Origin of the sequence: Lacinutrix sp. WUR7, assembly GCF_016864015.1 — a bacterium.
Lineage (GTDB): Bacteria > Bacteroidota > Bacteroidia > Flavobacteriales > Flavobacteriaceae > Oceanihabitans.
Genome location: NZ_CP045067.1, coordinates 2,353,015 through 2,468,357, shown reverse-complemented (window position 1 = coordinate 2,468,357; position 115,343 = coordinate 2,353,015). Strand labels below are relative to the sequence as shown.

Annotated in this window: 82 protein-coding genes and 1 tRNA gene (2 of these 83 only partly in view); 38 read left to right on the top strand and 45 right to left on the bottom strand. The window is 33.6% G+C overall.

The features are described 5' to 3' along the window. Both FG167_RS10715 and uvrB read left to right on the top strand, forming a co-directional pair. A protein-coding gene (locus FG167_RS10715) for a T9SS type B sorting domain-containing protein (protein ID WP_203458271.1) crosses the window boundary here: on the top strand, positions 1–1,043 show its 3' end. The gene continues 1,489 nt to the left of window position 1, outside the view; the window shows 1,043 of its 2,532 coding nt (coding positions 1,490–2,532); its start codon lies beyond the left edge, outside the window; it ends in the stop codon at positions 1,041–1,043. Positions 1,044–1,185: 142 nt separating this feature from the next. Continuing rightward, entirely contained in the window at positions 1,186–3,189 is a 2,004-nt protein-coding gene (uvrB, locus tag FG167_RS10710) for an excinuclease ABC subunit UvrB (protein WP_203458270.1), read from the top strand. Between the two features lie 300 nt (positions 3,190–3,489). Here the strand turns inward: uvrB and FG167_RS10705 are convergent, their stop codons facing one another. Then, positions 3,490–3,891: a TerB family tellurite resistance protein gene (locus tag FG167_RS10705; protein WP_203458269.1), complete on the bottom strand. Its 402-nt coding sequence runs from the start codon at positions 3,889–3,891 to the stop codon at positions 3,490–3,492. Between the two features lie 217 nt (positions 3,892–4,108). On the opposite strand from FG167_RS10705, the gene FG167_RS10700 reads away from it, so the two are divergent. Further along, complete coding sequence (locus tag FG167_RS10700; RefSeq protein WP_203458268.1) at positions 4,109–4,396, top strand: DUF1456 family protein; 288 nt, start codon at positions 4,109–4,111, stop codon at positions 4,394–4,396. Between the two features lie 155 nt (positions 4,397–4,551). On the opposite strand, the gene sucC is transcribed toward FG167_RS10700, so the two are convergent. Then, complete coding sequence (gene sucC, locus FG167_RS10695) at positions 4,552–5,745, bottom strand: ADP-forming succinate--CoA ligase subunit beta (protein WP_203458267.1); 1,194 nt, start codon at positions 5,743–5,745, stop codon at positions 4,552–4,554. Positions 5,746–5,977: 232 nt separating this feature from the next. Between sucC and lysA the strand changes: the two genes are divergently transcribed. Continuing rightward, positions 5,978–7,216 (top strand): diaminopimelate decarboxylase, encoded by a 1,239-nt coding sequence (gene lysA / locus FG167_RS10690; RefSeq protein WP_203458266.1) that lies wholly within the window; start codon positions 5,978–5,980, stop codon positions 7,214–7,216. Positions 7,217–7,352: 136 nt separating this feature from the next. After that, entirely contained in the window at positions 7,353–8,291 is a 939-nt protein-coding gene (locus FG167_RS10685) for a sterol desaturase family protein (protein ID WP_203458265.1), read from the top strand. A gap of 39 nt (positions 8,292–8,330) precedes the next feature. On the opposite strand, the gene FG167_RS10680 is transcribed toward FG167_RS10685, so the two are convergent. Next, positions 8,331–9,314 carry a T9SS type A sorting domain-containing protein gene (locus FG167_RS10680; protein WP_203458264.1) on the bottom strand — a complete coding sequence of 328 codons (984 nt, stop codon included), beginning with the start codon at positions 9,312–9,314 and terminating at the stop codon, positions 8,331–8,333. Positions 9,315–9,653: 339 nt separating this feature from the next. Between FG167_RS10680 and FG167_RS10675 the strand changes: the two genes are divergently transcribed. After that, entirely contained in the window at positions 9,654–10,166 is a 513-nt protein-coding gene (locus tag FG167_RS10675) for a nuclear transport factor 2 family protein (RefSeq protein ID WP_203458263.1), read from the top strand. A 29-nt stretch (positions 10,167–10,195) separates the two neighbouring features. Here FG167_RS10675 and FG167_RS10670 read toward each other — a convergent pair whose 3' ends face one another. The 5 genes from FG167_RS10670 to FG167_RS10650 form a co-directional block, all read right to left on the bottom strand. Next, a complete protein-coding gene (locus FG167_RS10670) occupies positions 10,196–11,602 on the bottom strand; it encodes a M20/M25/M40 family metallo-hydrolase (RefSeq protein WP_203458262.1) in 1,407 nt (468 codons plus the stop codon). 96 nt (positions 11,603–11,698) lie between these two features. Then, positions 11,699–12,517, bottom strand: a complete 819-nt coding sequence (locus tag FG167_RS10665; protein ID WP_203458261.1) for an alpha/beta hydrolase — start codon at positions 12,515–12,517, stop codon at positions 11,699–11,701. Between the two features lie 40 nt (positions 12,518–12,557). Continuing rightward, positions 12,558–12,923, bottom strand: coding sequence for a DUF2200 domain-containing protein (locus FG167_RS10660; RefSeq protein ID WP_203458260.1), 366 nt, complete (start codon positions 12,921–12,923; stop codon positions 12,558–12,560). Then, positions 12,920–13,372, bottom strand: a complete 453-nt coding sequence (locus FG167_RS10655) for a DUF1569 domain-containing protein (RefSeq protein ID WP_203458259.1) — start codon at positions 13,370–13,372, stop codon at positions 12,920–12,922. The genes FG167_RS10660 and FG167_RS10655 overlap by 4 nt, the downstream gene beginning before the upstream one ends. A gap of 101 nt (positions 13,373–13,473) precedes the next feature. Beyond that, on the bottom strand, positions 13,474–14,352 hold the full coding sequence (locus FG167_RS10650) for a PPK2 family polyphosphate kinase (protein WP_370568426.1): 879 nt from the start codon (positions 14,350–14,352) through the stop codon (positions 13,474–13,476). Between the two features lie 152 nt (positions 14,353–14,504). Here FG167_RS10650 and FG167_RS10645 point away from each other — a divergent pair, with 152 nt between their 5' ends. Next, on the top strand, positions 14,505–15,719 hold the full coding sequence (locus FG167_RS10645; RefSeq protein WP_203458257.1) for a hypothetical protein: 1,215 nt from the start codon (positions 14,505–14,507) through the stop codon (positions 15,717–15,719). Positions 15,720–15,846: 127 nt separating this feature from the next. Continuing rightward, positions 15,847–16,368 carry a flavodoxin family protein gene (locus FG167_RS10640; RefSeq protein ID WP_203458256.1) on the top strand — a complete coding sequence of 174 codons (522 nt, stop codon included), beginning with the start codon at positions 15,847–15,849 and terminating at the stop codon, positions 16,366–16,368. Between the two features lie 32 nt (positions 16,369–16,400). Here the strand turns inward: FG167_RS10640 and FG167_RS10635 are convergent, their stop codons facing one another. From FG167_RS10635 to FG167_RS10610, 6 genes are all read right to left on the bottom strand, one after another. Further along, positions 16,401–17,564 (bottom strand): sigma-54 dependent transcriptional regulator, encoded by a 1,164-nt coding sequence (locus tag FG167_RS10635; protein ID WP_203458255.1) that lies wholly within the window; start codon positions 17,562–17,564, stop codon positions 16,401–16,403. 11 nt (positions 17,565–17,575) lie between these two features. Beyond that, a complete protein-coding gene (locus FG167_RS10630; protein ID WP_203458254.1) occupies positions 17,576–18,400 on the bottom strand; it encodes a mechanosensitive ion channel family protein in 825 nt (274 codons plus the stop codon). A gap of 1 nt (position 18,401) precedes the next feature. Next, positions 18,402–19,712, bottom strand: coding sequence for an ABC transporter permease (locus FG167_RS10625; protein WP_203458253.1), 1,311 nt, complete (start codon positions 19,710–19,712; stop codon positions 18,402–18,404). Between the two features lie 3 nt (positions 19,713–19,715). Then, on the bottom strand, positions 19,716–20,642 hold the full coding sequence (locus tag FG167_RS10620; RefSeq protein ID WP_203458252.1) for an ABC transporter ATP-binding protein: 927 nt from the start codon (positions 20,640–20,642) through the stop codon (positions 19,716–19,718). Between the two features lie 394 nt (positions 20,643–21,036). Continuing rightward, the gene (gene dnaJ, locus FG167_RS10615; RefSeq protein ID WP_203458251.1) at positions 21,037–22,161 is read right to left on the bottom strand and encodes a molecular chaperone DnaJ; all 1,125 of its coding nucleotides are present in this window, start codon (positions 22,159–22,161) and stop codon (positions 21,037–21,039) included. Positions 22,162–22,212: 51 nt separating this feature from the next. Beyond that, the gene (locus tag FG167_RS10610) at positions 22,213–22,728 is read right to left on the bottom strand and encodes a nucleotide exchange factor GrpE (RefSeq protein WP_203458250.1); all 516 of its coding nucleotides are present in this window, start codon (positions 22,726–22,728) and stop codon (positions 22,213–22,215) included. A 162-nt stretch (positions 22,729–22,890) separates the two neighbouring features. Between FG167_RS10610 and FG167_RS10605 the strand changes: the two genes are divergently transcribed. Together FG167_RS10605 and FG167_RS10600 are read left to right on the top strand one after the other, a co-directional pair. Then, on the top strand, positions 22,891–23,559 hold the full coding sequence (locus tag FG167_RS10605; RefSeq protein WP_203458249.1) for a YceI family protein: 669 nt from the start codon (positions 22,891–22,893) through the stop codon (positions 23,557–23,559). Between the two features lie 227 nt (positions 23,560–23,786). Then, positions 23,787–24,221: a hypothetical protein gene (locus FG167_RS10600; RefSeq protein WP_203458248.1), complete on the top strand. Its 435-nt coding sequence runs from the start codon at positions 23,787–23,789 to the stop codon at positions 24,219–24,221. On the opposite strand, the gene mnmD is transcribed toward FG167_RS10600, so the two are convergent. From mnmD to FG167_RS10585, 3 genes are read right to left on the bottom strand one after another with little or no spacing between them, the layout of a single operon-like run. After that, positions 24,214–24,903 (bottom strand): tRNA (5-methylaminomethyl-2-thiouridine)(34)-methyltransferase MnmD, encoded by a 690-nt coding sequence (mnmD, locus tag FG167_RS10595; RefSeq protein WP_203458247.1) that lies wholly within the window; start codon positions 24,901–24,903, stop codon positions 24,214–24,216. The genes FG167_RS10600 and mnmD overlap by 8 nt on opposite strands. A gap of 7 nt (positions 24,904–24,910) precedes the next feature. Beyond that, positions 24,911–25,342, bottom strand: a complete 432-nt coding sequence (locus FG167_RS10590) for a hypothetical protein (protein WP_203458246.1) — start codon at positions 25,340–25,342, stop codon at positions 24,911–24,913. Then, positions 25,343–25,855, bottom strand: coding sequence for a DUF4920 domain-containing protein (locus tag FG167_RS10585; RefSeq protein ID WP_203458245.1), 513 nt, complete (start codon positions 25,853–25,855; stop codon positions 25,343–25,345). A 142-nt stretch (positions 25,856–25,997) separates the two neighbouring features. Between FG167_RS10585 and FG167_RS10580 the strand changes: the two genes are divergently transcribed. Then, positions 25,998–27,047 (top strand): branched-chain amino acid aminotransferase, encoded by a 1,050-nt coding sequence (locus tag FG167_RS10580; protein ID WP_203458244.1) that lies wholly within the window; start codon positions 25,998–26,000, stop codon positions 27,045–27,047. Between the two features lie 46 nt (positions 27,048–27,093). On the opposite strand, the gene FG167_RS10575 is transcribed toward FG167_RS10580, so the two are convergent. Next, positions 27,094–27,480, bottom strand: coding sequence for a nucleoside triphosphate pyrophosphohydrolase family protein (locus FG167_RS10575; RefSeq protein WP_203458243.1), 387 nt, complete (start codon positions 27,478–27,480; stop codon positions 27,094–27,096). Positions 27,481–27,926: 446 nt separating this feature from the next. Here FG167_RS10575 and FG167_RS10570 point away from each other — a divergent pair, with 446 nt between their 5' ends. The 8 genes from FG167_RS10570 to FG167_RS10535 all read left to right on the top strand — a co-directional run bounded on the left by FG167_RS10570 (position 27,927) and on the right by FG167_RS10535 (position 42,835). After that, positions 27,927–31,310, top strand: a complete 3,384-nt coding sequence (locus FG167_RS10570; RefSeq protein ID WP_239004372.1) for a M36 family metallopeptidase — start codon at positions 27,927–27,929, stop codon at positions 31,308–31,310. 225 nt (positions 31,311–31,535) lie between these two features. Then, the gene (locus FG167_RS10565; protein WP_203458242.1) at positions 31,536–31,979 is read left to right on the top strand and encodes a hypothetical protein; all 444 of its coding nucleotides are present in this window, start codon (positions 31,536–31,538) and stop codon (positions 31,977–31,979) included. Between the two features lie 202 nt (positions 31,980–32,181). Further along, complete coding sequence (locus FG167_RS10560) at positions 32,182–33,825, top strand: ATP-binding protein (protein WP_203458241.1); 1,644 nt, start codon at positions 32,182–32,184, stop codon at positions 33,823–33,825. After that, positions 33,822–35,738 (top strand): sensor histidine kinase, encoded by a 1,917-nt coding sequence (locus FG167_RS10555; protein WP_203458240.1) that lies wholly within the window; start codon positions 33,822–33,824, stop codon positions 35,736–35,738. Before FG167_RS10560 ends, FG167_RS10555 begins: the two co-directional genes overlap by 4 nt. A 70-nt stretch (positions 35,739–35,808) precedes the next feature. Next, the gene (locus tag FG167_RS10550) at positions 35,809–36,432 is read left to right on the top strand and encodes a response regulator transcription factor (RefSeq protein WP_203458239.1); all 624 of its coding nucleotides are present in this window, start codon (positions 35,809–35,811) and stop codon (positions 36,430–36,432) included. A 79-nt stretch (positions 36,433–36,511) separates the two neighbouring features. Then, on the top strand, positions 36,512–38,620 hold the full coding sequence (locus tag FG167_RS10545) for a T9SS type A sorting domain-containing protein (RefSeq protein WP_203458238.1): 2,109 nt from the start codon (positions 36,512–36,514) through the stop codon (positions 38,618–38,620). 130 nt (positions 38,621–38,750) lie between these two features. Then, positions 38,751–39,866: a hypothetical protein gene (locus tag FG167_RS10540; RefSeq protein WP_203458237.1), complete on the top strand. Its 1,116-nt coding sequence runs from the start codon at positions 38,751–38,753 to the stop codon at positions 39,864–39,866. Positions 39,867–39,868: 2 nt separating this feature from the next. Next, a complete protein-coding gene (locus tag FG167_RS10535; RefSeq protein WP_203458236.1) occupies positions 39,869–42,835 on the top strand; it encodes a T9SS type A sorting domain-containing protein in 2,967 nt (988 codons plus the stop codon). A 338-nt stretch (positions 42,836–43,173) separates the two neighbouring features. Here the strand turns inward: FG167_RS10535 and FG167_RS10530 are convergent, their stop codons facing one another. Further along, positions 43,174–45,204, bottom strand: a complete 2,031-nt coding sequence (locus FG167_RS10530; RefSeq protein ID WP_203458235.1) for a dihydrofolate reductase — start codon at positions 45,202–45,204, stop codon at positions 43,174–43,176. A gap of 85 nt (positions 45,205–45,289) precedes the next feature. On the opposite strand from FG167_RS10530, the gene FG167_RS10525 reads away from it, so the two are divergent. Continuing rightward, positions 45,290–46,327 carry a GyrI-like domain-containing protein gene (locus FG167_RS10525; RefSeq protein ID WP_203458234.1) on the top strand — a complete coding sequence of 346 codons (1,038 nt, stop codon included), beginning with the start codon at positions 45,290–45,292 and terminating at the stop codon, positions 46,325–46,327. A gap of 72 nt (positions 46,328–46,399) precedes the next feature. On the opposite strand, the gene FG167_RS10520 is transcribed toward FG167_RS10525, so the two are convergent. Next, complete coding sequence (locus FG167_RS10520; protein ID WP_203458233.1) at positions 46,400–48,463, bottom strand: hypothetical protein; 2,064 nt, start codon at positions 48,461–48,463, stop codon at positions 46,400–46,402. Positions 48,464–48,650: 187 nt separating this feature from the next. Between FG167_RS10520 and crcB the strand changes: the two genes are divergently transcribed. Further along, positions 48,651–49,016, top strand: coding sequence for a fluoride efflux transporter CrcB (crcB, locus tag FG167_RS10515; RefSeq protein WP_203458232.1), 366 nt, complete (start codon positions 48,651–48,653; stop codon positions 49,014–49,016). A 22-nt stretch (positions 49,017–49,038) separates the two neighbouring features. Here the strand turns inward: crcB and FG167_RS10510 are convergent, their stop codons facing one another. Beyond that, positions 49,039–49,638, bottom strand: a complete 600-nt coding sequence (locus FG167_RS10510) for a DUF1684 domain-containing protein (protein WP_203458231.1) — start codon at positions 49,636–49,638, stop codon at positions 49,039–49,041. A 278-nt stretch (positions 49,639–49,916) separates the two neighbouring features. Between FG167_RS10510 and FG167_RS10505 the strand changes: the two genes are divergently transcribed. The 3 genes from FG167_RS10505 to FG167_RS10495 are packed head-to-tail and all read left to right on the top strand — an operon-like array spanning position 49,917 to position 51,845. After that, positions 49,917–51,128, top strand: coding sequence for an MFS transporter (locus FG167_RS10505; protein WP_203458230.1), 1,212 nt, complete (start codon positions 49,917–49,919; stop codon positions 51,126–51,128). Then, the gene (locus FG167_RS10500; protein ID WP_203458229.1) at positions 51,125–51,499 is read left to right on the top strand and encodes a VOC family protein; all 375 of its coding nucleotides are present in this window, start codon (positions 51,125–51,127) and stop codon (positions 51,497–51,499) included. Before FG167_RS10505 ends, FG167_RS10500 begins: the two co-directional genes overlap by 4 nt. 13 nt (positions 51,500–51,512) lie before the next feature. Further along, entirely contained in the window at positions 51,513–51,845 is a 333-nt protein-coding gene (locus tag FG167_RS10495; RefSeq protein ID WP_239004371.1) for a hypothetical protein, read from the top strand. A gap of 167 nt (positions 51,846–52,012) precedes the next feature. On the opposite strand, the gene FG167_RS10490 is transcribed toward FG167_RS10495, so the two are convergent. Next, entirely contained in the window at positions 52,013–52,453 is a 441-nt protein-coding gene (locus FG167_RS10490) for an Lrp/AsnC family transcriptional regulator (RefSeq protein WP_055445493.1), read from the bottom strand. A gap of 118 nt (positions 52,454–52,571) precedes the next feature. On the opposite strand from FG167_RS10490, the gene FG167_RS10485 reads away from it, so the two are divergent. Beyond that, a complete protein-coding gene (locus FG167_RS10485; RefSeq protein ID WP_203461095.1) occupies positions 52,572–52,967 on the top strand; it encodes a hypothetical protein in 396 nt (131 codons plus the stop codon). On the opposite strand, the gene FG167_RS10480 is transcribed toward FG167_RS10485, so the two are convergent. The 4 genes from FG167_RS10480 to FG167_RS10465 form a co-directional block, all read right to left on the bottom strand. Further along, positions 52,968–53,582 carry a DEAD/DEAH box helicase gene (locus tag FG167_RS10480; protein WP_203458228.1) on the bottom strand — a complete coding sequence of 205 codons (615 nt, stop codon included), beginning with the start codon at positions 53,580–53,582 and terminating at the stop codon, positions 52,968–52,970. A 63-nt stretch (positions 53,583–53,645) separates the two neighbouring features. Beyond that, positions 53,646–54,185, bottom strand: coding sequence for a sigma-70 family RNA polymerase sigma factor (locus FG167_RS10475; protein WP_203458227.1), 540 nt, complete (start codon positions 54,183–54,185; stop codon positions 53,646–53,648). Between the two features lie 263 nt (positions 54,186–54,448). Continuing rightward, positions 54,449–54,922: an OsmC family protein gene (locus FG167_RS10470; RefSeq protein ID WP_203458226.1), complete on the bottom strand. Its 474-nt coding sequence runs from the start codon at positions 54,920–54,922 to the stop codon at positions 54,449–54,451. Between the two features lie 317 nt (positions 54,923–55,239). Continuing rightward, positions 55,240–58,680 carry a methylmalonyl-CoA mutase family protein gene (locus FG167_RS10465; RefSeq protein WP_203458225.1) on the bottom strand — a complete coding sequence of 1,147 codons (3,441 nt, stop codon included), beginning with the start codon at positions 58,678–58,680 and terminating at the stop codon, positions 55,240–55,242. A gap of 199 nt (positions 58,681–58,879) precedes the next feature. On the opposite strand from FG167_RS10465, the gene purU reads away from it, so the two are divergent. The 4 genes from purU (at position 58,880) to FG167_RS10445 (ending at position 61,227) form a co-directional block, all read left to right on the top strand. Further along, the gene (purU, locus tag FG167_RS10460) at positions 58,880–59,734 is read left to right on the top strand and encodes a formyltetrahydrofolate deformylase (protein WP_203458224.1); all 855 of its coding nucleotides are present in this window, start codon (positions 58,880–58,882) and stop codon (positions 59,732–59,734) included. A 126-nt stretch (positions 59,735–59,860) separates the two neighbouring features. Next, a complete protein-coding gene (locus tag FG167_RS10455) occupies positions 59,861–60,565 on the top strand; it encodes a DUF4197 domain-containing protein (protein ID WP_203458223.1) in 705 nt (234 codons plus the stop codon). A 242-nt stretch (positions 60,566–60,807) separates the two neighbouring features. After that, positions 60,808–61,005, top strand: a complete 198-nt coding sequence (locus FG167_RS10450; RefSeq protein WP_203458222.1) for a Lacal_2735 family protein — start codon at positions 60,808–60,810, stop codon at positions 61,003–61,005. A 75-nt stretch (positions 61,006–61,080) separates the two neighbouring features. Then, on the top strand, positions 61,081–61,227 hold the full coding sequence (locus FG167_RS10445) for a hypothetical protein (RefSeq protein ID WP_161804651.1): 147 nt from the start codon (positions 61,081–61,083) through the stop codon (positions 61,225–61,227). Here FG167_RS10445 and FG167_RS10440 read toward each other — a convergent pair. From FG167_RS10440 to prfA, 3 genes are all read right to left on the bottom strand, one after another. After that, positions 61,202–61,984, bottom strand: coding sequence for an ABC transporter substrate-binding protein (locus FG167_RS10440; protein ID WP_203458221.1), 783 nt, complete (start codon positions 61,982–61,984; stop codon positions 61,202–61,204). The two genes, FG167_RS10445 and FG167_RS10440, sit on opposite strands and share 26 nt — an antisense overlap. Before the next feature lie 9 nt (positions 61,985–61,993). Then, complete coding sequence (gene pyrF, locus FG167_RS10435; protein ID WP_203458220.1) at positions 61,994–62,821, bottom strand: orotidine-5'-phosphate decarboxylase; 828 nt, start codon at positions 62,819–62,821, stop codon at positions 61,994–61,996. A 106-nt stretch (positions 62,822–62,927) separates the two neighbouring features. Beyond that, positions 62,928–64,004: a peptide chain release factor 1 gene (prfA, locus tag FG167_RS10430; RefSeq protein WP_203458219.1), complete on the bottom strand. Its 1,077-nt coding sequence runs from the start codon at positions 64,002–64,004 to the stop codon at positions 62,928–62,930. Positions 64,005–64,121: 117 nt separating this feature from the next. On the opposite strand from prfA, the gene FG167_RS10425 reads away from it, so the two are divergent. From FG167_RS10425 to FG167_RS10415, 3 genes are read left to right on the top strand one after another with little or no spacing between them, the layout of a single operon-like run. Next, on the top strand, positions 64,122–64,409 hold the full coding sequence (locus tag FG167_RS10425; protein ID WP_203458218.1) for a hypothetical protein: 288 nt from the start codon (positions 64,122–64,124) through the stop codon (positions 64,407–64,409). A gap of 21 nt (positions 64,410–64,430) precedes the next feature. After that, positions 64,431–64,751 carry a hypothetical protein gene (locus FG167_RS10420; protein WP_239004370.1) on the top strand — a complete coding sequence of 107 codons (321 nt, stop codon included), beginning with the start codon at positions 64,431–64,433 and terminating at the stop codon, positions 64,749–64,751. Next, positions 64,748–65,410 carry an ABC transporter ATP-binding protein gene (locus FG167_RS10415; RefSeq protein WP_203458217.1) on the top strand — a complete coding sequence of 221 codons (663 nt, stop codon included), beginning with the start codon at positions 64,748–64,750 and terminating at the stop codon, positions 65,408–65,410. The genes FG167_RS10420 and FG167_RS10415 overlap by 4 nt, the downstream gene beginning before the upstream one ends. Here FG167_RS10415 and FG167_RS10410 read toward each other — a convergent pair. The 5 genes from FG167_RS10410 to FG167_RS10390 form a co-directional block, all read right to left on the bottom strand. Beyond that, on the bottom strand, positions 65,407–66,372 hold the full coding sequence (locus FG167_RS10410; RefSeq protein WP_203458216.1) for a DUF3078 domain-containing protein: 966 nt from the start codon (positions 66,370–66,372) through the stop codon (positions 65,407–65,409). The genes FG167_RS10415 and FG167_RS10410 overlap by 4 nt on opposite strands. A 100-nt stretch (positions 66,373–66,472) precedes the next feature. Then, entirely contained in the window at positions 66,473–67,171 is a 699-nt protein-coding gene (locus FG167_RS10405) for a hypothetical protein (protein WP_203458215.1), read from the bottom strand. A gap of 77 nt (positions 67,172–67,248) precedes the next feature. Continuing rightward, positions 67,249–68,427, bottom strand: a complete 1,179-nt coding sequence (locus tag FG167_RS10400; RefSeq protein ID WP_203458214.1) for an AIR synthase related protein — start codon at positions 68,425–68,427, stop codon at positions 67,249–67,251. 40 nt (positions 68,428–68,467) lie between these two features. Continuing rightward, entirely contained in the window at positions 68,468–69,139 is a 672-nt protein-coding gene (locus FG167_RS10395; protein WP_239004369.1) for a porin family protein, read from the bottom strand. Positions 69,140–69,596: 457 nt separating this feature from the next. Beyond that, the gene (locus FG167_RS10390) at positions 69,597–71,783 is read right to left on the bottom strand and encodes a glutamine synthetase III (protein WP_203458213.1); all 2,187 of its coding nucleotides are present in this window, start codon (positions 71,781–71,783) and stop codon (positions 69,597–69,599) included. A 185-nt stretch (positions 71,784–71,968) separates the two neighbouring features. On the opposite strand from FG167_RS10390, the gene FG167_RS10385 reads away from it, so the two are divergent. After that, on the top strand, positions 71,969–72,994 hold the full coding sequence (locus tag FG167_RS10385; protein ID WP_055445513.1) for a glutamine synthetase beta-grasp domain-containing protein: 1,026 nt from the start codon (positions 71,969–71,971) through the stop codon (positions 72,992–72,994). A gap of 59 nt (positions 72,995–73,053) precedes the next feature. Here the strand turns inward: FG167_RS10385 and FG167_RS10380 are convergent, their stop codons facing one another. Further along, positions 73,054–73,995: a calcium/sodium antiporter gene (locus tag FG167_RS10380; RefSeq protein WP_203458212.1), complete on the bottom strand. Its 942-nt coding sequence runs from the start codon at positions 73,993–73,995 to the stop codon at positions 73,054–73,056. 161 nt (positions 73,996–74,156) lie between these two features. Between FG167_RS10380 and FG167_RS10375 the strand changes: the two genes are divergently transcribed. Then, a complete protein-coding gene (locus tag FG167_RS10375; RefSeq protein ID WP_055445516.1) occupies positions 74,157–74,516 on the top strand; it encodes a BlaI/MecI/CopY family transcriptional regulator in 360 nt (119 codons plus the stop codon). Between the two features lie 2 nt (positions 74,517–74,518). After that, a complete protein-coding gene (locus tag FG167_RS10370; protein ID WP_203458211.1) occupies positions 74,519–76,438 on the top strand; it encodes a M56 family metallopeptidase in 1,920 nt (639 codons plus the stop codon). Positions 76,439–76,510: 72 nt separating this feature from the next. Here the strand turns inward: FG167_RS10370 and FG167_RS10365 are convergent, their stop codons facing one another. Further along, positions 76,511–78,490, bottom strand: coding sequence for an endonuclease (locus FG167_RS10365; protein ID WP_203458210.1), 1,980 nt, complete (start codon positions 78,488–78,490; stop codon positions 76,511–76,513). A gap of 614 nt (positions 78,491–79,104) precedes the next feature. Here FG167_RS10365 and FG167_RS10360 point away from each other — a divergent pair. Together FG167_RS10360 and FG167_RS10355 are read left to right on the top strand one after the other, a co-directional pair. After that, positions 79,105–79,257, top strand: a complete 153-nt coding sequence (locus tag FG167_RS10360; protein WP_203458209.1) for an SsrA-binding protein — start codon at positions 79,105–79,107, stop codon at positions 79,255–79,257. Between the two features lie 211 nt (positions 79,258–79,468). Further along, a tRNA-Arg gene (locus tag FG167_RS10355) sits at positions 79,469–79,542 on the top strand. 106 nt (positions 79,543–79,648) lie between these two features. Here the strand turns inward: FG167_RS10355 and FG167_RS10350 are convergent. The 3 genes from FG167_RS10350 to FG167_RS10340 all read right to left on the bottom strand — a co-directional run bounded on the left by FG167_RS10350 (position 79,649) and on the right by FG167_RS10340 (position 102,740). Then, positions 79,649–81,592: an OmpA family protein gene (locus tag FG167_RS10350; RefSeq protein WP_203458208.1), complete on the bottom strand. Its 1,944-nt coding sequence runs from the start codon at positions 81,590–81,592 to the stop codon at positions 79,649–79,651. An 11-nt stretch (positions 81,593–81,603) separates the two neighbouring features. Next, positions 81,604–82,539 (bottom strand): type IX secretion system membrane protein PorP/SprF, encoded by a 936-nt coding sequence (locus tag FG167_RS10345; protein ID WP_203458207.1) that lies wholly within the window; start codon positions 82,537–82,539, stop codon positions 81,604–81,606. 62 nt (positions 82,540–82,601) lie between these two features. Next, the gene (locus tag FG167_RS10340; protein ID WP_203458206.1) at positions 82,602–102,740 is read right to left on the bottom strand and encodes an SdrD B-like domain-containing protein; all 20,139 of its coding nucleotides are present in this window, start codon (positions 102,738–102,740) and stop codon (positions 82,602–82,604) included. 759 nt (positions 102,741–103,499) lie between these two features. Between FG167_RS10340 and FG167_RS10335 the strand changes: the two genes are divergently transcribed. Then, on the top strand, positions 103,500–105,089 hold the full coding sequence (locus FG167_RS10335) for a peptide chain release factor 3 (RefSeq protein WP_203458205.1): 1,590 nt from the start codon (positions 103,500–103,502) through the stop codon (positions 105,087–105,089). Between the two features lie 280 nt (positions 105,090–105,369). Here FG167_RS10335 and FG167_RS10330 read toward each other — a convergent pair whose 3' ends face one another. The 6 genes from FG167_RS10330 to rplA all read right to left on the bottom strand — a co-directional run. Continuing rightward, the gene (locus tag FG167_RS10330; RefSeq protein ID WP_055443110.1) at positions 105,370–105,687 is read right to left on the bottom strand and encodes a DUF3467 domain-containing protein; all 318 of its coding nucleotides are present in this window, start codon (positions 105,685–105,687) and stop codon (positions 105,370–105,372) included. A 190-nt stretch (positions 105,688–105,877) separates the two neighbouring features. Then, positions 105,878–110,179, bottom strand: a complete 4,302-nt coding sequence (rpoC, locus tag FG167_RS10325) for a DNA-directed RNA polymerase subunit beta' (protein ID WP_203458204.1) — start codon at positions 110,177–110,179, stop codon at positions 105,878–105,880. Between the two features lie 82 nt (positions 110,180–110,261). Next, a complete protein-coding gene (gene rpoB / locus FG167_RS10320; protein ID WP_055443109.1) occupies positions 110,262–114,074 on the bottom strand; it encodes a DNA-directed RNA polymerase subunit beta in 3,813 nt (1,270 codons plus the stop codon). A gap of 125 nt (positions 114,075–114,199) precedes the next feature. Next, entirely contained in the window at positions 114,200–114,574 is a 375-nt protein-coding gene (gene rplL, locus FG167_RS10315; protein ID WP_055443108.1) for a 50S ribosomal protein L7/L12, read from the bottom strand. Between the two features lie 61 nt (positions 114,575–114,635). Beyond that, positions 114,636–115,157, bottom strand: coding sequence for a 50S ribosomal protein L10 (rplJ, locus tag FG167_RS10310; protein WP_203458203.1), 522 nt, complete (start codon positions 115,155–115,157; stop codon positions 114,636–114,638). Positions 115,158–115,176: 19 nt separating this feature from the next. Then, on the bottom strand, positions 115,177–115,343 hold the 3' portion of the coding sequence (gene rplA, locus FG167_RS10305; protein WP_203458202.1) for a 50S ribosomal protein L1. 523 nt of this gene lie beyond the right edge of the window; only the last 167 of its 690 coding nucleotides appear in the window; its start codon lies off the right edge, out of view; it ends in the stop codon at positions 115,177–115,179.

Genomic DNA, 115,343 nt, shown 5'->3' with positions numbered 1-115,343 from the left:
TAGAATGCTGGGAAACGGCTACATTTAATACTACAACCTGTGTTTGGGATATTACTGGAACGCAAGATCCAATGCCAACGTTAGCATGCTGGGAATCTGCAACATTCGATAACACAACTTGTGCATGGGTAATTACAGGAACACAAGCAACAGCTCCAACGGCTTTAGAATGTTGGGAAACAGCTACATTTAATACTACAACCTGTGCTTGGGAAATAACAGGAACGCAAGATCCAATGCCAACATTACAGTGTTGGGAATCGGCATCATTCGATAGCACAACTTGTGCTTGGGTAGTAACAGGAACACAAGATCCAATGCCAACTGGTTTGGCTTGCGGACAAACAGCAACTTTCAATAACACAACATGCGCTTGGGAAATAGTAACTGGAACGCCAGATCCAATGCCAACAGGTTTAGCGTGCTGGGAAACAGCTACATTCAATACTACGACCTGCGCTTGGGATATAACAGGAACGCAAGATCCAATGCCAACATTACAGTGTTGGGAATCGGCATCATTCGATAACACAACTTGTGCTTGGGTAGTAACTGGAACATTTGTCGATTTCACACTAGATACTTCTAATATTACCATTTCAGGAAACACACTAACCGTAAACATGACAGATACGAGTATCAATTATGAGTATACTATAGATGCTGGTACTTTTCAAACAAACCCTTCTTTTACTAATATTGCAAATGGCATACATACCTTAACGGTTCAAGATGAAAATGGTTGTGTAATTAAATCATTACCCTTTACCATCGAAGGTGTCCAAGAAATAAATATTCCTTTATTTTTCACTCCAAATGGCGATAATATAAACGATACTTGGTTAATAACCGATACGCAAAATACGATTAAACAAATCTTAATATTTAACAGATATGGTAAACTCTTAAAAGAAGTTTCTCCTGCTGAAAAATATTGGGACGGAACCTACAGAGGATATAATTTAGAAAGTAATGATTATTGGTACTTAATCACATTATATACGGGTGAAGAATTTAAAGGACATTTTACCTTAAAACGATAGTTTCAAAAAATTTCAAAACCCATTAACTTTAAGTAATTTAGCAGAATTACAGGTATAACGTTTTTGTCGTTCCGTATAGAAAATGGAATCCACAATAACCCATTATTAGATATTACCTAATAGTGTAGTAGGACAATAACATATGAAATTTAAAATAGAATCGGAATTCAAACCAACTGGAGATCAACCAAATGCAATAAAACAATTAGTGCATGGTTTAGACACCCATGAGAAATACCAAACCTTACTTGGTGTTACAGGTTCTGGTAAAACATTTACCGTTGCAAATGTCATTGAAGAAACCCAAAGACCGACCTTAGTTCTTGCACATAACAAAACTTTAGCCGCACAACTATACAGTGAATTCAAACAGTTTTTCCCGGAAAATGCGGTCGAGTATTTTGTTTCCTATTATGATTATTACCAACCAGAAGCCTACATACCAACTTCTGGGGTTTATATAGAAAAAGATTTATCTATTAATGAAGAAATAGAGAAGATGCGATTAAGCACCACCTCTTCCCTACTTTCTGGGCGTCGTGATGTGATTGTTATTGCTTCCGTTTCGTGTTTATATGGTATTGGAAATCCGGTAGAATTTCAAAAAAATGTAATTACTTTAAAACGAGATCAAGTCATTTCTCGTACCAAATTATTACACCAATTAGTACAAAGTTTGTATTCGCGTACCGAAGCCGATTTTAACCATGGAAACTTCCGAATAAAAGGAGATACAGTAGATATTTTTCCAAGTTATGCAGATGATGCTTTTCGCATTCACTTTTTTGGCGATGAAATTGAAGAAATCGAATCTTTCGACATTCAAACCAATAAGGTTATTGAAAAATATGATGTGCTAACCATCTATCCTGCAAATATGTTTGTTACTTCTCCAGACATTTTACAAGGAGCGATTAAAAGCATTCAAGATGATTTAGTCAAACAATACGATTATTTTAAAGAAATAGGAAAGCATCTAGAAGCAAAACGTCTTAAAGAACGCACCGAATTTGATTTAGAAATGATTCGGGAACTGGGTTATTGTTCTGGAATTGAAAATTACTCAAGATACCTTGACGGAAGAGAACCAGGAACACGACCTTTCTGTTTATTAGATTATTTTCCTGAGGATTTTCTCATGGTTGTAGATGAAAGTCACGTAACTATTTCACAAGTCCACGCGATGTATGGAGGCGATAGAAGTAGAAAAGAGAATTTGGTAGAATATGGCTTTAGACTTCCAGCTGCCATGGACAATAGACCATTAAAATTTGAAGAGTTTGAAGCACTTCAAAATCAAGTCATATATGTGAGTGCAACTCCTGCAGATTATGAGCTTGAAAAAACAGGTGGTGTATATGTAGAGCAAGTTATTAGACCGACAGGTTTATTAGATCCTATTATTGAAGTAAGACCAAGTTTAAATCAGATTGATGATTTAATTGAAGAAATACAACAACGTATAGAAAAAGACGAACGTACTTTAGTGACTACACTTACGAAACGTATGGCCGAAGAATTAACGAAATATTTAAGCCGAATTCAGATCCGCGTAAATTATATTCATAGTGATGTAGATACTTTAGAACGTGTACAAATCATGCAAGATTTACGTAAAGGTATTTATGATGTTTTGGTTGGTGTGAATTTACTACGTGAAGGTTTAGATTTACCAGAAGTATCTTTGGTTGCCATATTAGATGCAGATAAAGAAGGTTTTTTACGTTCGGCAAGATCATTAACCCAAACCGTTGGTAGAGCTGCAAGAAACCTGAACGGAAAAGCAATTATGTATGCCGATAAAATTACAAAAAGCATGCAAAAAACGATTGATGAAACCGAATACAGACGTGCAAAACAAATTGCCTATAACACCAAGCATAATTTAGTACCAAAAGCATTAAATAAAAGTTTAGATAGTGCTTTAGGTAAAAATTCGGTGAGCACCTATAGTTACGAATTAGAAGCGGCAAGAGCGGCAGAACCAGAAAGCGAATATTTATCGAAAGGAGAATTAGAAAAGAAAATTCGTGAAAAACGGAAAATTATGGAGCAAGCAGCAAAAGCTTTAGACTTTTTAGTTGCTGCAAAACTTCGTGACGAAATTAAAAGCTACCAAGGTAAACTGGAAGAGTTGAAAGTTTAACTGATGACTGATGACTGATGACTGATGACTGATGACTGATGACTGATGACTGATGACTGATGACTGATGACTGATGACTGATGACTGATGACTGATGACTGATGACTGATGACTGATGACTGATGACTGAAACCTATGTCATTTTGAGCTTGTCGAGAAATCTTTTTTCAACTAATACCTAAAGCCATTTTAATTTAGAGTGGAAAAAAAATATTTAAAAAATGAGATTCCTGTCTACACAGGAATACCTTCAACTAACTAAATTAAATGCGCCTTTGGCTTTTTAATTTAGAGTTTCACTTAATTATACTGTACTTTAAAAATATCTATCAAAACATCTGGTGGTACAATTTTATTTGGAAAGCTTTCCATTAAATACAATACTCTACTAATAGACTCATGGTTTAATCCCATTCGTAAACCAAAATTATGCAATTTAATAATTTCCTTATCTTCAATTTCATCATCAATACTCATTAATAAAACCAATCTATGAAATTGTACAATACGTTCACTATGTGATTTTAAATGTGTATAATCTATAGGATTTTCTATAAGGTAATCAAAATCTTCACGAGAAATATGCAACTGCTTCGCTACACCTATTAAAAATTTATGCTCAATACTTTTTATCATCTTGTCACATTTTGCAAATGCAATCATTTCAGACAAAAGGCAAAGTTTTTCTACCCTATTTACCATTACTATGAGGAATTAATTAATTATTATAAAGTTAGATATAATCCCTCTTTTATAATCGTTGATATATTGTATCTTGTCGAAAAAAAAAGAGTAATTCATCGCTTTTTTACTAGTTTCATAGAAACAAAATCTTACAAAACACGAAACAAAACCTTTGTTTACAGCATTTTAGACGGTTTTCACTTATAAAACTAACAAAAAAAAATAAAAATCTACTATGACTAATAATGACATATTTAAAAAACTAAGAGTAGCACACAAACTTCGTGATGAGGATATTATTAAAATTCTAGCTTTAGTCGATTTTAGAATTGGAAAGAGTGAGCTTAATGCTTTTTTCAGAAAAGAAGATCATCCTAAATATATGGAGTGTGGAGATCAAATTTTACGAAACTTTCTAAATGGTTTAGTAATTCATTTACGAGGTCCAATGCCAAAAAAAGGAGAGAAAAAAATAAGCGATACTCCAACAAAAAATAAGATACAAAAAAAGAGCAACGATTAGTTGCTCTTTTTTTTGTCTTCTATTTACTTATCATCATTTTAAAGAATACAGATTTGCCTATTCTCTTTTTAAGGCATAAAAAAAGAGCAACCAAATGATCACTCTTTTCTATATATTTATGAGATACAGAAACTAGTTCTGCATCACATTTTAATTTACTTAGCTAATACAGCTTGTACTTTATCTGCAGCTTCTTGAAACTCAGTAGCACTCATTACATCTAATCCAGAATTATCAATTAATTCTTTAGCAATATCTGCATTGGTACCTTGTAAACGTACAATAATTGGCACTTCAATATTACCCATGTTTTTGTATGCATCAATCACACCTTGAGCAACACGATCACAACGAACAATACCACCAAAAATGTTAATTAATATTGCTTTTACAGCTGGATCTCTTAAGATAAGTTCAAAAGCAATTTCTACTCTTGCTGCATCTGCAGTACCACCAACATCTAAAAAGTTAGCTGGCTCACCACCTGCTTGCTTAATTAAATCCATAGTTGCCATTGCAAGTCCAGCTCCATTTACCATACAACCAACGTTTCCGTCAAGATCTACATAGTTTAATCCATGCTCACCTGCTTCAACTTCAATTGCATTTTCTTCACGTAAATCACGTAAAGCTGCTAAATCTTTATGTCTAAATAATGCGTTATCATCTAAAGATACTTTAGCATCTACAGCCATTATTTTAGAATCACTCGTTTTTAAAACTGGGTTAATTTCAAATAAAGAAGAATCAGACTCCACATATGCTCTATATAAAGCAGTAACAAATTTTGTCATTTCTTTAAAAGCTACACCAGATAAACCTAAATTAAAAGCTATTTTTCTAGCTTGAAAACCCATGATACCTAGAGCAGGATCTATTTCTTCATGAAAAATTAAATGCGGTGTTTCTTCAGCAACCGTCTCAATATCCATTCCACCTTCAGTAGAATACATAATCATATTTTTACCTGTTCCTCTATTTAAAAGTACAGACATATAATATTCTTCTGGTTCAGAATCTCCAGGATAATACACATCTTCAGCAACTAAAACTTGATGTACACGTTTACCTTCAGCAGAAGTTTGTGGTGTTACCAAATCCATTCCAATAATTTGTCCTGCAATTTCTTCAACTTCTTGTAAGCTCTTAGCAAGCTTCACTCCACCACCTTTACCACGTCCACCAGCATGAACTTGTGCTTTAATCACGTGCCAACCAGTTCCTGTGTCTTCCGTCATTTTTTTTGCTGCAGCAACTGCTTCTTGAGCTGTTTGTGCAACGATTCCTCTTTGAATACGTACGCCAAAACTGCTTAATAATTCTTTTCCTTGATATTCGTGTAAATTCATCTTGTTTAAAGTAAAATTGTTAGTTCTCTTTCGCCAAAAGCTTCAAAGAATTTATAATAAAACAAAAGTAAATAATCACAAGAACTTACCCTAATATTTAATTATTAAAAAATCAACAAACTATAGAAACTTCAAATTGTTAAATAATTAACAATATGTTTAAAATGTGTAATAATATGCTATTTTAATTTTTATAACCTTGAAAAAAAATATCTTTGAAAAAAAATCACACATGCAAAACAGCGAATTATTAAAGATAGCAGAAGAATTCGGGAGTCCGATTTACGTTTATGACGCAGACAAAATAGCTTTTCAATATAAGCGTTTAACTTCAGCTTTTAAAAAGGTTAAACAGGTAAAACTGAATTATGCTGTTAAAGCGCTATCTAATATTTCTATTTTAAAATTGATGAAAACTTTAGGAGCAGGATTAGATACTGTTTCTATTCAAGAAGTAAAACTAGGGCTTGCAGCCGGTTTTACACCAGATCAAATTATCTTTACACCTAATGGTGTTTCTTTAGAAGAAATTGAAACTGCTGCAAAATTAGGCGTTCAAATAAATATAGACAATCTATCTATTTTAGAACAATTTGGTACGAAACACCCAAATACTCCTGTTTGTATTCGTATCAATCCGCATGTAATGGCTGGTGGAAACACAAATATTTCTGTTGGACATATAGATAGTAAATTCGGAATTTCCATCCATCAAATACCACATATCCTTCGAATTGTTGAAAATACGGGAATGCATATTAACGGTATTCACATGCATACAGGAAGTGATATTTTAGATATTGATGTATTTTTATATGCTAGTGAGATTTTATTTGAAACTGCAAAACATTTTAAAACTTTAGACTTTATTGATTTTGGTTCTGGTTTTAAAGTACCTTACAAAGAAGGAGATATTGAAACGAATATTGAAGAATTTGGAGAAAAACTAACCAAACGTTTTAATGATTTCTGCAAAGAATACGGAAAAGAATTAACCCTTGGTTTTGAACCAGGAAAATTTTTAGTTAGTGAAGCTGGTCAGTTTTTAGCAAAAGTAAATGTTGTAAAACAAACTACTTCTACAGTTTTTGCACAAATAGATTCCGGATTTAATCATTTAATAAGACCTATGCTTTATGGATCGCAGCATGAAATTGAAAACATTTCTAACCCAGAAGGTAGAGAGCGTTTTTATAGTGTTGTAGGTTATATATGTGAAACGGATACTTTTGCGAATAACAGGCGTATTGCTGAAATTAACGAAGGAGACATGATAGCTTTTAAAAATGCTGGAGCCTATTGTTACTCGATGGCTAGCAATTACAATTCGCGTTATCGTCCTGCTGAAGTACTTTGGATAAATAACGAAGCACATTTAATTCGAAAAAGAGAAACTTTTGAGGACATACTTCACAACCAAATAGAAATAGAGATTTCTAGCAAAACAAAGAAAAAGGCTTTAACAAAATAAGCCCTTTTCATTCTAAAATATAAATCCGTTTTAAGCAAACCTATGCTTACAGCGGATTTTTTTTTATTAAGAAAAACCATTTATCTGCGTTTTCCGAGTAAAATCAAGGTATTTTTGGAATTAAAAATAAATTTTAATGGATTTCACTAACCCTTTAGTTTACGGCGTACCTTGTTTTTTAGGACTCATTTTATTAGAGTTAAGCTATAGCAAACATCGTAAAGAGACTCGCAGTCAAAAATTATACGCATGGAAAGATTTGGCAGCAAGTGTAACTATGGGTGTTGGTTCTGCGATTATTGCTCCGCTTACTAAAACCATTGCAGCCATTGTATTATTTAACTTTATTTACAACCTTTTTAACCCAATAGTAGCTGGTGTACACACCAATATTATGGGCTACGAGTCTTTTGGATACGCGTGGTACATTTGGTTTATATGCCAACTTTGCGACGATTTTAGCTATTATTGGTTTCACCGACAAAACCACAATGTACGCTTTCTTTGGGCTGCACATATTGTACATCACTCTTCCAATAATTTTAATTTAGGAACTGCAGTACGAAACGGATGGTTTACTCTTTTTTACAAACCTTTATTTTATATGTGGATGCCAGCAATTGGTTTTCCTCCAGAAATGGTAGTTGTTTGTCTAGGTATTGAATCGCTTTGGCAATTTCAATTACATACGGTTTACGTTCCTAAATTAGGTATCATTGAAAAAGTATTCAACACGCATACCATGCACCAAGTTCACCATGCACAAAACATAGAATATATGGATAAAAACCATGGAGGCTTTTTAAATATTTTTGATAAAGTTTTTGGTACTTGGAAAGAGCTAGATGAGAATATTGAAATTAAATATGGGGTAACGCACGCGCCAAACTCCTATAATCCGCTTGTTATTTTAACACATGAATACAAAGATATTTGGAACGATATGAAGAAATCAAAAAACTGGTCTCATAAATTCATGTATGCTTTTGCAGCTCCTGGCTGGAGTCATGATAACAGTACACTTACCATAAAACAACTACGAAAACAAATGAAAAAGCAAAACCTGAAAAGTTAACTTTTCAGGTTTTATGCCTTTTCTATAAAAACAAAGCGATTACTTTTTAATAAACTTTTTAGTAAGCACTGCTCTATCCGTTTGTACCTGCACAATATACATTCCTGCTTGTAAAACACTAACATCTATAGCTGTTGTATTATTTGTTGTACTTAAAACTCGTCTTCCATTTATATCTGAAATAACAATAGCATTAATTGTTGTTGGTGATTTTAAATTTACGTTTAATATGGACTGTACTGGATTTGGCACCAAAGATATCTCATTATATACATTTTCTTCAAGTCCCAACAAAGTGACTAAATATACTTCATTAACAGTTGTTGTTTCATCCATTCCAACAATAGGTATATTAATATTTATAGTATTTGATCTAAAAACTAAATTACCATTACTATTGTCATAATAGTAGTAAGAAGTTTGTGTTGCCGTTCCAGCATTATTTAAAAATGGAGGCAAATCTAATGTAACCGTTTGTAGCATTTTTAATCTTGTAACGGTTCCACTATAAGTTCCAGATCCAACAACATTCATACTAAGTGTTCCATATCCATCTACCATTTTCACAATATTTCCAGAAAAGGTACCCGAAGCAGTTCCACTATTAAAGGTTCCAGCAACTGGATCTGAATTGTTATCGCCAAAACTTAATGGAAATGCACCAATAAGCGCATTATCTGTTATATAATTCAATTCTAAACCCGGAGTTACTGCTCCAGTTATAGAAAGTTCTCCAGCAATACTTTTTAATAAAATATCGTTATCACCAGAAGAAAACACATATGTTGTTCCTGGAAATGAACTTGTTTGAGCACCTGTTGGTGCTGCATAGGTGTCTGCATTAGTACCTGTGGATGTTAAACTCGTAAAACTCCATGTGGTGCTTGCTCCTGTTGGGCTTTGATCTACTGTACCATCTACAACAGCGTAAATAGACATGTCTGAACTGTTAAAATTAGTAATACTTTGTGCAAAAGTAAGGCTAGTAGCTAAACAAGCCAGATAAAGTAATTTTTTTTTCATTTTTTTAATAGTTTGATTAATAGTCCACTAAAAGTACAAAAAGGAAACAGACAACCTAAAATACTACTATAAATAACCACAATAAACGATTAACTGCTTAATGGTCTTCGAAAATAATTTATCGAACCGAAAGACAATTAAAATAAAGCATGGATTCTTTTATTTCAACCAACCTTACTCAAAACTTTAATTCACTAAAACACAGCGTTTAATATATTTTATTTTGTATCTTTATTAGACTCCTAATCGGACTAAAGCATACATTGCCTCACATATACTATCATTAACAATCTTCCTATTTCTTTATGGAAACGGTTTATTAATTTAAATTTTAGTTTCATGAAAAATGTACTTGCACTAGGGCTGCTATTATTTGTAATAGTTTCCTGTACCAAAAAAAATCGCTACACGCAACACTCTCCAGAAATTGACATTGTTAAAGCAGTTATTAATAATTATGACTACCAGAAATGGGATAGCTTAACGATGAATTATGCAGATACAGCAAAGGTTTATTACAATACAAGAGACCAATTTTTTACAGCTAAAAGTTTACCAGAATATCACAAAAGAAATGATTCTAGTTTTTTAACAAGAGCTTTTGAAGAAAACCGAAGAGAGTTTGAAATGGTTACCGACGACAACGGAAAAAACTGGGTGAATTTTTGGGGAATTTGGGAAGGCAACCTTTTAGAAAACAATAAAAAAATTGAAATGCCTGTTCATATTACCTATCAATTTATCAATAAAAAAATAGTCCTTGAATATGGATATTGGGATGCTAGCCAATTAGTTTTAGAACTGCAACGGCTAGAGGATATGAAAAAAACAGATACTATTTTTATTCGTTAATAAAATAGCATCTATTATTTTTTTTTAGATTAATTTTTAATCTCGCTTTGCTTTGGCAGAGGGTTTGTACCATACTTATCAAACAAGTAAACTAAAGAAGTCATGGTTGCAGCACCAAGTTCTAGTTCCCGTTTATTAACCGCATCAAAAGTATCATTAGCGGCATGATGGTGATCAAAATAGCGTTGTGAGTCTGGACGTAATCCTGCTAATACGTTACTATCGTTTTTTAATGGCCCAACATCTGCACCACTTCCTCCTTTTTCAAAATAATGAATAAGGTATGGTTTAAACAAAGGTTTCCAGCTTAATACTTGGTCAAAATTAGCGTCGCTACAATCAAAACTAAAACCTCTTGGGGTAAATCCGCCGGCATCACTTTCTAGAGCAAAAACATGGTTTTCTCCTTTTCGTTTTGCTTCTTCTGCATATTTATTTCCACCACGCAATCCGTTTTCTTCATTCATAAATAAAACAACACGAATACTTCTTTTTGGTTTAATTCCAGATGCTTTTAAAAGTCTTAAAACATCCATAGACTGTACCACTCCTGCTCCATCATCATGAGATCCATCTCCTAAATCCCAAGAATCTAAATGTCCGCCAACTACAAAATACTCTTTAGGAAACTCACTTCCTGTAATTTCACCAATGACATTATAAGAAAGTACATCTTTAAATTGCGAGCAACTTTGTTTGAAATAAAACTCTAAGTTTTCATCTAATTTTAATGCTGTGCTTAAGAGTTCTGCACCATTGGTACTTATTGCAGCAGCAGGAATACGTTTTTCTAAAGGAAGATCATCATAGGTCATACTTCCTGTATGTGGAAAATCGTCTAAACGCATATTCATAGAACGCACAATAACACCAACTGCTCCATATTTTTCAGCTTCTACAGCGCCATTATACCGTTGGTTTACACAACCGCCATACGCATTAAACGTACTAATTAAATCTTCTTGCATGGGACGGTTGAAGAATACAATCTTTCCTTTTATTGCAGCTTCTCCAAGCTTTTCTAATTCTTCAAAATTTTGAACTTCAATAATCTTAGCTTTTAAACCTAAAGGATTTGTTGCTACAGAACCACCAAGTGCACAAATATCAACACTGGTCGTCGTTTTCTTTATGGAAGATTCTATATATGCGTATTCTTTTGCACCGCGAACCCATTTTGGCACCATTACTTCTTGTAACCAAACTTTATCTAAACCTAGTTTTTCTAATTCTTCTTTTCCCCATTGCACAGCAAATTCTGCTTGTAAAGAACCTGACAAACGACCTCCTATTTGGTTAGATAAATAATCTAACCACTCATAACTTTTACCATTGGTTAAAGATTGCGTATAAATTTCTCTAAGGACTTCTTCATCGGTTTGCGAATAGCTTGTAATGGTACTTAATGTGAAAAGAAATAAAAGGATTTTTTTCATGTGTAATTATTTTAGGGATGCTAATTTCAAGTTTTAAAGGTACTACTTCTATAAATGAAGAATTCTTAAATAAAATATAAAACCTTAATTTATATGCTATTTCTCTGGATTCATTATCCAAGTAAGTGCTTGTTCTTTTTTAGCTCTAAAAATGGTACTATGTTTTTCATTTGGCACATCTTCATATTTCCAAATTAAGGTACTAGGCGCATTACGTTGTAGCCTTTTAGCAAGATTATTGGTGTGAATGGAAATATCTTCTACTCCGGAACCAGCAAACCAAAGTTTGATTTTTTTATTTGGAAAAGCATTTACGTATGTGGAAGCATTTTGTTCCAGATAGTTATTATTCCACCAAAGGGAAGGATCCATTGCAATATAGAAATCAAATGCGTTGGGTTGTAATAGGAAAGTCTCCATAACAAAAAGACCAGCTAAGGATTCGCCAATAATACCTTTTTGAGAAGTTGTTCTGTATTTCGTATTTATCTGAAGCATTAATTCTTCGGTTATAAATGCTCTAAAGTTTTTTGCGCCATCGGTTAACGGACAATATTCAGCATCTGCTTCCACTTCCGAAAAACCTGTTAAGTCTCTTCCTCTTTCTGTATTTTCAATACCAACAAGAATTACTGACGGAATATTTTTGCTTTCAACTAGTTTGGCTATGGAATTCGCTATATGCGGAAAATCTTCTTTTATTCCGCCATCAGGCATATATAACACCGGAAAAGCATCGGTACTATTTTTATAATTTGGCGGAAGCCACACATTAATTACGCGCGTTTCGTTTACAAAACTAGAGTTTATGGTGAAATTATCGTGATTAGGTATTACATCTTGAACGGAAGTTAGCTGAACGCAACCAAAGGTTAAGAGTGCTATAACCGATAAATAATAAATGGACTTCTGCATTTTGTTGTTGGGATTAATATTAAACTAAAAATTTTAAAAATTATGCTACTCGCAATATCTTCTCCATTTTTCGTCCTCTCGCTAATTCTTCAACCAATTTATCTAAATAGCGTACTTCTTTGGTTAGCTGATTTTCTATATCTTCTATTCTATAACCACAAATCACACCTTTAATTAATTCTGCATTTGGGTTTAATTTTGCGTTTTTAAAAAAGGTTTCAAAGGTTACTTTTTCGCTTATTAGTTCTTCTATTTTTTGTTCATTATAACCCGTTAGCCAATGAATTACTTGATGTAGTTCTTCTTTGGTTCTTGCTTTTTTCTCCACTTTTTCAACATAATGCGGATATACAGAAGCGAATGTCATTTTTGCAATTCGTGCATCGTGGTGACTTGTAGTACTCATACTCCAAATTGATTTAAATGATGATTTAGGTGTTTGTAAAACATATTACTCCACTCTTTTTTTGTCAATTTACCGAAGGAATGACTTTCTTTATTATCAAAATAAGCACCTCCTAATTCTTGGGTCTTATTTATATATGCATGTAATCTCTCTTTTTCTATTTCGAAATCTCTTTCATTTACTACAAGAAATTCAGGAGCTGTTCTTCCATTTTTTTTATACGGTTTCTCGTTTACAACAAAATTTTTCACCAAAGTTTTGAGCATCCATTTTTTTATTCCTTTTGGTTTTGGGTGCTTGTTATCATAGACAGATTCATAAGCAACATTACAATGCGCTAACATTTGGTCTACTGTCATTTCCCCCCATTTTCGATCTGAAGTAGCGGTAAGTAAATCAATTCGTTTACAAACCTCTTCGGTAACCGTTTTATCAAATATATCTTTCATTTTTTTTATTTTAATCTTACCCTAAAATTCTTAACATATTTATACGCAAACGCAACAATCAAATACGAGTAAATTGTAAAGGACTATCCCATAAAAGGATATTACTCCTTACTTAACTGTTCTCTATACAATGCTATATTTGCTTTTATAGCATCATCTAATTCTGGTTCTTTAATATCGGTATACTCCTTTAAGGTATCATACATTATTTGAGCAACTATAAGTCTTGCTGTTGGTTTATTGTCTGCTGGAATATTAAACCAAGGAGCGTGTGGTTTTGAAGTTCTATTTAAAGCATCTTGATAACATTCTTGGTATGCTCCCCAAAGTTTACGTTCTTTTAAATCGCCTGGAGAGAATTTCCAGTTTTTAGATGGTTTATCTAAACGACGTAGTAACCGGTTTTTCTGTTCGTCTAAAGATAAATTCAAAAAGAATTTAAAAATGATGGTTCCGGTTTCTGCAATATGCTTTTCAAAATTATTTATTTGCTCAAAGCGTGTATTCCAGAAAGCATCGTCTATATCTTCTACAGAATTTACATGAGGCAAATGCTCTCCCATAATATAACTAGGATGCACTCTAGTTACGAGTACATTTTCGTAATGCGTTCTATTAAAGACGCCAAACTTACCACGAGCGGGAAGTGCGATGTAATGTCTCCAAATAAAATCGTGTTTTAACTCTAACTCGGTTGGCACTTTAAAACTATGTACTACTACTCCTCTTGCATTAAAATCTTTAAATACCTCACGAATTAAACTGTCTTTTCCTGCAGTATCCATTCCTTGTAAGCAAACCAAAACTGCATATTTACCATGTGCATAAAGGGTATCTTGTAGTTCTCCAAGTTTTCGTCTTACCTTTCTTAATTCATCTTTTACATCGTCTTCATCTGCTTCTAAATCATAGGCTGTAGTTAGTTTAGATATATCTATTTGAGATTGTATTTTAAAGTCGTTTATTTTAATTGCTTTCAATTTTACAGGCATTTTAAGTTAAGTTTAAAGATATTAATATTTTTGGTTAATAGAAATTCTATTACAAAATAGCTGTCATATAATTTGTCTAAAATTTTCTAGGCGAGATTATTATAAATATTGTAGCTTTATTGTCATACTAATTAACCTTCATGAAAACATTTTACCTAAGCATATCTTTACTCATACTATTTCCTTTTATTACATTTTCGCAAGACGCAGATTCCATACCAACCACTATAAAAAACGGAATTACAAAACCTAGCATTTTATCTTCGCATCCTTTTGGTATCTTTTTTTCAAGATTGCAAGGAAATTTTAAAACGCACGCTACCAAACATAGTGTAGTTAATATTAGTTTAGAAAGTGCTAATGTTTGGGGACCTCCAGTAACTACATACATTCCAAATGACGAAGCGACAAGAAATGAAGCGAGAAAATACGATTGGGATTTGGCGCAATATCATTTTGACGTAGAAGACTTAGATGCTGAAACTTTTCAATTACAAATAGATGGTGTCATTAAAAGTATTAAAGCTAATGTTGCTTTTAATTTAAGTGATAATAAAGAATTAGTAGTTGCTTTACGCGTTGCTATGCTAACGAACGGAGAATATCCGCTTTCTTTTTTTACAAGCGATAAGTTTATTGAAGATTTTCACAGCAAAATTGCAGGAGGAGAAGATCCTTTTGATAGAAAAGTTTTCAAGTTAAATGAAGCAGGAATTAAATACACCGATAGAAATGGTAATACTGTAGAACTAGAAAAAAACGACATTTTTTTAAGCGGAATAGAAACTACGTACTATTATTATCCGGAATGGTTAATAAATAAAAACAAAAGTTTTTTTATGAATATTGGTTCTCATCTTGGTACTAATCTATCGAAATATAATACATCAATAGACTTAGGTGTATCTGTAAATGCTATCAAAAAAATTCCATTTAAAAACGGTAACTACGCACAAATAGGTACAGGTATTGGTGCCATAAGAAAAAATGCTATTGACTTAAAAAAAGATAACGTCGCATTTGGAACCAATGATTATCTTGCTTTTTTAGAAAGTGCTTTAGAGTATAATTTTGTATCCAAAAAAGGATCTACTCATTCTATAGGATTAGATTTTTATATACAAACTAGCTTAAATAAAAGGGAGGAGTTGGATTATATAATTCCTATTCGTCATCCAGATGTACATGAAGCTTGGGGAATTGGGACTACCAACTTATATAAAAACAATAATTATTGGACCTTGTTATATTCTTTTACCAGAAAGGTTTCTACCACTATTTATTTACAACAAGATCTTACCGTAAATAACAGTCCTGATATACAAACTGGTGTGAGTGTGAGTTTTAAAATATAACGCACCCTTAATTTTGTTCCTTTTTAAAACACATCAATATTTTCTGTTTTACCATTAATTGTTTCTATTAGAAATTAGCCATTTATTCTTATCAAAGTCATTTCTTAGCTTAATAAATTTAAGGATAATGCATAAAATTGTAATACTTCAAGGAAGCTCTAGAAGTTTTGGTGACACCTATAAAATTGTGAATCATCTTGTATCAAAATCGAACTATGATGTTATTGATTTAAACACAAAGGTTATTGGTCAATATGATTATGAGTATAAAAATGCAGTGGATGATTTCATGGATGTCATAACAGAAGTTATTACAAACTATGACACTATTATTTTTGCAACTCCTGTGTATTGGTATACTATGAGCGGCATTATGAAAGCTTTTTTTGATCGTATTTCAGATGTTATTAGAACAGAAAAAGATTTAGGAAGACAACTACGTGGTAAAAACATGGCTATGATAAGTACGAGTAATAGTAATGATATAATAAAAGGTTTTAATATGCCTTTTGTAGCATCTGCAAACTATTTAGGCATGCATTATTTAGGAGATATACATACTTGGGTGGAAGATAACCAGATACCAATTGAGGTAGAACATATTATTAATACATTTGATGCTAAACTAAACAAGACACTAAATCATTAGTGTCTTGTTTTATGTTGAAATTCTTTTTTATTTTACTTACTCGCAAACATTTTTACATCTTTCTCGCTTACTTCTTTTTCACCAAGAATAATTAAACGCTCTACCACATTACGTAATTCACGAATGTTTCCTGTCCAATCATATTCTTGTAATAATTTTATCGCTTTCGCTGAAAAGTTTTTTTGCGCTGTACCTTGTTCGTCTGCTATCTTTTTAGAAAAATATTCTATCAATAACGGAATATCATCTCTTCTTTCATTTAAAGCAGGAACTTTTATAAGAATGACTGCTAGTCTGTGGTATAAATCTTCACGAAATCTACCTTCTTCTATTTCCTTTTTTAAATTTTTGTTTGTTGCAGCTACTACTCTAACATTTACTTTAATGTCTTTATCACTACCAACTCTTTGAATTCTACTTTCTTGTAATGCACGTAAAACTTTTGCTTGCGCAGAAAGACTCATATCTCCTATTTCATCTAAAAAGATGGTACCTCCATTTGCAGCTTCAAATTTTCCTGCTCTGTCTTTGTTTGCGCTTGTAAAAGCGCCTTTTACATGTCCGAAAAGTTCACTTTCTATAAGTTCGCTAGGTATTGCAGCACAATTCACCTCTATCATTGCACCTTTAGAACGTTGGCTTTTTTGGTGTAACCAATGTGCAACGAGTTCTTTTCCGGTACCATTTGGACCAGTAATTAAAACACGAGCATCTGTTTGTGCTACCTTTTCTATAATTTCTTTGATATGAGAAATAGCGTCACTCTCTCCTATCATTTTATAATTCTTGCTTACTTTCTTTTTCAGCATTTTGTTTTCTACAACAAGCTCTTTTCTATCTAACGCAATACGAACGGTATTTAATAAACGATTTAAATCTGGCGGTTTTGAGATATAATCAAAAGCCCCAAGACGCATCGTATTTACAGCAGTATCTAAATCGCCATGACCAGAAATCATAACCATTGGTGTTTCTGGCTTTATTTTTTTAACTGCTTCTAATACTTCCACACCATCCATTTTTGGCATTTTAATATCGCAAAGCACTAAGTCATAATCTTCTTTCTTAATCTTTTCGATTCCTACTAAACCATCTTCCGCTTCTTCTACTTGATAGGTATCATTTTCTTCGGAAAGAATTTTTACTAATACTCTTCTAATTGCAGCTTCATCTTCTATTACTAATATTTTCGGCATCTTTATTTTTTTTATTTCTGAATAATATGAATATCTCTTTGTGGAAAAGGAATAGATACATTGTTTTCTCTAAATAGTCTGTCAATTTCAAAACGAATATCACTTTTTGGAATCCTTGCATTAAAACTATCATTTAGCGTAAAAGCAATTTTAAAATTTAGAGAACTATCTCCAAAATCCATAAATAATACTGCTGGTCCTGGAAATTCTAAAACATCTTTATGGCCTTTTGCGGCTTCTATAAGCAAACGTTTTACCAATTGTACATCACTACCATAAGCCACACCAACATCCACACTCTCCCGAGTTGTTGTTCCGTTTTGAGTCCAATTATACAAACTATTAGTTAAATATAAATGATTTGGTATTACCAACACTTTATTGTCTATAGTTACTGCTCTTGTGGTACGTAATTTAATTTCTTCTACACGACCAATTTTTCCGTCTAATTCAATAATATCTCCAACATGAACAGATTGATCTATTAAAATAAATACACCGGAAATGATATCTTGAAAAAGGGTTTGTAAGGCTAAACCAATACCAATTAATAAAGCGGCAGATGCTGCAAAAATCCCAGTAACATTAACTCCAACAGTATGTAATGTTACCAAAACAATAATGACATAACTAAACCATGTTGCATAAGAAAAAACAGCTTTGAATTTTAACTTATCGTCACTAGGTAATTTTCTACTTATTAGCCTTCTAAGAAGTCTTAAAAATACGGTTGCAAATAGTAAGACTAAAAGTAAAATTAAAATATTTTGCACACTAATCTCTACATCTTTAGAGATTTGAATAGATTTACCCAGTATGTTTTTAATTTCTTTCATATTAATACTTAATCCACTTTATAAGCTCTTTATAACTCGGTTTTTTACCATACATTAAAATACCAACTCTGTAAATTTTTGCTGCAAACCAAACAGTCAACATAAAGGTACCAACTAATAGTAAAAAAGAAAGTACTTGTTGCCAAATGGGTACACCAAAAGGAATACGCATTAGCATCACTACTGGAGAGGTAAATGGTATAAACGAAAATATTGTTGAAACCGTACCATGAGGATCTTCTATTACCGTAAATATACCAATATAAACAGCCAAAACTAATGGCATTATAATAGGTAACATAAACTGTTGTGTATCGGTTTCGTTATCTACTGCTGCTCCAATTGCGGCATATAACGAACTGTATAATAAATAACCTCCTATAAAAAACAAGATAAATGCGATGATTAAGTTTCCTATTGGTAAGTTATAAAAAGCTGCCATTGCATTTTGTATTTCTACTGCAGCTTCCGGGTTTTCCATCGCTTGCTGCAACATTTCATTTTGTGGTGTTTGTTGCATTAAGTCTATTCCCAAAACAGCAGAAACTACGGTCATTAAAATACTTCCTATAATAAGCCAGATAACAAACTGAGTGATTCCTGCTAAAGAAGTCCCAATAATTTTGCCTAGCATTAATTGTATTGGTTTTACCGAAGAAATAATTATTTCAATAATTCTACTTGTTTTTTCTTCAATAATACTTCGCATAATCATGTTACCATAAATAATAATAAACATGAATAATAAGTAACCAGCTGCTAAACCAAAACCTAATTTAAAATAGCTATCTAATTTCGATGTTTTTTCACCAATAAAACTTTCTTGTGCAATATTAACACTGGTTCTTGATGCGGTAAGTTTATCTAAATCGATACCTTGCTCTTGTAATTTAACATCTCTTAATCGGTTTTCTAATTTGCTTTCTAATCCAGATATTACAGATAATGACGGTGTTTCTTTAGAGTAAAACTTAATATGCTTCACCAATGCATCTATACTGTCTTGTTTTGGAATATATAATAACCCATAGGTTTCTGCTTCTTCAACTATAGTTTTAGCATCCGCTAAAGAAACATTATTAAGTATATTATATTTTGTATGTTCTTCGTTTTGAAAAATATCTGTAACTAATTCTGATTCGTCTAAAACAGAAATAATTCGTGTTTTATTATTATTTAATTGTGATAAATAAGCTACAACTGCAATAAGCGCTATCATGATAATAGGACTTAAAATAGTCATAATAATAAACGATTTGTTTTTAACTTTTGTTAAATACTCGCGTTTTATAATAAGTGGTAAATGGTTCATAAATTAGTTATTCTTTACTGCTTGAATAAAAATATCGTTAGCACTTGGTATGACTTCTACAAAGTGAGAAACTTCTCCTTTACTTGTTAAATAGCTCAACAAATCATTGGAAGTTTGGTTTTCTGAAAGCTTTATATTTAGTTTTAATTCATCGTTTAAAGATCTAAAATCGGTAAGTGATGTATCAAATTTTTGTGAAATAGTTTCGGCAAGTGCTACTTTGTCTGCTGCTTTTATACCAACTTCAAAGGTATTGGTTTTAAATTGTCTTTTTATATCTGTTAATTTACCATCTAATATTTTGTTAGATTTATGGATTAGCGCAATATGATCACACAATTCTTCAACAGATTCCATTCTATGTGTAGAAAAAATTACGGTTGCTCCATTATCTTTTAAGCGTAAAATTTCGTCTTTAATTAAATTTGCGTTAATAGGATCAAATCCTGAAAAAGGCTCATCAAAAATCAATAGTTTCGGTTCGTGTAAAACAGTAACTACAAACTGTATTTTTTGAGCCATTCCTTTAGAAAGTTCTTGAATTTTTTTGTTCCACCAATCCCCTATCTCTAAACGATCAAACCAATAATTTAATCTTTTTTTTGCTTCTGCTTTGCTTAATCCTTTTAATTGTGCCAAGTACAATGCTTGCTCACCTACTTTCATAGATTTATACAAACCACGTTCTTCTGGCAAATAGCCAATATTTTGTACATGATGGGATTGCAAAGGTTCACCATCTAAAATAACATGACCAGAATCTGGCATTGTTATTTGGTTTATTACACGTATTAATGTTGTTTTTCCAGCTCCATTTGGTCCTAGTAGACCAAAAATACTTCCTTTAGGAACGGAAATAGACACGTTATTTAATGCTTTAAAATCTCCAAAATTTTTAGAAACTGCATGTGCTTCTAAGAGGTTTTTCATATTTAATATTTAGTAACTGTTTTGATAATATATAAGACTTGTAAATATAGAAAATGTTACAAGAGAAATAGCATGCATTACCCATAAATTAAAGATAGGAAGAAGCGTTTATGCAAAAAAAAGCGTTTTATGATTTATGACAACAATTTTCTTTTGTTGTTAATGAAATACAGATATAGGTTCTGCATAAAAACAAAACCCACCCTTTTACTAAAAGTGAAAGGATGGGAAAAAATTGCTATGAAAAAGAAAAATTACCGCTAAAATAAATTAGCGATAAACCAAATATACTATTTTTTGCTAAATAAATGTTAATAGAAATAGATTTGTTACCATTTAACAAAAAAAAACCCACTTAAAAAGTGGATTTCTTATATATAATATCGTTTTTTTATTAAGAAAACATATCTTTTACTTTTTCAAAAAAAGATTTATCTGTGCTCTCTGGTTTAGGCGAAAAATGTTCGTCATCACGCATAGATTCAAAAAAGTCTTTTTGTTGCTTATTCAGGGTTTTTGGTGTCCAGACATTTACATGTACTAGTAAGTCTCCTTTTCCATAACCATTAATACTTGGTATTCCTTTTCCGCGTAAGCGTAAAATTTTACCTGATTGTACTCCTGCATCTACTTTAATACGCACTTTTCCTGTTACCGTATCTATTTCTTTAGATGTACCAAGAACTGCATCTGGAAGGCTTATATACATATCATAATGTAAATTATCTCCTTCACGCTGTAACGTTTCATGATCTTGCTCTTCTATAGCAACTAACATGTCTCCAGAAATTCCATTTCCTGGTGCTTCATTTCCTTTTCCTGCTACTTTAAGTTGCATACCGTCTACAACTCCTGCTGGAATTTTAATAGAAACCGTTTCTTCTTTGCTTATTAAACCATGTGCATCTGCTTCTGCTGGTTTTTTATCTATCGTTTGTCCTGCTCCACCACAAGTTGTACAAGTGGCTGCTGTTTGCATTCTTCCTAAAATAGTATTTGTAACTCTAGTAATTTGACCAGAACCATTACAAGTAGGACACGTTCTATAGGTAGTACCTTCTGCTTGGACTTTACGTTTTACTTTAATTTTCTTTTCTACGCCATTAGCAATTTCTTCTAGAGTAAGTTTAAGGCGAACTCTAAGGTTGCTTCCTTTAACTCTACGTTGCTGTTGACCACCAAAACCTCCAGAGAAGCCTCCGCCTCCTCCAAAACCTCCAAAGATGTCACCAAACTGGCTGAATATGTCATCCATATTCATACCACCGCTTCCACCTCCAAAACCTCCGGAACCATCAAATGCTTGATGTCCAAATTGGTCGTAGCGTGCTTTTTTGTCAGCATTACTTAAAATCTCGTAAGCTTCAGCTGCTTCTTTAAATTTAGATTCTGCGTCTTTATCATCTGGATTTTTATCTGGATGAAATTTTAAAGCCATTTTTCGGTATGCCTTTTTTATCTCAGCTGCAGTAGCACTTTTGCTTACTCCTAATATTTCGTAATAATCTTTTTTTGCCATTCCTATTCTTAAATCCTTCCAAAAAAAAAGGATTTTTTTAATTAATTATTCTTATTGTCCTATTACTACTTTTGGAAAACGTATTACTTTCTCTCCTAATTTGTATCCTTTTTCAACTACATCAATTACTTTTCCTTTTAAATCGTCTGTAGGCGCAGGAATTTGTGTGATTGCTTCAAGATAATCTGCATCAAACACATCTCCTTTTTTTACAGATATAGCTGTCAAACCTTTTTGCTCTAGTGTAGAAAGTAATTTTTGATAAATTAAATTCACCCCTTTACGAAGTTCTTCGGCTTCCTTATCGTCGTCAATATGACTTAACGCACGTTCAAAATCATCTAAAACAGGTAATAATGACACCATAACATCCTGACTTGCCGTCTTAAATAACTCTATACGTTCTTTAGATGTTCGTTTTTTATAATTTTCAAACTCTGCAAAAAGACGTAAAAATTTATCTTTTTCTTGTTTTACTTCCTCTTGTAGTTGCTCTTCAACAGATAGTTCTTGTGTTTCTGCTGCTGCTTGTTCTTCTATAATTTCTTCTTTATTTTTCTTGCTCATCGTAGTACCTAGTTTTTATAAATACTTTTAACAGATGGCAAAAGTACTGCCATTATTATAAAAATGTCAAAATGTCATTGCCTTTTTTTTATGTATTTTCTTCTTTAACTACACTAACAATTTGTATTTTTGTCACTTAACACTAAAAACAAAATAAATATTATGAAAAAACAAATTTTAAATATTTTTACTGTTGTTGCATTATGTACAGCAGTTATAGGTTGTAAAAAAGCAAAAGAAGCTAGTACAAGTGATGCGGAAGCGGCTGCTGTTAGCGAAAGTACAACGGCAAAATATGTTGCAAATGTATCTGAATCTACCATTGAGTGGAAAGGTTTTAAACCAACAGGAACACACAATGGTACTGTAAACATTGAAAGTGGTATATTTCATGCAGACAATGGAGCTTTACAAAGTGGAACTTTTTTAATTAACATGAAATCTATAAGCGCTACAGATGTTGAAGGAGATCAAAAAAAGAATTTGGAAGCGCACTTAATGGGTACTGTTGCAGGAAAAGAAGGTGACTTTTTTGATGTAAACAAATTTCCTACTGGAGCATTTGAAATTACAGGAACGCAAGCTGCTGAAGGTGGTAAGACAATGCTTTCTGGTAACTTAACGTTAAAAGGAAACAAGCATAATGTTACTTTTCCTGTTACTATTACTAATGAAGGTGATATTATGACAATTTCTAGTGATGCCTTTACTATTGACAGAACGCAATGGGGAATTAACTATGGTTCTAAATCTGTTTTTGATAACCTTGGTGACAAGTTTATTAATGATGATATGGAATTAAAAATCACTATTAAAGCTAAGAAAGCTTAAATAACATACTTTTTTTTAAATACAGCCATACTTTTTAGTGTGGCTATATTTTTGCGTAATATTTTTTAAAGCAATAACTACCAGCGTTCTAATTATTTAAAATCGAATAAATTAGCTTTTTATCGAATAATTAAAACTTAATAATCCATTACTTTTCATTTTATTATTAGAAGGTATATTTTCACAATTAAATTTTTAGAGTAAGCTTTAAATTTTTAGAGAGACCAATGAAATTTATATTCACATTTTTAGTTGCATTCACGTGTATAGCTACAAGTTTTAGTCAAGCTACAAACACCCTAAGTTTTGAAAATTTTGAAACGGACTTTTTCTCTTACAATCCGGAGAAAAAGAAAACGGTAACAAAGGATCACTTTAGTTTTGCAGCATATGTTATTTCTGAAACTAAAAAATCCATAAATAATGATGTAAGCAATTATAATGTAATTAATTACTGGAATATATTAACAGCATTCGATATGCTTAAAGAAGATAAATCCACTTTAATTTTAGCTTTTCAAAAGTTAGTAGAATTAGAAGGAAGCTGTAAATATATTGTTAATTATAAAAATAAAATCTCCTTTTACAATACAATAACGGCAATGTATGACCACTACTATTCGCAATGTAAAAAAAGGGATACCTTAGTTGGTACTAATTAATTATTACAGGTTGTTTTGTTGCTCTTAACATGTGCCTTTTTCCTGGAGGACCTGGTAATCTCTTTAAATCAAAGCCTACACTACGCAATGCTCTTTTAACAGTTCCTTTAGCAGCATACGTTACTAATACTCCGTTTTTCTTTAAAGCATTATACATACTTTTAAATATTTCTTCTGTCCATAATTCTGGTTGCAATTCTGCACCAAAAGCATCAAAATAAATAATATTAAAAGCTTCTTTTTCGTTTATTTCTGAAAAATCTTTTTGCTCTTTAATCAGTTGAAAGTTATTGGTGATTTTTGTTTCGGCTTCCCAAGGAATTTCATGTAGTTTATTAAAAACGAATTTCTTATCGGAAGCATTTAATTGCCCCACATAATTAAGTTGTTCTAGCTCTTCCGCAGAAACAGGAAAAGCCTCCACTCCTTTATACTTTATAATAAGATTTTGTTTTTCGGCTTCCAACAATGTCATAAAGGCATTCAATCCAGTACCAAAGCCTATTTCTAATATCGATATACTTTCTGCCTTGTTTTCCTCTCTATAATGCTGTAAACCATTTTGTATATACACGTGTTGCGCTTCTTGTATTGCTCCATGTGTAGAATGGTATTGTTCATTCCATTCAGGAATGTGTATGGTTGTAGAACCGTCTTCTGTAATTATAATGTTCCGTTTCAAAAAAGAACTATTTAATTAGTAGTTTTTTAATTCTTGGTATTGGACCTGTGCATTCGGTTTGATGACAAGAAATACACATTCCTACAGCGTTATTAAATCTATCCTCAATGGGCGTATTAGATGCTGCATTGAAAACATCTTTTTCTGCCGCAACAAAGAGCGTAGAAAATGCTTGAAAATTTTCATTTCTATATTTAAAATCGGAAAGTTCTGCCGTATGAATTTTTAAAAAATCTAATGGAAATTCTGTTGGTATTTTACCTGCAATAATTTCCTTTTTAATCTTTAAATTATGTGCATACATTTGGTTCATAAGTATTGCCATTTCTGATGACTCATACATATCATACACCTTTTTTTCTTTTTTTTCGACTTGTTTTTCTTTCAAATTACAGCTTAATAAAAAAGCAAAACAAAAAAACCAAAGTAACTGTTTCATTTATAATTCTTCTTCTACAAGTAAAACGCCATCTGCTTCAAAAGAGTACGTTTTTTTGGATTCTGTGATTTTTGCGATTTCTTCCGCAGATTTCCCTGCATCTTCAGCATAATGACGAAGTTCTTCAACAGGCACTTCGTTTACATACGCTTTACCATTTACAATTACTTCTTGTCCTGCAATATTTTTAGGCATAAAAAAACCATAGTCCTTAAATTTAACCATAACTTCTTCTCCATTCCCTAAATCCAATTTCATCCAACAACCTTTTGCTTGACAAACTTCATCTACTTTTGCAATCATTTTAGAGTTTATACTATCTCCAACTTTCATGGTTTTATAATGTTCTGCCATAGAAATTGCAGTAATAGCATCATCTGCTATAATTTCTTCACCAAAAGACTTATAGGTGATTTCTTTGGTTTCTTCTATTACTGTTTCCTCTTTTTTCTCTTCGCTTTTACATGCAACAAACATCGTTAAAAGCATGGTAATTAGTAAATATTTCTTCATTTTGTTTATTAAATTTCTATTTATAATTGGCCATAAAGATAGTACTTTTTAAAAAATAATTAATCTTTTTTATACCACTATTATTCTGTATTTTTGTTTCTTAATACATGTTTTTTAGCATGAATAAACAATTGCAAACAAAATGGATATAGTAAAAGTAGACAAATCAAGAATAGATAGCGTTGATTTTGAAAATTTAGCTTTTGGTCGCGAATTTTCGGATCATATGTTTGAGTGTGATTTTGTAAATGGCGAATGGCAAACCCCAAAAATAAAACCTTACCAAGCATTAACACTGGATCCTTCGGCTCGAGTATTTCATTATGGCCAAGCGGTTTTTGAAGGAATGAAAGCATTTAAAGACGATAATAATAAAGTTTGGTTATTTAGACCTTTAGAAAACTTTAAACGTATTAACGAGTCGGCTAAACGATTAGCTATGCCAGAATTTCCGGAAAAATATTTTATGGAAGGACTAAGTACTTTAGTTGGTTTAGACCAAGATTGGACTAAAAAAGGAGATGGTAATGCTTTATATATAAGGCCTTTTGTAATTGCGACAGAGCCTGCAATTTCTGCGGCACCTGCTAGCGAATACAAATTTATGATTATTTGTTCCCCAGTTAAAGCATATTACTCTGGTTTAGTTCGTGTTTTAATAGCCGAAAAATATAGTCGTTCTGCAGATGGTGGTGTTGGTTATGCAAAAGCTGCTGGTAATTATGCTGCGCAGTTTTACCCTACAGCTTTAGCACAAGAACAAGGATACCAACAAATTATTTGGACAGATGCTAGTACGCATAAATACTTAGAAGAAGCTGGTACCATGAATGTGTTTTTTAGAATAAACGACAAACTAGTAACAGCACCTACAAGTGATCGTATTTTAGATGGAATTACAAGAAAGAGTATTATACAATTAGCAAAAGATAACAATGTAGAAGTTGAAATTCGACCTATTTCGGTAGACGAATTAAAAACCGCTTCCAAAGACGGATCTTTAAAAGAAATTTTTGGAACTGGAACTGCTGCAGTTATTAGTCCGATTTCAGCTTTTGAACATGCTGAAGAAGTATATGAATTACCAGAACTAAATGCCGATTCTTATTCTACTATTTTCAAACGAAAATTAATGGATATACAATATAACAAAGCAGAAGATCAGCACGATTGGCGTGTTGCTGTTAAATAAAAAGTAAAAAAGAGTAAAAAAAAGCAACCCGTTGGGTTGCTTTTTTTTACTTATCTAATATTTCAGAAATATTAGGTTTAAAATAATTAGGGCCTTTAAGCACCTTACCATCTTCTCTGTAAATTGGCTGTCCGTCTTCCCCAAGTTTACTCATATTACTTCGTTGTATTTCGTTAAAAACCTCTTCAATTTTATATTGCATACCATGCTCTATAATAGTACCACAAAGTATATATAACATATCTCCTAAAGCATCTGCTACCTCTACTAAATCATTATTATTAGCAGCTTCAAAGTATTCTTCGTTTTCCTCTTGCATTAAATTAAAACGAAGGGTGTTTTTATCTTTTCCTAAATCGGCTTTTGGTGTTTCTCTATGTCCTATTTTAAAAGCTGTGTGAAAAACTTTTACTGCTTCCATTTTATTTTTCATAAAAAAATTATTTTTCATTTCCGTGAAAACGGAAATCTTATGGTTTTGTTTCTTAATTTTGCATAAAAATAGAGATATGTTTAGTAATGGTCAAATCGTTTTCGGAATTTTATTTGCAATCGCATTTATTATAGCCATTACATACACCTACAGAAAAGATTTAAAACTACACAAACAACATTACAAAGGAAGCATTTGGGTTTTAGTAGCTTTTATATGTTTTATCCTTTTTATTGTCTCCATAAAGTACTTTTTAAAATAAGCCTTCACCTAAATCATTGTATTAAATTCTAGTACTACCTGTGTTCTATTAACAAGTACACATACACTACAGACTCTAATAATTTCAGAAAAACATTTATATTTTTTTTCATTTACCAAAATCAACTTATTGATTATCAAAAAATTAATATACCTTTATAAGGCTATTAATTAAATTTACTTGAATGAAAAACACTACACGATTCTTCGTAATCATCTGTATGGTGACGAATGTACTCCTTGCTCAACAAAAGCCAAATCAAAAAATTTCCATTGAAAAATCTTCAATTTCTTTAGAAACATTAATTACGCAGAAAAGCAATAATTATGTTATAACTAACGAATATGTTAGTAAAAAAACGGGTATCAGACATATATATTTAAGACAAGCTATAGATGGTATTGAAGTAAAAGGAACAGAATCCAGCATTCATTTTGACGCGTCTGGAACAGTCATAATATTGCATAATAATTTTATAGAAAATATTCCATCTACTGTCCTTAATAAAACGGTAGCTCTTAATGCGAGTCAAGTAATTACTTCAGTTGCCAATCAAATGCATTATTCTTTAGACAAATTAGAAACTATTGAAAGTTTAGGAGGAATAAATAAAAAAGCCATTTATAATAAAGCCGGAATTTCTTTGAAAAACATTCCCGTTAAGTTAATGTATTACTTACAAAAAGATATTGGTACAACTATGGTTTGGGAACTTTCTATTGCTGAAAAAGAATCATCCGATTGGTGGGTTTTTCGCGTAGATGCTGCATCAGGAATTATTATAGATAAAGATAACTTAACAACATCTTGTAATATTTTAGGAGATCATAAAGAACACACAACTAGCAGTTCTACTATAAATCATGCTGATTTTATTGGCCCTATTAAAGAGATTCATTCTAGTTTAAATAATTATTCCACACCCATACCATTTGCACCTACTGCGACTTACAACGTGTATGCTATGCCTACGGAATCGCCAAATTATGGAACCAGAACACTTGTGACAAACCCCGAAAATGTATCTGCTTCTCCATTTGGATGGCACGATACAAATGGTGTTGAAGGAGCTGAATTTACATCTACTGTTGGAAATAATGTAAGCGCCTATGACGATGATGATGCTAACAATTTACCAGATGACAAATATGCATATAGTCCTGGAGGGAATTTAATTTTCGACTTTCCTCTAAATACGACTTATTCGGCTGGAGATCAATCTGAAAATGCAATCCTTACCAATTTGTTTTATTGGAATAACATTGTACATGATGTACTTTATGAATATGGTTTTGATGAAGCAGCTGGTAATTTTCAAGAAAATAATTATGGTAATGCAGGATTAGGAGGAGACTCCGTAAATGCCCAAGCACAAGATGGAAGTTCGAGCTGTAATGCGTTTTTCTCGACACCTGTAGACGGTACGAATCCTACCATGCGTATGCATGTTTGCAATTCTAGAGATAGTGATATAGATAATGGAGTAATCATTCATGAATACGGACATGGTATTTCCAATCGGTTAACTGGAGGTTCTTTAGTAGGATGTCTTGCAAACACAGAACAAATGGGAGAAGGCTGGAGTGATTTCTATGGCTTGCTTTTAACAATGAAACCTGGAGATACTGGTGAAGATTCCAGACCTATAGGAACATGGTTACTAGGAGGATCTGCTGGCAGTTCAGGAATTAGAACGTACCCTTATAGTACTTTATTAACAACGAATCCACATACTTATGACGATATCAAAACAGAAGTTATTCCTCATGGTATAGGCTCTGTTTGGACAGCCATGTTATGGGATATGACTTGGAGTTTAATAGAAGACCAAGGTTTTGATGCTAATTTTTATACCGGAACAAGTGGAAATAATATTGCGTTAAATTTAGTTACACAAGGCTTAATATTACAACCTTGTAGCCCCGGATTTATAGATGGTCGTGATGCCATTTTAGCGGCAGATCAAACTTTATATGGTGGCGCTTACCAATGTTTAATATGGGAAGCATTCGCTAAAAGAGGTTTAGGCTTTAGTGCAACCCAAGGATTATCTTCTAGCAGAAGTGATGGAACAGAGGCTTTTGATTTACCTACAAACTATTCTAGCTTTAAGTCTGTTGAAGAAATTTGCATGGCTTCTGGCATACAAACAGGTCTTTCCGGAGGACTACCAACTGGAGGTGTTTATAGCGGAACAGGTGTAACAGATACTGGCGATGGCTTGACGTATTCGTTTGACCCAAATGCTACCGGAGTTGGTATGACATCTGTAAATTATTATGTTAATGATTATTGTACTGGAGCACCAACTACAAATACGGAACAAATAAATGTTACGAATAATCCACCTGAATTAATAATAAGAGGATCTGGACTTATCCCACTTACCGAATCGCTATCTAATAGTCCAGCACTTAGTATTCCCGATGGTGATATAGCTGGTATAACCGACACTTTTACCGTAGCAAACAATGTAATTATTACAGACCTTAATGTAAATATCGATATTTCTCACACGTATGTGGGAGATCTTATAGTAACTATAAAATCACCAGGCGGAACGACGGCTACATTAATAGATCGTCCAGGAGTACCTGCATCGACTTATGGATGTCTTGGAAATAATATCCTAGCCACTTTTGATGATGAAGCGGTTAACCATGTAGAAACAGCATGTGATGACTCTGAACCAACTATAAACGGTTTGTTTATTCCGGAAAATCCATTATCCATATTTGATGGTGAAAACACCTCTGGAATCTGGGAAATTTTTATATCCGATAGCGTTTCTCAAGATGTAGGCACATTAAATTCCTGGGGAATAACATTTGACTATGAAGTGCTAGCTACGCCACTTGATGTGTTTCTAGATGCTTCTGGAAACGCGACTATAAATGCGGAAGATTTGTTATTTAGCAATTCTATAGATTGCGGTACCGTTGCTTTTACTGGTGGAAACCCATTAGCATCTACTATTAGTTTTAGCTGTTTAGATTTAGGTGTAAATAATGTAGATGTATTAGTATCAAACAATGCTGGAGCATCCACTTCTGGGGTAGCCATAGTACATGTTATTGATAATTTAAATCCAACTGCTATTGCGCAAGACATCACTGTAAATTTAGAAGGAAATAGTTCTGTGAGCATTACTGCAAATGATATTGATAATGGCTCTGCAGACAATTGTGATTTTACGCTAAGCATAAATCTGGACACCTTTACAGCAGTAGGTAATTACCCTGTTTTACTTAGTGTTACCGACAGTTCTGGACATCAAGAAACCTTTGAAGTAAATGTAGAAGTTATTGATGTACAGTTATCCGTGGAAACGTTTAACGAAATAGAAAAACAAATAACTATTTATCCAATTCCCACAACGGCTACTTTAAATATTAGTACCGAATTAACGTTGGATACTATAGGAGTTTTCGATTTATTAGGAAAACAAATACTACATATCAAGAAACCTTCAAACAAAATAGATGTTTCTCATTTTTCGGAAGGCTTGTATATAATCCAGTTTCAAGTAGAAAATAAAACAGTAATAAAACGTTTCATAAAACATTAAAAACCGTTTTTATTTCAGACATAAATCCCCATTTTTTTGGGGATTTATTATTTCAAGAAATTATATATAAAGAATACGACTCTTAATCTATTAAAAAAGGCTTTTGCCTCCATTTTTTTCGTTCTAAAAAAATAATGCTTAACTTTTTAAAATACCTAATAACGGGTATGTTTTTACACCTCTATTTTTGAGAGATTTACCAATAACCTAACGAAAACGTAAACAATGGAAATTTTAAATTTAAAATCGGTGAGCATATTATGTTTTTTCATTTTTTTAATAAACTGCAAAGACAACAATATCAAGCAAGAAGACTATGCTTTTGATTTATGTAAGAATCCTTGTGCTATTTTAAATCAAGGCTATGATTATAACACCAAAGATGGAACAGCTAAATACATAATACCATATCCAAATGGAACTACATTAACCGAAGTTAGCAATAAAGATAATACGGTAACTTATGAAATCACTGGTCGTGGAGATTTTACAAAACCCAAATTTGAAAAGTTTAACAAAGGCAGTTTCTCTCAAATACCTGGCTCAGAATTAACCATTAAAGTCGTGTTTGAAAATTTTGACTGCAACGAAAATAACATTACAAAAAGAAAGAAAAAAACAGTTATAAAAGGATCACCAATAGCTCTTGGATGTAAAATTTTGGAATAATTTTATGAGAGCATCATTTATAAAAATACTCTGCATTTTTTGTTGTACTATTTGTATAGCACAAAATGACTCTGCCTATTTTTATTTTGATAATACCACACCTATTGCACTATTAGAATCAAAATTTAAAAATTCTAAAAAACCCACGGATACCAAATTTTATAAATTAATATACCATAGCCGCTTAAGAGATAGTGATTCTATGTCTTTCTATATAAACCAGCTCGAACAAGACAAAAACCTAACGAAGTTTCAACAATGCAGAGTCTTATATTTTGAGGGTTTTTATAATAAAATAACAAGTAATGATTCTTTATTTTTCAAAAAAAGCTATCAAACACTTCAACTAGCAAAAAAAGCACAAGACACTTTAACCACACTGTCTAGCCTTGCAGCGCTTAGTCAAACTTATGATTATAATAATGACAACTATTATAACCTAGAATATTTAAATATTTTAGCGCAAAAAGCGAAAGAGTACAACCAAGCAACTTATAAAATAATTCATCGTTTTTTACTAGCAACCTACTATTATTATAGAGATGAAAATAATGAAGCATTACGTAATTATAAAATGCTTTTAGGCTATAACTATAAAAAAAGAGATAGCGCATATTTACTTTATACCTATAATAATTTAGGCGCTTTATTTGAAGATAATTTATTACAATCAGATTCTGCTATTTATTATTTTAATAAGAAATTAGACTTCTTTAAAAAGGCACCAAGTCATACTTCAAAAGAAAGTTATTTTAATACGTATTTTAACATTGGTGTTTCCTATGAAAGATTAAACAAACTAGATGAAGCTGAAAAGTTTTATCTAAAAGCGGATAGCGTTTCTACGCGAGAAAACATCCTTAAGAATAGCAAAAAAATTAATGAAAATCTATCGGATTTATTTGCCAAACAAAAAAAATACCATAGTGCATATAATAGTCTAAAATTATCCCTTGAACTTTCGGACAGCCTAAATACCAAAGAACATCGTGAAGCTATAGCCAATATTAAAGAACAATATGACAACCAAAAACTTCGGGCAGATAATCTAGAAAGCGAAGTAAAAAGAAAACAAAATCAAAACTTGCTTATTGCCTCTTTATTCCTTTTAGTTTTTGGTGGATTTTCTGCATTCTTAATTCAGAAAAACACCAAACGTAAACAACTACTTGCCGAACAAGAACAAGAAATACAAACCCAAAAACTAGCTGCGGTACTTAAAGAACAGGAACTGACTAGTATTGATGCTATGATTGAAGGGCAAGAAAAAGAAAGACAACGTATTGCTAACGATTTGCATGATGATCTTGGCGGACTCATGGCTACTGTAAAACTTCATTTTAATGTTTTAAAGGAAAACAAATCGGAAGACCTTTTCGAAAAAACCAATACCCTTTTAGACGAAGCTTATCAGAAAATTAGAAGTATTGCACACGCTAAAAATTCTGGAGTAATTGCTAAACAAGGTTTATTAAAAGCCGTAAAGGAAATGGCTAACAAAATTTCAGCATTAAATAAAACGCAAATAGATGTGGTAGATCATGGTTTAGAAAACAGATTAGAAAACAGTTTAGAACTTACTATTTTTAGAATCATTCAAGAACTAACCACTAATATTATTAAACATGCGCAAGCAACACAAGCAACCATTAGTTTAACAAATCATGAGGACAGCCTAAATATTATGATAGAAGATAATGGTGTTGGTTTTGATACCAAAATCATTTCTAAAAAAGGGATGGGAATTCATAGTATTGATAAACGTGTAGAGTATTTGGACGGAAAAATGACTATCGAGTCTGAAATTAACCAAGGCACAACGATAATAATAGATTTACCGATATGAACATGCCAATCCAATCTAAAAAAAACCCTTTTTTTAAGGAGAGAGTAAAACGATCATTACCAATTATATGGTTATTAATATTCATACATCCTTCATTTGGTCAAACTTCTAAAGATACACTGTATGCTATCTGGGAAAACTCAAAAAAACCAGATTCTACAAGAGCAATAGCATTTAACATATTAATTTCTAAAAAGTATTTAGATAATAAAACAGATAGCGCTTATATTCTTATAGACCAGCTTATAAAATTTACCGAAGCTAATAAGATAGAACCTCAGCAAGCTAAAGCTTTAATCACATTAGGGCATATAAATCACATCTTAGGGGATTATCCTTCCGCAACTAATAGTTATGAAAAAAGTTTAAAATTATACAAGAAACTAGGTAATAAAAAAGGAGAAGCAAAAGCTCTAGATAATATTGGAAAAATGCATAAGACCAGCTGGAATTTGGATGAAGCATTATTTTTTTATGAACAAAGCCTAACCATAAGCAAAAGCAGAAAAGACACGCTCACCATTATTTCTAATCTAACAAATATTGGTAATATATATAACATACGGTTTAAGGCAGACAAAGCATTAGCGTATTTTAATGAAAGTTTAAAACTCTGTTCCTTAAAAAAGGATTTAAAAAACAGAGCCGTAAACCATGTCAACATTGGACAGTCTTACATTATTAAAAAAGATTATAAACTAGCAAAAAAGAAAACCAATGAAGCTATTAGAATCGGACATTTATTAAATAATTACAGTATTCTCGCACATGGCTATAGTACCATGGCTCAAAACTATTTTAAACAAAAAAAACATGACAGCCTTATAAAAATCGCTAAAAAAAGTCTTTTTTATGCAGAAAAAATACCTAATAAGACTAAAATACGAGGCGCTCATTACTTTTTATTTGAAGGATATAGAGGTAAAAAGAATTTTGATTCCACTTTTTATCATTATGAAAAAGGTAGAGAATATAGAAATGAAGCAGAAGACAAAGCGAATACTAGAGCATTGCAAAAAATGCAAATTGATAATTTTAGAAAAACGGATAGTTTAATGCATTTTCAAAAACAATTGCAAAATGAATTATACCATCAAACAGAAATTCAGCTAAAAAACAAAGAAAAAACAAACCTCACTTTAGCTTGGGGAAGCAGTTTTTCTATAGTCTCTCTATTCGCTTTTTTAATATTCAAAAACTCCAAACGAAAACAACTTAAAGCTGAAAAAGAACGTCAAGAACAAATAGAAGAAAAAGAAAAAATACTTAAAGACTTAGAGTTATCTACTATTGATGCGATGATTAGAGGTCAAGAAAAAGAACGTCAAAAATTAGCTTCCGATTTACATGATAGTGTTGGTGCAACATTGTCTGCCGCTAAAATGCAATTTGAATATCTCATAAAAAACCAAACAGACCTTAAAGCTTCCGAAGAATTAATAAAAAAAACCAGCACTTTACTAGAAGATGCCTATGTAGAGATTAGATCTATGGCACATTTAAAAAGCTCTGGAGTAATGGCTAAAAACGGCTTACTTCCCGCAATAGAAAAACTCTCTATAAATGCCTCCGGAATTAATGGGCTTACTTTTGAAGTCCATAGTTTTGGATTAAAAAATCGCCTAGAAAACTCTTTAGAAATTTCCATATTCCGAATCATTCAAGAGCTCATAACTAATATTATTAAACATGCGCATGCAACAAAAGGCATTGTACATTTAACAAATCATGAAGAAGGTCTAAATATTATTGTAGAAGATAATGGTATTGGTTTTAACACCAAAAACTTAAAACAAGCTTCCGGAATGGGAATAGATAGTATTGATAAACGGGTAGAGCATTTAGAGGGCCAAATGATTATTGAGTCTAAAAAAGACCAAGGAACCACCATAATTATAGACATTCCTATTTAAGAATACAGAACATTTTCAGTAAAAAACGTAAAGAATATATGCTTGATTTTTGAATTTAAAAACATACAAAATGATACGATTAGCCATAGCAGAAGATCATCAATCCTTAATTGACGGATTACAATTACTCTTAAAATATGAAGAAGGCATTTCTATAATTGGCACTGCAAATGATGGAGAGCAATTATTGGAAATTGTACGATTAAAACAACCAAACGTTATTATTACAGATATACGCATGCCCAAATTAGATGGCATTGCTGCTACCAAAGCGATCATGCAAGAATTCCCAACCACAAAGGTTTTAGCCTTTTCTATGTTTGATCAATTGGATGCCATAGAGCAAATGCTAGAAGCTGGAGCAAAAGGCTATATATTAAAGAACTCTTCCTTAACAGAAGTCTTACAAGCAATTAAAACAGTGTACAAAGGAGAAACATACTTTGACAAAAGTATAGATACCAATGCACTTGGCACAGATAAAAGCAACACTAAAAAAGGGCTCTTAACCAAACGTCAAATTGAAATATTACAACTCGTTGCGCAAGGTAAAACCTCACGAGAGATTGCCGAAGACTTATTTATTGGTATTCATACGGTAGATACACATAGAAAAAACATGATCCGCATTCTTGGACTTCACGGAAAAGGAGAGCTTTTGCGTTATGCTTTAGAGAAGAAGTATAAATTTTAAAATACCCAATGATGGGGATTTTATTGCCTTACATTATTTTATATGTTTGAATTGCTATTAACTTCTAAAACCAACCATTATGAAACGATTACTACTTTCTTTTATTTTCATCTTTATTAGTACGATATATATATTCGCTCAAGTTCCCCTAAGTGAACGCAATGCGCTTATTCAATTTTTTACGGAGAGCAATGGAGAAACGCTTTGGACAACAAACACCAATTGGAATACTGAAACCCCAGTATCTACATGGCAAGGAATAACCGTAACCAACATAAATGGTCAAGACCATGTTACACAAATTAACTTGCCAGACAACAATATTGTTGTTAGTAACGGTTTCCCTTTATCACTAACTACTTTATCCGAATTAACAAGGCTTGACTTGTATTTAAATCCCAATTATTATGCACCTGCTACATTTCCTGCAGAAATTCAAAATTTAACTAATCTAAATTATTTAGATTTAAGAGGTTGGCAACTTTCTGGAAATATACCAAGTGAAATAGGATCATTACCTAATCTTACCTGGATAGATTTAAGAAATAATTATCTTACTGGAAATATTCCTACAACAATCACCAATCTTTCTAATTTATATGTTTTTCTAATTTCTAACAACCAATTAACAGGAAGTATTCCAGATTTTTCAGGTATCACTAGTTTAAACTTTTTTTGGTATGAAAGTAATAATTTTGAATTCGGTGATTTTGAAAACACTTTTGCTAATAATCAATTTATTCCTAGTAATTTATTTTCACCTCAAAAATATATAGACCAACCATTTGAAATAGCAGTTGCTATTGGTAATTCTACAACTTTAACGGCCAACACATCTGGTACACAAAACAATTACCAATGGTATAAAGATGGTGTATTATTAATTGGTGAAATGAATACAACATTAAATGTTACAGTAAATTCTAGTGCAGACTATGGAACTTACACCTACCAAGCTACTAACAATATTGTTACAGGTTTAACTTTACAAAGTGTTAACTTTACAGTTGGTGAAGCTCCTTCAGACAACCAAGACTACAGCGCATTAGTTGCATTATACAATAGCACTAATGGAGATAGTTGGATAACAAACACCAATTGGCTAGATGATACCAAACCCTTAAGTACATGGCATGGAGTTACATTAACGAATAACAGGGTAACAAGTATTAGTTTAGGGTCTAATAATCTTACTGGTGTTTTACCTACAGAAATTGGTGACTTTTCCGAACTGCAAACCTTATTGCTATGGTCAAATGAAATTACAGGTAATATTCCTTCAGAAATTGGCAACCTTTCTAACTTAATAGAATTGGATTTAGCACCAAATACATTTTCAGGATCTATTCCACCAGAAATAGGAAACCTTGCAAACCTAGAAGTGCTTTGGTTAAACCAAAATGGGCTTACTGGAAATATTCCACAATCCTTTCAAAACTTAACAAACCTGCGCGAATTATACTTAATAGGTGCAATAGGAATTGATTCTAATTGGAGTAGTAGTGCTTATAATGGTGATTTTCCAGATTTAACAGCATTACCTTTAGAAACGCTTCAAATGCATCGTAATTATTTTACATTTGCTGATGTAGCAGATGAGATTGCAACCTATCAAGCAAATATTACCAATTTCGTTTTTTCACCTCAATACACATTAGATGTACCTGATGAAATTACTTCAGATGCTGGAGATGATATAACACTTACTTTAACAGATGTAGCTTCAACAAGGACAGCCTCAGGAAGACAAATGGCTGGAAATAATTACCAATGGCTAAAAGATGACGTTGCTATTAGTGGCGCAATTGCAAATACATATACCATAACTAATGCACAACCTAGCGATAGTGGAAGTTACCATTGCGTAATTACAAATCCAGATACACCAGGAATTGAAATTCATAGAGCACCGATAACTGTTAATGTTAGTTTGTTAGGTATTGCAGAAAATGATTTACAAGCTATCCAGGTTTACCCTAATCCAACAAATTCATTATTACATATTACTTTAAATAATACTTCTAAAACAAGTGCCACACTATATAATATTTTAGGCAAAAAAGTATTGCAAAAAGAATTTGAAAGTAATACACACTTTCTAAACATTGCACACTTACCAACTGGTATTTATATTTTAAAACTAGATACTGAAAACGGTTCTATAGCCAAACGTATCCTAAAAAAATAATTTGACTAATTAGTTACTAGGGAAAATTCTTTTTATCTCTAATTATCAAAAATCCCCAGTACTGGGGATTTTTTCGTATTGCACCCTTTCCTACTTTGCTAATACTATTAATCAACAAATATTTTATATTATGAAAACATTTACAAAAACATTCAAAAATGTCCTAATGGCATGCTTTATGCTTGCCTCAACAAATTTTCTAGCACAAACCATTATCACTATTGATAATAATTCTGGTTCGACAACCACACACCAAACTATTCAAGCTGCACATGATGCTGCTTCAGCTGGAGATATTATTTATGTGCAACCTTCTGGCACATCCTACGGTGCTGTTACCATAGATAAAGAATTAACTATAGTTGGTCGTTCTCATAGCGAACCTTCTAAAATATCACTATTAGATGGAGTTATTATTCGCTCATCAAATGTGACTTTAAAAGGCTTAAAACTTTCTTCATTATATCCTCAAAGTTCTGGTGCTCTAGTAGCACCTCCTTTTGTAGGTTTAACTGTTTACGAATGTAATGTTAGCTCTTTACAACTTGGAGAAGGTCAAGCAGCACCAATTGTTTCTATTGATGATGTAAAAGTAAGAGGTTGCATTTTAAAAAGCGTCAATTATATATATGAAGATGCTACCAATGTACTTTTCTCTAACAATATATTTGATTCTCCCACGCCATTATATATTTACAATACAACCAGTTCTGTTATTGCAAATAATGTATTTAGATTTCAGAGCAGTCTTACTTTTAGAAATAATAATCCTTCTGGTACCGCTATTTTATATAACAACATGTTTATTAGTAATTATGGAGGTGAATCTGTTATCAATTTTAGAAGCGGTGATTTTAACCTATCTAATAATCTAATTTATAATTACGCTGATACGTTTAATACTGTATTTGCAAATGTTAGTGGAGGCACACATTTAGAATCTAATACATTAGCAAACACAGATCCTTTATTTACAAATGTAGATAGTACAGTCAGTACTAGCCTTGCAGGAACGGGTGCGTATAATCCAACCATACGTTTAGAAGAAGATCTAACCTTACAAGCTGGATCTCCTGCACTTACTGGTGGAGGTGGTGGTTCTGAAATGGGCCTATACAACAATGGTTTTTTATATAATACTATTGGTAATCCAAAAGGAATCCCTACGCTAGACGTAATTAGTTATGATGGAGCTGTACCAAAAAACGGTAATATTAATGTAACAATTAACGCAAAAGCGCATTAATTATGAAAGCGCAACAAAAAAACATGCGCTTGCCAAAAAATTATCTATTCGGATTTATACTACTATTCTTTTGTAGTTTTGCTACAGTAACGTCGCAAAACATTCAACAATTAGAATATTATTTTGGTACAGATCCTGGATTAGGTAATGGTACTTTGGTAACTGCAAACGCAAATACTGGCGAACTTACACAAGCTTTAAATTTACCAATAACTAGTTTAAATGAAGGCTTTCATAAGCTAACCGTTAGAGCACAAGATAATCTTGGTACTTGGGGATTATATCAAAATGTTACTTTTTATGTTTCAGAAGAAATTAATACAAGCGATCCTATTTCAAATATAGCTGGAGCTGAATATTGGTTTAATACAGATCCTGGACAAGGAAATGGAAATCCGTTAACTATATCTGGAAGCCCTAGTGAAACTTCACAAAACTTTGCAATTCCATTAGGCACATTAGATGTTGGTTTTCATAATATTGGAATACGAACACGTAATCTAAATGGAACATGGAGTTTATACGATAAGAAAGTATTTTATGTTTCTGAAGACATTGCAGGAGGTGATCCTATTTCTAATATTGCAGGAGCCGAATATTGGTTTAATACAGATCCTGGACAAGGAAACGGAAATCCTTTAACTATTTCTGGAAACCCAAGTGATACTTCACAAAACTTTGTTATTCCGTTAGGAACACTAGATGTTGGATTTCATACCATAGGTTTACGGACACAAAATCTGGATGGGACATGGAGTTTGTACGATAATAAAGTATTTTATGTTTCTGAAGACATTGCAGGAAGCGATCCTGTTTCTAACATTGCAGGAGCAGAATATTGGTTTGATGCAGATCCTGGACAAGGAAATGGCAATCCTTTGACTATTTCTGGTAGTCCGAATGAAACGTCGCAGAACTTTGTAATTCCTTTAGGAACATTAGCTGCGGGTTTTCATAAACTAGGAATGCGTATTCAAAATCTAAATGGAGATTGGAGCTTATACGAAAAGAAAATATTTTATGTTTTTGAAGCCGAAGATAACCAACCACCTGCTGCTTTAGCGGAAGCTGAATTTTTATATGATGCCGAATTAGGCTTTGATACAGGAACTGCTGCTGCTTTAACACCAACAGGAAATACCGATGAATACTTGGTAGAAATACCAACCAATCTAGTAACCTGTGATTTACACGATATTTGGTTAAGCATAAAAAATGCAGATGGTAATTATTCGCTATACAAAATTGCATTGGATGTCGATGTTTATGATGACCTACCTCCTACTATTATGGTGCATCCAAACATCACTGCAGAACTAGATGCAAACGGACAAGCCTCTATTACAATTGCAGATGTTAATAATGGTACTTTTGACGATTGCGAATTAGTTTCGGTAGTATTAAATCAAACACAATTTGATTATACCTGTGCAAACCTTGGTACTAATACGGTAACCATTACAGCTACAGATGCCGAAGACAAAGTAAGCACACAAGATGTAACTATTACTGTTGTAGATAGTATAGATCCTGTAGCAATTTCACAAGATATCACCATCCAATTAGATGCAAATGGTGTAACAAGTATTACGCCTTCGGAAATAGAAAATGGTTCGACAGATAATTGCTCTATCGCAAGTAGCAGTTTAGACGTTTCTGCTTTTACTTGCACAAACTTAGGAGCAAACACGGTTACATTTACTGTGGAAGATACTTTCGGAAACAGCAATAGCACAACCGCTATTGTTACTATTGAAGACGGTATTAACCCAACAGCTATTACACAAAATATTACCGTGCAACTCGATGTTAATGGGGACGCTGTTATTACGCCAAATATGGTAAATAACAACTCCACAGACAATTGTACTATTGCCAGTTCTAGTTTAGATATTACCGCTTTTACTTGTGCTAACTTAGGAAACAATACCGTTATCTTAACCGTTACAGACCAAAGCAATAATAGTGATACGGAAACTGCAATTATTACGGTAGAAGACTCCGTAAACCCAACAGTTATTGCGCAAAATATTACCGTGCAATTAGATGCCAATGGTACTGCAAGTATTGTAGCATCTCAAATAGAAAATGGTTCATCCGATAATTGTGCTATTGCAAGCAGCAGTTTAGACATTACTAGTTTTTCTTGTGGGGATTTAGGAACAAATACAGTAACGCTTTCGGTAACAGATTCCAGTAACAACACAGGAACCGCAACTGCAATCGTCACGGTAGAAGATGGCATTAATCCAACAGCAAGTACACAAAATATTACCGTGCAATTAGATGCAAGTGGAAGTGCTAGTATTACACCAAATATGGTAGATAATAATTCTACCGACAATTGTAGCATTGCGAGTTCTAGCTTAGATATTACCACATTTACTTGTGATGATATTGGAGAAAACACCGTTACATTAACAGTAAATGACGCTATTAATAATAGCGATGCTGCAACGGCAATAATTACAGTGCAAGACACTATAGATCCGGCGGTAGCGGGTCAAGATATCACTGTAGATTTAGAAGGAAATCCATGGGTAACTATTACACCAGAGGATGTCGATAATGGCTCTTCCGACAATTGTACTTTCGTATTAAGTATAGACACAGATACTTTTTCAATGGTTGGAGATTATCCCGTAACATTAACGATAACAGATGGTTTTGGTAATGCAACCTCCATTACAATTACGGTCACTGTTGTAGATAGTTCTTTAAGCATTGAAGAAGAAACGATAACCAAAAATCAAATTAAGATTTTCCCCGTTCCAACGGAAGGCATTTTAAATATTTCCACAAATATGCAAATAAACGAAATTGTAATATTCAATTTAAATGGTAAAAAAGTCATACAAAATCAAGGAGCAGTTTCTACAATGGATGTTTCAAAATTAGAAGTTGGCATGTATTTAATCCGATTTAAAGTGGAAGGTAGATATTACACCAAACGAATTATTAAAAACTAATTAGGATGGTAAGTCTTTTTTAGGGAAAACGCTTATTTATTCTAATTATTAAAATCCCCTGTATTGGGGATTTTATGCATTCTAATAATTCCTTAAATTTAAAGAAACCAAACCCTTCTATAATGTTTCAAATAATAACAATCCTTTTTATTCTTCTGATTTTCAATTTTATTTTACTAAAATTTAGTATTAATGAATAGGTTTTAATTCGTTTAAAGCTCTAATAAAACATAGAAAAAAAAGACTTTAGACATTCCTTTCAAACAGTGAAAAACAAAAAAAAACAGAACCTAAAATAATTTTAGATTCTGTTTTTAATCTGAAGTTTCAAAAGCTTTTTAATTCACTTCTGGTAAAAAATTATAATCCCTACTATAGTTTAACATTTGTCCAGAAAAAGTCCCTGGTTGTATTACTTTTACTCCAGTAATTTCTCCTGCATCATTTGTATCTGGAACTAACACCGGATTTACAAAACCACTATAAGGAGCAGATGTAAATTGTTTGTTACGTTCTAAAACTTCAGCATGAATTGCTGGGTCTACTTTTACACCATAACCTTCTACTAAATCTTCTACAGCTTTGTAATCTCCTTCCGATTTAATACGTTGTGTTTCGCGTAATAATTCACCAAATAAAGCATGAAGCTTTTCGTAATCATTAATATTGAAATAGGTTTTTCCATCACGTGTTACTTTTTCAATAACATTATCTTTTAAGCCTTTTTCAAAAGCCCAAGCAGAAACCCATTGTCTATTAACCATGTGTGCTTCTTCAACATCATCTCCTAATTTTAATCTAATTAATTGCGTCATTAATCCATTTCTAATGTAACCATCATAGGCTGCTTTTCCAACAGATTTCCAATCATCCACCAAACCTAACTCTTGTAACTTTGGATTATATAAATAGTACAACCCAACTAAATCTGCACGTCCTTCCTCTAAAGTAGATGCATATTTTTTAAGAGTTTCTTTCGTTTCTCCTACCCCTGGATTTAATTGTCCTGAAGCATGACCAATCACTTCATGTAATGCGGTATGCAATTTATCTGCTTTCTGACCAAATTCCTCTTCTAATTTAAGCTCTTCTTCATCATGAACAAACTCTTTTAAACGACCTGTACTACCTGCATTATTGTATGCATTAATAATGTTTCCTAAGGATACAGATTTACTACCAACAGCAGCACGAATCCAATTTGCATTTGGTAAATTCACACCAATTGGGGTACTTGGCGAAGCGTCTCCTGCTTCTCCTGCTACATTAACAACTTTGTAAGTTACACCAACAACGCTCTCTTTTTTATGAGCATCCATTAAAGGAGAATTATCTTCAAACCATTGTGCATTTTCAGATAAAACAGCCATCTTCTCAGACATATCAAAATCTTTAATCTGTACAATTGTTTCATAAGAACCTGTATATCCTAATGGATCATTGTATACTTCAATAAAACTGTTTATATAATCTATATTTCCTTCGGTTGCAGCCGTCCAAGTAACGTTATAATCATCCCAAGTTTGAAGATCTCCTGTTTTATAATATTGAATTAATAAACCAAGAGCATCACCTTGTGCCTTATTTTCTGCTACACTTTGTGCTTTTTCTAACCAAGTAATTATTTGATCTATTGCAGAACCATAAAGACCTCCAGATTTATATACACGTTCTTTTAAAACACCATTATCTTTAACCAATTGAGAATTTAAACCAAAAGACAAAGGCTTTTTTGGGTTTGGAGATGTTTTCTTTTTGTAAAAAGCTTCTACCTCCGCAGTAGTAACATCTGGTCCATAAAAATTAACTGCAGATAAAAACACATTATCCACATCTTTAGTTAAGTTTACTTTTTTAGCATCTTTATCATTAAAGATAACATCAAAAGCTTCACCTTCTAAAGTAGTGTTCGTTTCCTTTAAAAGTTGCGTTAAATAATCAGATGAAAATTCTGGTTTAATTTTATCATTAGAATAATGATGATGAATTCCATTAGAAAACCAAACGCGTTTTAAATACGTTTCAAAATTCGCCCAATTTGCAACCGTCTTATCTCCTTGATAGTTTGTATAAACAGATTCTAAAGCTTTTCTAATCTTTAAATTATGTCTATAATTCTGATCCCAACTAATATCACGACCAGCCAATCCTGCTTGTGTAAGATAATAGACTAGTTTTTGTTCTTTAAGTGTTAAATTTTCCCATCCAGGAATTTGATAACGTAGCACTTTAATGTCTGCAAACTGCTCTACATTATAGTTAAACGCAACAGGTTCATCTTTAATTACTTCGGTTTCTGCTTTATCCTTTTTACATGCTAGCATTACCAATGCAAGTAAAGTTAAGCTTACAATAGATTTTAATTTCATATTAATATTATTATTGATTTTTTTCAATCTCAAATTTAGTGTTTTTTTTTATTCACTATATTTGTTAATACACAAAATTTAGAAAATGAAAATTTTTAAGTACGTCCTATTTCTATTACTGATTTTAATTGTTGGTTTTTTAATTTATGTAGCTGTACAACCAAATAGCTATGATGTAAAAAGAACCAAATTAATTAAAGCTCCAGTAGCTATGGTTTTCAATCAGATTAACGATTTTAAAAACTGGGAAAACTGGGGTCCATGGAAAGCAGAAGATCCAACAATGACGATTACGTATCCTGAAAAAACTTCTGGTGTAGGTGCTAATTATTCATGGGAAGGTGCTGAAGGACCAGGTTATATGGAAACTGTTGCTCTAACACCTAATACATCTATAGATCAAAAAATATCTTTTGCAGGTATGGAACCAAATGATGTTTATTGGCTATTTAAGGAAGTGGAAGATGGCACAGAAGTAACTTGGGGAATGAAACATGACAAAATGAATTTTATGTTTAAAGCTTTTGCGGCAGCTCAAGGCGGAATGGAAAAAAACCTTGGTACCATGTTCGATAAAGGGCTTAATAAACTAGACACGATTGTAACCGAAGCTTTTAACAAAATACCAAAAGTAGATTACAAACTAGGCGATGTTGTGGAACTAACTTTACCTTCTCAGAAATTTATAGGCTATATTCAAAAAACATCTACCGATTTACCCCAAGAAGAAATGACAAAACTTTTCATGGAATTCATGCCAAAAGCAGGAAGATATGCTGCCGACAAATTAACACCTGGAGATTATATTCCCGGAACCTATTACACCAAATGGGATGAAGAAACGAAACAAGCGGAATTCTATATTGGCCTATTATTAAAAAAAGAATTAGCTCCTGCTCCTGGAATGACTTCTTTTAATATACCAGCAGGAAAAGCTGTTAAAATTGCCAAATATGGTAATTACGGTTCTGGTGATTATCAAGCACATGTAAAAATTGGAGAATACATGCAAGACAAAAAACTAGAAATGCATGGCGTATCTGTATGGGAATTATATGTTAATGATCCTACAACGGTTAAACCGGAAGAAATACAAACAGATATTTATTATCCTATAAAGTAATTTATTCCAGCGTAGTAATAGAAAAGCAGCCCTAATGGAGCTGCTTTTCTTTTTTTATTACGTATTTGACTTTTAAACTGGATCCTTTAAACAAACAATTTTTCTAATATTTCTTGCTGGATATATCCTTTTACTGTCCAGGATGACTCTATGTCTTGCAGTTAAAGATATTTCACCACAATTTTTAGTACTAGAAGTATGCACTGTAAAATCACCACTAGTTGAAGCGGTTCCGCTTGCAATAGTATGATGAGCCACATCGGTTAAACTTGTATGTAAAATAAATTCTTCTAAATGGGTTTCTTCCACAGAAAAACTTCCAGTTATAGGACTTCCTTTTACAAAATGAGAACATTCACCATAATTAACTATATCCAAAGTTAAATCAGGAATAGTATTATCCATTTGAATGACTTGACTATCAGGAATCGAACCATCTAAGTGCTCTAATGTAATTTTCAATAAGTCATTATTTCCAGGTATAAATCTAGCAACAATATTATTTTCATTGTTAGTAGCATCACCATAATAGGTATATTCATTATCAGCATTAGCAGTAGATTCTGAATTATCATCTAATTTGAATGACTTGTTTAAATAATTACTTTCTCCCGTAGTAAGATTATCTACTCTAATTTTATATTTCTGACCAGCAAATGCATTTGTTTTTGCTTCAACCATTATTAATCTAGCAAAAGCACAATTATCATAAGGCACTGGTGTATCATAATAATCAAAGAAAGTTCCTGGTTTTGTTAAACCATCACTCCCAATATCTTCGACTCTAACTCCTCCAATAACCGTTAATTTAGGACCAATACTATGCCATGAATCTTTCGGTTTTAATTGTATATAAGATTCTACAACATTTCCCCAACTGGAACAATTCATATCATTTGGAGGAACATTCCATGATAATACAGCACGCACTTTTAAAACATTTGGTGTACTGCAATTCTTTTTTAAATCCTCAAAATTATAAGGTAAAACTACGGAATAAAACAAACCATCACTAGGTATGTTATCTATGTCATATACGGTAACAGAAGATGTACCAGCATGAACCCATTCACAATTCTCTTCCGTTTGCAACCAAAAAGATACAAACTCTTTACTTCCGCTACTGCAAAGACTTCCGCTATATCCAGAAGATTTTTTCACCTTAATGGTTCCAACTAAAGCACCTCTATTGTAATCTGCTCCTACACAAATCAATTCTTCATAATTTGTATTACACTCAAGATTATTTAAATGAATTAAACTGTCTGATAGCGAAACATTGTTCATTTCAAACAAATTCGAAATAGCACTAACATTGCCAGTAAATGGAGTATTTTGAATCTTATTCAATAATTTATAACCAAATCTATGTGGCTCAATTTTATCTTTTGTATATAAACGTACAAGTTCCTTAAAAGGTAAGTCTTTAGGAGTTATATATTGTTTTACTTTTTGTAATGCCAACATGTATTCCGGCTTATCAAAAGCAATAGTATTTAATGATAAATTAGGTTTTAACAGAGCTGCATGCAACAGATCATCCATCTCTAAAACCGGGAAATTTGGAATAAAAAATTGTAATGGAGTAATTTGAATTCGAGCATCTTTTTTATCACTCCATACATAAGTTCCTTTTGTTAGGTTTGGATCATTTGGTTCGGGAATTGTATTCCAAGCAAGAACAGCTCTTACGGTTGGTAAATTAGCAACCGTACATACTTTCTTTTTAGGACTAATATTCAACCTAAGCACGTAAGACATAGGCAGTTCATTTTCTCCTTGACAGTCTTTTTTTGTTGGAATATCGTGTACATTCAAACCAACAACTCCCATATCTTCCCAACCAGCACCATCTTGATAGTTCAAGTAGAATCGTACATACTCATGAGATCCATTAGTACATAAACCGCCTGAATACCCTGTTGCTCTTTTAATATTTACGGTTGCTGTTAGTTGTTTTTTTTCCGAATTATAACCTACACAACCTAAAGATTCAAAAGTAGTATTTAGTTGTTGTTTAAAAGCACTCCATGGTGTTTTCAGTTTTAATTTTGAAAGCGTTTTACTTCCTGAAGTTAAATAAGGTCTAAATTCTTGTCTAGCAACCAATAGTTGCTTTTCGCTTAATTTTTCCATGATTTTTTTTTTAATTTAAGATATACCTACTCTATTCTGAGGCTTTTCGGATTACGCCTTTAGGCCAAACCAGTGTATTTAGGAAAATGAATTAATGGAATTCAAATTTTAATACGCAAAAACTAAAAAGGTTAACATGTTTTAAAAATTAATTCTATTGTAATTTATTAGGTAGTATATTTGTTATATGAAGAATTTATTACTCGTATTTGTTGGTGGCGGTTTTGGTAGTGTTTTGCGTTATATTATTGGAAAATATTTAAATAACACTGAAAACGGAATCCCGTACGGAACATTTTTAGCCAATATAATAGGAAGCTTACTTATTGGATTAATTCTTGGTTATGCGCTTAAAAACAATAGTTTATCTTCTAACCAAACGGTATTATTAGCAACTGGTTTTTGTGGCGGTTTCACCACCTTTTCCACTTTTGCTTATGAAAATCATCTGTTTTTAAAATCTGGAGACTTCACCAGTTTTGCCATATACACGATTGCTAGTTTTGTTTTAGGATTTCTAGCTGTCTTTTTAGGAATGTTTTTAGCAAAGTAAAACAGAAGACTGAGACTGAGTACTACTTCACAAAAGCCTTCACTCCTGCTTCAACACTTTCATCTACATAATTATTTCTAGGTACAATCGGACAAGAAAACTTTTCATTATACGCACAAAACGGATTGTATGCCTGATTAAAGTCAAGCGTTAAAGTATCTCCTTCCGGAATGCGCAAATCAATATATCGTCCGCCACCATAGGTAGTATCGCCATTCGTATTATCTATAAACGGAAGAAATAAATAGTCTTCAAAACCTTCTTTCTGCATTAAATCTTGACCTTGATAAACATCCAAACGATAGGTATTTCCGTTTAACTGAAAAGATAAAACGCCATAAACACGTTCTTTAGAAACACGATCTGTAGTGGTTTTCATTTTAAACCATTCCGAATCTGGTGTTCTTTCTAAAATAGCAGTTACTACAAAATTAGCATCGAATTTATAAAAATCTAATGTTCTAAACGTCTTTCTATCTTTAGCTTTTAAGGGCGATTTAGAAGCATCTTTAAAATCTGCATTCTGTTCTCGTTGCCAATCGGTATCACCTAATAAAGGTTGTTTTTCTTGTGCACAACTTAAGACAGATGTCAATATCAATAGATAGAATAATTTTTTCATGGTAATATTTTTCGGCTTAAAAATACAACTTCTAATTATTTTGTTTAGCTTTGAGTGATCAAATTATAAATAAAATGAATTTAGTCATTAAAAATAATAAGCAATATACCACTTGTAGAAATACAGGTTGGACTTCTTATATATTATGATGATGTAAATATCAATTAATACAATATTAAAAGTCCAACTTCGTAGTTGGACTTTTTTATTTTAGGTCTATTAACGAAGTAATCTTTTTGCAAATGAAGTAAACCAAGAATCGATTAAAACCAACCAACATGAAAAAACTATTACATAATTACATAGATACATTTAAAGGACTCTCCACAGAAGTTTGGTGGCTTGCACTTATAACTTTAATCAATAGAGCCGGAACTATGGTGATTCCTTTTTTATCTCTATACCTAATAGAAGATTTAAAGTTCACACTTAAAGATGTAGGATGGATCATGTCTGCATTTGGATTAGGTTCTGTTGCAGGATCTTGGTTAGGCGGAAAATTAACCGACAAAATTGGCTATTACAAAGTAATGGTTAGAAGTTTATTATTAACGGGAATACTATTTGTAGCGCTTCAGTTCTTAAACACTTTTGCCGCTTTATGTATTGGTATTTTTCTAGTAATGCTAGTGGCAGATATGTTTCGTCCTGCCATGTTTGTTGCCTTGAGTGCGTATAGTAAACCAGAAAATAAAACTAGAAGTGTAACACTTATTCGTCTTGCCATAAACCTTGGTTTTTCTGCAGGACCAGCTGTTGGCGGGCTTATAATAACAAAAATGAACTATAGTGGTTTATTTTGGGTAGACGGTATTACTTGCATTCTAGCAACAATGGTAATGATTCTAGTATTAAATCCTAAAAAGGCAAAAATACAAGATGATATCCTTGTTGAAAACCCTGAATCGGCATATAAAGACAAGTCCTTTTTAATTTTTTTAGTGGCTATGTTTTTGTTTGGTTTTATTTTTCTGCAATACTTTTCTACCATGCCAATTTATTACAGAGAAAAACATTTTTTAAGCGAATCGCAAATAGGATTACTTTTAGGTGCAAATGGGTTTTTCATTTTTCTATTAGAAATGCCTCTAATTAAATGGCTAGAAAACTCCAAATACACCAAAACTGGTTTAATGCTTTTTGGTGTAACATTAACAGCACTTAGTTTTTTGGTATTAAACCTAACCACTTGGACAGGAATATTAATTATAGGAATGTTTTTAATGACTGTTGGAGAAATGATTGCTTTTCCGTTTTCTAATGCCTTTGCTATGCAACGTGCTAAAAAAGGAAATCAAGGAGAATATATGGCATTATACTCTATCGCTTTTTCTATTGCGCATATTTTTGGACATAATGCAGGAATGCGACTTGTAGATGGGTTTGGCTTTAATAACACTTGGTATATTATGGCTATACTAGGAGGTGTTTGTGCTGTCTTATTCCTCTTTTTAAAGGTATATATGAAGAATAAAAACTGGAAACAATGAATTTAAATCAAATTACTATTCCATCTTTAGATGTCGAAAAAGCGGTTGTGTTCTACAAAATTTTAGGCTTACAACTTATTGTAGATGCACTTCCTAGATATGTGCGTTTTGCATGTCCTGAAGGAGAAAGCACATTCTCTATTCACAAAGTAAATGCATTACCAAAAGAACAACTAATAGCTATCTATTTTGAAAATGATAATCTGGAAAAAAAAGTTGAAGAACTTCAAGATAAAGGTATTACATTTATTAGTAAAGTCGAAGATAAATCTTGGTTATGGAGTGAAGCACATTTACAGGATTTAGATGGAAACCATATTATTCTATATAAAGCTGGAGAAAATAGAAAAAATCCACCTTGGCGAATTTAAAATAATAATCAGAATGAAAGAGCAATGGGAAAAATTGCCTGTTTTTAAAAAGGCAATGCAGCTTCAAAAACTAGTAGATCATATTGTGAAAGTTGTTGAAAATACAGAGATAGATTTTGAAAAAGAAATTCAAGCCGAAATGATTCAAGGTAATTTAGACTACCTAAGAAAAAACGCTATGATTATTCCTGCCAAAATTGCTGGAGCTTCTGGTGAAGATATGCTGTACGATATTAAAATGGAAAACGCTGCAATTATAAGAAAATCGGCAAAAGAATTAATTATTGATATTCGTGGCATACAAATGCATGGTTATAAAGATATTGAATACCTAAATTTACTTTGAAATGAAGTAGAAGAATTTAGAGTTTTATTTGCTGAATGGGTTAAAACTTTTGATTGTTGGAATTATATAATTGACCGTTGGGGACTTTTTAATCCTCCAGGAATAAATTATGATGACAAAGATCCTGATGAGGATATCCCTTTTAATCCGGATAATTTTGAAGGTTTTTAAATCTTATTAATAGCATTATTCTTCACAACATGCGAAAGAATAATTTGCGTTTTGCTTTCGCCATACACAATAAGTTGGTCGATAAATGTTTCTAGGTGTTTTTGATTTTTTAAAATCACTTCCATGACAATGTTTTCGTCACCCGTAATTCGGTAACAATTAATAACCTCATCAAAGGTTTTCACTTTCTCAAGAAACGGCTTTAGTTTCCCCATAAAAGCATGTAAAGTAATCAATGCTTTAAGTTGATAACCAACCTCAAAAGGAGAAATTAATGTGATATGGTTTTGAATAATCCCCAAATCTTCCATCTTCTTAATACGCTCGGAAACTGCAGGAGAAGTGATACCAACTTGCCTACCAATAGCGGCATTAGATTGTCGCGAATTTTCCTGCAAACATTTCAGTATCTTCCAATTAAGATTATCTAAGCTCATTTTTAAAGTTTTTGTTTAAAATGATTTAATTATTAAAGCAAATATATGATATTACTTTAAAAACGAAAGTATTTAGTGCGATCTTGTGACTAAATTTGATGGAAACCGAAAAATTATCATGTTAGCGCATATTCCATCACATCTTTCAGACTTACCAATATACAAGCAAGCCTTGCATATTTTTCTATTGTCTAGAAGTATTTCTACGTATCTAAATCAAGATTTAGCATACTTAAAAGAAGATGGTTCTGAAGATGCACACATTTACTTTTCTGGTGATATTGTACAGCATTCTATTTCTCTTGCTCCTGAAATTATTAATGCAGAAATGGAACGTTTTTCAGATAAAAAGCACAAACATATTGCATCTGTAAGACAACTTACCAATAGACTGTATAGCCATTGTAAGCGTTTAGAAAAATGCAATAGTAATGGAAAAGAATATATTCCTATTTTAAGAAAAGAGCTTAAAGTGTTTAAAAAACTACAAAACACCTGGATGCATACGCTGTAATTATTTCCCTTCTACTATTTGTGCATTGTACATAATTGTATCTTGAAGACGCTCATATTTAGAATGCATTTTTTCGGCTAAAAGCACATATTGACATTTCGCTAAACTTTCGGTAACACGTAAAACATCATTATGGTAGTTATTACGTATTAAAAACTCAGCATCATCTAAAGCTAATAATTTAAGTTGCCCTAAATGCACACTATTCATAAAGTAAAGCTTGTTCAAACGTTTTGGTGTTGCAATTAAAACATCTACTCCGTAATAAATTTCCTCGCGTTGTTGGTCTAAAGTTTGCTCATCATAAGCTGCATAGATTCTTAAATCCATGTATCTAGTATACTTTTCAAACTCTTCTTTTAAGTCTAAAGCGGCTTGCTTGTCTTTTACAATAACTAATGCTCTAGGAGAATCTTCAAAAGCTTCTGCTTTTAATTTATGAATGATTGCTATGATTAAAGCTGTCGTTTTACCAGAACCTTTTGGAGCTAATCCGTATACATTTGCTCCTCCTTTTATCTTTGGTAATATTTCTTTCTGAAAAGGTAAAGGTGCCTCATAATTAAGAGTTTCTAAGGCTTCTTTTAATACTGGATTTAATTTTTTAAAGGACATGCTACGTAAATTTGTAAGTTGTAAAACGAAATAAATCGTCTTAATTCTGCACAAAGGTACGTATTAATGACACATTTTACAGTCTGCTTTGTCTTTGATTTCTCCAACTAAAAAACCTTCTTCATTTATTACAAAGTCGCAACAGTCTACAAAACCTTGTGCAATCATTTTTCGACCACGTTGTATCTGGGATTTTATGGTAGGTAATGGTAGGTGCAATTGTTCTGCTATTTGTTGTTGTTTGACACCTTTTATATCACTTAAAAACAAAGGATCTCTATACTTTTTAGGTAAGCTTTTAATAATACCATGCAAACAATCTATTTCAGTATGCTCTAGTTTTTGTTCTTCAAAAATAAAATCTTCATCTGTAGTTTCATACACCACTTTTTTACTTCTAAAATAATCTAAAACGGTATACCTTGCTATAGCGAATAACCAAGACTTCAATTTGTCTTCGTCTTTTAAAGTGTTTAGTTTGGTATGCACTTTAATGAATGTTTCTTGGAGTAAATCTTCAGCAACAACGGCATCTTTTACTTTACTGAATATAAAATATTTGATGTCGTCTGCATGCAATTCCCAAATGTCTTGAGTTTTCATAAGGATATACTATAAATAACGCTAATCATAGTATAAATTTACTACAATTAGCGTTGTTATTACTGTCTTTAAGTATTGCTTAACAGTTACAACTTGTACAGGTACAGTTTTCGCAAGTACAGTTTTGGCAATTTCCTTTAGAGCAACCATCACAGTTACAAGTACATTCTTTATTTTTCATGATATCTAATTTTTATGTTCATATAATAGACGTGATACCATTAAAAAAGATGCAAAACATTTGAATTATTTTTTCAAACTTATTATTGAACCACTATAGTCGCCTCATGAGCAATTGGAAAATTACACGAATTAGCTATAAAGCATAAACTATTTGCCTTTTCATGTAAACGTAAAGCCAATTCTTTTTGACTAGCATTTTTTATGGTTACTACTGGTTTTAATCGTACCGTTTTAAAACTTCCACTTCCTGAAGCTGCAACTTCTAAATCTCCTTCTGCATGATCGGTATAGCTTACTACTTCGACATTATTTTGAGCACACACGTATAAATAAGACATCATGTGACAGGAAGTTAAAGCAGATAATAATAAATCTTCCGGATTGTATAATGCATCGTCACCTCTAAAGGTTTTTGCTGCAGACACATGCAATGGTGTTGCTTTGTTGTCAATGAAAACTTCATGATTTCGACTGAAGATTCTTGGATTTTGCGTGCTTTCTCCTTCGTTTATTGTCCAATTTACGGTTGCTTTAAAAGTGTGTTTGATAGACATATTTTTTTTATTGAATATAAAAAAAGCGTTTCAGATTGAAACGCTTTTTTGTTTTGATATTATTTATTGAGATTCTTCGCTATACTCTGAATGACAAACGTTTCACTGAAAGAATTATTCTTTCTATAAAATCTTGTTATATCCTTTTCGTTATTCACAAAAGGGATTTCCTGAGATCCCAAAATGAATTTGGGATAAGCGATTCGTACACTTTCCGTGAAAACGAAAAAATAGAATCTCTGAGATCCCAAAACAAGTTTGGGATAAGCGATATTCACAATTTTGAATGCGCAAGCTTTTCAAAATTGGAATCCTGCTTACATATTCCGTCTATACTGTCCGCCAACTTCAAATAAAGAAGCAGTAATTTCACCTAAGGAACATACTTTACAAACTTCCATTAAAGCTTCAAAAATATTTTCGTTATGGATTGCTTTCTCTTGTAAATCTTTTAATAATGCTTTTGTTTCATTTGCATCATGAAGATTTGCCAATGTTTTAATCTGAAATTGCTTTTCTTCTTCTGTTGCTCTAATCACTTCCGCAGGAATAACCGTTGGTGATCCTTTAGAACTTAAGAAAGTATTTACACCAATAATTGGGAACTTCCCGTTATGTTTTAAAGTTTCATAATACAGACTTTCTTCTTGTATTTTGCTACGTTGGTACATGGTTTCCATAGCACCTAAAACACCACCTCTTTCTGTAATTCTGTCGAATTCTAAAAGCACAGCTTCTTCTACTAAATCGGTTAATTCCTCGATAATAAAAGATCCTTGAATTGGATTTTCATTTTTAGCTAAACCTAATTCTTTATTGATAATTAATTGAATTGCCATTGCACGTCTAACCGATTCTTCCGTTGGCGTAGTAATCGCTTCGTCATATGCATTTGTATGTAAGGAATTACAGTTATCATAAATAGCATACAATGCTTGAAGTGTTGTACGAATATCATTAAAGTCAATTTCTTGTGCGTGTAAACTTCGTCCCGAAGTTTGAATATGATACTTCAACATTTGCGCTCTTGCATTTGCTCCATATTTGTGCTTCATTGCTTTTGCCCAAATTTTACGTGCTACACGACCAATTACGGCGTATTCTGGATCAATTCCGTTAGAGAAAAAGAAGGATAGGTTTGGACCAAATTTATTGATGTCCATACCACGACTTAAATAATATTCCACGTACGTGAAACCATTAGATAAGGTCAGCGCTAATTGTGTAATCGGATTTGCTCCTGCTTCTGCTATATGGTATCCAGAAATAGAAACCGAATAGAAGTTACGTACATTATTCTCGATAAAATATTCTTGCACATCTCCCATTAAACGCAATGCAAATTCTGTAGAAAAAATACACGTGTTTTGTGCTTGATCTTCTTTTAAAATATCTGCTTGAACGGTTCCTCTAACTTGCGCAATCGTGTTCTTTTTAATTTCTGCGTACACGTCTGCTGGTAATACTTTATCTCCTGTAACACCAAGAAGCATTAAACCTAAACCATTGTTTCCTTCTGGTAATTCGCCATTATAAGATGGACGAATTTTACCTTTATAAATTTTAGCAATTTTTGCTTCTACTTCTTTTTCTAGACCATTTTCTTTAATGTAAAATTCACATTGTTGGTCAATGGCAGCATTCATAAAGAAACCTAATAACATTGGCGCAGGACCATTTATAGTCATACTTACCGAAGTCATTACATTTGCTAAATCGAACCCAGAATACAGTTTCTTAGCATCATCTAAACAACAGATGGAAACTCCAGCATTACCAATTTTACCGTAAATATCTGGTCTTAAATCTGGATCGTTTCCGTAAAGCGTTACACTATCAAAAGCTGTCGACAAGCGTTTTGCTGGTAATCCTGCACTTACATAGTGAAAACGTCTATTGGTACGTTCTGGTCCACCTTCTCCTGCAAACATACGTGCTGGATCTTCTCCGGTACGTTTAAAAGGATACAACCCAGAAGTATATGGAAATTCTCCAGGTACGTTTTCTTGCAAACTCCATTTTAATAAATCTCCCCAAGCTTGATACTTTGGTAAGGCTATTCTTGGAATTTGTAAATGAGATAACGATTCGGTATGCGTTTCTATTTTTATTTCTTTATCTCTTACTTTAAAAGTATAGATCGGGTTTTTGTATTTATTTACTTTTTCGTCCCAACCGGTAATTACTTCCCAATTGTAAGGATCTAAGTTTAATTTTACGCGGTCAAATTCTTTAATAAGAAGATTTAAAAATTCTTTATCTGTGTCATTCTGAGCTTGTAGAAGAATCTCTTCCTCATTTAATCCTAACTTTCCAATGAAAGACCTTTCGACTGCGCTCAAGGTGACACCTGCAACAGAACCAATGGTTTTAAAAATACCGTATAGCTTCTGCGCAACTTCCTCTTGCGTTCTTGCTGTTTTATCATAGGCACGATTACTCTCGGCAATTTCAGAAAGGTAACGTGTTCTTGATGGAGGAATCACAAAAATCTTCTCGCTCATTTCATCTGAAATATGGAAGGTCGATTTTAAATCCGAATCTGTTTTCTCCACTAACTTATCCATGATCGCTTTGTACAGCGTATTCATTCCTGGATCGTTAAATTGCGAAGCGATGGTACCATAAACTGGTAAATCATCTTGATGCACATCCCAAAGATTATTGTTTCGCATGTATTGTTTTTTCACATCACGTAAGGCATCTAAAGAACCACGCTTATCAAATTTATTGATAGCAACGAGATCCGCAAAATCCAACATGTCAATTTTCTCTAATTGGGTTGCTGCACCAAATTCTGGAGTCATCACGTATAATGCAACATCAGAATGTTCCATGATTTCGGTATCGGATTGTCCGATTCCTGAAGTCTCTAAAATAATTAAATCATATTCCGCAGCTTTTAAAACTTGAACTGCCTCATTTACATATTTTGATAATGCTAAATTAGATTGACGAGTAGCCAAACTACGCATATATACTCTTGGTGAATTGATAGCATTCATTCGAATCCTATCCCCTAAAAGGGCACCACCTGTTTTACGTTTAGAAGGATCGACAGAAACTAAACCGATCGTTTTTTCTGGGAAGTCGATTAAAAAGCGACGAACCAATTCATCTACTAAAGAAGATTTTCCTGCTCCTCCAGTTCCTGTGATTCCTAAAACTGGTGTTTTAGAATTCTTATTTTTTATATGAATCTTATCTAAGGTGTCTTTGGCAACCTCTGGAAAATTTTCTGCAGAAGAAATTACTCTAGCAATTGCTTTTGCATTTTTAGTTGGTAAAATATCTAATTCCCCATTTAAAACATCACCAATAGCAAAGTCCGATTGCTCCACTAGATCGTTAATCATACCTTGTAATCCCATGGCACGACCATCATCTGGAGAGTAGATACGTGCAATACCATAATCCATTAAATCTTTAATTTCAGACGGAAGGATTACACCGCCACCACCACCAAAAATCTTGATGTGTTCTGCACCTCTTTCTTTTAAAAGATCGTACATATATTTAAAATACTCGTTATGTCCACCTTGGTAAGAAGTTAAACAAATAGCATTTGCATCTTCTTGAATGGCTGTATTTACAACCTCATCTACACTTCTGTCATGCCCTAAATGGATGACTTCTACTCCTGTAGATTGAATTATACGACGCATAATATTTATGGATGCATCATGACCATCAAATAATGCTGCTGCAGTAACGATTCGTACTTTATATTTTGGCTTGTATGGTGTTGCTTGTGTCATTCTTAAAATATAATCTGTTTTAGGCTTGCAATTTACGGAATATTCAAAAATATTGCTCTATAATATGTAATTATCTAAAAGTTAAAAACAAAAAGATAAGTTCCCTTTTTTAGAGTAATTTAGTATACCTATTAGGTATTCGATTTTCGTTTTCACGGAAATAAAAATATAAAAAAATACTGCTTTCGCGGAAACAAACATGAAAAAACTAACCATACTTATAAACTGTAAGGATCAATCTGGAATTATTGCAACTGTCACCAATTTTATAGCGAATAATAACGGAAACATTGTATATATAGATCAGCATGTAGATAGAGAACAAGACATTTTCTTTATGCGTTTAGAGGGAGAATTTGAAGCAATTTCTTTTAATACGGAAGCTTTTAAAGAAAACTTCAAATCTAATTTGGCCGAACAATTTAAAATGAAATGGCGTATTTATTCTGCCGAAGACAAGCCAAAAATGGCGTTGTTTGTTTCTAAATACGACCATTGTTTATACGATATTTTAGGTCGTTATAACTCTGGAGAATTAGATGTAGAGATTCCGTTTATTATAAGTAATCACAATACTTTAAAACCTATTGCAGATAGTTTCAATATTCCATTTTATCATATTCCAGTAACTAAAGACACGAAACCGGAAGCCGAAGAACAACAATTAAAATTATGTAAAGAGTTTGGTATTCATTTTATTGTATTGGCACGTTATATGCAAATTGTATCTAGCAAAGTAATAAGTCAGTACAACAACAAAGTCATCAATATTCACCATTCTTTTTTACCCGCTTTTGTTGGCGCAAAGCCATATCATTCTGCCTATAAACGCGGCGTGAAAATTATTGGAGCAACCAGTCATTATGTTACCGAAGAATTAGATGCTGGACCAATTATAGAACAAGATGTTGCTCGTGTTTCTCATACACATGCCATTGAAGATTTAATTGCCAAAGGACGCGATTTAGAAAAAATAGTATTAGCCAATGCTATTAAACTGCATATTAAACGTAAAGTGATGGTTTATAATAATAAAACAGTGATTTTCTCGTAGTTATAATTTGCGTGAGCGGTTGCAGTGGCATCCTTTTTGTTTTTCACAAAAAGATATAACGGAAAACGCGGTTTTTATTAAAAAAACACGCCATAATAAGTATCTTTACACCCAAAATTATATATCATGAAAAAAATATTTGCCTTTGTTATTCTTTTAAACTTAACTGCTTGCGCAGAATTACAACAAGTTATTGACCAATTACCACAAGAAGTTGGGTCTCTGTCTGAATCTGAAATTGGATCTGGATTAAGAGAAGCTTTAGAGCTTGGTATTGACAAACAAGTAACTAAATTGACACAAACAGATGGTTTTTATAAAAACGATTTGGTAAAAATAGTACTACCAGAAGAATTACAAAAAGTAGATAAAGCGTTACGTGATATTGGCTTAAGCAGTTTAGCAGACGAAGGTTTAAAAGTTTTAAACAGAGCAGCAGAAGATGCAGTAAGTGAAGCGACTCCTATTTTTGTAAATGCAGTTAAAGAGATCACTTTTACAGATGCAAAAAATATTCTTCTTGGTAATAATGATGCAGCTACACAATATTTAACCAGCAAAACACAAACGGCTTTATACGCTAAGTTTAATCCAGTAATTAAAGCATCCTTTGATAAAGTTGGGGCAGATCAAATTTGGGCGAATCTAATTAATAAGTACAATACGATTCCTTTTACGAGTAATGTAAACCCAGATTTAACAGATTATGTTACAGAAGAAGCTTTAAAAGGTGTGTATACAATGATTGCTGTGGAAGAAAAAGAAATAAGAAGTAAATCGTCTTCAAGAACTACAGATTTATTACGTAAGGTTTTTGCTTTGCAAGATTAGTCAAGACCGTTAGAAAATTCGATTACTAAAATATAAAAAAGCCTTTGAAGGAATGATTCTTCAAAGGCTTTTTATTTGCTAACTATATTCTATTTAAAATACCGAAATAAGAATTTGATGGGTTTTAATTAGAATTTTAAAATAAATTTTAAAAGAATCTTTTTTTTTATTAAATTTAATCAAGCATAATTATGCTACCTAAAAATATTGTATATTTAATTGATTAATAGCAAATTACCATCATGAACAAAAATGAATTAATACAAAAGCATCAAAGTAAACTCGATAAAAAATATAAAAATTTGGTAGAGCAAGCTTATAATCTTAGACAAACAGACCATGCTTTAAGTGATATTTCGGAATACAGAGCTATCAAACTTCTTGGGAAACTAAACAAGTTAAAATACCTTTCTAGAGAGCCATCTGCATCTACTAATTAATTATTTATCCTTTCTTTAACCTTTGCTTAAAATCCAAACGCGAAGAAAACTCGTACTTTATATAAAGAACAAGTTATGAGCGCACAATTTTGCAAGGTTGGAAATATAAAACCGAATTTAGACAAGCTATTAAACCTAAAAGCTACAGATAAAAAAGCTGTACGTTTTGTGGAAGTGGTATACAAGAAAAAGTATACTAAAGACTTACATGTAGCTTCTTAAAATAACTAAAAGACTTAATTAGTCTAGAACCATACCACGAAAACATTTCGCCATCTACTAATTGTATTTTGGCATTAGTATAGTACGCTCCTAATCCTTCGATATGTTTTTCTTTAAAAGGATATGGCTCACTAGATAAAAAGACCACCTCTACTTCTTTATTTTGTTGCATTTCAATTTCTGGATACCTTCCTAAATCTTCATAAACATTTTCCAATTTATTTAATTGTAATAAATAATTAATGAAAGTGTCTTTACCAGCAACCATAAAAGGATTTTTCCAAATAAAATATGCCACTTTTAAAGTCGGTTTTTCCTGAATATAGTTTTGAAAATCTTTTAAATTGTTTTGAATTTTTTCTGAAATTTCGAAAGCTTCCTCCTTTCTATTGAAGATTTCTCCATATTGTTGCATCATTTCTATACAATGGGAAATGGTTTCAATTTCGGAAACATGCACCACACAAATGTCATTACAAGCATCCACAATATCCTTTGTGTTTTCCTCTTTATTACATAGAATAATATCTGGTTGTAAGGCTTTTATTTTTTCAAGATTTATTTGCTTTGTACCGCCAACAATCGTTTTTGTTTTTAGTAAATGTTTTGGATGAACACAAAATTTAGTAATACCAACAATAGAAGATTCTAAACCTAAATCGTAGAGTAATTCGGTTTGTGAAGGCACTAAAGAGATGATTCGTTTTGGAACGGATTCTAAGTTTAATGGTCTTCCTAATTGATCTTTTAGTTTCATTTAAAAAGCTTACTTCGTTTCTCGTAATGACAGTAATGCTTCCATTTGTGTTTGCAAATCTTTTGCACTGTTTGCTGCCGCAGTTGCAAAATCTTGTTCTTTGGAAGCGTAAATAATTCCTCTAGAAGAGTTTATTAATAAACCTATAGTATCACTCATTCCGTATTTACAAACATCTTGTAAGTTTCCACCTTGCGCTCCAACTCCTGGAACTAGTAAAAAGCTATTTGGAACAATTTTTCTAATTTCTGCAAAATATTCGGCTTTAGTAGCACCAACTACATACATTAGGTTTTCTGAATTTTTCCAATTTTTAGAAGTCTCTAAAACCTGTTTGTATAATTCCTTTCCTTCTACTTGTTTGGTTTGAAAATCGAAAGCACCTTCGTTGGAAGTTAAAGCCAACATGATAGTATGTTTATTTTCAAAAGCTAAGAAAGGCTCTACGGAATCTTTTCCCATGTAGGGAGCTACAGTAACACTATCGAAAGCTAAGTCTTCAAAAAAAGCTTTAGCATACATAGTACTTGTATTACCAATATCGCCACGTTTAGCATCGGCAATGGTAAAAATTTCTGGATGCTTTTCGTTTAAATAGTTAATGGTCTTTTCTAAAGCTTTCCAACCTTTCAATCCGTAGGCTTCATAAAAAGCAGTGTTAGGTTTATAGGCAACACATAAATGGTGTGTAGCGTCTATAATTGCTTTATTAAAAGCGAATATTGGATCTTCCTCTTTTAAAAGATGTTTCGGAATTTTATTTAAATCGACATCTAATCCAATACATAGAAAGGATTTCTTTTTTTGGATCTGAGCAGTAAGTTGTTGTGTTGTCATGCGCCTCCTTAATCCTCTAACAGAGGAAACTATTATTTTGATACCTAAAGGTTCTAAAAACCTTGCAGGAATATTATTAAAAAAGCCTCAAAAAAGAGGCTTATTATTAAAGGTGTTCGTCACTAGCTTTTAACTTCTCGGTGTTATCTGCTAATTGTAATTCGTCTATAATTTTTTGAATATCACCATTTACAATATTTTGTAAATCATAAAGTGTTAATCCAATTCTGTGATCGGTTACACGACCTTGCGAATAGTTGTAGGTTCTAATTTTCGCACTTCTATCACCAGAAGTTACCATGGTTCCACGTAAAGCAGCATCTTCTTCATTTTTCTTAGCCAACTCCATATCATACAAACGAGAACGCAATACTTTAAATGCTTTCTCTTTGTTTTTATGTTGTGATTTTTGATCTTGACATTGTGCTACTAATCCAGTTGGAACGTGTGTTAAACGTACTGCCGAATAGGTTGTATTTACCGATTGCCCTCCTGGTCCTGAAGAACAGAAAAAATCGATACGTACATCTTTTGGGTTTATTTCTACATCAAACTCTTCGGCTTCTGGAAATACCATAACGGTTGCAGCACTTGTATGCACACGACCTTGTGTTTCGGTTTGTGGTACACGTTGTACACGATGCACACCAGCTTCAAATTTTAAAGTTCCGTACACATCGTTACCAGTAACTTCAAATTGAATTTCTTTAAATCCGCCATTAGTACCTTCACTATAATCTACAGTATCTACTTTCCAGCCTCTACCTTCGCAGTATTTGGTGTACATTCTAAATAAATCACCAGCAAAAATACTAGCTTCATCTCCACCAGTTCCTGCACGTAATTCTACTACCGCATTTTTAGAATCTTGTGGATCTTTAGGAATTAAAAGTACACGAATTTCATCGTCTAACTTAGGAATCGCTTCTTTAGCTTCGTCATATTGCATTTTGGCCATTTCCACCATTTCGGCATCACTACCATCTGCTATAATCGCTTCTGCTTCCGCTAAATTATCTGTATACTCTATGTATTGCTCACGTTTATCCATTAAAAGGCGTAAGTCTTTGTATTCTTTATTTAACTCTACATAACGCTTTTGATCTGTAATAATATCTGGTTGAATGATTAAATCACTAACCTCATCAAAGCGTTGTTTTACTATTTGTAATTTATCTAACATCTATCTTCTAAAAAATTGTATGCCAAAAATACGATAATTTATGGATTTTATATAGTGTATAGACTAGCAATATTGTCTTGAAAATAATTAGTGCTCTTTTGCGTTTTAATAATACTCATGAAACTGCTAAAAGGAATACTCGCTTATTATAAGCCACTATTTGTGTGGTCTTTTACTATAAATCTTATTGTTTTAATAATAAGTCAAAGCTTTGTGCTTACTATTTTAACCAAGTTATTTGTAGTGATTTTATTTTGGTTATTACTAAAAGATGCTAGCGTTAGAAGAAGAATTGGGTTTTATAAAATGGTTGGCGTTTCTAACGTAAAACTACTCTGTTTTCTATTTTTAATAGATTGTTCTGTGTCTCTTGTTTTTATATTCTTGATAAAAGGATTTGCTTGATATATTGTTAAACCTTTCCAAATGGATTTAGTAATACCAGAAAAAACGCTTTTATTAGAAGGTATGAAATCGCTAAAACTTATTTTTATTTTTTACAAACCGTTCCTTCTTTGGTCCTTTATAATTAATGTTTTAGCAGGAAGCAATCTAGGCGTTCTTATATTTCTGAAACTTCTTCTCACGGTATTTTTATGGTATTATATTCGAGAAACAAAAGCAAAAAACAATTTGGTGTTTTACAAAAACGTAGGTATTTCTACTTTTAAATTATATGCTTCCTTGTTTTTTATGGATGCTATATTATCGATTATCTTTCTTCTATTAGCAAAAACAATATTATGATTTTAGAGATAGATAATGTAGAACTTTCTTTTTCCAACAAACTATTATTAAATGGAATTTACCTGAAAGCAGAAACAGGAAAAGTAACTGCTATTCTTGGCAGTAATGGTTGTGGAAAAAGCTGTTTATTACAAATAGTTTTTGGTGCATTACACCCAAAATACAAACTAGTTAGAATAGACAACAAACCGATTACGAAACCTTTATATTTAGCTAAAAATGTTAGTTTATTACCACAATACAATTTTGTTCCGAAAGGTTTAAAACTGAAAACCATTTTTAAAATTTTAGAGGTATCCTGGGAAACTTTCACTACTACTTTTGAAGGTTTTTCAAAATACAAAAATAACAAGATTCACTTGCTTTCTGGTGGAGAACGTCGTTTAGTAGAAACCTATTTAATAGTAAAAGGAAAAAGTGAAATTATTTTACTAGATGAACCATTTTCTCATATCGCTCCTCTTTATATAGAGAAATTAAAAAGTCTAATTACCGAAGAAAAACAGCATAAAATTGTTATTATCACCGATCATATGTACAAAGACATTATAGATACAGCAGATTCTATCTACTTACTTAAAAATGGTTATACCAAACAAATTAAGGATTTAAAAGATTTAGAATTCTACAACTACTTAAATGCAAATAGCATACACTAAAAATCTACAACAACACCTATACCAAGAATTTGTTTCCATTGTACTCTGGCTCCTTCTTCTACATATGCTTCTTCTTCATTTTCTTCACTAATAGCCATAAGATTTTTCACATCATTATCATACTTTAAATGCGAACCTAGATTCGCTCTTACGTAATTATTTACTTTAAAATCCAAGTTCACTTGCCAGTCTACATCTATGTTTCCGAAGCCATTAAGGTAATCGGTATAAAAATTCACGGCATGCTTCATATAAATATTGGTAGCAATTTCTGTTTCGTAGGCGTTGGTAATTAGTATCCCAAATTCATTACGTACCTGCTCTCCATTTTTAATCACATTTCCTTGTTCATCTAGAATAGCTGGCTTAACACCAAATGCTCCTGCGTTTGCTAGTTCTTGATCTAAAACAAAAGTAGATTTAGTAGTTGCGGGTGAAAAGTAAACGGATAATCTTTCTATATTTTTACCATATTCAATTCCCACACCATAAAACAAATAGCCAGGAGCCATAATTTTAGAAATAGCATTTGTTGTATTTGGATAGGTGTACCCGTTTGTAAACTGGGTTTTAAAATTAAATCTAGAAGTATAAAACCAATTGGTCAAACTATCTCTTCTATAACCAACACTAGAGTTAACCTCTACTAAATCTTCGGTTTTTCTCAACTCTTGTTCTTGTTGTTTATTAATTCCGTAGCGGATATTAATATTATTGTTCCAAAAAAAATGTTTGAATTTATAGTTTGCCTGACTTGCAACTCCTAATAATGCGGAAATGGAATTGCTTCCTCCAGAATTCCAATTAACAAAAGCCACTTCACTTACATCTAAGGTAGCAATATTTTTATTTTTCCATTTAGGAAAACTTCCTCTAAAGGTGGTATCCACAACTGTAGAATCAGATTGCGCAAAAGTAAATTGAATAGTAAAAACGAGTAGTAGGAATATAACTTTTTTCATGTGTAACATTTAAGAGCATACGAATTTAAATACTTCGACAAAGGATTTATTGTTTTTAACAAATTTTAACAAGAAAACGGCAATGCAGTAGTTTTTATTGCTATTCCTCCAATATTACATATTCCTCTTTATAATCCTGAATAGCATACCGTACAAGAATAAAGAAAGCAAAAAGATTAAAGCATATTCCGGGTATATATAAAAGGTTGACATCAAAATAATAAGCTAGTGCTTTAAAAAAATCGGAAAGCGCAAAACCAAAAACAAAATACATATAGTACAGCGCCTTTGTGGTATTGGCTGTAAAATTATAATGCCCAGCAAAAACACATGCAAAAATAAGCACAACACCATAAAAATAAAGTATAAGTTGTTGTAAGTCGTCATGTAATTTATATGCTATAAAACTAAAAAGCTGATCGAGAACGAAGAAATTTAAAGTAATTATAGCAACAAAAAAAACGATGAGTAATTTGTTTACTTTTTTTAATTGGATTCTTCTTAATCCGCAAAAGAAGAAAACAAGATAGCCACTTATAGAAAACAATGAGGTTAACTTATTATAAGTTGCATCTTCATAAAAAAGCTTAAATACGTCCGCTATTAAAAAGCACAAAAAAACAAATAATATCGCTTTATTCTTATATCCTTTAAAATAAAGGAACATTAAAAAATAAACGAACACACTTATGAACCTTATTACTCTGTTTTCTAGAATGGTATATTCCGAAATCACATATATATTGATGGCGACTAATAGAAGCGATATGATAAGTAGGCTTTTTTTCTCAAAGCTCATTGGTTATTCGTTTTTAAGGAATAAAATATTTACACTAAAACAGATACAGATTGGAGTTTGCTATTTAAGAAGAAAATCTAATACTCAAAAGTACCGTACTCGCTTTTAATAGTCAATCTTTTCTCATCAGAAGCTTCTACGCTACCAATAATTTTAGCATCTACATTAAAGGATTTTGAAATAGCGATAATATCTTCTGCTATTTCTGGAGTTACGTATAATTCCATTCTATGTCCGCAATTAAAAACTTGGTACATTTCTTTCCAATCTGTTTTAGATTGTTCTTGAATAAGTTTAAATAATGGTGGTACAGCAAACATATTATCTTTTACAATATGCAGGTTATCTATAAAGTGAAGTATTTTAGTTTGTGCTCCTCCTGAGCAATGCACCATTCCGTGTAAACGATCGCTTTTATATTTAGATAAGATGGCACTAATAATTGGCGCATAGGTTCTAGTTGGGGATAATACTAGTTTTCCTGCATCAATAGGAGAATCTTGTACAGCGTCTGTTAATTTGACATTTCCAGAATACACTAAATCTTCTGGTACGGAAGCATCAAAACTTTCCGGGTATTTTTCTGCTAAATATTTAGAGAAGACATCGTGTCTTGCAGAAGTTAAGCCATTGCTTCCCATTCCGCCATTATATTCTTTTTCATAAGTAGCTTGACCAAAACTTTCTAAACCAACAATGACGTCGCCAGGTTTAATGTTTGCATTATCAATAACATCTGCACGTTTCATTCTTGCTGTTACTGTAGAATCTACAATAATGGTTCTAACCAAATCACCAACATCTGCCGTTTCGCCTCCTGTAGAATGAATAGTAACACCGAAGTTTTTTAAGTCTTGAATAAGTTCTTCGGTACCATTAATGATTGCCGAAAGCACTTCTCCTGTAATTAGGTTTTTATTTCTTCCAATAGTAGAGGAAAGCATGATATTATCTGTTGCACCAACGCAAAGTAAATCGTCAATATTCATGATAAGTGCATCTTGTGCAATACCTTTCCAAACAGAAATATCTCCTGTTTCTTTCCAGTACATATATGCTAGTGATGATTTTGTTCCAGCACCATCTGCGTGCATGATTAAACAATAATCGTCATCATTGGTTAAATAATCTGGAACGATTTTACAGAATGCTTTTGGGAATAATCCTTTATCTATATTTTTTATAGCATTATGCACATCTTCTTTAGAAGCAGAAACTCCTCTTTGTGCATATCTTTTACTTACATCTTGGCTCATGAATATATTTTGAGCAACAAAAATAAGAATTGTATTTTAGTTAATTATGAATTATTGGATTAGAATTAATAATTGTTGGTACATCACTTGGTATTTTGCTCTTTTTGTTAGTTCTACCAAAGTAATAATTTACTCCAAAAGCAATTCTCCAATACACATCGTTTGCATCACCAAATACTTTTCCATCTAATTCATCTGAAAAGGTATGGTTATAATCGGTGAAAAGTTTAATACCAAAATCTTCCATAACTATATATTCTACACCAATACCTCCCTGTATTTTCATATCTGTTGCTGTAAAATAATTAGATGCATTAACTCCTGCACCTGCAAATATAAAAGGGGTAAAAAAGCTATCTGGCATTATGGTGCTTTCTACATTAAGATCAAAAGACATGTATCCATTATTGCTAATGTTTTTATGTGCAAGATTGAATTTATTATATGTAAAATTCACATTAACATAAGGATTAATATATCTTTTATATCCCACTTGACCATAAAACTCGAATAATGGATCTTGATAATCCCCATTAATTACTGCGGTACCAACAGCTGCTGTAAACACATTATTTGCTCTATATTGATAGAAAAAAGCATGCGAATTATCTTTCGGTTGTTTATTTATTTCGCTTTTTGTTTGCGAATTAGCTTGAGAAAAACAAAAGCACAGAAATACAACTGTAAAAGATTGTTTTAAATATAAAATCATGGGTATTACTTATTTAGGGATCCATCTAATATAAAAAAATAAAGACAGATGAAGAAAGTTCATTTGTCTTTATTATAAATACTTTAAAACTTAAATTAACACAAAACAACTCGTAAAGTCATTTACCAACTACAACTAGTTAATATTATTTTGAACTACGTGTTCTGTTTGTACTAAATCTTTTTTGAAATCTTGTTCCTCTTTTTCTTTACTAGCTTGCGAAAATATAAAAGTCGCAACCATGAGCATAAGGACACTTAAGAAAAGCCTCTTCATTTTAAATTGATATTGATTAATAGCTTTGCTAAAATAAGGAAAACTGAAGAGACTAAAGTCCTATTAACCAAAGTATTCGTTGATATGTAATTATATTAGGTAAAATACAAATTATTCATTTTTGCTCCATAAAAAAGGTCGCTTTTACTAAAGCGACCTTAATATTAATGAATACAAATATCTAGTTTGTAAATAGTAATTCTCTATATTTTGTTAATGGCCAAAGCTCATCATCTACTAATAGTTCTAACTTATCACAATGGTATCTAATATCATCAAACAACGGTTTTACTTTAAAACAATATGCTTCCGCTTTTTTCTCAATATCTGCTAGCGTATTCGCTTTTTTACGCTCGTTCGTCATTTTGGTAACATTCGAATTTAAAGATTCTAAATGGCTGGATATGCTTTCAATTAAAACCATTTGTTCTTTGGCTAATTTTTTAAAATCCGCACCATAAATTTCTTTAAGCCCTCTTACGTTTTCAATTAAAATATTTTGATATTTTACAGCAGTTGGCACAATATGATTTCTAGCGATATCACCAAGCACACGACTTTCTATTTGTAAACGCATGGTATATTGCTCTACTTCTATTTCGTAACGTGCTTCCACTTCCACCTTATTCATGATACCTAAATCGCCATACAGATCTATTGCTTTTTTAGAAATTTTGGCTTTTAATGCTTCCGGAGTCGTTTTATTATTGCTCAATCCGCGTTTTTTAGCTTCCTTTTCCCAAGCTTCTCCATAGCCGTTTCCTTCGAATAGAATATTTTTAGATTTCTTGATGTATTCTCTTAGTATATTAAAGACCGCTTCGTCTTTCTTTAAGCTTTTCTTTTCAATTAAGGCATCTACTTCCCCTTTAAACTCTATTAATTGCTTTGCAACAATAGCGTTTAAAACCGTCATTGGATTTGCACAATTTGCTGTAGATCCTACGGCTCTAAATTCGAATTTATTTCCGGTAAATGCAAAAGGAGATGTTCTGTTTCTATCGGTATTATCGAGTAGCACATCTGGAATCTTTCCTACGACATTCAATTTTAAATCTGTTTTTTCTTCCGGAGACAATTTACCATTAGTCACATTTTCCAGCTCACTTAATGTTTTGGTTAATTGTTCGCCTATAAATACAGAAATAATTGCAGGAGGCGCTTCATTTGCTCCCAAACGATGATCATTACTTGCAGATGCAATTGCAGCACGAAGAAGCTCTTCATTATCATAAACCGCTTTAATGGTATTAATAAAGAAAGTTAAAAACTGTAAGTTACTCATTGGCGTTTTCCCCGGACTTAAAAGATTTACTCCGGTATCTGTAGCTAAACTCCAATTGTTATGTTTCCCAGAACCGTTTACTCCGGCAAATGGTTTCTCATGAAAAAGCACTTTAAAATTATGACGTGCCGCAATCTTATCCATCACATCCATTAATAAGGAATTATGATCTACTGCAAGATTCGCTTCATCATAAACAGGCGCCAATTCAAATTGATTAGGTGCGACTTCGTTATGTCTTGTTTTAACAGGAATACCAAGTAACATACATTCGGTTTCTAAGTCTCGCATATATGCCATTGCACGATTTGGAATGGTTCCAAAATAGTGATCATCTAGCTGTTGTCCTTTTGCTGGAGAATGTCCTAATAACGTACGACCAGTTAATACTATATCTGGACGAGAATTAGCCAAGGCAAGATCGATTAAAAAATACTCTTGTTCCCAACCCAAAGAGGCGTTTACTTTCTTTACATTTTTATCAAAATATTTACAAACGGCCACTGCTGCTTGATCTACGGCTTGCAACGCGCGAAGTAGCGGAGTTTTATAATCTAGAGCTTCACCAGTATACGACACAAAAACAGTAGGCACACAAAGCGTTGTACCATAAATAAATGCTGGCGAAGTTGGATCCCAAGCGGTATACCCACGCGCTTCAAATGTATTACGTATTCCTCCATTAGGAAAACTTGAAGCATCTGGTTCTTGCTGTACTAGTTGTCCGCCTTCAAATTTCTCAATAGCTCTACCATTTCCAAGAGGTTCAAAAAACGCATCGTGCTTTTCTGCAGTAGCACCTGTTAGTGGCTGAAACCAATGGGTATAATGAGTCACTCCTTTAGAAATTGCCCATTCTTTCATACCTGTAGAAATATGATCTGCAATTACCCTATCTATTTTTGAACCATTTTTAATGGCATCTTGCACACTTTTAAGTGCTTCTTTAGTTAAATATTGTTGCATGGTGTCTTCATTAAAGACATTAGCACCAAAAATAGAAGAACGACGTTCCTTTTCTTCAATGTGAACAGGTTTCCTATTATAGGTTTCTTTTACTGCGTGAAATCTTAAGGTGGACATAAGTTTATGTTTTATTTGTTTTACAAATTTACAATTTTCAGCTATAAAAAAAACAATACCCTAAAAAAAATAGGGCTATTAACAACAATTCAATAAAATTAAAACTATTAGGGCTATTTTTTTATAGGCAATAATGAAAATTACCTATATTCGTAACCTTATTATTAATATAATTTGTAAGTATTATGGCAAAAATTAAATTAGAATACATTTGGTTAGATGGATATTTTCCAACTCAAAACATGAGAAGTAAAACCAAAGTGGAAGAGCATGAAGATTTTCAAGGTACCATTGAAGAGCTAGATAATTGGTCGTTTGATGGTTCATCTACTAAACAAGCATCTGGAGGTTCTTCTGATTGTTTATTAAAACCAGTTGCAATTTACCCAGATCCTACAAGAAGAAATGGTTATTTAGTAATGACAGAAGTTTTAAATGCAGATGGTACGCCACACGTTTCTAATGGAAGAGCTACGATTGAAGATGAAGATAATGATTTCTGGTTTGGATTTGAGCAAGAGTACTTTATAATGGACACAAAAACACAATTACCTTTAGGATTCCCTATTGGTGGTTATCCTGCTCCGCAAGGAATGTATTACTGTTCTGTTGGTGGTTTACATACACATGGTAGAAAACTAGTAGAAGAGCATGCAGATTTATGTATTGATGCAGGTTTAAATTTTGAAGGAATTAACCAAGAAGTTGCTTCTGGGCAATGGGAATACCAATTGTTTGCAAAAGGTGCTAAACAAGCAGGTGATGAAATCTGGATTTCTCGTTATTTATTAGATAGATTAACAGAACAATATGGTTACTATATTGAGTACCATCCAAAACCATTAGGTAGAGATATGGATTGGAATGGATCTGGAATGCATGCCAATTTCTCTAACACTGTTTTAAGAACATGTGGAAGTAAAGAAACGTACGAAAAAATATGTGAAGCATTTAGACCAGTTGTAAAAGAACACATGGCTGTTTACGGAGAATTTAACGATCAACGTTTAACAGGAGACCATGAAACGGCATCTATTGATGATTTCTCTTACGGAGTATCGGATAGAGGAGCATCTATAAGAATACCAATTATTACAGTAGAGAAAGGTTGGAAAGGATGGTTAGAAGACAGAAGACCTGCTTCTAATGGAGATCCATATAAAATTGCTGGTAGAATTATTAAGACTGTAAAGTCTGCTAATATTAGCTAATACCATTTACATTATTTAATTATCCATTAAAAAGGCTATCTGTATAGATAGCCTTTTTTTTATCCTCTAAACACTAAGACAATAAAAATACCGTAAAGCATAACTAAGCCAAATCCCTTAATTTTATTAATCTCATGTCTTTTTGGAAGCAATGCTAAAACCAGAACTAGAGAAGCAAAGATTAGCATCCAAAAGATATCGCGAGATAGTATTAAAGGCTCGGTTACCGGAATGGTTTTTATTATAGAAGTTAAACCAAGTACAGAACCAATATTAAAAATATTAGAACCAATTAAGTTCCCTAAAGAGATTGCTTTTTCTTGTTTCGCTGCTGCAATTACCGACGCTGCTAATTCTGGAACACTAGTTCCAATAGCAATCATAGTAACACCAATTACGGCTTCACTTACGCCAAGTTGCGTTGCAATTTCTGTAGCTCCTTTTACCAACCATTCACTACCAAAGTATAAAGCCAAAGCACCTATAAGTAACCAAATAATCATTTTAAAATTGGAAACGGTTGCTAAAGCATCATCTACTTCTTCGGAAACTTCCGCGTTTTTCTGACTTCTAATTAAAAAGATGATGAATACAATTAAAGCAGTAAAAAGGATTCCTCCTTCTATTGCTGTTAGTTGGTTATCATTCCAAAGAAAATAATATAAAGCAATAGAAAACAACATCATTACTGGCCAGTTTACCTTATAAAAAGACTTATCAACACCAATAGCACCAACTATTGCCGTAATACCTAGCACCAAACCAATATTTGCGATATTAGAACCTACCACATTATTTATAGCAATTGCTGGAGAACCAGACAAGGCTGCATTTAAACTTACTAGCAATTCTGGAGCTGAAGTCGCAAAAGACACCACAGTCATACCAATAACTATCTTAGATATGTTTAATTTAAAGGATAAAGCAACCGAAGCTCGAACTAGAAACTCACCTCCTATTACTAATAAAACAAAGCCTAAAATTAAAAAAGCAATACTCATAATTATTTTTTTTACGAAGATAGTATTTCTTCTAAATGAAAAAACAAAACTATAAATTTAGTTATACAACTATATCTATAGTTGTATAACTGTGCAAATAGTTATACATTTGATGAAGTTAATTAGATTCCCATTTTTATAGGAACGAAAATATGTTTTCGATGCAGAAACTAACCAACAAAGAAGAAGAGATTATGCACATTTTATGGAAGCTTGAAAAGGCATTTGTAAAAGATGTTTTAAAAGAAATAACGGACGACAAACCGCATTACAATACACTTTCTACAATTATTAGAAATCTGGAAGAGAAAGGTTATGTTAGTTATACTGCCTACGGAAAAACGCATCAATACTTCCCTATTATTACTAAAGAAGCGTATAAAAAGAAGTTTATGAACACTGCCATAGACAATTACTTTAATAGCTCTTATAAAAATGTAGTTTCCTTTTTTGCCAAAGAAGAGAAAATAAGTGTTGCAGAACTAAAGGAGATCATTTCCATAATTGAACAAAAAAAATAAGCATGGAATATTTAATAAAAGCACCTGTCATTACTGCTCTATTCTATTTATGCTACAAATTGTTTTTGCAACGGGAAACTTTTTTTGAAAGCAACCGATGGTTTTTATTAATAGGTGTATTAGCGACTGTTGGTTTGCCTTTATTAGTGATTCCTATTTATATAGAAGCTTCGCAGCACGCCTTCGATATTTCGGCATTTACAGAAACCGGAGGAAGTATTGCAACCGTAACAGATTCAGATTACACTTTTAACATTTTAAGTAGTATGTACTTACTTGGTGTCAGTTTCTTTTTGATAAAGTTGGTTTTAGAATGCACTTCTTTGTTTCGTTTATTAAAGAATAAAAAGACGGAAGCCATTAATGGTTTTCAAATCATAGAAACGGAAGCTGCCACTTCTCCATTTTCGTTTTTCAATTTCATTGTTTATAATGCAAAACAATTTAATACTACCGAATTAACACATATCATTAATCACGAAAAAGCACATGCCAAGCATTTGCATTCTATGGATATTATTTTAATACAATTAGCGACGGTTATATTTTGGTTTAATCCGTTTATCTGGTTTTACAAAAAAGAAATGCAGCAAAACCTGGAGTTTATTGCCGACAAAAATGCGCAGCGTATCTCTTCTTGTAAAAAAAGTTATGCCTATGTTCTACTTAAAACGACTGTTTCTAATCCGCAATTAGAGCTAACAAATAATTTTTACACTTCATTAATCAAAAAACGAATCGTTATGTTACACAAATCAAAATCCAATAAATTAAATCTATTAAAGTATGCTTTTATATTGCCGTTATTAGCGTTGTTTTTAATGAGTTTTAATACGAAAGAAGTGTACTTGAATGGAAATGCTTTTCATTCCACACAAACTACTGAAGTTATTGAAACGGTGCTAATTAATAAGGATTTCACAGATGCTGTATTAGACAAAATAACCTTCGATTTTAAAACTAAAGACGTAACTCTTGATTTTAAAAGCATCAAAAGAAATAACAACAATGAAATCATAGCTATTAAGATTGAAGCAAGTTCTAAAAAGACAAAAACCAAGTTTAGTTCTAATTCGAATAACGCCATTAAACCTATTAAAATCACGTATAATAGTGAAGACTATAGTATTTCTATTAGCACTATAGAAGACGAAGAAATATTTATTACGGAAGATGGCAAGACTAAAATTGTAAAATCTGGTTCTGGAAGTAACGTTAATATTTTAACGGAAGAAGAAAAAAATGCCAACCACAATAAGGAAGTTATTGTTGAAGATGAAAACAACAAAGACCACAAAGTAATGGTACAAAGAAAAGCTACTATTATAGATTTAAATACGGATGCTTCAGAAAACAAAGAAAAAGTACTTTTTATAACGAAAGATAAAGATGGAAATATAATAACTGAAGATATTAAACAAGGAAAAGAAAGTAAAACTTGGGTTGTTGAAGAAGGTGCTACTAATGATATAAAAATTATTACTCAGGATAAAGACGGAAATATCATAAAAGACGGAAAAATTTTTAAAACCGAAAAAAAGGTATATTCATTTACAAGTAATAAATCACTTAGTCCAAACTCCAAACACATGATAATTCAAACAAAAGAAAAAAATGGAAATATAATTAACGAAGATATTATTATTGAAGGAGACAAGGAAACTATTTGGCATACTGACAATAAAGAAGAACAAGATGTGAAATATATAAAATCTAATATTGGAAATTCTTTATTTATTTCTACTGATGACATAAGCAGCCCTTTAATATTTATAGACAATAAAGAATCTACAAGGGAAGAACTGGAAAATCTAGACCCAAATAACATTGCAAGTATGAATGTTGTTAAAGGAGAAAAGCACACAAGAATCTATGGAGATAAGGCAAAAAATGGTGTGATACAGGTGACCACCAAAAAATAATATTTTAGTTAAAACCAAGCATAAAAAAAATCGCAAACGTTCTGTTTGCGATTTTTTTTATTGTGATACTTTTTATTGAATCACTATTTTCTTAATCGTTGCTTTATCTTCCGAAGTAATTTTAAACAAATACATGCCACTAGAAAGGTTGATGTTTAAAACGGAATTACCGGTAATCGTATAGTTTTCTAATTTTCGTCCTTCCACAGAGAAAACTTCCACTGTAGCTTTATTTAAAAGTCCGTTAATATAAACCTTATCTGTTGCTGGATTAGGATATACTTGCACCTGAAGTTCATTTGATTCTGCAATAGTTAGTCCTTGATCCCAAGTTATATCTGGAGCTACTTGATCTCCCCAAATGTACTCTACTAAATCTGGCTCATCAATAAATGGGTTTCTATTAAACTGCCAAGTATAGACTACGTTGTTTCTGTTCATTTCATAATCATCTGGCGGATCATTTCTATGCCATTCTAGTAAGGTTGCTAAATCTCCAAGTGTTCCGTCGTTTGCATCCTCATCAACTGGATAGCCATTAACAAGTTCTAACCCATTATATCTAACTGCCATATAAAAAACACTTCTAGCCACGTCTCCGTAAAAACTTCCCGCCGTATTTTCTGGCCCATTATATCCACCTAAAAGTGGGTCTCCATAATTTTTATTGTTACGTGAGCTATTTTCTGGTCCATCTGCCGCTCTTAAAGCGTGTGCATCTGAATAACCATGACGAAGCGAATCTGCTGTGGTATTCCAATAAATTTCTTTTCCATCTGCAATATCATCTCCTTCTCTAGCTTTAAAAGTACCACGAGATTGTGGATAGGTATGCTCTCTATTCCACAAACCTGTACTGCTACCTCCAGTATGATTATCTAACTTAGATCTACCTTGTTCTGTATACAATAACCAAACCTCATTACTATGCTCTGGGTTTTGATCTGCTTCTCTTAAAATATCAATTACATCTGTATATGTTTGTGCTCTTACCACACCTTCTTCGGCAATAATATCCTGTACCGCTTGACGCAAAGCATCGTCTTGCAAACCATCTAAGCTATCATAATATCCTGCAGGTTGTGTGCTGGTAACGTTTCCTAAAATTGGATCAAACTGATTTACTGGTGTTCCAAAATTAGCCATGGTATAATCATCATCAACAGCTCTTAATTTTAAAAAATTATTGTTTGCAATGTATGGCCAATCTAAGCTAGAAAATCTCACTAGTGGTTCTTCATCACCTTCATCTAAGGTATCGTTTATAATAGTTATCGTTGTTATTACCGTATTAGATCCATTAGGAATAGTTACGGTTGTGTCCCCTGTAAAATCGGTAGCATTAAACCCGTAATTATTTAATGTAAAACTAAAAGTCAAATTTTCAGTTACGTTTTCTTCCGTAGAAAAAACAATATCAAACGTGTCTCCTTCATTATATATGGTTTGACTTGTATACATGCTAATTGCAGTAACAGCTATACCTACTCCATCATTAACCGCTCTTGGTGTTGGCGTTGTAGATACGTAAGAACCATCTTGAAGAAGTTGTACGGAATTTGTATTACCACTACTACCTTCATTGGTTTGTACCGTAACTCCCAAAGCTGCCATTAGCCCAGTATCATCAGAATCTGAAGTATCATAAAGCAAGGCATCAATTAAATTGGTTTGTGTAGCAGGTGTTTCCTCTGGAAAATCAGAATCATCGCCCAAATAAATGGCAACTGCATCGGCACCATTTTGAATGGTATTTATTGAAATAAGTAATTGCGGAAAAGGTTCCACTGTAGTACTACCGATTAAAAACAAACCATTAGGATCTGTTTGGTAACCATCTAAATCTAAAGCAAAATAGCTGTCATCTCCATTACCATTAAATAAAACTAACACATAACCATCTAGTGGAAAATTGGGTGTAGCTGATTTAAGTTCTATAAATTCTTTGTCGTCTGTACTTGGTGTGTCGCAATCGACTTCATTGATAACAATTTGAGTGAAGGAAAATTGATATATGACTAAACATATCAATAACATGTAATACTTTTTCATTAGGCGGGAATTTTTTGTAAAAGTACGTATCCGTTTGGGTTTAAGTAGATTTTAGCCTCAGGAAATGCATAACTTTAACACTTATAGAAAAAAATCTACACGAAAAAAAGATACTGTTTTAAGCCTTTAGAAATCCTAAAAAAAGATGAAAACAGATAAATACCATCTGTTTTGATAAAAGAAAGCCTTCGTTTTACAAAAAACGTCTAGAAACCCCCTTGAACAATTACAAATAACAACAATATCAATAAAAAATATTACATACTAAAACACATATCAAGACAACTGCATAACAATTAATAACATAAATCTTCATTTTAGTTATAATACCATACACAACTTCATTGTTTTTGACTAAAACATTTGGAACATGCTTTTAAAAACATATATATTGAAAAAACATTAGAAAAACGAAACGCTTTATTAACCAATATCCCCTAAAATTATGATGACACTTGTAACCACTTTAATTGAACTTATTATTTCTATGCTGTAGCATATAACCTAGTAAAACTTAGTCTAGAATAAGTTTTACTCTTTTATAAAAAAGGTATATTTGGCTACGTCTATTTAAAGCAATAATTTTGCACTATAGGAATACACCCTTTTTAACAATGAAAAATAAAGCGTTTAAAATATTAGCAAAGCTTAATAAAACCATATTACCTAGTTTCACGAAACAGCGATTGGATTTAAGCAAAGCCTCAAAACTACAAATGGCTATTTTTGGTTGGAAACTTTATGTCACCAAAAACGCTTTAGATTAATTACAATTTTTCATCTTCCTATTAAAAGGAACGTAAAAGAACTCACAACTCATACGATTTCAAGCAATTGAACTTGCTTCCTTTCTCTTTAAATGTGATATAAACTCCGCCTATTATTTGTGCATAATATTACTCGTAAAAAAAAATAAATAAAAATTTAAGTTTGCTTTGTGTTTCTATTAAAAAGAAATATATTTGCACCCACAAAAAAGGCCTCGTGGCGCAACTGAATAGCGCACTTGATTACGGCTCAAGAGGTTACTGGTTTGAATCCAGTCGAGGTCACGAAAAAAAGCAAGCTTAATTTAAGCTTGCTTTTTTATTTTACACATTTTATTAAAACAAAAAACCACCAATTTCTTGGTGGTTTTTTGTTTACTCTATTTTTTTGTTAGTCCATAGAAACTACAATAAACTCGCTACGTCTGTTAAGCTGGTGTTCTTCTTCTGTACATGGTACACCATCTGAACATCTATTTATTAATCTTCTTTCACCATAACCATTCCCTGTTAATCTATTTGCGTCTATTAAACCAACTTTAATGATATGTGCTATGGTTGATTTATTTCTTCTTTTAGATAGTGATTCGTTATAACTATAAGGAGCTCTAGAATCGGTATGCGAACGTACATCTATTTTCATATTAGGATATTGCTTCATTACAGCAATTACTTTTTGTAATTCTAAAGCTGCGTCTGGTCTAATATCCGATTTATCAAAATCGAAATAGATAATTGGAATATCTAATACTTTAGCTAAATCGGTACCTACAACAATTTCTCTAAGTTCTTTAGAGAGGTTAAGTTCTAAGTCTAATTCTTGTTTTGTACTTGGAGTTGTAAAACGTACTTCGTCTGAAGCATAATCTTGTTTTTGAGCACGCACTAAATATTCTTCTTCACAGTCTAAATTAAAACTAAAAGCGGCATCCTCTGAAACTTCTAATCTTTGCATTTCTTTTCCGTCTTTATCAAATAAAATAACTGTAGCTTGAGGTATTAATTCTCTAGAATTTTTATCTTTAACTTTACCTTCAACAATTTGCTCACATTTCGTTTCTTTTGCAGCAAAACTATAAATATCATCATCTCCTTTTCCGTTTAGTCTATTCGACGAGAAAAAGCCTTCATTAGTTCCTAAGTTTTCATAGTAACCAAAATCATCTTGCGGACTGTTAATAGGTTTCGCAATATTTTCTACAACTATAGCAGAATTACTTTCGTATTTATTTTCAAAATTTCTAATAACATATACATCCAATCCTCCTAAACCAGGATATCCATTAGATGAAAAGAATAGATCTCCTTTTTCATTAATAAAAGGAAATGTTTCTTGTCCTTCTGTATTTATTTTAGAGCCTAAATTTACAGGCTTTCCTAAAGTACCATCTGTATTTATATCTACAACATAAAGATCGGATTCTCCTTGGGTATCTGGCATATCTGAAGCAAAGTATAATTTTGTTCCGTATACGTTAATAGATGGATGTGCTACACTATACTGGTTACTATTAAAATGTACAGACTCAATATCTCCCCAAGTTTTATCATCTTGTAATCTCGCTCTGTATATTTTTAATCTAGTAATATCTTTACTATCTCTTTTTAGTTTTTTATTGGTATAATTATTACGAGTAAAAAACATTAATTGATCATCTGGGGTAAACGAGGGTGTAGATTCATGATATGGTGTATTTACTGTTTCATCATAGTTTTCTACATTAATATAAGTACCATCTTCTTGTTTTTCTACTGCGTATAAATCTAAGAAAGGTTGATTATTCCATTGATAAATTTTTCCATCTCCTCTGGAGGAAGCAAATATTAATTTGTCTTTATATTGTGTTGTTCCAAAATCTGAAACTTCAGAATTAAAGTCCATATTGGTTACTTCAAAATCTTTACTAGCTGCTTCAATTTTAGCAAGATAATCTACAGTAGAAGCAAATGCTCTTCCTCTAGAATCATTGGATTTAGAGTCGTTGAATTTTTTCATCCATTTATCAGACTCTTCATAGTTTTCACTATATTTTAATGCTTGTGCATATCTAAAGTAATATTCGGCTTCTAAAGGTTCATTTAAAGCCACTAATTCGCCATACCATTTAGCTGCATCTTCCATTTTATTATTAAAATAGAATGAGTTACCAAGTTTTTGGAATAAATCGACAGACTTGTATCCTTCTTTAGCTACTTCAAGCAAAATTTCACTTGTTTTCACATAGCTAAATTGATCATAATCTTTATTTGCTTTTTTAATTTTTCCTTTTTGAGCATATCCTATAGATATAAAGAAACCAAAAAATGCAATTAATGTAAGTTTATATAATTTCATAATCTTTTATATTAGAAAAATCTAGGGGAAATAATTTTACTATCTTTTTTAAACAATTCAAATCTTAACATAACTTCATAAGAACCACTATTAAATTTAGTTTTACCAAGTTCTGTAGTTTCTTTGTCATACGCTAAACCAATCATTAACCCTTCTGTAATTTGAAAACCTGCTAATGCACTTATAGAAGCACTCCATCTATAAGCAGCACCTAAAGTTAGTTTATCGTTTATTAAAAAATTTGCTGTTAAATCTACTTGTAATGGAGCTCCTTCTACTGCTTTACCTAAAAATGCTGGTTTAAATTTTAAATTTTCTGTTAAATCAAAAACATAACCTCCAATTAAATAATAATGAATTCTTTCTTTTGCTGTAGACAAGCTAATTTCATCTAAATGTTCTGTTTCTAATAAGTTTGGAGCAGAAACACCTACATACCATCTATCTGCATGACGATAGTATAAACCAACACCAACATTTGGAGAGAATTCACTTATAGACCCTGTTGGTAACAAAGCATCTCCTTCATTATATCTATCCAGTTCATCATAATTAATATTCATTAAATGACCTCCAGCTTTTAAGCCAAAAGAGAATCTCCCCTCATCTGATGTATGTAAGGTATAAGATAAATCAATATCAAAATTAGTTTCATGAGTTGGACCTATATTATCATTTACAATAGATAATCCTAAACCTAGTTTTTCACTACTACCTATTGGAGAATGAACACCTAATGTTTGTGTCTCTGGAGCACCTTCTAAGCCTACCCATTGTGTTCTATATAAACCAACAACACTCAATACTTCTCGCGATCCAGCATAGGCAGGATTAATGCTCATTGTATTATACATATACTGCGTATATTGGGCTTCTTGCTGCGCAAAACTTTCTAAGCAAAAAGTAGTGCTAATACTAATAACTAATAGTAAGATTTTATTTTTCATTCTAATCTGTTATGTTTATTTTTTAAATGGAGGCACGTGTTACCCTACCTCCTTTTTTAATTCTATCTATGGATGTATAAGTAACCTGCTTTTTCTTTTGTTTCTCCGTTCTTAACATAAGTCACAACGTAGAAGTAAGTACCTGCTGGTAATAATTCATCTTCACTAATAGTCACTCTACCACTAGATCTACCACTAAAATACTCTCCATTTTGACCGTATCCTAAAGCATCATAGACTAAAACTCCCCATCTATTATATACTCTTACTTGATTTTCTGGGAATAATTCAATGTTTTCAATTGTAAATACATCATTATCATTATCTCCATTTGGAGTAACAGCATTGAATATTTCAATATCATCATCTGATGCTGATAATACGCCATTATCTACTTCTAGATAATCTGGCAAGCCATCTCCATCACTATCAAAGGCATCGAAACCAAATCCATCACCAGGATATTCATCACTAGTTAGAATACCATCATTATCATCATCCGTATCTAAATAGTCTGGAGTACCATCACCATCTGTATCATCATTTGCCGGTAAACCATCACCTGTTGGATCTACATCACCATCTGATACATCTGTATCTGTGTAATCTTCATTAATAGTATCTACACCATCATTGTCATCATCCGTATCATTAAAGTTAGGCATACCATCTCCGTCGGTATCTCCATACTCTAATTCTTCTCCATTTGGCACATTATCATTATCACAATCATCTGCTAACCATGCTGCAGATGGATCTACTGTTGCGCTCTCTATTACAAAATCACAATAATCATGAGGATCTGTTCCATCCATAACTTCGTCTGCATCAATAACTCCGTCACCATCACAATCAATTCCTGCTGTAATTGTTTCTGTAATATCCTCTACATTATAAGAACATGGATCATTTGGATCCGTTCCGTTTGTTATTTCAGTAGTATCAATTACTCCGTCGCCATCTGTATCACATAAACCTGTTGGATCACATGGATCGTTTGGATCTGAAATACCATCTCCGAAATCATTTGGATCTAATGGAGTTAATGGATCATCAATTCCTGTTGTTTCCTCACAATCTGTAAGTCCGTCACCATCGGTATCTGTACTGTTTATTCCGATTGGATCACATGGATCGTTTGGATCTGAAATACCATCTCCGAAATCATTTGGATCTAATGGAGTTAATGGATCATCAATTCCTGTTGTTTCCTCACAATCTGTAAGTCCGTCACCATCGGTATCTGTACTATTTATTCCAATTGGATCACATGGATCATTTGGATCTGAAATACCATCTCCGAAATCATTTGGATCTAATGGAGTTAATGGATCATCAATTCCTGTTGTTTCCTCACAATCTGTAAGTCCGTCACCATCGGTATCTGTACTATTTATTCCAATTGGATCACATGGATCATTTGGATCTGAAATACCATCTCCGAAATCATTTGGATCTAATGGAGTTAATGGATCATCAATTCCTGTTGTTTCCTCACAATCTGTAAGTCCGTCACCATCGGTATCTGTACTATTTATTCCAATTGGATCACATGGATCATTTGGATCTGAAATACCATCTCCGAAATCATTTGGATCTAATGGAGTTAATGGATCATCAATTCCTGTTGTTTCCTCACAATCTGTAAGTCCGTCACCATCGGTATCCGTGCTGTTTATTCCGATTGGATCACATGGATCATTTGGATCTGAAATACCATCTCCGAAATCGTTTGGATCTAATGGAGTTAATGGATCATCAATTCCTGTTGTTTCCTCACAATCTGTAAGTCCGTCACCATCGGTATCCGTGCTGTTTATTCCAATTGGATCACATGGATCGTTTGGATCTGAAATACCATCTCCGAAATCATTTGGATCTAATGGAGTTAATGGATCATCAATTCCTGTTGTTTCCTCACAATCTGTAAGTCCGTCACCATCGGTATCTGTACTATTTATTCCGATTGGATCACATGGATCGTTTGGATCTGAAATACCATCTCCGAAATCATTTGGATCTAATGGAGTTAATGGATCATCAATTCCTGTTGTTTCCTCACAATCTGTAAGTCCGTCACCATCGGTATCTGTACTATTTATTCCAATTGGATCACATGGATCATTTGGATCTGAAATACCATCTCCGAAATCATTTGGATCTAATGGAGTTAATGGATCATCAATTCCTGTTGTTTCCTCACAATCTGTAAGTCCGTCACCATCGGTATCTGTACTATTTATTCCGATTGGATCACATGGATCATTTGGATCTGAAATACCATCTCCGAAATCATTTGGATCTAATGGAGTTAATGGATCATCAATTCCTGTTGTTTCCTCACAATCTGTAAGTCCGTCACCATCGGTATCCGTGCTGTTTATTCCGATTGGATCACATGGATCATTTGGATCTGAAATACCATCTCCGAAATCGTTTGGATCTAATGGAGTTAATGGATCATCAATTCCTGTTGTTTCCTCACAATCTGTAAGTCCGTCACCATCGGTATCTGTACTGTTTATTCCAATTGGATCACATGGATCGTTTGGATCTGAAATACCATCTCCGAAATCATTTGGATTTAATGGAGTTAATGGATCATCAATTCCTGTTGTTTCCTCACAATCTGTAAGTCCGTCACCATCGGTATCTGTACTATTTATTCCGATTGGATCACATGGATCGTTTGGATCTGAAATACCATCTCCGAAATCATTTGGATCTAATGGAGTTAATGGATCATCAATTCCTGTTGTTTCCTCACAATCTGTAAGTCCGTCACCATCGGTATCTGTACTATTTATTCCGATTGGATCACATGGATCATTTGGATCTGAAATACCATCTCCGAAATCATTTGGATCTAATGGAGTTAATGGATCATCAATTCCTGTTGTTTCCTCACAATCTGTAAGTCCGTCACCATCGGTATCCGTGCTGTTTATTCCGATTGGATCACATGGATCATTTGGATCTGAAATACCATCTCCGAAATCATTTGGATCTAATGGAGTTAATGGATCATCAATTCCTGTTGTTTCCTCACAATCTGTAAGTCCGTCACCATCGGTATCTGTACTATTTATTCCGATTGGATCACATGGATCGTTTGGATCTGAAATACCATCTCCGAAATCATTTGGATCTAATGGAGTTAATGGATCATCAATTCCTGTTGTTTCCTCACAATCTGTAAGTCCGTCACCATCGGTATCTGTACTATTTATTCCGATTGGATCACATGGATCATTTGGATCTGAAATACCATCTCCGAAATCATTTGGATCTAATGGAGTTAATGGATCATCAATTCCTGTTGTTTCCTCACAATCTGTAAGTCCGTCACCATCGGTATCTGTACTATTTATTCCGATTGGATCACATGGATCATTTGGATCTGAAATACCATCTCCGAAATCATTTGGATCTAATGGAGTTAATGGATCATCAATTCCTGTTGTTTCCTCACAATCTGTAAGTCCGTCACCATCGGTATCCGTGCTGTTTATTCCGATTGGATCACATGGATCATTTGGATCTGAAATACCATCTCCGAAATCATTTGGATCTAATGGAGTTAATGGATCATCAATTCCTGTTGTTTCCTCACAATCTGTAAGTCCGTCACCATCGGTATCTGTACTATTTATTCCGATTGGATCACATGGATCGTTTGGATCTGAAATACCATCTCCGAAATCATTTGGATCTAATGGAGTTAATGGATCATCAATTCCTGTTGTTTCCTCACAATCTGTAAGTCCGTCACCATCGGTATCTGTACTATTTATTCCGATTGGATCACATGGATCATTTGGATCTGAAATACCATCTCCGAAATCATTTGGATCTAATGGAGTTAATGGATCATCAATTCCTGTTGTTTCCTCACAATCTGTAAGTCCGTCACCATCGGTATCCGTGCTGTTTATTCCGATTGGATCACATGGATCATTTGGATCTGAAATACCATCTCCGAAATCGTTTGGATCTAATGGAGTTAATGGATCATCAATTCCTGTTGTTTCCTCACAATCTGTAAGTCCGTCACCATCGGTATCTGTACTGTTTATTCCGATTGGATCACATGGATCATTTGGATCTGAAATACCATCTCCGAAATCATTTGGATCTAATGGAGTTAATGGATCATCAATTCCTGTTGTTTCCTCACAATCTGTAAGTCCGTCACCATCGGTATCTGTACTATTTATTCCGATTGGATCACATGGATCATTTGGATCTGAAATACCATCTCCGAAATCATTTGGATCTAATGGAGTTAATGGATCATCAATTCCTGTTGTTTCCTCACAATCTGTAAGTCCGTCACCATCGGTATCTGTTGGTGAAGGGCAAGGATCTACTACTACTGGTGCATATCCATCATCTAATGTTGAGTTATCAACTTCTGCAACTGTTACTGTTTCTGGATCTGATCCTGTTGTTGTTAAATCTCCACTTACATCTGTTGGTAACGTTGTTTCATCCACATCTACCGTTGCATCTCCTACTGGTACATCTTCTAATGTCCATGTCCCATCTGCGCCAGTTGTTACTGTGGTTACTGTTCCGTCAACATCTGTAATGACAACATCTACATCTCCAATTCCATCTTCATCTGCATCTTGAACTCCGTTTCCGTTGGTATCTTCAAATACAATTCCTATTAAATCTCCTACTGCTGGTGCATAACCATCATTTGTTGTTGCATTTGGTCCGTCTACTACAGTTACTGTTTCTGGGTCAGAATTTGTAGTAGTTAAGGTACTTGTTATGTTTGCTGGTAAAGTACTTTCATCTACATCTACGGTTGCATCACCTACTGGTACATTGTTTAATGACCAACTTCCGTCTGCTCCTGTAGTTACTGTAGTTGGTGTACTATTTACATCGGTAATGATAACATCTACTCCTGCAATTCCATCTTCTCCGGCATCTTGAACACCATTTCCGTTAGTATCGGCAAATACAACTCCGGTTAATTCTGCCGTTACTGGAGAATATCCATCTGCTGTACTAGTATTTGGTCCTTCGGTTACTGTTACTGTTTCTGGATCAGAACCAGTGGTAGTTAAAGTGCTACTTACATCTGTTGGTAAGGTAGATTCATCTACATTAACTGTTGCATCTCCTACCGGGATGTCTGTTGCTGTCCATGTTCCGTCAGATCCTGTAGTTACTGTTACTGGGTTACCATTTACATCGGTAATAATAACATCTACATCTGCAATTCCATCTTCGCCTGGATCTTGAACACCATCGCCATTGATATCTTCGAATACTAATCCGCTGATATCTCCTACTGCTGGTGCATAACCATCATCTGTTGTTGCGTTTGTTCCCGTTCCTACAGTTACTGTTTCTGGGTCAGAATTTGTAGTAGTTAAGGTACTTGTTATGTTTGCTGGTAAAGTACTTTCATCTACATCTACGGTTGCATCACCTACTGGTACATTGTTTAATGACCAACTTCCGTCTGCTCCTGTAGTTACTGTAGTTGGTGTACTATTTACATCGATAATGATAACATCTACTCCTGCAATTCCATCTTCTCCGGCATCTTGAACACCATTTCCGTTAGTATCGGCAAATACAATTCCGGTTAATTCTGCCGTTACTGGAGAATATCCATCTGCTGTACTAGTATTTGGTCCTTCGGTTACTGTTACTGTTTCTGGATCAGAACCAGTGGTAGTTAAAGTGCTACTTACATCTGTTGGTAAGGTAGATTCATCTACATTAACTGTTGCATCTCCTACCGGGATGTCTGTTGCTGTCCATGTTCCGTCAGATCCTGTAGTTACTGTTACTGGGTTACCATTTACATCGGTAATAATAACATCTACATCTGCAATTCCATCTTCGCCTGGATCTTGAACACCATCGCCATTGATATCTTCGAATACTAATCCGCTGATATCTCCTACTGCTGGTGCATAACCATCATCTGTTGTTGCGTTTGTTCCCGTTCCTACAATTACTGTTTCTGGGTCAGAATTTGTAGTAGTTAAGGTACTTGTTATGTTTGCTGGTAAAGTACTTTCATCTACATCTACGGTTGCATCGCCTACTGGTATATTGTTTAATGACCAGCTTCCGTCTGCTCCTGTAGTTACTGTAGTTGGTGTACTATTTACATCGGTAATGATAACATCTACTCCTGCAATTCCATCTTCTCCGGCATCTTGAACACCGTTTCCGTTAGTATCGGCAAATACAACTCCGGTTAATTCTGCCGTTACTGGAGAATATCCATCTGCTGTACTAGTATTTGGTCCTTCGGTTACTGTTACTGTTTCTGGATCAGAACCAGTGGTAGTTAAAGTGCTACTTACATCTGTTGGTAAGGTAGATTCATCTACATTAACTGTTGCATCTCCTACCGGGATGTCTGTTGCTGTCCATGTTCCGTCAGATCCTGTAGTTACTGTTACTGGGTTACCATTTACATCGGTAATAATAACATCTACATCTGCAATTCCATCTTCGCCTGGATCTTGAACACCATCGCCATTGATATCTTCGAATACTAATCCGCTGATATCTCCTACTGCTGGTGCATAACCATCATCTGTTGTTGCGTTTGTTCCCGTTCCTACAGTTACTGTTTCTGGGTCAGAATTTGTAGTAGTTAAGGTACTTGTTATGTTTGCTGGTAAAGTACTTTCATCTACATCTACGGTTGCATCACCTACTGGTACATTGTTTAATGACCAACTTCCGTCTGCTCCTGTAGTTACTGTAGTTGGTGTACTATTTACATCGGTAATGATAACATCTACTCCTGCAATTCCATCTTCTCCGGCATCTTGAACACCGTTTCCGTTAGTATCGGCAAATACAATTCCGGTTAATTCTGCCGTTACTGGAGAATATCCATCTGCTGTACTAGTATTTGGTCCTTCGGTTACTGTTACTGTTTCTGGATCAGAACCAGTGGTAGTTAAAGTGCTACTTACATCTGTTGGTAAGGTAGATTCATCTACATTAACTGTTGCATCTCCTACTGGAATGTCTGTTGCTGTCCATGTTCCGTCAGATCCTGTAGTTACTGTTACTGGGTTACCATTTACATCGGTAATAATAACATCTACATCTGCAATTCCATCTTCGCCTGGATCTTGAACACCATCGCCATTGATATCTTCGAATACTAATCCGCTGATATCTCCTACTGCTGGTGCATAACCATCATCTGTTGTTGCGTTTGTTCCCGTTCCTACAATTACTGTTTCTGGGTCAGAATTTGTAGTAGTTAAGGTACTTGTTATGTTTGCTGGTAAAGTACTTTCATCTACATCTACGGTTGCATCACCTACTGGTACATTGTTTAATGACCAACTTCCGTCTGCTCCTGTAGTTACTGTAGTTGGTGTACTATTTACATCGGTAATGATAACATCTACTCCTGCAATACCATCTTCACCTGCATCTTGAATTCCGTTTCCGTTAGTATCGGCAAATACAACTCCGGTTAATTCTGCCGTTACTGGAGAATATCCATCTGCTGTACTAGTATTTGGTCCTTCGGTTACTGTTACTGTTTCTGGATCAGAACCAGTGGTAGTTAAAGTGCTACTTACATCTGTTGGTAAGGTAGATTCATCTACATTAACTGTTGCATCTCCTACCGGGATGTCTGTTGCTGTCCATGTTCCGTCAGATCCTGTAGTTACTGTTACTGGGTTACCATTTACATCGGTAATAATAACATCTACATCTGCAATTCCATCTTCGCCTGGATCTTGAACACCATCGCCATTGATATCTTCGAATACTAATCCGCTGATATCTCCTACTGCTGGTGCATAACCATCATCTGTTGTTGCGTTTGTTCCCGTTCCTACAGTTACTGTTTCTGGGTCAGAATTTGTAGTAGTTAAGGTACTTGTTATGTTTGCTGGTAAAGTACTTTCATCTACATCTACGGTTGCATCACCTACTGGTACATTGTTTAATGACCAACTTCCGTCTGCTCCTGTAGTTACTGTAGTTGGTGTACTATTTACATCGGTAATGATAACATCTACTCCTGCAATTCCATCTTCTCCGGCATCTTGAACACCGTTTCCGTTAGTATCGGCAAATACAATTCCGGTTAATTCTGCCGTTACTGGAGAATATCCATCTGCTGTACTAGTATTTGGTCCTTCGGTTACTGTTACTGTTTCTGGATCAGAACCAGTGGTAGTTAAAGTGCTACTTACATCTGTTGGTAAGGTAGATTCATCTACATTAACTGTTGCATCTCCTACTGGAATGTCTGTTGCTGTCCATGTTCCGTGAGATCCTGTAGTTACTGTTACTGGGTTACCATTTACATCGGTAATAATAACATCTACATCTGCAATTCCATCTTCGCCTGGATCTTGAACACCATCGCCATTGATATCTTCGAATACTAATCCGCTGATATCTCCTACTGCTGGTGCATAACCATCATCTGTTGTTGCGTTTGTTCCCGTTCCTACAATTACTGTTTCTGGGTCAGAATTTGTAGTAGTTAAGGTACTTGTTATGTTTGCTGGTAAAGTACTTTCATCTACATCTACGGTTGCATCACCTACTGGTACATTGTTTAATGACCAACTTCCGTCTGCTCCTGTAGTTACTGTAGTTGGTGTACTATTTACATCGGTAATGATAACATCTACTCCTGCAATACCATCTTCACCTGCATCTTGAATTCCGTTTCCGTTAGTATCGGCAAATACAACTCCGGTTAATTCTGCCGTTACTGGAGAATATCCATCTGCTGTACTGGTATTTGGTCCTTCGGTTACTGTTACTGTTTCTGGATCAGAACCAGTGGTAGTTAAAGTGCTACTTACATCTGTTGGTAAGGTAGATTCATCTACATTAACTGTTGCATCTCCTACCGGGATGTCTGTTGCTGTCCATGTTCCGTCAGATCCTGTAGTTACTGTTACTGGGTTACCATTTACATCGGTAATAATAACATCTACATCTGCAATTCCATCTTCGCCTGGATCTTGAACACCATCGCCATTGATATCTTCGAATACTAATCCGCTGATATCTCCTACTGCTGGTGCATAACCATCATCTGTTGTTGCGTTTGTTCCCGTTCCTACAGTTACTGTTTCTGGGTCAGAATTTGTAGTAGTTAAGGTACTTGTTATGTTTGCTGGTAAAGTACTTTCATCTACATCTACGGTTGCATCACCTACTGGTACATTGTTTAATGACCAACTTCCGTCTGCTCCTGTAGTTACTGTAGTTGGTGTACTATTTACATCGGTAATGATAACATCTACTCCTGCAATTCCATCTTCTCCGGCATCTTGAACACCGTTTCCGTTAGTATCGGCAAATACAACTCCGGTTAATTCTGCCGTTACTGGAGAATATCCATCTGCTGTACTAGTATTTGGTCCTTCGGTTACTGTTACTGTTTCTGGATCAGAACCAGTGGTAGTTAAAGTGCTACTTACATCTGTTGGTAAGGTAGATTCATCTACATTAACTGTTGCATCTCCTACCGGGATGTCTGTTGCTGTCCATGTTCCGTCAGATCCTGTAGTTACTGTTATTGGATTACCGTTTATATCGGTAATGATAACATCTACATCTGCAATTCCTTCTTCTCCTGGGTCTTGAACTCCATCGCCGTTAATATCTTCGAATACTAATCCGCTGATATCTCCTACTGCTGGTGCATAACCATCATCTGTTGTTGCGTTTGTTCCCGTTCCTACAGTTACTGTTTCTGGGTCAGATCCTGTTGTTGTTAACGTATCTGTAATATCTGCTGGAAGTGTAGTTTCATCTACATCAATATCTGCTGCTCCTACTGGAATGTCTGTTGCTGTCCATGTTCCGTTAGCATCCGTAGTTGCTGTTGTTTCATTTCCATTTACATCCGTAATGGTTACATCTACATCTGCAATTCCTGATTCGCCAGTTTCTTGTGTTCCGTTTCCGTTAAGGTCTTCGAATACAACTCCCGTTAATCCTCCTACTACTGGTGCATAACCATCATCTGTTGTGGTAGTTGTTACTCCATCTAATACCGTAACTGTTTCTGGATCTGATCCAGTACTTGTTAATGTGTTGGTAATATCTGTTGGTAAAGTAGTTTCATCTACATCGATATCTGCTGCTCCTACTGGAATATCTGTTGCTGTCCATGTTCCGTTAGCATCCGTAGTTGCTGTTGTTTCATTTCCATTTACATCCGTAATGGTTACATCTACATCTGCAATTCCTGATTCGCCAGTTTCTTGTGTTCCGTTTCCGTTAAGGTCTTCGAATACAACTCCCGTTAATCCTCCTACTACTGGTGCATAACCATCATCTGTTGTGGTAGTTGTTACTCCATCTAATACCGTAACTGTTTCTGGATCTGATCCAGTACTTGTTAATGTGTTGGTAATATCTGTTGGTAAGGTAGTTTCATCTACATCAATATCTGCTGCTCCTACTGGAATATCTGTTGCTGTCCATGTTCCGTTAGCATCCGTAGTTGCTGTTGTTTCATTTCCATTTACATCCGTAATGGTTACATCTACATCTGCAATTCCTGATTCGCCAGTTTCTTGTGTTCCGTTTCCGTTAAGGTCTTCGAATACAACTCCCGTTAATCCTCCTACTACTGGTGCATAACCATCATCTGTTGTGGTAGTTGTTACTCCATCTAATACCGTAACTGTTTCTGGATCTGATCCAGTACTTGTTAATGTGTTGGTAATATCTGTTGGTAAAGTAGTTTCATCTACATCGATATCTGCTGCTCCTACTGGAATATCTGTTGCTGTCCATGTTCCGTTAGCATCCGTAGTTGCTGTTGTTTCATTTCCATTTACATCCGTAATGGTTACATCTACATCTGCAATTCCTGATTCGCCAGTTTCTTGTGTTCCGTTTCCGTTAAGATCTTCGAATACAACTCCCGTTAATCCTCCTACTACTGGTGCATAACCATCATCTGTTGTGGTAGTCGTTACTCCATCTAATACCGTAACTGTTTCTGGATCTGATCCAGTACTTGTTAATGTGTTGGTAATATCTGTTGGTAAGGTAGTTTCATCTACATCAATATCTGCTGCTCCTACTGGAATATCTGTTGCTGTCCATGTTCCGTTAGCATCCGTAGTTGCTGTTGTTTCATTTCCATTTACATCCGTAATGGTTACATCTACATCTGCAATTCCTGATTCGCCAGTTTCTTGTGTTCCGTTTCCGTTAAGGTCTTCGAATACAACTCCCGTTAATCCTCCTACTACTGGTGCATAACCATCATCTGTTGTGGTAGTCGTTACTCCATCTAATACCGTAACTGTTTCTGGATCTGATCCAGTACTTGTTAATGTGTTGGTAATATCTGTTGGTAAGGTAGTTTCATCTACATCAATATCTGCTGCTCCTACTGGAATATCTGTTGCTGTCCATGTTCCGTTAGCATCCGTAGTTGCTGTTGTTTCATTTCCATTTACATCCGTAATGGTTACATCTACATCTGCAATTCCTGATTCGCCAGTTTCTTGTGTTCCGTTTCCGTTAAGGTCTTCGAATACAACTCCCGTTAATCCTCCTACTACTGGTGCATAACCATCATCTGTTGTGGTAGTTGTTACTCCATCTAATACCGTAACTGTTTCTGGATCTGATCCAGTACTTGTTAATGTGTTGGTAATATCTGTTGGTAAAGTAGTTTCATCTACATCGATATCTGCTGCTCCTACTGGAATATCTGTTGCTGTCCATGTTCCGTTAGCATCCGTAGTTGCTGTTGTTTCATTTCCATTTACATCCGTAATGGTTACATCTACATCTGCAATTCCTGATTCGCCAGTTTCTTGTGTTCCGTTTCCGTTAAGATCTTCGAATACAACTCCCGTTAATCCTCCTACTACTGGTGCATAACCATCATCTGTTGTGGTAGTCGTTACTCCATCTAATACCGTAACTGTTTCTGGATCTGATCCAGTACTTGTTAATGTGTTGGTAATATCTGTTGGTAAGGTAGTTTCATCTACATCAATATCTGCTGCTCCTACTGGAATATCTGTTGCTGTCCATGTTCCGTTAGCATCCGTAGTTGCTGTTGTTTCATTTCCATTTACATCCGTAATGGTTACATCTACATCTGCAATTCCTGATTCGCCAGTTTCTTGTGTTCCGTTTCCGTTAAGGTCTTCGAATACAACTCCCGTTAATCCTCCTACTACTGGTGCATAACCATCATCTGTTGTGGTAGTTGTTACTCCATCTAATACCGTAACTGTTTCTGGATCTGATCCAGTACTTGTTAATGTGTTGGTAATATCTGTTGGTAAAGTAGTTTCATCTACATCGATATCTGCTGCTCCTACTGGAATATCTGTTGCTGTCCATGTTCCGTTAGCATCCGTAGTTGCTGTTGTTTCATTTCCATTTACATCCGTAATGGTTACATCTACATCTGCAATTCCTGATTCGCCAGTTTCTTGTGTTCCGTTTCCGTTAAGGTCTTCGAATACAACTCCCGTTAATCCTCCTACTACTGGTGCATAACCATCATCTGTTGTGGTAGTCGTTACTCCATCTAATACCGTAACTGTTTCTGGATCTGATCCAGTACTTGTTAATGTGTTGGTAATATCTGTTGGTAAGGTAGTTTCATCTACATCAATATCTGCTGCTCCTACTGGAATGTCTGTTGCTGTCCATGTTCCGTTAGCATCCGTAGTTGCTGTTGTTTCATTTCCATTTACATCCGTAATCGTTACATCTACATCTGCAATTCCTGCTTCGCTAGTTTCTTGTGTTCCGTTTCCGTTAAGGTCTTCAAATACAACTCCCGTTAATCCTCCTACTACTGGTGCATAACCATCATCTGTTGTGGTAGTCGTTACTCCATCTAATACCGTAACTGTTTCTGGATCTGATCCAGTACTTGTTAATGTGTTGGTAATATCTGTTGGTAAGGTAGTTTCATCTACATCAATATCTGCTGCTCCTACTGGAATGTCTGTTACTGTCCATGTTCCGTTAGCATCCGTAGTTGCTGTTGTTTCATTTCCATTTACATCCGTAATGGTTACATCTACATCTGCAATTCCTGATTCGCCAGTTTCTTGTGTTCCGTTTCCGTTAAGGTCTTCGAATACAACTCCCGTTAATCCTCCTACTACTGGTGCATAACCATCATCTGTTGTCGTAGTCGTTACTCCATCTAATACCGTTACTGTTTCTGGATCTGATCCAGTACTTGTTAATGTGTTGGTAATATCTGTTGGTAAGGTAGTTTCATCTACATCGATATCTGCTGCTCCTACTGGAATATCTGTTGCTGTCCATGTTCCGTTAGCATCCGTAGTTGCTGTTGTTTCATTTCCATTTACATCCGTAATGGTTACATCTACATCTGCAATTCCTGATTCGCCAGTTTCTTGTGTTCCGTTTCCGTTAAGGTCTTCGAATACAACTCCCGTTAATCCTCCTACTACTGGTGCATAACCATCATCTGTTGTGGTAGTCGTTACTCCATCTAATACCGTAACTGTTTCTGGATCTGATCCAGTACTTGTTAATGTGTTGGTAATATCTGTTGGTAAGGTAGTTTCATCTACATCAATATCTGCTGCTCCTACTGGAATGTCTGTTGCTGTCCATGTTCCGTTAGCATCCGTAGTTGCTGTTGTTTCATTTCCATTTACATCCGTAATGGTTACATCTACATCTGCAATTCCTGATTCGCCAGTTTCTTGTGTTCCGTTTCCGTTAAGGTCTTCGAATACAACTCCCGTTAATCCTCCTACTACTGGTGCATAACCATCATCTGTTGTGGTAGTTGTTACTCCATCTAATACCGTAACTGTTTCTGGATCTGATCCAGTACTTGTTAATGTGTTGGTAATATCTGTTGGTAAAGTAGTTTCATCTACATCGATATCTGCTGCTCCTACTGGAATATCTGTTGCTGTCCATGTTCCGTTAGCATCCGTAGTTGCTGTTGTTTCATTTCCATTTACATCCGTAATGGTTACATCTACATCTGCAATTCCTGATTCGCCAGTTTCTTGTGTTCCGTTTCCGTTAAGGTCTTCGAATACAACTCCCGTTAATCCTCCTACTACTGGTGCATAACCATCATCTGTTGTGGTAGTCGTTACTCCATCTAATACCGTAACTGTTTCTGGATCTGATCCAGTACTTGTTAATGTGTTGGTAATATCTGTTGGTAAGGTAGTTTCATCTACATCAATATCTGCTGCTCCTACTGGAATATCTGTTGCTGTCCATGTTCCGTTAGCATCCGTAGTTGCTGTTGTTTCATTTCCATTTACATCCGTAATGGTTACATCTACATCTGCAATTCCTGATTCGCCAGTTTCTTGTGTTCCGTTTCCGTTAAGGTCTTCGAATACAACTCCCGTTAATCCTCCTACTACTGGTGCATAACCATCATCTGTTGTGGTAGTTGTTACTCCATCTAATACCGTAACTGTTTCTGGATCTGATCCAGTACTTGTTAATGTGTTGGTAATATCTGTTGGTAAAGTAGTTTCATCTACATCGATATCTGCTGCTCCTACTGGAATATCTGTTGCTGTCCATGTTCCGTTAGCATCCGTAGTTGCTGTTGTTTCATTTCCATTTACATCCGTAATGGTTACATCTACATCTGCAATTCCTGATTCGCCAGTTTCTTGTGTTCCGTTTCCGTTAAGATCTTCGAATACAACTCCCGTTAATCCTCCTACTACTGGTGCATAACCATCATCTGTTGTGGTAGTCGTTACTCCATCTAATACCGTAACTGTTTCTGGATCTGATCCAGTACTTGTTAATGTGTTGGTAATATCTGTTGGTAAGGTAGTTTCATCTACATCAATATCTGCTGCTCCTACTGGAATATCTGTTGCTGTCCATGTTCCGTTAGCATCCGTAGTTGCTGTTGTTTCATTTCCATTTACATCCGTAATGGTTACATCTACATCTGCAATTCCTGATTCGCCAGTTTCTTGTGTTCCGTTTCCGTTAAGGTCTTCGAATACAACTCCCGTTAATCCTCCTACTACTGGTGCATAACCATCATCTGTTGTGGTAGTCGTTACTCCATCTAATACCGTAACTGTTTCTGGATCTGATCCAGTACTTGTTAATGTGTTGGTAATATCTGTTGGTAAGGTAGTTTCATCTACATCAATATCTGCTGCTCCTACTGGAATATCTGTTGCTGTCCATGTTCCGTTAGCATCCGTAGTTGCTGTTGTTTCATTTCCATTTACATCCGTAATGGTTACATCTACATCTGCAATTCCTGATTCGCCAGTTTCTTGTGTTCCGTTTCCGTTAAGGTCTTCGAATACAACTCCCGTTAATCCTCCTACTACTGGTGCATAACCATCATCTGTTGTGGTAGTCGTTACTCCATCTAATACCGTAACTGTTTCTGGATCTGATCCAGTACTTGTTAATGTGTTGGTAATATCTGTTGGTAAAGTAGTTTCATCTACATCAATATCTGCTGCTCCTACTGGAATGTCTGTTGCTGTCCATGTTCCGTTAGCATCCGTAGTTGCTGTTGTTTCATTTCCATTTACATCCGTAATCGTTACATCTACATCTGCAATTCCTGATTCGCCAGTTTCTTGTGTTCCGTTTCCGTTAAGGTCTTCGAATACAACTCCCGTTAATCCTCCTACTACTGGTGCATAACCATCATCTGTTGTGGTAGTCGTTACTCCATCTAATACCGTAACTGTTTCTGGATCTGATCCAGTACTTGTTAATGTGTTGGTAATATCTGTTGGTAAGGTAGTTTCATCTACATCAATATCTGCTGCTCCTACTGGAATATCTGTTGCTGTCCATGTTCCGTTAGCATCCGTAGTTGCTGTTGTTTCATTTCCATTTACATCCGTAATGGTTACATCTACATCTGCAATTCCTGATTCGCCAGTTTCTTGTGTTCCGTTTCCGTTAAGGTCTTCGAATACAACTCCCGTTAATCCTCCTACTACTGGTGCATAACCATCATCTGTTGTGGTAGTTGTTACTCCATCTAATACCGTAACTGTTTCTGGATCTGATCCAGTACTTGTTAATGTGTTGGTAATATCTGTTGGTAAGGTAGTTTCATCTACATCAATATCTGCTGCTCCTACTGGAATATCTGTTGCTGTCCATGTTCCGTTAGCATCCGTAGTTGCTGTTGTTTCATTTCCATTTACATCCGTAATGGTTACATCTACATCTGCAATTCCTGATTCGCCAGTTTCTTGTGTTCCGTTTCCGTTAAGGTCTTCGAATACAACTCCCGTTAATCCTCCTACTACTGGTGCATAACCATCATCTGTTGTGGTAGTCGTTACTCCATCTAATACCGTAACTGTTTCTGGATCTGATCCAGTACTTGTTAATGTGTTGGTAATATCTGTTGGTAAGGTAGTTTCATCTACATCAATATCTGCTGCTCCTACTGGAATGTCTGTTGCTGTCCATGTTCCGTTAGCATCCGTAGTTGCTGTTGTTTCATTTCCATTTACATCCGTAATGGTTACATCTACATCTGCAATTCCTGATTCACCAGTTTCTTGTGTTCCGTTTCCGTTAAGGTCTTCGAATACAACTCCCGTTAATCCTCCTACTACTGGTGCATAACCATCATCTGTTGTGGTAGTTGTTACTCCATCTAATACCGTAACTGTTTCTGGATCTGATCCAGTACTTGTTAATGTGTTGGTAATATCTGTTGGTAAGGTAGTTTCATCTACATCAATATCTGCTGCTCCTACTGGAATATCTGTTGCTGTCCATGTTCCGTTAGCATCCGTAGTTGCTGTTGTTTCATTTCCATTTACATCCGTAATGGTTACATCTACATCTGCAATTCCTGATTCGCCAGTTTCTTGTGTTCCGTTTCCGTTAAGGTCTTCGAATACAACTCCCGTTAAATCACCTTGACATGAATTTACACCATCATCAATAGAATTCCCCACAGTTTGACCTGTTGTTGCATTCACTACATCATCTGTAAGACCTGTGTTAATATCTACAACACCTGTTAATTGTCCAGTTGTACTATTAACACTAGAAGAATCAATATCATCTCCACCTTCTATTGCATCAAAACAACCATCATCATCACTATCAGTATCTAAATAATCTGGTATTAAATCACCATCTGTATCTAAATCTGGACAAGCAAAAAGAATAAACTCAATTCCATCTGAAAGCACACCAGAAACACCATCTTGTACAAATTGAATAGTAAAAGTTGATAAATTACCATTGATTTGCAATGATCCTGCTGCTGTACCATCTGCAACACCTTCTGTACTTTCAAAAGTATAACCAGTACCTATTGGATTTCCAGAACCACTATCTCTTGCGGTATTTGATGTTACTTGAAAATCTGAAGTACCAGACCCAATTAACTTAGTCCAAGTTAAACCTCCTTGCAATGTCATTAAAGCACTGTTTTCCGTAATACCATCACTACCTCCTAGTCTATCTACATGTAATTTAGGATTTGTAACATTTATAGGGTCTCCAGTTGCATCTTCAAAAGAAACCGTTAAAGTACTTCCCCAACTATATTCTCTTACTAGTGAGGCGTCTCCACTTAAATTTTCAGACCAAAAAGCTTCTGTATTAAAATTCTCTGCTCCATTTGCTTGAAATCCTGTAGAATTTGTTATTAATCTTGCAACAACTCCATTTCCATAATCGAAAGTAGCTTCTGTACCACTAACTAAAGTCCATGCACCAGATTGTACTGGTGAAGTACAAATACCTTCATTAATATCTGTAATACCATCATTATCATTATCTAAATCACAACCATCAGGCACGGTATCATTATCTGTATCTACAGTATCATCAAAACCATTACATATATCATTATCATCTATAACACCATCTCCATCAGAATCACATTGTCCGAATGCATCTGAAGGGGTTCCATCTATTGAGCCACCTATTGGTTGCCCCATAGTAGCACTTACATTATTAGGTACTCCATTAGTAGATGCGTTTGCAGTCCCATCCAGTGTTCCATCCGGATTCACGTTTGCAGCTAAAATATTATCTCCTCCTTCTAAAGCATCTGGACAACCATCATTGTCACTATCTGTATCTAAACTATTCGGTATTCCATCATTATCACAATCCGGAGCCTGAATAATATCACTAAAAGCTATTTCCCATCTATCATTTACAAGCCCATTTTCATTAGGATTCATAGAAATTTCTATTGTCAATGATCTAAACACACCGTTTAACCTAACACTTCCTGCAGCGGTACCATCTAATGGAGTACCACATTCTGAAGGAGTAGAATTATAAATAACACCACTACTTCTAGTTATTGTCTTTGATGTTGTTACAAAGTGGACGTCATTTTGTTGCAGTTCTGTTAAAGAGATTTCCGAATTCAATACAGTAATTAATGATGAAGTAGTGCTAAGATTCATACCTCCTCCACCTCCTAATCGGTCGAAATGTATTACTGGATTAATAACATTAACTCCAAAATCAAAAGTAATTTGCCCTGTACTTGATGTTCCGTTTATATTTCCATCAGGGTGAAATGTATGTCTTATACTTAACGAAGGGTTTCCAACAATAGTCGGCTCACTATAAGCTCCACTACATGCCATTGTATCCGTTGTTTCAAAATCATTTAAAGCAAATCCTGTTCCAGCACCATAATTTGTAGCTGAAGCCGATATATTAACTAAACCTGCAGAGGTACTCCAAGTTGTACTTGAACCATTTCCTGACGCAGTCCATGCACCAGAATTAGAAGGTATTCCTACAACACATTGGCTATTTTCAACAGTATCCAAAATACCATCATTATCATCATCTAGATCACAACCATCTGGCACAGTATCATTATCTGCATCTAAAGTGTCATCAAAACCGTTACAAACATCCTCATCATCAATAACACCATCTCCATCTGAATCATTTAAAATTATAGTAACAGTAAAAGAACATACAACAGATCTACCAGCTACATCTGTAACTGTATATGTAACTGTTGTAACACCTATATTAAATGTTTGTGTTCCTACAACATTTTCTCCTGTTACTGAAGAACTACCTGTTGTTGCTCCAGTCATTTCCCAAACTAATGTGTCTACAAGACAATTATCTGAATAAACAGGATCTGGAATTACTATAGCCTCCCCACTACCAGATGTAACTTGCTCAATATTAGCAGGGCACATAATTACTGGATCCGTAAAATCTGTTTCAGCAGAACATATTAACCCTCCACAAGATTCTAAATATTCTTCTGTTGACACATAATTTCTATATACATCGTCTACTAAAGTTACACCTGCATCACATCCATTACTACATGCTGTTATTGTTGGTCCGTAATAAAAATGATCTGTAATATCCCCTCCATTCGTTAATGTAACCGAACCACTTGCTATTAATAAAGAGGTTGAGTTATTACCATTCAATTGCTGTGTTGTACCGTCAACGATTACATCTGTTGCATCAAAAACTCCGTTATTGGTTACGATTCCATTATTTATTCTAAGAGTTCCACCTGAAACGATTAAACCATCGTTTGTAAAAACCCTATCTATTCTTAAATCATTCTCAACATAGAAAGTACAAGCGTTATATATCTGAGAATTAGCATTAAATTGAGTATCACCAGAAGTGTTTGCTCTAATTATACCACAGTTACTAATGATTCCATCAAGTATAATACCATTAGAACCACCATTCATCACAAAATTAGCACCATCATAATTATTAACTGTTACACCACTATTGAATGTGATTCCATTGGAACTGTTTATAATAATTTCTCCAGCGTTATTTATCACTGATGTTGAAGAAACATTTAAAACACTAGTATTAAGCACCCCTTCATTACAAACATTCACAACTCCATTACTAACATCAACATTATTTGTAATATTTAATGTACCCTCAACAACTAAGGTGCTAACCTTTTGAAAGGTTGCATTTACCGTTATATTTGGAGCTATATAAATTGTACCCTTGGCTTCAAAATTATAATTCCAAGTATAATCAGACAAAATACAAATACTTTCCGTCGCCGTGATTCCTACTTGAGGCATATTAGGAAACCAAGAACCATTACTATATGTGTAAGTACAAGATGATGGCTGTCCAGGACATGTATACCCCACTTCACATTGAGTTTGAGCATGTAATCTTGGAATAGCTAGAAATAAAAAGAATAAAAACATTATTCTTAAATTGTTCAATTTAAAAATCGAGAATCGAGTAAAGATTTTCATATTATGGAGGGTAATTTATTTTTTATTATATAAAAAATGTTTTGTAATGCAGGCATCACAAAACATATTAATTATTTCGCACAAAAAACTAGCACAACACCTAGTGTTAGTTGTATTTAATAAAAATTTGTAATAATTATTCATTCTCTTAGGGAGAAATAACGTTTAATTATTTTTTACGGGTTTTCCGTAATTTGCTATTAAAGACAAAAATATCATTACAATATTTTCCACAAAGCGATTTAATAAAATTGTTCAGTTAATTCGATAAATAGTAAAAATAGCCGACAAAAAATGAGTTCTATTGATTTTTAGCCAAAATCCCCAAAATCTGAGGCAAAAATAGCTCTAAACGTCAAACAAGACTAGTATAAACGATGACCTAACATAATTAATCGATGAAGTATGTAATTTATAATCATAAACTAAAATATGAAGTGTTTGGTTGTCTAACATTTCTATAATTTACAACCAGTAAAAAGTAAAAGAAGTTGATAATGGTTATTAATATCTTTAAATAAGTTAAAAGGAAATCACAATTTGGCAATTATTTCCAAACTACCCATATTAAAACAAAAGCATTTTATTTTTATATAGTTATCATCTTTCCATTTATAGATTAAAGTTATGTAGTAATAAGGAAAAATTACTCTCTCAAAATTCCTCAAAAAATATTTGTCTTAAGTATATTTACCAAAATTATTTTTTATGAAATTTACAGACGAAATCAAACGAAGAAGAACCTTTGGAATTATCTCTCATCCCGATGCTGGTAAGACAACTCTAACAGAGAAATTACTATTATTTGGAGGAGCTATTCAAGAAGCTGGAGCAGTAAAAAGTAATAAAATAAAGAAAGGTGCTACTAGTGATTTCATGGAGATTGAAAGACAGCGTGGAATATCTGTAGCTACTTCTGTATTAGCTTTTGAATATAATGGTATAAAAATTAATATTTTAGATACACCCGGACATAAAGATTTTGCTGAAGATACTTTTAGAACCCTTACTGCTGTTGACAGTGTTATTGTGGTAATTGATGTAGCAAAAGGAGTTGAAGAGCAGACGGAAAAATTGGTTGAAGTTTGTAGAATGCGTAATATACCAATGATTGTATTTATTAACAAAATGGATCGTGAAGGTAAAGATGCTTTTGAACTCCTTGATGAAATAGAGCAAAAATTAGGTTTACGAGTAACTCCCTTAAGTTTTCCAATTGGAATGGGTTACGACTTTAAAGGAATCTATAATTTATGGGAAAAGAATATAAACTTATTTAGTGGTGATAGCCGAAAGAATATTGAAGAAACTATAGAGATTTCGGATTTAAACTCTAGTGAATTAAATAAATTAGTTGGAGATAAAGCAGCAGAAACACTAAGAGAAGAAATAGAATTAGTAGAAGGTATTTATCCAAGTTTTAACAATAAAGAATATTTAGATGGTACGCTACAACCTGTGTTTTTTGGTTCTGCTTTAAATAGTTTTGGAGTACGTGAATTATTAGATTGTTTTGTTGAAATAGCACCTAAACCTAGACCAAAGCAAAGTGAAGAACGATTAGTAAAACCGGATGAAGATAAGTTCTCTGGCTTTGTTTTTAAAATTCACGCCAACATGGATCCCAACCATAGAAACCGTTTGGCATTTGTTAAAATAGTATCTGGAGAATTTAAAAGAAATACACAGTACTTGCACGTTAGACATAATAAAAAAGTAAAATTTTCTAGTCCTAATGCCTTCTTTGCAGAGAAGAAAGAAATTGTAGACATCTCCTATCCTGGTGATATTGTAGGCTTACAAGATACCGGAACCTTTAAAATTGGAGACACCTTAACCGAAGGTGAAATACTAAATTACAAAGGTGTACCTAGTTTCTCACCAGAGCATTTTAGATATATAAATAATGCGGATCCAATGAAATCTAAACAATTAAACAAAGGTATAGATCAATTAATGGATGAAGGTGTTGCCCAATTATTTACTTTAGAATTAAATGGAAGAAAGGTTATTGGTACCGTTGGCGCATTACAATATGAAGTTATACAATACCGATTAGAACATGAATATGGTGCGAAATGTACCTATGAAAATTTAAATGTTTTTAAAGCTTGTTGGATAGAAACTGAAAATGAAAAAAGTGAAGAATACAAAGAGTTTATAAGAGTAAAACAACGTTTTTTAGCGAAAGACAAAAGAAATCAACTCGTATTTTTAGCAGACTCTGCATTTTCTTTACAAATGACACAACAAAAATATCCAAGTCTTAAATTTCATTTTGTAAGTGAGTTTAAATAACAGAAAACTATTTTAAAGACATTTAAGACAGTTTGAAGTTGTAATAGAAGCAATTTATATATAATAATTTTAAAAAAACAAATAAACGACACTTTTGAAAGTCATAAATCTACTAGGAATAAAATAAACCTATTAATAAATGTAATGTTATAATTTATTTCTATATGTATTAATTAAGCAAAAAAAATCCTCTAACAGTGTTAGAGGATTTTTTTTGCTTAATTTTTTAAACGCGTAAAATTAATTTTTACATTTTTTAAAAGTTCCTTTTAATCAAATATTACGCTTCACCCGTTGGTCCAAAATTCAAAGGTATTGGAGGTTGCTCATAATCTTTGATTTCACCATGCATGTTTTCAAACTTCGCTACGTTATCACTTAAAGCTTTCATCAATCGTTTAGCGTGTTGTGGTGTTAATATAATTCTAGATTTCACCTTACTTTTAGGTGTTCCAGGCATAATACTAACAAAATCTACAACAAATTCGGAAACAGAATGATTAATAATTGCTAGGTTAGAATAAGTCCCTTCCGCAATTTTCTCATCTAGTTCGATATTAATTTGTCCTGGTTTTTTCTTGTTTTTATCTTCTGCCATCGTAAACTTGTTTACACTTCCGTAAAAACGGAAGTCTTATTAATAATTATATTTAAAATAAAAAGTCCTGTTTAAAAAAACAGGACTTTTATTATTATATCAAAACTTTCGTTTCAAATTAAGAGATTCCTGCCTGCGCAGGAATAAATTCGATTAGCTAACACTTCAAAAAGAAGTGTTGGAATCTCATTTAATTATAGTTAACCTCTTGTTTTGCTTGCATCATTTGATCAAACTCTTCTTTAGATCCTACGATAATGTTTTCATAGTTACGCATTCCTGTTCCTGCTGGAATTCTGTGTCCTACAATTACATTTTCTTTAAGTCCTTCTAGAGTATCAATTTTACCTGCTACAGCAGCTTCATTTAATACCTTGGTAGTTTCTTGGAAAGAAGCTGCAGATATAAATGATTTTGTTTGTAGCGATGCTCTTGTAATACCTTGTAAGATAGGTGTAGCAGTTGCAGGTTTAGCATCTCTAGCTTCCGCTAATGCTTTATCCTCACGACGTAAAATAGAATTTTCATCTCTTAACACACGTGCTGTTACAATTTGTCCTTCTTTTAAGGTAGCAGAATCACCAGCATTTTCAACAACTTTCATTCCAAAGATATCATCATTTTCTTGAATGAAATCTGCTTTATGTACTAATTGATCTTCTAAGAAGATAGTATCACCAGAATCTATAATTCTAACTTTACGCATCATTTGTCTTACAACAACTTCGAAGTGCTTATCGTTAATTTTTACACCTTGTAAACGATATACTTCTTGTACTTCGTTAACTAAGTATTGTTGTACCGCTGAAGGTCCTTTTATATTAAGAATATCGTTAGGTGTTATAGAACCATCTGATAAAGGCATACCTGCTTTTACAAAATCGTTTTCTTGTACAAGAATTTGATTCGATAATTTAACTAGGTATTTCTTAATATCTCCAGTTTTAGATTCTATAATAATCTCACGATTACCTCTTTTAATTTTACCAAAAGAAACAACACCATCAATAGCACTTACTACTGCAGGGTTAGAAGGATTACGTGCTTCAAACAATTCTGTTACACGTGGTAAACCTCCTGTAATATCTCCTGCTTTAGAAGACTTACGTGGAATCTTAACTAAAATTTTACCAATATTAACCTTCTCACCATCATCAATCATAATGTGAGCTCCTACTGGTAAGTTGTAAGAACGAATTGCTTCGCCTTTACTATCTTCAACAATAAGTGTTGGAATAAGCTTTTTGTTTCTAGATTCAGAAATCACTTTCTCTTGGAAACCTGTTTGCTCATCAACTTCAACTTGATAAGTAATACCTTGTTCAATGTTCTCATAACGAACTTTTCCAGCAAATTCTGAAATAATTACACCATTATATGGATCCCAAGTACAAACTACATCTCCTTTAGATAATTTGTCTCCGTTTTTAACTTGAACAAAGGAACCATAAGGAATATTGTTAGTACTTAAAGTAATACCAGTTTTCTTATCTATTAATTTGATTTCAGAAGTACGAGAGATTACAACATCAACGATGTTACCATCGTTATCTTCCCCTTTTACAGTTTTTAATTCCTCAATCTCTGCAATACCGTCAAACTTAACAGCTAATTTATTTTCTTCAGAAATGTTACCTGCAATACCACCTACGTGGAATGTACGTAATGTTAACTGTGTACCTGGTTCTCCAATAGACTGTGCTGCCACAACTCCTACTGCTTCTCCACGTTGCACCATTTTGTTAGTTGCAAGGTTTCTACCATAACATTTAGCGCAAATACCTTTCTTAGCTTCACAACTTAATGGTGAACGAGCATCTACTTTATCTATTGGTGAGTTTTCAATTGCTTTTGCAATTTCTTCTGTAATTAACTCATTAGCCCCAACTAATAATTCGTCTGTTAATGGATTATATATATCGTTTAATGAAATACGACCTAAGATTCTTTCTTCTAAAGTTTCAACAACTTCATCATTCTTTTTAAGTGGCGCAATTTCTACACCTCTTAAAGTACCGCAATCTACCGTGTTTACAATTACATCTTGAGATACATCTACTAGACGACGTGTTAAGTAACCTGCATCGGCAGTTTTAAGTGCTGTATCGGCAAGACCTTTACGTGCACCGTGCGTAGAAATAAAGTATTCTAAAATAGAAAGACCTTCCTTAAAGTTAGAAAGAATTGGATTTTCAATAATCGATCCACCTCCTGCAGTAGATTTTTTAGGCTTCGCCATTAATCCACGCATTCCTGTTAACTGGCGAATCTGTTCTTTAGATCCACGGGCTCCAGAATCAAGCATCATATACACCGAGTTGAAACCTTGTTGATCTTCACGAATACGCTTCATTGACAATTCTGTCAGTTCTGCATTGGTTGAAGTCCAGATATCAATAACTTGGTTATAACGTTCATTATTTGTTATAAGTCCCATGTTATAGTTACCCATAATCCCTTCCACTTTTACGTTTGCAGAATCAATCATAGATTGCTTTTCTGGTGGAATAATAATATCTCCTAAACTAAATGATAAACCACCTTTAAATGCGTAGTAGTATCCTAAGTTTTTAATTTCATCTAAGAAATCTGCTGTTTCAGGTACTGATGTTACTTTTAAAATATCACCAATAATATTTCTTAGTGATTTTTTAGTTAATACATCATTTATATATCCTGCTGCAGCTGGTACTTTCTTATTAAAGATTACACGACCAACAGTAGTTTCAATAATTTGAGGAACTAATTCTCCTGCTTCATTAAAATCTATTGCTCTTACTTTAATTTGCGCATTTAAGTCTACTTGCTTTTCGTTGTAAGCAATAGTTACTTCTTCGGCAGAATAGAAAGTTAAACCTTCTCCTTTAACTTTTACGTCTTTAGTCGAAGTTCTTAGTTTGGTCATATAGTAAAGACCAAGTACCATATCCTGTGAAGGTACAGTTACTGGCGAACCATTTGCTGGATTTAAGATATTATGAGAAGCCAACATTAATAATTGACATTCTAAAATAGCTTCTGGTCCTAATGGTAAGTGCACTGCCATTTGATCTCCATCAAAATCGGCATTAAATGCAGTAGTTACTAATGGGTGTAATTGAATTGCTTTTCCTTCAATTAATTTTGGTTGAAAAGCTTGAATACCTAGTCTGTGTAATGTAGGAGCACGATTTAAAAGTACTGGATGTCCTTTTAAAACATTCTCTAAAATATCCCAAACTACAGGTTCTCTTTTATCTATAATTTTCTTTGCAGATTTTACAGTTTTTACAATTCCTCTTTCAATTAGTTTTCTAATTACGAAAGGTTTGTATAGCTCTGCTGCCATATTTTTAGGCAATCCACATTCAAATAATCTTAATTCTGGTCCAACAACAATTACAGAACGAGCAGAATAATCCACACGCTTACCAAGTAAGTTTTGACGGAAACGTCCTTGCTTACCTTTAAGTGAATCTGATAATGATTTTAATGGTCTATTAGAATCTGTTTTTACTGCAGATGATTTACGTGTATTATCTAATAAAGAATCTACAGACTCTTGTAACATACGTTTCTCATTACGTAAAATAACTTCTGGTGCTTTTATTTCAACTAATCTCTTAAGACGATTGTTTCTAATAATTACACGACGATATAAATCATTTAAATCGGAAGTTGCAAAACGTCCACCATCTAAAGGCACTAAAGGTCTTAATTCTGGTGGGATAATTGGCACTACTTTCAAGATCATCCATTCTGGACGGTTCTCTCTATTTTCGTTAGATTCTTTTAAAGCTTCTACTACTTGTAAACGTTTTAAAGCTTCCGTTTTACGTTGTTTAGACGTTTCGGTATTTGCTTTATGACGTAATTCATATGAAAGCGTTTCTAAATCTATTCTAGCTAATAAGTCGATCAAACATTCTGCTCCCATTTTTGCAAGGAACTTGTTAGGATCTGTATCATCTAGGTATTGGTTTTCTTGCGGAAGAGTTTCTAGAATATTTAAGTATTCTTCTTCGGTTAAGAAATCCATTTTTTGTAATGGTTCTCCTTCGGCATTTTTAGCAATACCTGGTTGAATTACTACGTAACGTTCGTAGTAAATTATCATATCAAGCTTCTTTGAAGGAAGTCCTAATAAATAACCTATTTTGTTTGGTAAAGAACGGAAATACCAAATATGTGCAACAGGAACTACTAAATTAATGTGTCCTACTCTGTCACGACGTACTTTCTTTTCGGTTACTTCAACACCACAACGATCACATACAATACCTTTGTAGCGAATACGTTTATATTTACCACAAGCACATTCATAATCCTTTACAGGACCAAAAATACGCTCACAGAATAAACCATCACGTTCTGGTTTATGTGTACGATAATTAATAGTTTCTGGTTTTAAAACTTCACCTCTAGATTCTGCTAAAATAGATTCTGGTGATGCTAAACCAATGGAGATTTTATTAAATCTCTTTACTGTGTTCTTATCTTGTTTTCTTGCCATTTCTTATAGTATTCAGTCTCAGTCTCAGTATTCCGTTATCCAATTAAAGCTAACCGAATACTGCGACCTCATACTTTTTTTATTATTCCTCTAATCTGATGTCTAATCCTAACCCTTTCAATTCATGCATCAATACATTGAATGATTCCGGTAATCCTGGATCTGGCATTGGTTCTCCTTTAACAATACTTTCGTATGTTTTAGCTCTACCAATTACATCATCAGATTTCACTGTCAATATTTCTCGTAAGGTTGCTGATGCACCATATGCTTCCAGTGCCCAAACTTCCATTTCTCCAAAACGTTGTCCACCAAATTGTGCTTTACCACCAAGAGGTTGTTGTGTAATAAGAGAGTATGGTCCAATTGAACGAGCGTGCATTTTATCGTCAACCATATGTCCTAATTTCAACATATAAATAACTCCCACGGTTGCTGGTTGATCAAAACGATCTCCAGTACCACCATCATAAAGATAGGTATGTCCGAATCTTGGAATTCCAGCTTCGTCTGTAAATTCGTTGATTTGATCTAGAGTAGCACCATCAAAAATTGGTGTAGCGTATGTACGACCTAATTTTTGTCCGGCCCAACCTAATACCGTTTCATATATCTGACCAATGTTCATACGAGAAGGTACACCAAGTGGATTTAATACAATATCAACTGGCGTTCCATCTTCTAAGAATGGCATATCTTCTTGACGTACAATACGTGCAACAATACCTTTGTTACCATGTCGTCCTGCCATTTTATCACCCACTTTAAGCTTACGCTTTTTAGCAATATAAACTTTTGCTAATTTGATGATACCTGCTGGTAATTCATCTCCTACAGAAATAGTAAATTTCTCACGTCTTAAAGAACCTTGTAAATCGTTTTCTTTAATCTTGTAGTTATGAATTAAATCTGCAACTAACTTGTTAGTCTTGTCGTCTGTTGTCCAAGTACCAGAAGTTAAGTGCGTATAATCATCTACAGCATTTAACATTTTAAGTGTAAATTTCTTTCCTTTTGGAAGAACTTCTTCACCTAAATCATTAAAGATACCTTGTGCAGTTTTACCATTTACAAGAGTGAATAATTTATCCACTAAAACAGCTTGCAAATCATCAAACTTAGTATAATATAAAGCTTCTAATTGCGCTATATCTTCTTTATCTTGAGCACGTTTACGTTTATCTTTAACCGCTCTTGAGAATAACTTCTTATTAATTACAACACCATGTAATGAAGGTGAAGCTTTTAATGAAGCATCTTTTACATCTCCAGCTTTATCACCAAAGATTGCACGTAATAATTTTTCTTCTGGAGTAGGATCCGATTCCCCTTTTGGTGTAATTTTTCCGATAAGGATATCACCAGGTTTCACTTCTGCCCCAACACGAATCATTCCGTTTTCATCAAGATCTTTTGTAGCTTCTTCAGATACGTTAGGAATATCATTAGTTAACTCTTCGTTACCTAATTTTGTATCTCTAACTTCTAAAGAATACTCATCTATATGTATAGATGTAAAAATATCTTCACGTACTACTTTTTCAGAAATTACAATTGCATCCTCAAAGTTATACCCTTTCCAAGGCATGAAGGCTACTTTCATATTTCTTCCTAAAGCTAGCTCTCCTTTTTGAGTTGCATAACCTTCAGATAAAACTTGACCTTTTACAACTTTATCTCCTTTTACAACAATTGGTTTCAAGTTAATACTTGTACCTTGATTGGTTTTTCTAAACTTCGTTAAAGGATATGTTTTTGTATCTGAGTCGAAACTAACTTTAGCTTCATCATCAGTACGATCGTATTTTATAGTAATTTCTAGTGAATCTACATATTGTACAACACCATTTCTCTCTGCATTAATAAGTACACGAGAATCTGAAGCCACTTGACGTTCTAAACCAGTTCCTACAATAGGAGCTTGCGGACGTAATAATGGTACAGCTTGACGCATCATGTTAGATCCCATTAGGGCTCTATTCGCATCATCATGTTCTAAGAAAGGAATTAATGAAGCAGAAATAGATGTAATTTGATTTGGTGCAACATCTGTATAGTGAAGCTCCTTAGGATCAATTACTGGGAAGTCACCTTCCATTCTTGCAATTACCTTATCATCTAAAATCTTACCATCGTCATCAACTTTTACAGTTGCTTGCGCGATTAATTTATCTTCTTCCTCTTCAGCACTTAAGTAAATCGGTTCATTTTTAATATCTACTACACCATCTGTTACTTTTCTGTAAGGTGTTTCAATGAATCCCATAGAATTCACTTTAGCAAATACCGAAAGTGAAGAAATAAGACCAATGTTTGGTCCCTCTGGTGTTTCAATAGGACAAAGTCTTCCGTAGTGTGTATAGTGAACATCACGTACTTCGAAACCAGCTCTTTCACGAGATAAACCACCTGGTCCTAATGCGGAAAGACGACGCTTATGCGTAATCTCTGCAAGAGGATTGGTTTGATCCATAAATTGAGACAATTGGTTTGTACCAAAGAAAGAATTAATTACAGAAGATAATGTCTTTGCATTAATTAAGTCAATAGGAGTAAATACTTCGTTATCACGAACGTTCATACGCTCACGAATAGTACGTGCCATACGTGCTAAACCAACACCAAATTGAGAAGATAATTGTTCTCCTACTGTACGTACACGACGGTTAGATAGGTGATCAATATCATCAATCTCCGCTTTAGAGTTAATAAGCTCGATTAAATATTTTATAATAGTTATGATATCTTCTTTGGTAAGCACTTGCTTATCCATACCGATATCTAACTGTAATTTCTTGTTCATTCTATAACGACCAACTTCTCCTAAAGAGTAACGTTGATCACTAAAGAATAATTTATCTATAATACCACGTGCAGTTTCTTCATCTGGCGGCTCTGCATTACGTAGTTGTCTATAAATATGTTCTACAGCTTCTTTTTCAGAGTTTGTAGGATCTTTTTGAAGTGTATTATGAATAATAGCATAATCTCCTTGTTCTGCACTTTCTTTATGTAAAAGGATTGCTTTTACATTCGCTTCAAGAATTTCTTCAATATTATCTTTATCTATAACAGTATCACGATCTAAAACGATTTCATTACGTTCGATCGATACTACTTCTCCTGTATCTTCATCAACGAAATCTTCATGCCATGTATTAAGAACACGTGCAGCAAGTTTACGTCCTAAGATTTTCTTAAGTCCAGATTTTGATACTTTAACTTCTTCAGCTAAATCAAAAATCTCTAAAATATCTTTATCTCTTTCAAAACCAATTGCTCTAAATAAAGTAGTTACAGGTAATTTTTTCTTTCTATCAATGTATGCATACATTACCTGATTAATATCTGTAGCGAACTCAATCCAAGAACCTTTAAATGGTATTACTCTTGCAGAGTATAATTTAGTCCCATTTGCGTGGAATGATTGACCGAAAAACACACCTGGTGAACGATGTAATTGAGAAACTACAACGCGTTCTGCACCATTGATACAAAAAGTACCAGAAGGTGTCATGTAAGGTATTGTACCTAAGTACACATCTTGAACAATGGTCTCGAAATCCTCATGTTCAGGGTCTGTACAGTATAACTTTAACCTTGCTTTTAATGGAACACTATATGTAAGTCCTCTCTCAATACATTCTTCTATAGAATATCTAGGTGGATCAATGAAGTAATCTAAAAATTCTAATACGAATTGATTACGTGTGTCTGTTATTGGGAAGTTTTCTAGAAAGGTATTGTATAGACCTTCATCTCCTCTTTCTTCAGATTTAGTTTCTAACTGGAAAAAATCCTGAAAGGATTTTATTTGAATATCCATAAAATCTGGATATTCAGTTCTATTGATAATAGATGAGAAATTTAATCTTTCAGCTTGTTTTGCTAACATCAATGGACGGAGTTTTGATTAAAAAAAATTATAAAACGTATATGTCATATTTATATACGCAAAATGGTCTAGGTCTTAGAACGCGTGTTCCAGACCTAAACCTTTATGTTGTTTGCTTAGTGTAATTACTTAAGCTCTACCTCAGCTCCCGCTTCTTCTAAAGAAGCTTTTAAGCCTTCTGCTTCGTCTTTAGTAACTCCTTCTTTGATTGCACTTGGTGCATCATCAACTAAACCTTTAGCTTCTTTTAAACCTAAACCAGTTAATTCCTTAACTAATTTTACTACTGCTAATTTAGAACCACCAGCGGCTTTTAATATTACGTCAAATTCAGTTTGAGCTTCAGCAGCGTCTCCACCACCTGCAGGTCCAGCAGCAACAGCTACAGCTGCAGCAGCAGGCTCAATACCGTACTCATCTTTTAATATAGTTGCTAATTCATTAACTTCTTTTACTGTTAAGTTAACTAATTGTTCTGCGAAATCTTTTAAATCTGCCATTTTTCTATCGTTTTAATAATTTTGTAATAATATATTTGTAATTAAGTGCGTACTTAGTTGATTATCCCTCTTTTTGAGATAATGTTTTTAAGATACCTGAAAGTGTATTTCCTCCCGATTGAAGCGCTGAAATAACGTTTTTAGCTGGAGATTGTAATAATCCAATGATATCTCCAATTAATTCTTCTTTCGACTTGATGTCAACTAACATATCTAATTGCTCATCACCAATGTAAACAGCTTCTTCAATAAAAGCACCTTTTAATAAAGGCTTCTCTGATTTCTTTCTGAAAGCTTTAATTACTTTAGCTGGAGCGTTTCCAGTTTCAGAATACATCACCGATGTATTTCCTTTTAAAACTGAAGGAAGATCACCAAATTCTCTATCTGATGCTTCCATTGCTTTTTCAAGTAATGTGTTCTTAACAACTGCTAATTGTACGTTTGCTTTAAAACAAGCACGACGTAAATTAGATGTTGCAACTGCGTTTAATCCAGAAATATCTGCTAAATAGATATTTGCGTTATCAGCTAATTGTGAAGTTAAGTCTTTAATTACTTGTGATTTGTCTTCTCTTGTCATAATAAAAGTTTTTAACTAATTAACCAATTTTAGTATCTACAGCTATACTAGGGCTCATAGTAGAAGACATAAAAATGCTTTTTACATAAACTCCCTTAGATGCAGTTGGTTTAAGTTTCATTAATGTTTGTAATAATTCATTTGCATTGTCCTCAATTTTATCAGCACTAAAAGATGCTTTTCCAA

Bases quoted from the DNA above. Each gene is read 5' to 3' on its own strand.
- FG167_RS10365 (WP_203458210.1), bottom strand. From the start codon at position 78,490: ATGAAAAAGTATTACATGTTATTGATATGTTTAGTCATATATCAATTT.
- FG167_RS10375 (WP_055445516.1), top strand. From the start codon at position 74,157: ATGCAGAAACTAACCAACAAAGAAGAAGAGATTATGCACATTTTATGG.
- FG167_RS10665 (WP_203458261.1), bottom strand. From the start codon at position 12,517: ATGCAGAAGTCCATTTATTATTTATCGGTTATAGCACTCTTAACCTTT.
- FG167_RS10630 (WP_203458254.1), bottom strand. From the start codon at position 18,400: ATGAAAGAAATTAAAAACATACTGGGTAAATCTATTCAAATCTCTAAA.
- FG167_RS10495 (WP_239004371.1), top strand. From the start codon at position 51,513: ATGAAAGAGCAATGGGAAAAATTGCCTGTTTTTAAAAAGGCAATGCAG.
- FG167_RS10420 (WP_239004370.1), top strand. From the start codon at position 64,431: ATGGATTTAGTAATACCAGAAAAAACGCTTTTATTAGAAGGTATGAAA.
- FG167_RS10525 (WP_203458234.1), top strand. From the start codon at position 45,290: ATGAAAATTTTTAAGTACGTCCTATTTCTATTACTGATTTTAATTGTT.
- dnaJ (WP_203458251.1), bottom strand. From the start codon at position 22,161: ATGGCAAAAAAAGATTATTACGAAATATTAGGAGTAAGCAAAAGTGCT.
- FG167_RS10410 (WP_203458216.1), bottom strand. From the start codon at position 66,372: ATGAAAAAAGTTATATTCCTACTACTCGTTTTTACTATTCAATTTACT.
- FG167_RS10645 (WP_203458257.1), top strand. From the start codon at position 14,505: ATGAAAACATTTTACCTAAGCATATCTTTACTCATACTATTTCCTTTT.
- FG167_RS10370 (WP_203458211.1), top strand. From the start codon at position 74,519: ATGGAATATTTAATAAAAGCACCTGTCATTACTGCTCTATTCTATTTA.
- FG167_RS10480 (WP_203458228.1), bottom strand. From the start codon at position 53,582: ATGTCCTTTAAAAAATTAAATCCAGTATTAAAAGAAGCCTTAGAAACT.
- FG167_RS10585 (WP_203458245.1), bottom strand. From the start codon at position 25,855: ATGAAGAAATATTTACTAATTACCATGCTTTTAACGATGTTTGTTGCA.
- FG167_RS10400 (WP_203458214.1), bottom strand. From the start codon at position 68,427: ATGAGCCAAGATGTAAGTAAAAGATATGCACAAAGAGGAGTTTCTGCT.
- FG167_RS10575 (WP_203458243.1), bottom strand. From the start codon at position 27,480: ATGAAAAATAAAATGGAAGCAGTAAAAGTTTTTCACACAGCTTTTAAA.
- FG167_RS10490 (WP_055445493.1), bottom strand. From the start codon at position 52,453: ATGAGCTTAGATAATCTTAATTGGAAGATACTGAAATGTTTGCAGGAA.
- FG167_RS10590 (WP_203458246.1), bottom strand. From the start codon at position 25,342: ATGAAACAGTTACTTTGGTTTTTTTGTTTTGCTTTTTTATTAAGCTGT.
- FG167_RS10655 (WP_203458259.1), bottom strand. From the start codon at position 13,372: ATGAAAGATATATTTGATAAAACGGTTACCGAAGAGGTTTGTAAACGA.
- FG167_RS10425 (WP_203458218.1), top strand. From the start codon at position 64,122: ATGAAACTGCTAAAAGGAATACTCGCTTATTATAAGCCACTATTTGTG.
- FG167_RS10640 (WP_203458256.1), top strand. From the start codon at position 15,847: ATGCATAAAATTGTAATACTTCAAGGAAGCTCTAGAAGTTTTGGTGAC.
- FG167_RS10530 (WP_203458235.1), bottom strand. From the start codon at position 45,204: ATGAAATTAAAATCTATTGTAAGCTTAACTTTACTTGCATTGGTAATG.
- FG167_RS10395 (WP_239004369.1), bottom strand. From the start codon at position 69,139: ATGATTTTATATTTAAAACAATCTTTTACAGTTGTATTTCTGTGCTTT.
- FG167_RS10610 (WP_203458250.1), bottom strand. From the start codon at position 22,728: ATGAGCAAGAAAAATAAAGAAGAAATTATAGAAGAACAAGCAGCAGCA.
- FG167_RS10600 (WP_203458248.1), top strand. From the start codon at position 23,787: ATGAAATTTATATTCACATTTTTAGTTGCATTCACGTGTATAGCTACA.
- FG167_RS10560 (WP_203458241.1), top strand. From the start codon at position 32,182: ATGTCTTTCTATATAAACCAGCTCGAACAAGACAAAAACCTAACGAAG.
- FG167_RS10620 (WP_203458252.1), bottom strand. From the start codon at position 20,642: ATGAAAAACCTCTTAGAAGCACATGCAGTTTCTAAAAATTTTGGAGAT.
- FG167_RS10350 (WP_203458208.1), bottom strand. From the start codon at position 81,592: ATGAAATTATATAAACTTACATTAATTGCATTTTTTGGTTTCTTTATA.
- FG167_RS10380 (WP_203458212.1), bottom strand. From the start codon at position 73,995: ATGAGTATTGCTTTTTTAATTTTAGGCTTTGTTTTATTAGTAATAGGA.
- FG167_RS10445 (WP_161804651.1), top strand. From the start codon at position 61,081: ATGAGCGCACAATTTTGCAAGGTTGGAAATATAAAACCGAATTTAGAC.
- FG167_RS10605 (WP_203458249.1), top strand. From the start codon at position 22,891: ATGAAAAAACAAATTTTAAATATTTTTACTGTTGTTGCATTATGTACA.
- rplL (WP_055443108.1), bottom strand. From the start codon at position 114,574: ATGGCAGATTTAAAAGATTTCGCAGAACAATTAGTTAACTTAACAGTA.
- FG167_RS10625 (WP_203458253.1), bottom strand. From the start codon at position 19,712: ATGAACCATTTACCACTTATTATAAAACGCGAGTATTTAACAAAAGTT.
- FG167_RS10565 (WP_203458242.1), top strand. From the start codon at position 31,536: ATGGAAATTTTAAATTTAAAATCGGTGAGCATATTATGTTTTTTCATT.
- FG167_RS10450 (WP_203458222.1), top strand. From the start codon at position 60,808: ATGAACAAAAATGAATTAATACAAAAGCATCAAAGTAAACTCGATAAA.
- FG167_RS10505 (WP_203458230.1), top strand. From the start codon at position 49,917: ATGAAAAAACTATTACATAATTACATAGATACATTTAAAGGACTCTCC.
- FG167_RS10500 (WP_203458229.1), top strand. From the start codon at position 51,125: ATGAATTTAAATCAAATTACTATTCCATCTTTAGATGTCGAAAAAGCG.
- FG167_RS10670 (WP_203458262.1), bottom strand. From the start codon at position 11,602: ATGAAAAAAATCCTTTTATTTCTTTTCACATTAAGTACCATTACAAGC.
- FG167_RS10675 (WP_203458263.1), top strand. From the start codon at position 9,654: ATGAAAAATGTACTTGCACTAGGGCTGCTATTATTTGTAATAGTTTCC.
- lysA (WP_203458266.1), top strand. From the start codon at position 5,978: ATGCAAAACAGCGAATTATTAAAGATAGCAGAAGAATTCGGGAGTCCG.
- FG167_RS10680 (WP_203458264.1), bottom strand. From the start codon at position 9,314: ATGAAAAAAAAATTACTTTATCTGGCTTGTTTAGCTACTAGCCTTACT.
- FG167_RS10465 (WP_203458225.1), bottom strand. From the start codon at position 58,680: ATGACACAAGCAACACCATACAAGCCAAAATATAAAGTACGAATCGTT.
- FG167_RS10520 (WP_203458233.1), bottom strand. From the start codon at position 48,463: ATGGAAAAATTAAGCGAAAAGCAACTATTGGTTGCTAGACAAGAATTT.
- FG167_RS10390 (WP_203458213.1), bottom strand. From the start codon at position 71,783: ATGTCCACCTTAAGATTTCACGCAGTAAAAGAAACCTATAATAGGAAA.
- FG167_RS10660 (WP_203458260.1), bottom strand. From the start codon at position 12,923: ATGAGTACTACAAGTCACCACGATGCACGAATTGCAAAAATGACATTC.
- FG167_RS10705 (WP_203458269.1), bottom strand. From the start codon at position 3,891: ATGGTAAATAGGGTAGAAAAACTTTGCCTTTTGTCTGAAATGATTGCA.
- FG167_RS10415 (WP_203458217.1), top strand. From the start codon at position 64,748: ATGATTTTAGAGATAGATAATGTAGAACTTTCTTTTTCCAACAAACTA.
- FG167_RS10330 (WP_055443110.1), bottom strand. From the start codon at position 105,687: ATGGCAGAAGATAAAAACAAGAAAAAACCAGGACAAATTAATATCGAA.
- FG167_RS10385 (WP_055445513.1), top strand. From the start codon at position 71,969: ATGGCAAAAATTAAATTAGAATACATTTGGTTAGATGGATATTTTCCA.
- FG167_RS10345 (WP_203458207.1), bottom strand. From the start codon at position 82,539: ATGAAAAATAAAATCTTACTATTAGTTATTAGTATTAGCACTACTTTT.
- FG167_RS10455 (WP_203458223.1), top strand. From the start codon at position 59,861: ATGAAAAAAATATTTGCCTTTGTTATTCTTTTAAACTTAACTGCTTGC.
- FG167_RS10340 (WP_203458206.1), bottom strand. From the start codon at position 102,740: ATGTTTTTATTCTTTTTATTTCTAGCTATTCCAAGATTACATGCTCAA.
- FG167_RS10360 (WP_203458209.1), top strand. From the start codon at position 79,105: ATGAAAAATAAAGCGTTTAAAATATTAGCAAAGCTTAATAAAACCATA.
- FG167_RS10470 (WP_203458226.1), bottom strand. From the start codon at position 54,922: ATGTCTATCAAACACACTTTTAAAGCAACCGTAAATTGGACAATAAAC.
- FG167_RS10440 (WP_203458221.1), bottom strand. From the start codon at position 61,984: ATGAAACTAAAAGATCAATTAGGAAGACCATTAAACTTAGAATCCGTT.
- FG167_RS10550 (WP_203458239.1), top strand. From the start codon at position 35,809: ATGATACGATTAGCCATAGCAGAAGATCATCAATCCTTAATTGACGGA.
- rpoC (WP_203458204.1), bottom strand. From the start codon at position 110,179: ATGGCAAGAAAACAAGATAAGAACACAGTAAAGAGATTTAATAAAATC.
- FG167_RS10570 (WP_239004372.1), top strand. From the start codon at position 27,927: ATGAAAAACACTACACGATTCTTCGTAATCATCTGTATGGTGACGAAT.
- pyrF (WP_203458220.1), bottom strand. From the start codon at position 62,821: ATGACAACACAACAACTTACTGCTCAGATCCAAAAAAAGAAATCCTTT.
- FG167_RS10580 (WP_203458244.1), top strand. From the start codon at position 25,998: ATGGATATAGTAAAAGTAGACAAATCAAGAATAGATAGCGTTGATTTT.
- uvrB (WP_203458270.1), top strand. From the start codon at position 1,186: ATGAAATTTAAAATAGAATCGGAATTCAAACCAACTGGAGATCAACCA.
- rpoB (WP_055443109.1), bottom strand. From the start codon at position 114,074: ATGTTAGCAAAACAAGCTGAAAGATTAAATTTCTCATCTATTATCAAT.
- FG167_RS10555 (WP_203458240.1), top strand. From the start codon at position 33,822: ATGAACATGCCAATCCAATCTAAAAAAAACCCTTTTTTTAAGGAGAGA.
- FG167_RS10510 (WP_203458231.1), bottom strand. From the start codon at position 49,638: ATGAAAAAATTATTCTATCTATTGATATTGACATCTGTCTTAAGTTGT.
- FG167_RS10540 (WP_203458237.1), top strand. From the start codon at position 38,751: ATGAAAACATTTACAAAAACATTCAAAAATGTCCTAATGGCATGCTTT.
- FG167_RS10535 (WP_203458236.1), top strand. From the start codon at position 39,869: ATGAAAGCGCAACAAAAAAACATGCGCTTGCCAAAAAATTATCTATTC.
- prfA (WP_203458219.1), bottom strand. From the start codon at position 64,004: ATGTTAGATAAATTACAAATAGTAAAACAACGCTTTGATGAGGTTAGT.
- crcB (WP_203458232.1), top strand. From the start codon at position 48,651: ATGAAGAATTTATTACTCGTATTTGTTGGTGGCGGTTTTGGTAGTGTT.
- sucC (WP_203458267.1), bottom strand. From the start codon at position 5,745: ATGAATTTACACGAATATCAAGGAAAAGAATTATTAAGCAGTTTTGGC.
- rplJ (WP_203458203.1), bottom strand. From the start codon at position 115,157: ATGACAAGAGAAGACAAATCACAAGTAATTAAAGACTTAACTTCACAA.
- FG167_RS10685 (WP_203458265.1), top strand. From the start codon at position 7,353: ATGGATTTCACTAACCCTTTAGTTTACGGCGTACCTTGTTTTTTAGGA.
- purU (WP_203458224.1), top strand. From the start codon at position 58,880: ATGAAAAAACTAACCATACTTATAAACTGTAAGGATCAATCTGGAATT.
- FG167_RS10405 (WP_203458215.1), bottom strand. From the start codon at position 67,171: ATGAGCTTTGAGAAAAAAAGCCTACTTATCATATCGCTTCTATTAGTC.
- FG167_RS10545 (WP_203458238.1), top strand. From the start codon at position 36,512: ATGAAACGATTACTACTTTCTTTTATTTTCATCTTTATTAGTACGATA.
- FG167_RS10700 (WP_203458268.1), top strand. From the start codon at position 4,109: ATGACTAATAATGACATATTTAAAAAACTAAGAGTAGCACACAAACTT.
- FG167_RS10475 (WP_203458227.1), bottom strand. From the start codon at position 54,185: ATGAAAACTCAAGACATTTGGGAATTGCATGCAGACGACATCAAATAT.
- FG167_RS10335 (WP_203458205.1), top strand. From the start codon at position 103,500: ATGAAATTTACAGACGAAATCAAACGAAGAAGAACCTTTGGAATTATC.
- FG167_RS10485 (WP_203461095.1), top strand. From the start codon at position 52,572: ATGTTAGCGCATATTCCATCACATCTTTCAGACTTACCAATATACAAG.
- FG167_RS10635 (WP_203458255.1), bottom strand. From the start codon at position 17,564: ATGCCGAAAATATTAGTAATAGAAGATGAAGCTGCAATTAGAAGAGTA.